The organism is Bradyrhizobium cosmicum (assembly GCF_032290525.1).
GTDB classification, from domain to species: Bacteria; Pseudomonadota; Alphaproteobacteria; order Rhizobiales; family Xanthobacteraceae; genus Bradyrhizobium; species Bradyrhizobium cosmicum_A.
In genome coordinates, this window is the sequence record NZ_JASXTA010000004.1 from 226,910 (window position 1) to 342,252 (window position 115,343).

Here is a 115,343-nt window from a genome sequence, read left to right on the forward strand (position 1 = left end):
GAAACTTCTGCTGCTCGACGAAGTCCTCACCGGCCTCACGCCGACCGAGGCGCAGACCGGCGTCGCGCTGGTGCGCAAGGTGCGCGATACCGGCATCACGGTGCTGATGGTCGAGCATGTCATGGAGATCGTGATGCCGCTGGTCGACCGCGCCATCGTGCTCGACCTCGGCAAGGTGCTGGTCGAGGGCAAGCCCACTGAGGTCGTCCGCGATCCCAAGGTGATCAGCGCATATCTGGGAGATCGTCATGCTGTCGGTGCATGAAGTCACGACCGCCTATCAGGGCCTGGTCGCGATCTCCGCGGTCTCGATCGAGGTCCAGAAGGGCGAAATCGTCTGCGTCGCCGGTGCCAACGGCGCGGGCAAGTCGACGCTGCTCAAATCCATCGCCGGCGCCGAGCGTCCGCGTTCGGGCACGGTGACGTTCGACGGCAAGCGCCTCGACGGCATGGCGCAGCATCACATCACGGCCACCGGCATCGCCTATGTGCCGGAGAACCGCCGTCTGTTCCCGCGCCTGTCGGTGCGCGACAATCTGCGCCTCGGCAGCTATCTGTATCGCGGCGAAGCAAACCGCGAAGAGCCGCTCGATCTCGTCTTCACGCTGTTCCCCCGTTTGTCCGAACGCCTCGAGCAGCGCGCCGAGACGCTAAGCGGCGGCGAGCAGCAGATGCTCGCCATCGGCCGCGCGCTGATGACGCGCCCGCGGCTGCTGATGCTGGACGAGCCCTCGCAGGGCATCATGCCAAAACTGGTCGACGAAATCTTCCAGGCGGTTTTGCGCATTCGCGATGCCGGGATGACCGTGCTGATCGTCGAGCAGCGCATGGCCGAGTGCCTGGAGATCGCCGACCGCGCCTACATCCTGCAAACCGGCCGCGTGCTGATGCAGGGTGCGGCGGCGGAGATCAAGGGTAACCCGGATGTGCGGAAGGCGTATCTGGGGCTGTAAAGGCAAAGTGTTGGGCGCGTTCGCGTAACACACGCGATGTCATCGCCCGACTTGATCGGGCGATCCAGTACTCCGAGAGATCAGCGAGATACGGAGAAGCCGCGGCGTACTGGATTCCCCGCCTCCGCGGGGAATGACAGCGGTGACTGAGGCAGCACCGTCGCGCTCTTCACGAGGTGCTAGTGTTCGTGCCCATGCTCCGGCAGTGCGAGCCCGAACACCTTCACCAGATCCGTCACCTGCTCCGGAGACAGATACCGCGGGTTCAGCCCGCGCAGCAGCAGATACAGCTTCGCCGTCTCCTCCAGCTCCTCGGTCGCGAACACTGTTGCTTCCAGCGTGTCGCCGGCAACCACGGGGCCGTGATTGGCGAGCAGCACGGATGAATATTTCCCCGCCAGCCCCTTGATTGCGTCCGCCACCGCGGGATCGCCCGGGCGATAATAGGGCACGAGCGCGGTGGCGCCGCATTTCATCAGGTAATAGGCCGTCATCGGCGGCAGCGCGGCGCGCGGGTCGATCTCGGGCAGCATCGAGAGCGCGACCGAATGGGTGGAGTGCAGATGCACGATGGCGCGCGCACTGCCGCGCGTGTCATAGAGCGCGGTGTGCAGCGGAACTTCCTTGGTGGGCGCATCGCCCGAGACCAGGCGGCCGCGCTCGTCCAGCCGCGACAGCCGTGCCGGGTCGAGGAAGCCAAGCGAGGCATTGGTCGGCGTCACCAGCCAGCCGCCGCCGTCCAGCCTGACGCTGATATTGCCGGAGGAGCCCGGTGTCAGCCCGCGTTCGAACAGGGATCGTCCGAAGCGGCAGATATCCTCACGCAGCGATGTCTCGTTGCTCATGGCCGTCATGTCTGCTTGTCTCACGCTTTGGCAGCGCGGCCAAGCCGTGTTATTTGGTTGACCAAGCTGCCGCAAAGGCGGCAATCCGGGAAACGTTCGCAAGGTTTAGTTGAAGGGTCAGTTGCATGTCCGCCTCCAATTCTCAAAATCAGCGCATCGCCGTGATCGGGCTCGGCTCGATGGGATACGGCATGGCGACCTCGCTGAAGCGCGCCGGCCATGCCGTCACCGGGTGCGACGTCTCGGCTGATGCAGTGGCGCGGTTCGTGAAGGACGGCGGCGCGGGCGCGACGACGCCGGCGGAGGCGGCCAAGGACGCCGACATCGTGGTCAGCGTCGTCGTCAATGCCGCGCAGACCGAGACCATCCTGTTCGGCAAGGACGGCGTCGCCGAGACCTTGCCGAAGGATAGCGTTTTCCTGTCTTCGGCCACCATGGACCCGGACGTCGCACGCCGCCTCGCCAAACAACTGGAGGCGACCGGCCGGCATTATCTCGATGCGCCGATCTCGGGCGGCGCGCAGCGTGCCGCGCAGGGCGAATTGACCATCCTCGCGTCCGGCAGTGCGGCGGCTTTTGCAAAGGCGCGCCCCGCGCTCGACGCCATGGCGGCAAAGCTCTACGAACTCGGCGATGCTGCGGGGCAGGGCGCCGCGTTCAAGATGATCAACCAGTTGCTGGCCGGCGTGCACATCGCAGCGGCCTCCGAAGCCATCGCGTTCGCGGCCAAGCAGGGCCTCGACATCCGCAAGGTCTATGAGGTGATCACGGCGTCGGCCGGCAATTCCTGGATGTTCGAGAACCGCATGCCGCACGTGCTCGACGGCGATTACACGCCGCGCAGCGCGGTCGAGATTTTCGTCAAGGATCTCGGCATCATCCAGGACATGGCGCGTAGCGCCCGATTCCCGGTGCCGGTCTCGGCTGCCGCCCTCCAGATGTTCCTGATGACGTCAGCCGCCGGCATGGGCCGCGACGACGACGCCTCGGTGGCGCGGATGTATGCGCAGGTCACCGGCGTCAAGCTTCCCGGCGACAAGTAGAAGAGGATTCCAATGCCCCGTTTCGCCGCCAATCTCTCGATGATGTTCACCGAGGTGCCGTTCCTCGACCGCTTCGATGCCGCCGCGCAAGCGGGCTTCACCGCGGTCGAGTTTCTCTTTCCCTATGAGCATCCGGCTGAAGCCGTCGGCGAGCGGCTCAAGCGCAACGGCCTGATCCAGGCGCTGTTCAACCTGCCGCCGGGCGACTCGAACGCCGGCGAGAAAGGCTTTGCGGCGCTCCCCTCGCGGTTTTCCGATCTCAAGGCCAGCCTGGAGACGGCACTGCCTTACGCGAAGGCGACGGGCGTCAAGCGACTGCATTTGATGGCCGGAATCGCCAATCGCGGCGAGCGCGTCGCGATCGAGGCGTTCTACAAATCGGTGGCCTGGGCGGCGGAGTTCTTCGCCCCGCACGGCATCGACATCGTGATCGAGCCGATCAACGCACGCAACGTGCCCGGCTACTTCCTCAACGATTTCGGCTTCGCGCGCGACCTGATCCAGGAGCTGAGGCTTTCGAACCTGAAGCTCCAGTTCGACATCTATCACTGCCAGATCATTCATGGCGACGTCACCATGCGCCTGCGCGAGATGATGCCGCTCATCGGCCATGTCCAGATCGCCAGCATCCCATCGCGCAACGAGCCCGACGGTGAGGAGCTGAACTATCCCTTCCTGTTCGCCGAGCTCGACCGGCTCGGCTATGCCGGCTTCGTCGGCTGCGAATACAATCCGCGCGGCAAGACCACCGATGGCCTTGCTTGGTTCAAGCCCTATGCCGGAGTGAAGCCGTGACCCTCGCACTGGGCTGCATCGCCGACGACTACACCGGCGCCTCCGACCTCGCCAACACGCTGACGCGCGCGGGCCTGCGCACCGTGCAGACCATCGGCGTGCCCGCTGACGACCTGGCGCTGCCCGAGGTCGACGCCGTCGTGGTGTCGCTGAAGAGCCGCTCGATCGAGGCGGGGCTTGCCGTGTCGCGCTCGCGCGCGGCCGAGCAATGGCTGCGCGGCCGCGGCGCGAGCCACGTGCTGTTCAAGATCTGCTCGACCTTCGATTCCACCGATGCCGGTAATATCGGTCCGGTGATGGATGCGCTGCGCGCCGATTGCGGCGAGGCGAGCGTACTGGTGACGCCGGCCTTCCCGGAGACCGGCCGCACCGTCTACCAGGGCAATCTGTTCGTCGGCGCCGTGCCGCTGAACGAGAGTCCTCTCAAGGATCATCCGCTCAATCCGATGCGCGATTCCAGCCTGGTGCGCGTGCTGGCGCGCCAGAGCAAGACGCAAATCGGCCTCGTCGACCTCGCCACCGTGACGCGCGGCGCCGATGACGTGCGGGCCCGGCTTGCCGAACTCGCGGGCAAGGGCGTCGGTGCCGCGATCATCGACGCCGTGTTCGACCGCGACCTCGAAACCATCGGCCTCGTCGCTGCAGAGCACCAGCTGTCGGTCGGCGCCTCCGGCATGGGTCTCGGGCTGGCGCGGGCGCTGGTATCGACAGGCAAGGTCAAATCGACGGCGGCTAGCAGCGAGGCGTGGGCAGCGGTCGGCGGACCCGCGGCCTGCCTTGCCGGAAGCTGCTCGCAGGCAACGCTGCAACAGATCGCCAATGCCGAACGCGTCATGCCGGTGCTTCATCTCGACCCGGACCGTATTATTACGGGCAGGGACGAGGCGCAGCGCGCGCTGGCCTGGGCGAAGCCGCTTCTCGCCGAAGGTCCGGTCCTGATCGCGTCGAGTTCGACGCCGGATCAAGTCGCAGCGCTGCAGGCGCGCCACGGCCGCGACGCCGCCGGTCACGCCATCGAGCAGGCGATGGCCGACCTCGCCGAGGGCCTGGTGCAGGACGGCGTCAAACGATTGATCGTCGCAGGTGGTGAGACGTCAGGCGCCGTGGTCGATCGGTTGAAGATTCCCGGCTTTCTCGTGGGAGTGGAAATCGCCGCGGGCGTTCCGGTGCTGCGTGCGGTCGCGGCTGAAAAGGGCGACATGTTGCTTGCTTTGAAGTCCGGAAATTTCGGCGGCACGGATTTCTTTTCCGATGCGCTTACGCTCATGCGCTGAGCGCAGAGCATTCTTAGCGCCATGTTCATTTGTTTCGGGCTTCCGTACTCGTACGGAGTCGTAGTTAACATCTGCTCAGGTGCTCTGTTGTCTGATGTCGGCGCTGCTCCCTTTGTTTAATTCGTAAAAACTTGACGCGCGCCCGCGCCAGCACAATGAGACCTGTAATGCTCGCCACCATTTCCATCCGCGCCAAGATCATCAGTGTCGTGGCGTTCCTGCTGGTCGCGATGGCCGGCATGGGCCTGCTCGCCGTCATGAAGATGCGGGCGATGAACGCCAATACGGTAGACATCACCACGAGCTGGATGCCAAGCGTGCGCGTGCTCGGGGATCTCCGCGCCGGCGTCATCACCTATCGCAACGTCATCCGCGAACACATGCTGTCGGAAACGCTTGACGAGAAGCTCGCGATGGAGAAGACGCTCGCGACCGTGATCGAGGCCAACACCAAGTTTCGCAAAACTTATGAGGGCATGATCACCTCGCCTGAAGAACGGGCACTTTACGCTGAATGGTCGAAGCTCTGGGAGGAGTACAAGAGGGGCACCCAGGAGGTCATGGCGCTGTCGCGCAAGGAGGCCGGCAAGGTCCCGCACGAGGCGCATGAGCTGAACACCAAGACGGTCAACAAGATCGGGCTTCAGGCCGACGAGGTCCTGCGCAAGGACATCGAGCTCAACACCAAGGGCGGCGACCAGGCTGCTGCGGATGCTGCCGACAGTTATTATTATGCGTTCATGCTCGTCGCGGTCATTCTCGGCGCCGCCGTCGTCATCGGCACCGGCGTTGGCTTCTACCTGGTCCAGGACGTCTCCAGCGGCATAAACTCGATCACCGAGCCGATGCAGGCGCTGGGCAAGGGCGACCTGTCCGCGGACGTCCCCCATCGCGGCGAGAAGACCGAGATCGGCGCCATGGCCGACGTGCTCCAGGTGTTCAAGGAAGCGCTGATCGCCAAGAAGGCAGCCGACGAAGCTGCGGCCGCCGATGCCGAAGCCAAGATCGAGCGCGGCCGCCGCGTCGACAACATCACCCGCGAATTCGAAACGATGATTGGCGAGATCGTCCAGACCGTGTCGTCGGCCTCGACCCAGTTGGAGGCCTCCGCCTCGACGCTAACCACGACCGCCGACCGCTCGCAGCGGCTCGCGACCACCGTTGCCGGCGCTTCGGAGGAAGCCTCGACCAACGTGCAGTCGGTGGCTTCGGCCACCGAGGAGATGGCCTCGTCGGTGGGCGAGATCAGCCGCCAGGTGCAGGAATCGGCCCGGATGGCGGGTGACGCCGTCGGCCAGGCCCGTGCCACCACCGAGCGCGTCAGCGAACTCTCCAAGGCGGCTTCGCGGATCGGCGACGTCGTCGAACTGATCAACACCATTGCCGGCCAGACCAACCTGTTGGCGCTGAACGCGACGATCGAGGCGGCACGTGCCGGCGAAGCCGGTCGCGGCTTCGCGGTGGTCGCTTCCGAGGTGAAGGCGCTCGCCGAGCAGACCGCCAAGGCGACCGGCGAGATCGGCCAGCAGATCTCCGGCATCCAGGCTGCGACCAACGACTCGGTCGGTGCGATCAAGGAGATCTCCACGACCATCGAACGTCTCTCGGAAATCTCCTCGGCGATCGCCGCTGCTGTGGAAGAGCAGGGCGCAGCAACCCAGGAGATCGCCCGCAACGTGCAGCAGGCAGCCCAAGGCACCCAGCAGGTTTCCTCGAACATCACCGACGTGCAGCGCGGCGCGACCGAAACCGGCACCGCGTCCTCGCAGGTGCTTTCGGCGGCTCAGATGCTGTCGAACGACTCCAGCCGGCTGAAGGCTGAGGTCAGCAAGTTCCTGACTAACGTCCGCGCGGGGTAAGCCTCCGCGCGACCTGTCGATCCAGACCACGAGCGGCGCCAAAGACGCCGCTCATTTTGTCCTCAGACGCGGCCATCTGTGAGGGACCCGGCGCATGGCTGCGATGTCGATTTTGCAACGCGGTAGCAGGGAAGTGAATGCAGGCAAGCCGGCGGGGGTTAGCCTTTCCGACAGTGCTCGGGTAAAGGGGAACGAGGATATCCCCGTGGGGGCGGATTCCGTTTCCTAGCTTGACCTGGAATTGCCTGGCGCATGATTGCTCTGGTCCGTATTGCCCTGAGCCGGCCCTATACGTTTGTCGTGCTCGCGCTGCTGCTGCTGATCATCGGACCGCTGGCGGCGCTGCGGACCCCGACCGACATCTTCCCGGACATCCGCATTCCCGTAATCGGCGTGGGCTGGCAGTACACCGGCTTGCCGCCGGACCAGATGTCCGGCCGCATCACCACGCCGTTCCAGCGCGCGCTGACGACGACGGTCAACGACATCGAGCACATCACCGCCAACTCCTATAACGGCTTTGGCATCATCAAGATCTTCTTCCAGCCGAATGTCGACATCCGCACCGCCAACGCGCAGGTCACTGCGATCTCGCAGACGCTGCTCAAGCAGATGCCGCCGGGCGCGACGCCGCCATTGATCCTGAACTACTCTGCGTCCACCGTGCCGATCATCCAGGTGGCGCTGTCGGGCGACGGCCTGACCGAGCAGAACCTCGCCGATATCGGCATCAACCAGCTCCGCACGCCGCTTGTCACCGTGCCCGGCGCGGCGATCCCGTATCCGTTCGGCGGCAAGCAACGCCAGGTCCAGATCGACCTCGATCCGACCGCGCTCCAGGCCCGTGGCCTGTCCGGCCAGGATGTCGCCAATGCGCTCGCAGCCCAGAACCTGATCACGCCGGTCGGCACCCAGAAGATCGGGCAGTTCGAGTACAACATCCAGCTCAACAACTCGCCGCTCAAAATCGACGAGCTCGGCAATCTGCCGATCAAGACCGTCAACGGCGCGATGGTCTATGTGCGCGACGTCGCCACCGTGCGCGACGGCAATCCGCCGCAGACCAACATCGTCCATGTCGACGGCAATCGCTCGGTGCTGATGATGGTCTTGAAGGCGGGCGCGACCTCGACGCTCGATATCATCGCCGGCATCAAGCAGAAGGTGATCGACGTCAAGGACCAGATGCCGGACGCGCTGAAGATCGGCTTCATCGGCGACCAGTCGGTGTTCGTTCGCGGCGCGATCGAGGGCGTTGCGTTCGAAGGTGTGATCGCGGCGCTGCTCACCAGCGTCATGATCCTGCTGTTCCTCGGCAGCTGGCGCTCGACCATCATCATCGCGGTTTCGATCCCTCTGTCGGTACTCGGCGCCATCATCATGCTGTCTGCGATCGGCGAGACGCTGAACATCATGACGCTCGGCGGCCTCGCGCTCGCAGTCGGCATCCTCGTCGACGACGCCACCGTCACGATCGAGAACATCAACTACCATCTGGAGCAGGGCAAGCCGGTCGAGCAGTCGATCCTCGACGGCGCAAACCAGATCGTGACGCCGGCCTTCGTCTCGCTGCTCTGCATCTGCATCGTGTTCGTGCCGATGTTCTTCCTCACCGGCGTCGCGCGCTTCCTGTTCGTGCCGATGGCCGAAGCGGTGATGTTCGCGATGATCTGGTCGTTCCTGCTGTCGCGCACGCTGGTGCCGACCATGGCGAATTACCTGCTGCAGCCGCATGTGCATCACGACGGTGCGCCGCCGAAGTCGCGCAATCCTCTTGTCTGGTTCCAGCGCGGCTTCGAGGCGCGATTCGAGCGCATTCGCGGCGGCTACCACAATCTGCTGGGGCTGGCGCTGGCGCACCGCGCTGTGTTCGTGATCGGCTTCCTCTGCGTGGTCGGCGCGTCCTTCGCATTGGTGCCGTTCCTTGGCCGCAACTTCTTCCCGTCGGTCGACGCCGGCAACATCCTGATGCATGTCCGCACGCAGGTCGGCACCCGCGTCGAGGAGACCGCCAACCAGCTCGCCGACGTGCAGAAGGCGGTGCGCAAGCTGATCCCGGGCGAGATCGAGACCATGACCGACAACATCGGCATGCCGATCTCCGGCATCAACATGACCTACAACAACACCGGCGTGATCGGCCCGCAGGACGGCGACATCCAGATCAAGCTGAAGGAGGGCCACAAGCCGACCGAAGAGCATGTGAAGGTGCTGCGTGAGCAGCTGCCGCGTCTGTTCCCCGGGGTCAGCTTCGCGTTCCTGCCCGCGGACATCGTCAGCCAGATCCTGAACTTCGGCGCGCCGGCACCGATCGACCTGCAAATCCGCGGCCCCAATATCAGCGCCAACTTCGCTTACGCCAACAATCTGCTGGCCAAGGTCCGCAAGATCCCGGGCGTTGCCGATGCACGCATTCAGCAATCGCCGAACAACCCCACCTTCAACATCGACGTCGACCGCACCCGCGCGCAATATGTCGGGCTGACCGAGCGCGACGTCACCAACAGCCTCGTGGTCAATCTCGCCGGCTCCTCGCAGGTGGCGCCGACCTACTATCTCAACCCCGACAACGGCGTGTCGTACTCGATCGTGATGCAGACGCCGCAGTACCAGATCGATTCGCTCAGCGCGCTGCAGACGCTGCCGATCACGGCCGCCGGAAATTCACAATCGCCGATCCTCGGCGGCATCGCCGATATCAAGCGCTCGACCTCGAGCGCGGTGGTCTCGCAATACGACATCCAGTCGATGGTCCAGATCTTTGCCACGACGTCCGGGCGCGACCTCGGCGCGGTGTCCGCCGACATCCGCCAGCTGATCGCGGACACCGCCAAGGAGGTGCCAAAGGGCTCGTCCGTCGTGCTGCTCGGCCAGGTGCAGACCATGAACAGCGCCTTCACCGGCCTTCTGTTCGGCCTGCTCGGTGCCGTCGTGCTGATCTACTTCCTGATCGTCGTGAACTTCCAGTCCTGGTCGGATCCGTTCGTGATCATCACGGCGCTGCCGGCCGCGCTTGCCGGCATCGTCTGGATGCTGTTCGCGACCGAGACGACGCTGTCGGTGCCGGCCCTCACCGGCGCCATCATGTGCATGGGCGTCGCCACTGCCAACAGCGTGCTCGTGATCTCCTTTGCCCGCGAGCGCTACGAGGAGCTCGGTGATCCCCTCGCGGCCGCGCTCGAGGCCGGCTTCGTCCGGTTCCGCCCCGTCCTGATGACCGCGCTCGCCATGATCATCGGCATGGCGCCGATGGCCCTGGGCCTCGGCGAGGGCGGCGAGCAGAATGCGCCGCTTGGCCGCGCCGTCATCGGCGGCCTGATCTTTGCAACGTTCGCCACGCTGATGTTTGTTCCCGTGGTTTTCAGCATGGTACATAAGAAACAAGGCGCCAAAGCCGCCGCCCCATTGGAGACTGCGCATGTCGCCCACTGAACCCCGCTCCCCGGTGTCGCGCCGGAAACTGGGCATCTTCGGCGTGGTGGCGCTGATTGCGGCGGGCCTCGTCGTGGGCACCGGCATCCGGGCCCGCGAGGAGCAGGGCTCTAGCCTGAAGCAATGGACCGACGATCAGGCCGTTCCCAGCGTCGCGGTGACCCAGCCCAACGCCAAGGCTCTCAATGCCACCCTCGACCTGCCGGGCCGGCTGGAGGCCTATTACCGCGCGCCGATCTTTGCTCGCGTTCCCGGCTATCTCAAAAGCTGGAGCGCCGACATCGGTGCGCGGGTGAAGGCCGGTCAGGTGATCGCCGAGATCGAGGCGCCCGATCTCGACCAGCAACTGCTTCAGGCCCGCGCCGACCTCGCCAGCCAGCAGTCCAGCGCCAGGCTGTCGGAAGCCACCCTTAACCGCCGCAAGACGCTGGTCGCCTCCAACTTCGTCTCCGCGCAGGAGATCGACGAGCGTACCGCTGATCTCTCCAACAAGAACGCGGCGGTTCGCTCGGGCCAAGCCAATGTCGAGCGCCTCGAAGCGCTGGCCGGTTACAAGAAGATCACCGCTCCGTTTGACGGTGTGGTCACGGCGCGCGACACCGACGTCGGTGCGCTGATCAATTCAGGCGGCGGCTCGGGCCCGGCGATGTTCGTGGTTTCCGACATCACCAAGCTGCGCGTCTACATCAACGTTCCCCAGAACTACGTGCCCGCGATCAAGATCGGCGCCAAGGCCACCCTGGTAATGCCGGAGTATCCGAACCGGACCTTCCAGGCGACGGTGGAGGCATCATCGCAGGCCGTCGACGTCGCCTCCGGCACCACGCGCATGCAGCTTGGCCTCGACAATTCGAGCGGCGAGCTGATGCCCGGCGGCTATGCCAGCGTGAAGCTGAGCCTTCAGCGCGACTCCGCGCCGCTCAGCATCCCCGCCAGCGCGCTGATCTTCAACAGCAATGGCTTGCGCGTCGCGACCGTTAGCGCGGACGACAAGGTGCAGTTCAAGACCGTGACGATCGCCCGCGACCTCGGCCGCGAGATCGAGCTCGCCTCGGGCATCGCAGCCGATGACCGCGTCATCACCGCGCCACCGGACGGCCTCTCCGATGGCGATGCAGTCCGCGTCGTTGGCGCCAAGGGCAAGCCGACGACGGCGTCGGAGAAGCAGGCGCCGAAGGGGTAAGGCTGTCTCGTGCCCCGGACGCAGCGCAGCACGAAGTGATGCGCTGCTGAGCCGCGGCCCATCTCTCCTCGATGTATCCTGTTGCTTTCTGGGTCCCGGCTCTGCGGAGCGGCATTGCATGCCGCACCGCGTCCGGGACACGCGAACTAGCTACGTCACTCGCCACACCGGCGCGCCGTCGGCGGCCATCGCGATCTCGCCGATTGAACCCACCGGCGTGCGATCCATATTCAGCAGGTGCCCCAGCGTCGCACTATCGCTCGCCGGAACCCGCGCCAGCGTGCGTCGGTCATCCGCCGTGCGCAGCATCACCACACCGTGCTCGGCATCGCCACCACGGCCGTAGAGCACCGTAAAGCTCTCGACCTTGCCCTTGCCGCTCGGCTCGGTGACGAACTCCGGCACCGCGCGCTTGTTGCGGTCGGCGTCGGCCTGCACGCTCGTCTCCTGCGCCACCGCCTCGCGCGGCGGAGTCTTCGCCAGCACCAGCGCGTGGTGCTTGGTGACGAAGCCGCCCTGGCCGTAGAGCAGGCCAAGCTTGGCGCCGCCGCGCAGCCGCCGCACCATCGCGCAGGCCGCATGGGTCATATAGGTGTTGAGCGGCGCGCCGAAGAAGGTGAGACCGCCGGTCACGGTCGGCTGCACGTCGGCGGAAAGGCCCAGCGTCCGCCGCGCCATCTTGGGCACGCACGGGAAACAGCTGTAGAGCTCGATCGCGTCGAACTTTTTGCCGTCGCCACCGGCGAGATCCATCACGGCTTTCAGCACGGCGTTCTGCGGATGGCTTTCATAAAACTGGTCGCGCAGCAGATAGTCGCGCGGCTCTTCCGCTGAGGCGCCGCCGAGCGGGTAGACGAGCTTGTCCTCGGCAATGCCGGCCGCGCGGGCCTTGGCGAGGCTGGTGAGCAGCAGCGCACCGCCCATGTTGACGCTTGGGTTGGCCACCATCAGCTTGTTGTAGGGCCAGGCGATCAGGCGGTTGTCCGCCGTCGGCGTCGTGATCTCGTCCGGCGCATAGCGCCGCTTCAGCCAGGCAGTCGGATTTTCTGCGGCGGCGTCCGAATAGCGCGACCACAGCGTGCCTGACTCTGCCATCGCCTCGCGCGGTGTCTGGCCCCAATGGGCGGAGGAGGCGGCCTCATAGAACGGATAGACGGTGACGGGACGGAACACCCCGAGCTTCACCGCCAGCGGCTTCTGGAACGCCGCGCCGCGCTTGGGCTCCTCGACGTCGTGAGCGAACGGTGTCCATGGCAGCTTGGCGCCGGCGCGTTCGGCCTTGGTCGCGGTCGATTGCGCTTCCGCGCCGCAGATCGCGGCCACCGTGCATTCACCGCGCGCGATGCGCTTTGCCGCCTCGTGGATGTAGCGGATCGGGCTTTCGCCGCCGACCGGGCCATAATAGCAATGCGAAGGCGAGATGCCGAGGCGTTGCGCCAAAAGCCTCTCGGGATCGCGATAGCGCCAGCTCAGGAAGTTGACGACGTCGAGCGACTGCACCTCGCCGAGCAGCTTTGCGCCGGCATCAGCTTCGGCGCGCTGCAGCGCCTGTTCGAGCAGGTCGAGCGGTTCGAGGCCTTCCGTGATTTCTTTGGGGCGATCGACGATCTCGCCGATGCCGACGATGACGGGAATGCGGTCGGGGGAAAGCGGTTTTGTCATTTCTTCCTGGTTCACGTTTCAGATTTTCGGCACGCCGTCGCCCTTCGAGGGCCGCTGAAGAAGCGGCCACCGCAGGGTGACGGCTACAGAGGAAGCGTCATCCTGAGGTGCGCGCCGAGCGACGCTTGCGGCGCTTGGCGAGCCTCGAAGGATGGGCCAAACACACCATCACTCCGCCACCAGCGCGTTCATGTGCTCGATCGCCTCGGCAAACTCTTCCTTGAACTCCTGCACCACGGCACCCGCCGACTTCACGCTGTCGATCAATCCGACGCCCTGGCCGACGAAATAGCTGACGAGATCGCGCGCCCTCGCATTGCCGCTCGCCGCCGCGCGGTCGATCGAGTTGAAGGCGTCGCGGCTGATGATGCTTTGCAGCGGCATCGGCAGCGCGCCCGGGCTCTCCGGCGCGCGGTCCCAGGCATCGGTCCAGACGGAGCGGAGCTGCCGCGCGGGCTTGCCGGTGCGGCCCTTCGAGCGGACCGCGTCGCGCGAGGACGCCGCGATCATCTTCTCGCGAAAGATTTCCGTGGTCTCGGCTTCCACTGTCGCAAGCCACACCGAGCCGGTCCACGCGCCCGCTGCGCCCATCGCCATGCAGGCCGCCATCTGACGGCCCGTCATGATGCCGCCGGCCGCCAGCACCGGAACGTCGCGGACCTTCTTGATCGCCTTGATCACCTCCGGCACCAGCACCATGGTCGAGACCTCGCCGCAATGGCCGCCGGCCTCGGTGCCCTGCACGACGAGGATGTCGACCCCGGCCGCGACCTGGCGCAGTGCGTGCTCCTTGGCGCCGACGAGCGCGGCGACCGGCACGCCGTGCGTCTTGCCCATTTCGATCATCGCCTTCGGCGGCACGCCCAGCGCATTGGCGATCAGCCGGATCGGATGATTGAAAGACACCTCGAGCAGCTGGAGCGCCGTCTTGCCATCGAACGGCTGCGGCTGGTTGTCCGCAACGCTCGTCGTCGTCAGCTCGATGTCGTATTTCTTGAGGAGATCGCGGGTGTAATTGCGGTGCTGCTGCGGCACGCGTGCTTCCAGGCTCTTCCAGGTGACGTCCTTCTCGCCCGAGGTCGAGATGTTTTCGGGGATCAGCACGTCGATGCCGTAAGGCTTGCCGTCGACGTGCGCGTCGATCCATGTCAGCTCGCGTTCGAGAGTCTCCGGCATATGCGCGGTCGCGCCCAGCACGCCAAAGCCGCCGGCGCGGCTGACGGCGGCAACGACGTCGCGGCAATGGCTGAAGGCGAGCAGCGGGAATTCGATGCCCAGCATGTCGCAGATCGGCGATTTCATGGCTCTCCCTCCCGGCGGCAGCCTTCGTGTTGCTGTTGTTGCTCTGGCGTGCGAAGGCCATCGACGCTAGTCCATCGTCTTGCGCAATGCCAATCCGGATTTGGCAGGGCATCTTGCGTGCAGGCGCCGTCGCCGGCTGCAGCTGGTCATGACTTCCCCGGCAGGCCAAGTTGCATGACACGGGCGTGAGATCCGCGCCTCATGCAGATCGGGCGGCCTTGCCATCGGCCATTTGCGGGCTAATTAATGCAGACGCATCTTTTGCCGGAGCCCATTGCATGACCGAAGCCCCCGCCTACGTGCCGCCCAAGGTCTGGACCTGGAACAAGGAGAATGGCGGACAGTTCGCCAGCATCAACCGGCCCATCGCCGGCGCGACTCACGACAAGGAGCTGCCGGTCGGCAAGCATCCCTTCCAGCTCTATTCGCTGGGGACGCCCAACGGGGTGAAGGTCACAGTGATGCTGGAGGAGCTACTGGCGCTCGGCCACAAGGGCGCCGAATACGACGCCTGGCTGATCAGGATCGGCAATGGCGACCAGTTCGGCAGCGGTTTTGTCGACATCAACCCGAACTCGAAAATCCCGGCGCTGCTGGATCGCTCGGGTCCCGAGCCGATCCGCGTGTTCGAATCCGGTTCGATCCTGTTCTACCTCGCCGAAAAGTTCGGCGCCTTCCTGCCGAAGGACATCAAGACCCGCACCGAAGCGATGTCCTGGCTGTTCTGGCAGATGGGCAGCGCGCCCTATCTCGGCGGCGGCTTCGGCCATTTCTACGCGTACGCGCCGACCAAGATCGAATATGCCATCGACCGTTTCGCGATGGAAGTGAAGCGCCAGCTCGACGTGCTCGACCGTCGCCTCGCGGACAACGAGTATCTTGCAGGCAGCGAGTACAGCATCGCCGACATGGCGGTGTGGCCCTGGTACGGCGCACTCGCCAAGGGGCTGGTCTACGGCGCCGGCGAATTCCTCTCGGTGCAGGACTACAAGAACGTGCAGCGCTGGACCGACCAGATTGCAAAGCGGCCGGCCGTGAAGCGCGGCCGCATGGTCAACCGCGTCTCCGGCGATCCCGCCAGCCAGCTCCACGAGCGCCACGACGCCAGCGATTTCGACACGAAGACGCAGGACAAGATCGGCGAACTTGCTGCTGCGTCGTAGCCGCATTTCTGAATATCGTAGGGTGGGCCAAGCGACTTGTCCGCCGTAGCTCGAAGAGCGAAGGCGGAAGCGTGCCCACCACTTCTTGCGATATCGTGATGGTGGGCACGGCGCGCGAAAAGCGCGCCTTTGCCCACCCTACGGGCTTCCCGAGCGGGAAGAGGCGAAACCTTACGCCATGCTCAGCTCGTGGCGCCCCACCACCATCCAGTGCACCTCGTCCGGACCGTCCGCGAAGCGCAGGTGGCGGACGTCCTGATACATCTCGGCGAGCGGGGTCCAGTGCGAGATGCCGGTGGCGCCGTGCATCTGGATCGACTGGTCGATGATCTTGCACGCGCGCTCGGGCACCATGGCCTTGACCATGGAGACCCAAACGCGGGCCTCCTTGTTGCCGAGCACGTCCATCGCTTTCGCCGCCTTCAGCACCATCAGCCGCATCGCCTCGATCTCGCAGCGCGCCTGCGCGATGATCTGCATGTTGCCGCCGAGATGAGCGATCTTCTTGCCGAAGGCTTCGCGGGTCAGGCCACGCTGCACCATCAAATCGAGCGCCTTCTCGGCCTTGCCGATGGTGCGCATGCAGTGATGGATGCGGCCCGGGCCGAGACGGAGCTGCGAGATCTCGAAGCCGCGGCCCTCGCCGAGCAGCATGTTCTCCTTCGGCACGCGCACATTGTTGAAGCGCATATGCATGTGGCCGCGCGGGGCGTGGTCCTGGCCGAACACGTACATCGGGCCCAGCACCTCGACGCCGGGCGTATCGCGCGGCACCAGGATCTGCGAGTGCTGCTTGCTCGGCGCCGCATCCGGATTGGTCTTCACCATGACGATGAGGATCTTGCAACGGGGATCGCCAACGCCGGAGATGTAATACTTCTCGCCGTTGATGACCCATTCGTCGCCGACGAGCTTTGCCGTCGTCGAGATGTTCTTGGCATCGGAGGAGGCGACGTTCGGCTCGGTCATGACATAAGCCGAGCGGATCTCGCCGTTCATCAGCGGCTTCAGCCACTTCTCCTTCTGCTCCTTGGTGCCGACGCGCTCCAACACCTCCATGTTGCCGGTGTCGGGCGCCGAGCAGTTCATCGTCTCGGACGCCAGCGGGCTCTTGCCGAGCTCGGAGGCGATATAGGCGTAGTCGAGGTTCTTCAGGCCCTGGCCGGTCTCGTCATCGGGCAGGAAGAAATTCCAGAGCCCTTCCTGCTTGGCCTTGTTCTTGGCCTTTTCCAGCACCTCGAGCTGCTTCGGTGTGAAGCTCCAGCGATCTTGCTTGCCTTCACCCGCCTTGGCGAACTCGATCGACATCGGCTCGACGGTGTCGCGGATGAATTTCCTGACGTGATCGTAGAGTGGCCGGACCTGGTCCGACATGCGGAGGTCGTTCAGCTCGTCGCCGGGGTTGAGGGTGTAGTTGGTCGTGCGGGGAATGTAGGTATGCTTTGTCATTGTTCCTCCCGGTGAGCTGAGATCGCGTTGCGCCGGAGTTTAGTCGCAGCGCGGCCAAAGCGCGAGCGCGCATTTTTTCGCGCGCGAGCCATGCCACGCGATGGAATATCGCGGGGTGTTTGAAATGTTGTTTGAATGGCGCCGAAGTTTGGCGCGTCCGTGCGTCGATCTCCGCTGTCATCGCCCGATTCAATCGGGCGATCCAGTATTCCAGAGACCGCTGTCATTGAATCGAAAGGCCGCGGCGTACTGGATGCCCCGGTCAAGCCGGGGCATGACAGCGGCGGCTGTGGCTGGCCTAGTTCGCCATCCGGTGCATCGCGCAGATCTTGTTGCCGTCGAGGTCGCGCAAATAGGCGATATAGAGCTTATTCCCTGCGCCCTCGCGGATGCCGGGCGGATTCTCGATGGGTACTCCGCCGGCCGCGACGCCGGCGGCGTGCCACTTGTCGACCTGCTCCGGTGAGTTGGCGGCAAAGCCGATGGTGCCGCCGTTCGCGCACGTCGCGGCTTCGCCGTTGATCGGCTTGGTCACCGAGAACACACCGGTCTTGGTGATGTAGAAAATGCGATGGCCGTCGACCCTGGCCGGGCGCACTTCGAGCGTGCTCAGCAGGTCGTCGTAGAACGCCTTGGCCTTGTCGAGGTCGTTGGTGCCGATCATGACGTGTGAAAACATTTGCCGGTCCCCTTCAGAGTTTGTAGCCCGGATGGAGCGCAGCGAAGTCCGGGTTTTGCTTACTTCTGACAGTCCCCGGATTGCGCTGCGCTCCATCCGGGCTACGAAAATCAAAACGCCGTATAGCCGCCATCGATCACAAACGTATCCGCGGTATGATACGATGACGCCTTGCTCATAAAATACACCGCGATGCCGCCGAAATCGCTGGGCTCGCCGAATCGCCGCACCGGAATGCGCGGCATCACGTTGGCCACGAACTTGTCGTTGGCCATCAGGCCTGAAGTCATGTCGCTCTTGATCCAGCCGGGCAGGATCGCGTTCGCGGTGACGCCGTGGCGAGCCAGCTCGACGCCGAGCGCGCGCACCAGCGCGTTGATCGCCGCCTTGGTTGCCGCGTAATGCTCGTTGCGTGCGGTGCCGAAGATCGAGGCGAGACTCGATGTCGCGACCAGCCGGCCGAAGGAATCGCCCGCATTGGCGCGCTCTGTCATGTGCTTCGCGGCGGCCTGGAACGCGTGGAACACGCCGTCGAGATTGGTCGCGAACATCGTGCGCCATTCCTCCTCGGTACGCTCGATGAAGGAGCGCCGGCCGCCGCCGCCGATGCCGGCATTGGCAAAGCAGCCGTCAACACGGCCAAAGCTGTCGAGCGTCGCCTTCATCGCGGCGTCGACCGAGGCCGGGTCGGTGACGTCGCAGACGCGGCTATCGACCTTGCCGGGAAGGCCCGCCAGGCTCGCGGCAGCGCTTCTGTTCTTGTCAGCATTGCGGCCCCAGATTGAGACGTTGCAGCCCTGGCCGGCGAGCGCCTGCGCAATGCCGAGACCGATACCGCCGTTGCCGCCGGTGATCACGGCGACGCGGCCGGAGAGGTCGAAAAGGTTCATGGCGCGTTTCCTGTTTTTGCTTGGGGCGCATCAGCCGCTGCGCGCAAGATTGCTTGCTATGCTCTGATCACCATGGACAAGACCGTGCCAAAAATCAAATATGCGCCCCGGCAAAAGTAATTCCGGTCTGCGAAACTGACACAGGCCGCAACGCACGAGGAAATCATGCAATTCAAACACGTCACGCTCGATCTCGATGGCTCGGTCGCGATCCTCAAGCTCGACCATCAGGAGGTGATGAACGCGGTGTCCGTCGACATGCTGGGCGGTCTTGCCGAAGCGCTCGACACGATCGAGGAGAGAAGGGACGAGGTGCGCTGCGTCGTCCTGACGGGCGCGGGACGGGCGTTCTGCACCGGTGCGAATCTCCAGGGCCGCAACAACCAGGCAAAGAAGACCAAGGCCGGCCTGACGCTCGAGACTGGTTTTCACCCGTTCCTGCGTCGCATCCGCAACCTGCATTGCCCTATCGTGACCGCGGTCAACGGCCCCGCTGCCGGCGCCGGCATGAGCTTCGCGCTGCTCGGCGACATGATCTTGTGCGCGCGCTCGTCCTATTTCCTGCAAGCCTTCCGCCGCATCGGCCTCGTGCCGGATTGCGGCTCGACCTGGCTCTTGCCGCGCCTCGTCGGCCGGGCGCGCTCGATCGAATTGTCGCTGATGGGCGAGCGGCTTCCGGCCGAAAAGGCGCTGGAATGGGGCCTCGTCAACCGCGTCTACGACGACGGCGTGCTGATGGAAGAGGCGATGAAGCTCGCGCGCGACCTCGCCAGCGGCCCGACGGTCGCGCTGTCGCTGATCCGCAAGCTGTACTGGGACAGCCCGGAAAACTCGTTCGAGGACCAGCTCAATCTCGAATTCCAGTGCCAGCTCCGCGCCGGCGACACGCAGGACTTCCGCGAAGGCGTCGGCGCGTTCCTGGAGAAGCGCCCGGCGCAGTTCAAGGGCAAATGATCGAGACGGAGCTTTCGCGCAGCGTCCAGCGCTGGTGTCCAGGCGCATCCGGCGTCACCGGGGCGGCAAGGCTGTCCGGCGGCGCCAGCCAGGAAACCTGGCGCTTCGACATCGTCCATCCTGATGGACCGATCGGCGCGATCCTGCGCCGCTCGCCGAAAGGCTACGGCGCGGCGCCGACGCGCGCGGCCGGTCTTGCCGCCGAGGCGCAGCTGATGCAGCTCGCTTATGAAGCGGGCCTGCCGTCGCCGCGCGTGATGCATGTGCTGGAGCCCGAGGATGATCTCGGCACTGGCTTCATCATGCGGCGGGTCGAGGGCGAGACCATCGCGCGCAAAATTCTGCGCGACGATGAATACGCGGCGGCGCGGCCGCATCTGGCGCGACAGATCGGCGGTGTGCTTGCCGGGCTGCACAGGCTGCCGCTGGACAAGCTGCCCAAGCTGCGCAGCCGGTCCGCGACCCAGGAGATCTCCGAGTTCGAGCGCGACTATCGCAGCCTGGACTGGCCGAAGCCGGTGTTCGAGCTGGCGCTGCGCTGGCTGCGCGACCACGATCCGGGTCCCGCCGCCGAGACGACACTGGTGCATGGCGATTTCCGCAACGGCAACCTCATCATCGGCGCCGACGGCGTCCGCGCCGTGCTCGACTGGGAACTCGCCCATCTCGGCGATCCCATGGAGGATCTCGGCTGGGTCTGCGTCAATTCCTGGCGGTTCGGGGAGATCGACAAGCCCGTCGGCGGATTTGGCTCGCGCGAGGAGCTGTTCGCGGGCTATGAGGCTGCGGGCCGCAAGGTCGATCCGGTGCGTGTGAAATTCTGGGAAGTGATGGGCACGCTGCGCTGGGGCATCATGTGCGGCGGTATGATGCAGCGGTTTCGCGAGGGGCCCGACCATTCCATGGAGCGCGCCATGATCGGCCGCCGCGCGTCGGAGACCGAGATCGATCTGTTGCGGCTGCTGGCGCCGCGCGGGAGATGACACATGCAGGACGAACCGACACCGGTGGAGCTGACCAAGGCGGTCGCAGATTTCTTGCGCAACGACATCACGCCGCTGATTTCCGGCCACCAGGCCTTCAAGCTGCGGGTCGCCATCAACATCCTCGACCTCGTGACGCGGCAACTGACGCGGGAGGCGGGCGGTGATGCTGCCGAAGTGACGCGGCTGCGCGCGCTGCTTGGCATGGACGGCTCGGTGACGGAGCTCAACCGCGTCCTCTCCGAACGCATCGCCAGGGGAGAAATCGACCTCGCAACGCCGGGTCTTGCCGAGCACCTCTGGCAAACCACAATGGACAAGCTCGCCGTCGATCAGCCGAACTATGCGTCGTACAAGCGGGAGCAGGGGCGAGACGTATAGGCGGCGCGACTCTCTCAGCTGTCATTCCGGGGCGCGACGAAGTCGCGAGCCCGGAATCCATTCATCCGCATGCACTGCCGCCCGATGGATTCTCACGTGCGCAATTGCGCACCATAGCTCGCGCCCAACCGGGCGCGCCCCGGAATGACCGCGCAGGGTGCGCGGTCACTTCCCCACCCATTTCGGTGGCCGCTTCTCCGAGAACGCCTTCGGTCCTTCGACGTAATCCTGCGACGCCACCATCGCCTTCACCGCCGGGTAATCGCGCTGCTCCTCGATCGCCTGCTCCAGCGAGACGGCAAGGCCCTTCTGAATGGTCTGCTTCGAGGCGCGAATCGACATCGGCGAGTTCTTGGTGATCATCTCGGCCCAGCGCAGCGCGCCGGCCAGTGCTTCACCCTGCGGCACGACTTCGTTGACGAAGCCGAGCTCGTGGCCCTCCTTGGCGCTGACATGGCGCGCGGTGAGGATCATGCCCATGGCGCGTTTCAAGCCGATCTGCCGCGGCAGCCGGTGCAGGCCGCCGGCGAGTGCGGCGAGGCCAACGCGCGGCTCGGGCAGGGCGAAGGTCGCATTCTCCGAGGCGATGATCAGGTCGCAGGCCAGCGCGATCTCGAAACCGCCGCCCATGGCGACGCCGTTGACGGCGGCGATGATCGGCTTGTCGCAGTCGAAGCGGGAGGTGAGACCGGCAAAGCCGCCCTTGTCCCAGCCGCGCTTGCCGCCGGCTGCCTGCCACTTCAGATCGTTGCCGGCGCAGAACGCCTTGTCGCCGGCGCCGGTGACGATCGCGACCCATTGCGCAGGGTCCGCGGAGAAATCGTCGAACACCTTCTGAAGTTCGAAATGCGCGTCGGTGTGCAGCGCATTGTAGACCTCGGGCCGCGACAGCGTGACGATCGTGATCGGCCCGTTGCGTTCCACCTTTGAGAAGTTCAGATCCATCGCGCGCTCCTGCATTTTCTTCCGAAGGAATGTTGGCGTCATACTACCGCGCGCCCGCGTTGGAGCACCATCGAATTGCGCGGGCGCGTGTTGCGTCCCTGACACGCCTCGGCTTGCTTGACTTGTTTGTGCTCTTCTCACCTTAATCAGGCGAAGCCGAAACGGCGCCCAGCGCCTTAACGCAAAACGATAAAATCAATCCGGGAGTGAACCGTGGATTTCTCATTACCTGCCGATCTTGTCGCCTATCTCGGAGAGCTCGACCGTTTCATCGAACGCGAGATCAAGCCGCTCGAACAAGCCGATGACAACATCCGCTTCTTCGATCATCGCCGCGAATGGGCGCGCACCGATTTCGAGAATGGCGGCCTGCCGCGGCACGAATGGGAGGCGCTGCTGCGCAAGGCGAAGGATCTTGCGGATGCCGCCGGCCATCTGCGCTTTGCGGTGTCGAAGCAATATGGCGGCAAGGATGGCTCCAACCTCTGGATGGCCGTGATCCGCGAGCATTTTGCCGCCAAGGGCCTCGGCCTGCACAACGATCTCCAGAACGAGCATTCCATCGTCGGCAATTTTCCCGTCGCCACCATGCTCGACCGCTACGGGCGCGACGACCAGAAGGCAATGATCGACGGTTCGATCAAGGGCAAGTACCGCATCACCTTCGGCTTGACGGAGCCCAATCACGGCTCGGATGCCACCCATATGGAAACGCGCGCGGTGCCCGCGACCCGCGACAACATCAAGGGCTGGATCATCAATGGCGAGAAGATGTGGACCACCGGCATGCACGTCGCCACGCATTGTGCGCTGTTCGCGCGCACCAGCGGCAATGACGGCGATGCCCGCGGCATCACTTGCTTCCTGGTGCCGGCGAAGAGCCATGGCGTGAAGGTGGAAGAATACATGTGGACCTTCAACATGCCGACCGACCATCCCCGCGTCAGTTTCACGGACGTGTTCGTTCCGGAGGAGGCCCTGTTCGGCGAGGTCGGCCGCGGCCTGTCGCTGGCGCAGTGTTTTGTCCATCAGAACCGCATTCGCCAGGCCGCGAGCTCGCTCGGCGCCGCCGTCTACTGCATCAACGAGAGCGTCAAATACGCCCGTGAGCGAAAGCCGTTCGGCAAGGCCCTCGCCGAGAACCAGGCGATCCAGTTCCCGCTGGTCGAGCTCGCGACGCAGGCCGAGATGCTGCGCCTTCTGATCCGCAAGACCGCCTGGGAGATGGACCAGCTCACCGAGGAGCAGATCGAGCGCACCCTGTCCGATCGCGTCTCAATGTGCAACTACTGGGCAAACCGCCTCTGCTGCGAGTCCGCCGACCGCGCCATGCAGGTCCACGGCGGCATGGGCTATTCACGCCACAAGCCGTTCGAGCACATTTATCGGCATCACCGCCGCTATCGCATCACGGAAGGCAGCGAGGAAATCCAGATGCGCAAGGTGGCGGGGTTCCTGTTCGGATATATGGGGCCGGGGAAGCATTAGGCGTTGCGCGATATCTCTCCCCAGTCGTCCCCGCGAAGGCGGGGACCCATAAGCCCAGGGAGTAGTTTGAGGCGGGATGGCAACTCCGAGTCGTCGCCAAACTCCTTCCTGTGGGTATGGGTCCCGGATCTGCGCTTCGCTTGTCCGGGACGACAGCCGGGCTAATTCACCCTTCTATCCTTCCCGGCCCAATAAGGCTCCCGCAACTGCCGCCGCAAGATCTTGCCACTCGGATTCCGCGGCAGCGCCGGCAGGAACTCAACGCTCTTCGGCGTCTTGAAGCCGGCGATGCGCTCGCGGGTGAAGTTGATGATCTCGGTGGCGGTCGCCTCTTTGCCCGGCTTCATCACCACGACGGCCTTCACCGCTTCGCCCCACTTCTCGTCGGGGATGCCGATCACGGCGGCTTCGGCGACATCAGGATGATCGCACAGCGCGCTTTCGACCTCAGCAGGGTAGATGTTCTCGCCGCCGGAGATGATCATGTCCTTGATGCGGTCGTGGATGTAGAGGTAGCCGTCTTCGTCCATGTAGCCGGCATCACCCGTGCGCAGCCAGCCGTCGGCGCGCAGCGTCGCGGCCGTCGCCTCCGGCAGGTTCCAGTAGCCGGCCATGTTGGAGCCCGAGCGTGTCGCGATCTCGCCGACCTCGCGCGGCGGCAGCGGCTTGCCGTCCGCATCCAAGATCGCGATCTCGACGCCCGGCAACGCCTTGCCGGCCGAGCGCATCCGCTCCAGCCCTTCGACGTGATCCTCCGGCGGCAGCGCGACGATGGTGCCAGTGGTCTCGGTCATGCCATACATCTGCACGAAGCCGCATTTGAACACCTCGATGCATTCCTTCAGCAATGCTGCCGGAATCGGTGAGGCGCCATACAGCATGTATTTCAATCGTGAAAAGTCGACCGTCTTGGCGCGGGGCTGCCGCACCACGAACTGCATCGCCGCCGGCACCATGAACAATTTTGTGATGCCCGACTGTTCGATGAAATCCAGCACCCTGGTCGGATCGAACTCGCGCGCGATGACGCCGCGGGCGCCGTGATAGAGTCCCATCACGCCCCACCCCGAACCACCGATGTGGAAGATCGGCATTGCCACCAGCGACACATCATCGGTCGACCACCGGTTCCACTCCGGCTTGTCTTCGGCATTGCCTGTTTGCACCAGGTTGAGGAAGTTCGCATGCGACAGCATCGCGCCCTTCGGCTTGCCTGTGGTGCCTGATGTGTAGAGCTGGATCGCGATGTCTTTCGTGCCGATCGGCACCTTCGGGTCGTCACCGCTCTGCGCATCGCGCCATGCGGTGAAATCCTGCCATTCCGGCGCGCCGCCTTCGGTGGTGATGATCGTGCGCACATTCGCAAGCTTGTCCTTGATCTGACGAACGAGCGTGATGAACTCCGGCCCGACGAACAGCGCCGGCGCCTTGCAGTCTTCGACGATGAACGCAACCTCGGGGCCTGCGAGCCGCCAGTTCACCGGGGCCATGACCACGCCGGCCTTCATCGCGCCCATCAGCAGCTCGAAATAGATGTCGCTGTTCTTGCCGAGATAGGCGATGCGCTCGCCGCGTCTCACGCCCGCCGCAATCAACGCGTTGGCAACGCGGTTGGTCTTGACGTCGAATTCGGCAAAGCTGGTGGCGCGCCCCTCGAACTCAAAGGCAATCGCGTTGCCGCGGCTGGCCGCGCGCTCGCGCACCATGTCGGCGAGGTTCGCCAATGGCTGTGTGGTCATGTTTCTCCCGTACCGTCTTGTTCTTATGCCGCGGAGTGTGGCGTCATCCGCGGGCAAAGACAATACGGAGGAGGAGACATCGTAGTTTCGTGTCCCGGACGCGCTGCAGCGCTCTTGCGCTGCTGCGCAGAGCCGGGACCCAGTCTGCTGCGAGAGCTGGGCCCCGGCTCAGCAGCGCACCACGCCGCAAGTGCGGCGCGCTGCGCTGCGTCCGGGGCAGGCAACTACCCCCGCTTCGCCCGATCCTTCTCGTTCTGCGCCATGATGCTTTCGCGCGCGGTCTTCCAGTCGTCGTCGCTCCAGTCGCGGAGCTGGTAGAAGTTGCCGCCCATGGCGAGGGCCTGCGCGCCGTCCATGGCGATGGTCTCGCCACTGATCCAGTCGCAGCCGCCGGAGATCAGGAACACGGCGACGTTCTGCAGCTCCTCCATGGTGCCGACGCGGCCCATCGGGTTCATCGCCTTGGTGCGCGCGCCGGCCTCGTCGCCCGGCTTGATGCGCTTGCTCATGCCCTCGGTCGGGATTTCTCCAGGGGCAATGGTGTTGAGGCGGATGCCGTAGCGGCCCCATTCGGTCGCAAGCGACATCGTCATGGCGTGGATCGCCGATTTGCTCATCGCCGACGGCACCACGTAGGGCGAGCCGTTGCGCACCCATGTCGTGGTGATCGAGACGACGTTGCCCGGTTGCTTCAACGCGATCCAGCGCTTGCCGACCGCTTGCGTCACATAGAACGTGCCGTGCATGACGATGTTGGCGACGGCGTCGAAGCCGCGCGGCGACAGCTCCTCGCTGCGCGAGATGAAATTGCCGGCGGCGTTGTTGATGAGGTCGGTGAGGGGACCATCGCGGAAGATGGTCTCGATCATCTCCTCGACCGCGAGCGCGTTGCGGATGTCGACGCCGTGGCTGGTGACGCGGCCGCCATACAGATCCATCAGCTCGGTCGCGGTCTCGTCGCAGACGATCTTGCGCCGGCCGCAGATGTGGACCTCGGCGCCGAGCTGGAGGAAGCGCGCCGCCATCGACTTGCCGAGCCCGGTGCCGCCGCCGGTGACGAGAATGCGCCGTCCGGCCAGAAGATTTTCCTTGAACATGGCTGTTTCTCCCGTACGGATTGTCAGTTAATTGGTTGATTGACTAAATCCGGACATCGCCCTTCTGTAAAGCGGCAACCGGTCAAGAACAGGCAGGAACCAGGGGAGAATTGTCCATGGAAGAGCGCGTCTCGATCTCGATCTCGGAAGGCGTCGCCGACGTGCGCCTGGTGCGCGCCGACAAGATGAACGCGCTCGATCAGGCCATGTTCGCGGCAATTGTCGCGGCAACCGAGCGGCTTTCGAAAGAAAAAGGCGTGCGCGTCGTCGTCCTGTCGGGCGAGGGCCGCGCCTTCTGCGCCGGTCTCGACATGGGGCGTTTTGCCGCCATGAAGGAGAAGGGCGGTAATGGAATTCCGGGTGGCGAAAATCGCGACCTCACCAAGCGGACGCACGGCCAGGCGAATTTCCCGCAACAGGCGGTGTGGGGCTGGCGCCAGCTTCCGGTGCCGGTGATTGCCGCGATCCATGGCGTCGCCTTTGGCGGCGGCTTTCAGCTCGCGCTCGGCGCCGACATGCGTTTCCTCAGCCCCGATGCGCGAATGTCGGTGATGGAGGTCAAATGGGGTCTTGTGCCCGACATGGCGGGCACGCCGATCCTGGCCTCGCTCGTGCGCGACGACATCCTGCGCGATCTCACCTACACCGGCCGCATCTTCTCCGCGCAGGAGGCGATGACGTACGGCCTCGCCACGCGCATCTGTGACGATCCCCGCGCCGCAGCCCTCGAAGCCGCGCGCGAGATCGCGAACAAGAGCCCGGATGCGATCCGCGCCGCGAAGCGTTTGCTCAACAATCTCTCGGTTGATCCGGGACCTGCGCTGCTCGCCGAATCCGTCGAGCAGCAGAAGCTGATCGGCAGCGCGAACCAGACCGAGGCGGTGCGCGCCAATCTGGAGAAGCGCGCGCCGAAGTTTGCGGATTAGGCTATCCGTCGTTCCGGGGCGATGCATAGCATCGAGCCCGGAACCTCGAGATTCCGGGTTCGGCTCTTCGAGCCGCCCCGGAATGACGGCGATCAACACCAACCAAAAGAAAAAATAACAATGAGCGAAACGTTTGACTTCCTCGGCATCGTCTCCGGCGAGCGTCGCCGCACCCACGCTGAGGTCGCGGCCCGTGCCGACCGCATCGCAACCGGCCTCGCCAAAATTGGCGTCCGCCAAGGCGATTGCGTCTGCATGCTGCTGCGCAACGACATCGCCTTCCTCGAGGCCGCCTATGCCGTGATGCGGCTCGGGGCCTATGGCGTGCCGATCAACTGGCACTTCAAGCCCGAGGAGATCAACTACATCCTCCGCGATACCGGCACGTCGGTGCTGATCGGGCATGCCGACATGCTGCATGCCTTGCGCGATGCCATTCCGAAAGGCGTCACCGTGCTCAGCGTGCCGACGCCGCCGGAGATCCTGTCCAACTACAGGATCGTTCCGGATCATCTCAACACGCCGGATTTTGCGATCGATTTTGAATCCTGGCTCGCGCAATTCGAACCCTATGACGGCCCGGTCGTGCCGCAGCCGATGAACATGATCTACACCTCGGGCACAACAGGCCATCCCAAGGGCGTGCGGCGCAACGCGCCGACGCCGGAGCAGGCGGCCGCCGCCGAGCGCATGCGCGCGATGATCTACGGGCTGAAGCCCGGCGCCCGCACGATCCTGCCGGGGCCGCTCTATCATTCCGCGCCGAACTCGTTCGGCATTCGCGCCGGAAAACTCGGCGGCGCGCTGGTGCTGATGCCGCGGTTCGAGGCGGAAGAATTCCTCGAGCTGATCGAACGCTACAAAATTGATACCATCTTCATGGTGCCGACCATGTTCATCCGCCTGATGAAGCTGCCGGAGGCGGTCCGCAGGAAATACGATGTCTCTTCGCTGCGCCACGTCATTCACGCCGCCGCGCCGTGTCCAGCCGACGTCAAGCGCGCCATGATCGAATGGTGGGGGCCGGTGATCTACGAGTTCTACGGCTCGACCGAATCCAGCGCCGTCACCTTCGCGACCTCCGAGGACGCGCTGAAGAAGCCCGGCACGGTCGGCAAGGTCTCGCCCGGCGCGGAGCTGCGCTTCATCGGTGATGACGGCCGCGTGCTGGGCGTCGGCGAGATCGGCGAGATCTATTCCCGCATGGCCGGAATGGCCGACTTCACCTACCACAATAAGCCGGAGAAGCGCGCCGAGATCGACCGCGATGGCTTCGTCACCTCCGGCGACGTCGGCTATATCGACGCGGACGGCTACGTCTTCATCTGCGACCGCAAGCGCGACATGGTGATCTCGGGCGGCGTCAACATCTATCCGGCCGAGATTGAATCCGTGCTGCACGCCATGCCCGGTGTGCACGATTGCGCGGTGTTCGGCATCCCCGATGCCGAATTCGGCGAGGCGCTGATGGCGGTGGTCGAGCCGCAGCCGGGCATCACGCTCGATGCCGCCGACGTTCGTGCACGGCTGAAGACCTCGCTCGCCGACTACAAGGTGCCAAAACACATCGAGATCCGCACGGGGCTGCCGCGCGAAGACTCGGGCAAGATCTTCAAGCGCCGCCTCCGCGATCCCTATTGGGAGCAGGCGGGACGGAAGATCTGACCGGAGGCAGACGAAAGGCCCCGGTCAGGGAGGCCACGCCGCTTAGCTCCGCCTCTCGAAATGGGTGCAGAGCAATTCTGTTTCCTTGAAGGCCAGTTCTTTCCGAAACAACCGGCATTCGAAGTAACTGCTCTTCTGCTTGCTTCTTTCTGCCAAGAACATGCACTCGCTGCAAACGTCGGTATGATGCGGTCGCACAGCCATATCGAGACCGACAAGAGCTCGCCGGAGCGCATCACGTAGTCGCGTTCTGTCGGCAAGCTCAAGTGTCACAACCTGATCCCGAAGGGCGCTGATCGGATCGCGATCGAGAAATTTCGTGCCCTCGGGCGTCACGCACAGCGCAATCGAGCGCTTGTCTTCCGCCGAAGGCTTGCGGGTCAGCAGTCCTTTTTCTGTAAGCACGGTGGCGATCTGGGACGCGCTGGTCCGAGTCGTGCCGAGATAGGTTGCCAGGGCGCTCGGAGTTTTCGAGAATCTGTTGGCGCGCGCCAGAAAGCGAAGCGCCATCCATTCGCGGTCGGTCAGGCCGGACCGGTGACCCTCGAAAAGCCATGTGCCCGCGGACTGCACCAACAGGTCGATGAGCTCGTTTGCCACTTTTTCCAACCGCCGGGGACTGCTTGTTGCCGGTATAAAAACACCGACAAGCGTCGTGGAGCGGCGCTTGCGCTGCTCTCTATTGCCAAGTTTGCCCGATTGCCGATTTTCGATAGCGCGTCCGTTCCGACAAAGGAACACCGTAGTTCCACGGTAACACTCACTTTTCGAGGGAGATGATGACGGTGCCCACGCTCTCCACCTGCGCATTGCGATGACCTTGAGCGGACCGGCTGGATGCCGATCGAGGGTGGTGCGCCAACATGCGGCGTCGTGGACCATGACCACGACCATTGTGCTATACGAATGGGATCGTTGACCACGGATATCCCATGGCTCCCGTTTCCATCCTGCTCAACCTGCTCTGGATTCTCATCGGCGGCGCGTGGATGGCGCTCGGCTGGCTGGTCGCCGCGATCATCATGGCCATCACCATCATTGGCCTGCCCTGGGCGCGCGCGGCGTTCAACATCGCCGTCTACACGCTGCTGCCGTTCGGCTCGAAGGCGGTCAGCCGCTATGAGGTGACCGGCATGAGCGATATCGGCACCGGCCCGCTCGGGGTGATCGGCAACGTCATTTGGTTTCTGCTCGCCGGCTGGTGGCTGGCGCTCGGCCACCTCCTTACAGCCCTGGCCCTCGCGATCACCATCATCGGCATTCCCTTCGCCTGGGCCCACCTCAAGCTCGCCGGCATCGCGCTCTGGCCGATCGGCAAGGTGATCGTGCCGGCTTGACACCACCCCGAGTGTACGCCGCCACCAAACTCACCTTGCACTGCGGAAGAAAAATATCGCACACTCGACCGGGCCGGGGAGCCATAGGGAGCTCTTGAAGGGGAGCGAGCCGATGTCCCTCCAGACATTACCATCCGACGCCACTGAGCATCGCCCCAACCGTCCCGAGGACGTCCAGGCGCTGGAGGCAGATGTGCGGCTGCGGGACGACATCCGCCTGCTCGGGCGCATCCTCGGCGACACCGTGCGCGACCAGGAGGGCGCCGAATTGTTCGACCTGGTCGAGCGCATCCGCCAGACCTCGATCCGGTTCCACCGCGACGAGGACCGGCTCGCTCGCCGCGAGCTCGAGCAGATCCTCGACAGCATGTCGACCTCGGAGACGGTGCGGATCGTTCGTGCCTTCAGCTATTTCTCCCACCTCGCCAACATCGCCGAGGACCAGAACAACATCCGCCAGATGCGCGCCCGCGGCGCCGCCAGCGGCTCCGGCGTGCTCGCGGAGACGCTGGCCCACGCCAAGGCGGCGGGCATCGGCGCCGATGCCTTGCGCAACTTCTTCAAGACCGCGCTGGTCAGCCCGGTCCTGACCGCGCACCCGACAGAAGTCCGCCGCAAGAGCACCATGGACCGCGAGATGGAGGTCGCCAGCCTGCTCGACCGCCGCGAGCGTGTCGAGCTGACCGCGGACGAGGCCGCCGCCAGTGACGAGCAGCTCCGCCGCGAGGTGCTGACGCTGTGGCAGACCAATCTGCTCCGCCGCACCAAGCTGACCGTGCTCGACGAGGTCGCCAACGGCCTGTCGTTCTACGACTACACCTTCCTGCGCGAGGTGCCGCGCCTGGTCAACACGCTGGAGGACCGGCTGGAGGAAGGTGGCGAGCAATCCGCCAGCGAGCTCGCCTCGTTCCTGCGCATGGGAAGCTGGATCGGCGGCGACCGCGACGGCAATCCCTTCGTCACCGCCGACGTCATGCGCGGCACGCTGCGGCTGCAGTCGAGCCGGGTCATGCAGTTCTATCTGAATGAGCTGCACGTGCTCGGCGCTGAGCTGTCGATCGCTGCGCACCTGGCCGACGTCTCCGAGGAGCTGCGCACGCTGGCGGAACGTTCGCCTGACACCTCGCCGCACCGCAGCGGCGAGCCCTATCGCCTCGCGGTCTCCGGCATCTATGCGCGCCTCACCGCGACCGCCGAAATGCTCCAGGTCGAGATCACGCGCCGGCCGGTCGGCAAGGCCGCGCCTTACGAGAGCGTCAGGGAGCTCCAAGCCGATCTCGACGTGCTGCACCGCTCGCTGATCTCCAACAATGCCCGCGTCATCGCCCGGGGCCGATTACGGCTGCTGCGCCGCGCAGTGGACTGCTTCGGCTTCCATCTGGCGCGGTTGGATATTCGCCAGAACTCGGCGGTGCACGAGCGCACCATTGCCGAGCTGATCGATGCCGCCAATCCCGGCATGTCCTACCTCGCGCTCGGCGAGGACGCCCGCATCTCGCTGCTCACCAACGAGCTGCGCTCAACGCGCGCGCTGGTGTCGCCGTTCGTCAAGTACAGCGACGAGACGATGGGCGAGCTCAACGTCTTCCACGCGGCGGCCGAGGCGCATGCGAAGTTCGGCTCGGACGCGATTCCCCAATGCATCATCTCGATGTGCAAGGGCATGTCCGACATGCTCGAGGTCGCGGTGCTCTTGAAGGAGGTCGGCCTCGTCCATCCCTCCGGGCGCAGCGCGATCAACGTCGTGCCGCTGTTCGAGACTATCGAGGATCTGCAGGCGTCCTCCGGCATCATGGACCGCATGCTGTCGCTGCACGATTACCGCCGCCTGGTCGACAGCCGCGGCAGCGTGCAGGAGGTCATGCTCGGCTATTCCGACAGCAACAAGGATGGCGGCTTCGTCACCTCGGGCTGGGAGCTTTACAAGGCCGAGATCAACCTCGTCGACGTGTTCGAGCGCCACGGCGTGCGGCTGCGCCTGTTCCACGGCCGCGGCGGCTCGGTCGGCCGCGGCGGCGGCCCGAGCTATGATGCCATCATCGCGCAGCCCGGCGGCGCGGTGAACGGCCAGATCCGCATCACCGAGCAGGGCGAGATCATCTCGTCGAAATATTCCAACGCCGAAGTCGGCCGCAACAATCTGGAGATCCTGGCCGCCGCGACGCTCGAGGCGAGCCTGCTGCATCCGCGCCAGAGCGCGCCGCGGCGCGAATATCTGACCGCGATGGACGAGTTGTCGAACCTTGCTTTCAAGGCCTATCGCGGTCTCGTCTACGAGACGGACGGCTTCGTCGATTATTTCTGGGAATCCACCGTCATCAACGAGATCGCGACGCTCAACATCGGCAGCCGCCCGGCCTCGCGCAAAAAGACGCGTGCGATCGAGGATCTGCGCGCCATCCCATGGGTATTCTCCTGGGCGCAATGTCGCCTGATGCTGCCGGGCTGGTACGGCTTTGGCAGCGCGGTCGAGCAATGGATCACTGAGCATCCCGACCAGGGCATGCCGTTCCTCAAAGAACTCTACAGGGAATGGCCGTTCTTCCGCATGCTCTTGTCGAACATGGACATGGTGCTCGCCAAGAGCTCGATCGCGATCGCCTCGCGCTATGCCGAGCTGGTGCCGGACGAAGCCCTGCGCGAAAAGATCTTCGGCCGCATCCGCCGCGAATGGCATTCCTGCATCGAGACGCTGCTCGACATCATGGGCCAGGACCGGCTGCTGCAAGGCAATCCGCTGCTGGAGCGCTCGGTACGCCACCGCTTCCCCTATCTCGACCCGCTCAACCACGTGCAGGTCGAGCTGTTGAAGGAGCACCGCGCGCAGAACCCGGACGAGCAGGTGCTGCGCGGGATTCAGCTGACCATCAATGGCATCTCGGCGGGGCTGAGGAATACCGGGTAATTCCAACCGGTCGTTCCGGGGCGATGCGCAGCATCGAACCCGGAACCTCGAGATTCCGGGTTCGGCTCTGCGAGCCGCCCTGGAATGACGTTGTACCCTTCAACAGAAATGCGCGCCCTGCGTCTCCACATAGACCGCATAGAGCGACTGGCTCGCCGTCATGAACAGGCGGTTGCGCTTCTTGCCGCCGAAGCAGACATTGGCGCAGGTCTCCGGCAGCAGGATCTGCCCGATGCGCGCACCGTCGTTCGGTGCGAACACCTGGACGCCGTCATAGCCGGGACCGACCCAGCCGGCGCCGACCCAGATATTGCCTTCGGTGTCGACGCGTAATCCGTCGGGGAAGCCCGACTTGCCCTCGAGCTTCATGTCGATCAACTTCTTCGGGTTCGACAGCTTCGCTCCGTCGATGTCGTAGGACCACACCACGTTCTCGGCCTGCGGATAATGCGTGATGCCGGTGTCGCAGACATAAAGCTTCTTGTAGTCATGAGAGAACGCGATGCCGTTCGGCTTGAACGGCTCGTCCGCGACCTTCGCAACCTGCCCGCTCTGTGTATCCAGGCGATAGACGGCTTCCTTCTGGTGGGGCTGCAACGAGCCGGTGTTGGCCAGCTTGCCCTCGTAGATGCTGATCGCGCCATACCCGGGATCGGTGAACCAGATCGCCTTGTCGTTGGGATGCACGACCATGTCGTTGGGGCCGTTGAGCGGCTTGCCACCCGCCTGCTCGGCCAGCGTCGTCACCGAGCCGTCGTGCTCGTAGCGGACGAGGCGGGTGCGCTCGGCCGAGATCTGACGTCCCTCGGTGTCGAACGAATTGCCGTTGGATTCGTTCGAAGGCTTGTGAAATTGCTCGGAGATGTGGCCGTCGTCGTCAAGATAGCGCAGCTGCCGGTTGGCGGGGATGTCGCTCCAGACGAGATATTGCCCTTGCGCATTCCAGGCCGGTCCCTCGGCCCACAGGCAGCCGGTGTAGAGCCGCTTGATTGCGGTGTTGCCGACCCTGGCCTTGAAGCGCTTGGGGTCGACGGCGACGATGTCGGGGTCGGGATAGCGCTGCGGCTCGGCATTGGCGCCGAAGTCGCGGGCGTCGGCGTTTGAGGCGAGCAGAGCGGTTGCCGCAACGGTGGCGGCACCCTTGAGCAGCGTGCGGCGGCCGAGACCGCCGCCTGCAGTCGTATCGACGGAGTTGGTCAATATTCTTGTCATGGTTTCCTCCCAAGATTTGTTGGGAGGACACCATCCAACCGCAATCGGGCGTAAAGCGGGGCGATCTCCGGACAAGACAACCGCAGATCGCAGGGCAGGAATGCCGGAAATGCAGCTGGATGCTTAGACCGGATCCCACGGGAAGATGTCTGCCGAGCGATCGAGCTTGTAGAACGAGCCCTTCAGCGCCGGCATGCCGTGTTCTGCGATCGTCTGCGGCGTCCAGCCTTCGCTTCGGTGCACCGAGCGCAGCGGACGGTTCTGGCTGAACAGGAACAACTCGTTCATGCGCGCGCCAAAAATCTGACCGCTGACGTCCTTGGCGGCATCGGAGAGCAAATAGGCGCAGATCGGCGCGATCTTCTCGGGGCCCATCTGCTTGATCTTCTCGACGCGCGCCTTCTCGGCGTCGGTCTCGGTCGGGATGGTGCCGATCATGCGGGTCCAGGCGAACGGCGAGACGCAGTTGGAGCGGACGTTGAAGCGGCCCATGTCGAGCGCGATCGACTTTGACAGGCCGATGATGCCGAGCTTGGCGGCGGCGTAGTTGGCTTGTCCAAAGTTGCCGATCAGGCCCGAAGTCGAGGTGAAGTGCACGAAGGAGCCGCTCTCCTGCTCGCGGAATATCCGCGCCGCGGCGTGGCTGACGTAGAACGAGCCCATCAGATGCACCTTGATGACGGCCTCGAACGCCTCCACGCTCATCTTGTGGAAGATCATGTCGCGCAAAATGCCGGCATTGTTGACGACGCCGTCGAGCCGGCCGAAATGATCGGTCGCGGTCTTGACGATCTTGCTGGCGGGGACAGCTTCCGCCACGGACTCGAAATTGGCCACGGCGGTGCCGCCGCGCTTCTTGATCTCCTCGACCACCTCCTCGGCGGGCGTGGCGCTGGTGCCAGCGCCGTCGGCGGCGACGCCGGGATCGTTGACGACGACCTTGGCGCCCTCGCCGGCACAGAGCAGCGCGATCTCGCGCCCGATGCCGCGGCCTGCGCCGGTGACGATGATGACCTTGTCTTGCAGTGATTTGCTCATGTGGGTTCTCCTGTTTTGCCCGTCATTCCGGGATGGTGCGGAGCACCAGACCCGGAATCTCGAGATTCCGGATTCGCGCTGCGCGCGTTCCGGAATGACGGTGCCTTACCTCTCGTTCGTGAACACGATCGTGCCGCTTGCGGCGAACATGCCGCCGACGCCGTGGCACACCGAAATCTTCGCGTTCGGCACCTGCGCAGGCGCGATGCCGCGCATCTGGCGCACGCTCTCCTGGAGCGCGTACATGCCGTACATGCCGGAATGCATGTAGCTCAATCCACCGCCATTGGTGTTGAGCGGCAGCTTAGCCCCGGGCCGTGTGTTGCCGTCTGCGATGAACCTGCCGGTCTCCTCATGTGGCATGAAGCCGAGATCGCCGAGGCCGAACAGCGGCAGATGTGCAAAGGCGTCGTAGATCATCAAATGATCGACGTCCTTGTGGGCGATGCCGGCCTCCTTGAATGCGAGAGGGCCGGCGGTCTTGAAGGCACGCGAGGAGTTGAAGGTCTCCATCTGGCTGACCATCGGTGTCTCCACGCTCTCGCCGGTGCCCATGATGTAGACCGGCTTTCGCGGAAAATCCCTGGCGCGGTCAGCCGAGGTCAGGATCAGCGCGCCGCCGCCGTCGGTGACGAGGCAGCACTGCAGCAGGCGGAACGGATAGGCGATCATGCGCGAGTTGAGGACGTCGGCGACCGTGATCGGGTCCTTCATCATCGCCCGCGGATTCTTCGCCGCCCATTCCCGCTGTACCACCGCCACCGAGGCAAGCTGCTCATGCGTGATGCCGTAGGTCTTCATGAAGCGCAGCACGGGAATCGGAAACATGCTGGGCGGCCCGTAGACGCCGAACGGCGCCTCGAACTGGCCTTGCAGGCTGTCGGCGGGGATCGAGCGCGGCGCCTTGCCGATCATCGACTTGCCGCTCTCGGCGTGGGTGATCAGCACGGTCTTGCACAGGCCGGCCTCGATCGCGGCGGCAGCATGGCGGACGTGCAGCATGAACGAGCAGCCGCCGACCGAGGTGCCGTCCACCCAGGTCGGCTTGATGCCGAGATAGTGGCAGACCTGCTGCGGCGTTTCGACTGCGGTGGCAAAGCCGTCGATGTCGGACAGCTTCAGCCCGGCATCGGCAATGGCATTGAGCGCCGCATCCGCGTGAAGCTGGAGCTGCGAGGCGTTGGGGATGACACCGAGCTCGGTGGTCTCGGCCGCGCCGACGACGGCAACCTGGTTGCTGCGCATGGTCTATCCCTTCGCCGGACGAAACACGGGGAGGGTGATCTTGTCGTCGAGTGCCTCGAAGGCGACCTCGAGCTGCATGTCGAGCTCGAGCGTTTCGGGGGTCTGCGGGCAGTCGATGATGTTGCTCATCATCCGCGGCCCCTCGGCAAGCTCGACCACGGCGATCGCGTAAGGCGGGGTGAAACCAGGTGCGGCGGGACGGTGGTTGATCACGTAGCTGTAGAGGAAGCCCTTGCCGCTCGCCTTGAAGATGCTGACCTTGCGCGAGGCGCAGGACGGGCAGAACGGGCGCGGCGGGAAGTAGACATGGGCGCAGGCGTCACAGCGCTGCAGGCGCAGCTCGCCCGCTTTCGTGCCGTCCCAGAAATGCTGGGTCTCCGGCGTCGGTTTCGGTCGTGCGCGCTGCGGTTCGGCCATGTCGGCAAGTCCTCCCAAGGTTCAGGCTGCGAGGCCCGCCTGTTGCGATCTTGATGCGACAATTGACTATGGCGCGTCAACGGTCCAGCAACGCGCATGCATGCCATCATGCGCACAATGCTTGTGTCGAACTAAGGCAGCGCTATAGATTGCGCGCGAAATATTCCGTGAGACAGACATGCCCGATTTTCCGACACTGGCGAAGCTTGCCGAAGACCTCGAAAGCGGCCGCACCACCTCCCGCAAGCTGGTCGAGGCGTGCCTCGCCAGGATCGCCGATCCCGCCGGCGAGGGGCAACGAACCTTCCTCCATGTCGACAAGGAGGCCGCGCTCGCCGCTGCGGACGCGATGGATGGTCTGCGCAAGGTCAAGGCCGCGCCGTCGCGCTATGCCGGTATCCCGATCTCGATCAAGGATCTCTTCGACATCAAGGGCCAGGTGACGCGCGCCGGCTCCCGCGCGCTCGACGATTCCCAGCCGGCCGAACAGGACGCGGTAACGGTGGCGCGGCTGCGCAAGGCCGGCTTCGTCGTGATCGGACGCACCAACATGACCGAGTTCGCCTATTCCGGCATCGGCATCAATCCGCACTACGGCACACCCAAGGGCGCCTGGAACCGGGCCGAAGGCCATGTGCCCGGCGGCTCGTCCTCGGGCGCCGCCGTCTCCGTGCTCGACGGCATGGCGCATGGCGCGCTCGGCACCGATACCGGCGGCTCCTGCCGGATTCCAGCGGCCTATAACGGCCTCGTTGGCTACAAGCCGACGCAGCGCCGCGTCCCGCTCGACGGCTCCGTGCCGCTGTCGTTCTCGCTCGACAGCATTGGGCCCTTGGCGCGATCGGTCAGTTGCTGTGCCGTACTCGACGCCGTGCTCGCGAACGAGCCGATCGTTTCGCTGACGCCGCGGCCGGTCCAGGGCATGCGACTGGCGGTGCCGACCGCGATCGCGCTCGACGATCTCGACGCTGAAGTTGCCGAGACGTTCGAGCGCGCGCTGAAGGCGCTGTCCGACCACGGCGCCATCATCGAGCGCATCGAGATGGCGGAATTCCACGACATCGGTCCGATGAACGCCAAGGGCGGCTTTGCGGCGTCCGAAAGCTACGCCTGGCATCGCTACCTGCTCACCGCCAAGGGCGACGTCTACGACCCCCGCGTCTCCGTGCGCATCCTGCGCGGCGAGGCGCAGAGCGCGGCGGACTACATCGATCTTCTCAACGAGCGCCGCTCGCTGATCGCCCGCGTCAACGCGCGGATTGCGCCCTATGATGCACTGGTGCTGCCGACGACGCCGAACACACCGCCGAAAATCGCCGACCTTGCCGACGACAAGGCATTCACGCGCGAGAACATCCGCGCCTTGCGCAATTGCAGCCTGATCAACCTGATCGACGGCTGCGCCATCTCACTGCCCGCACATCGCCAGGGCGACATTCCCGTCGGTCTGATGCTGGCGGGTAGCGGCGGATCCGACCGCCGTATCTTTGAACTTGCTGCCGGCATGGAGGCCGTAATTCGTGTTTGACCTGACTTTCACCGTCGACGCCCAGGACACCACCACGCCGCTGACCTTGGCGATCGACCAGATGGTCATCGCCGGCTGGACGGGCCGCGATCCCGTCGCGCGCGACAAGCACATCGCCGAGCTGCAGGAGATGGGCATCGCCCCGCCGGCCTCGACGCCGATCTACTACCGTGCCTCGGCGCGGCGGCTGACGCAGGAAGACAGCATCGAATGCACCGGCGGCGATTCCTCCGGCGAGGTCGAGTTCGTGCTGATCGCCTGGCAGGGCCGCATCTTCGTCGGCTGCGGCTCCGACCACACCGACCGCAAGGTCGAGGCCTACAACGTCACCGTGTCCAAGCAGATGTGTGACAAGCCGATCGCATCCACGCTGTGGGAGCTCGAGGACGTCATCGGCCACTGGGACAAGATGATCCTGCGCTCCTACGCCACGATCAAGGGCGAGCGCGTGCTCTACCAGGAGGGCACGCTGGACGCGATGCTGCCGGTCGCCGACCTGATCGCGCGCGGTTTCGAGGGTGGGAAGCTGCCCGACGGCTGCGCCATGTTCGGCGGCACGTTTGCGGCCAAAGGCGGCATCCGCCCGGCGGACCGCTTTGATTTCGAGCTGGAAGACCCCGTGCTGAAGCGCACGATCAAGCACGGGTATGATGTGGTGACGCTGCCGGTGAGAGGCTGAGGCGCTTCCGCCGTCACTGCGAGCGCAGCTCTCTCCGCGTCATTGCGAGGAGCCCTTGCGACGAAGCAATCCAGTCCGGTTCCGCGGTGGGATTCTGGATTGCTTCGCAGAGCCTGTCATCGGGCCGCGCTTCGCGCGGACCCGGTGGCTCGCAATGAGGCGGAGATAGTTATCGGAAATCGGGTGGCGGGGTGAACGTCTGAGTGCAAAGGTGATTGCTATGACAATGACCGCGCGAAAATCAGCCCAATCCTCCGCTCCCGACCTCACCACCCGCGTCGATACCCTCGACTGGCCTCAAATCACCGCCGAGCTCGACACCCAGGGCTGCGCCGTCCTGAAGAACCTGCTGACGCCGGACCAATGCCGCGCCCTCGCCGCGCTCTATCCCGACGACACGCACTTCCGCAGCCGCATCGTCATGGGCCGCCACGGCTTTGGCCGTGGCGAGTACAAATATTTCTCCTATCCGTTGCCCGATCTGATCGCGCAGTTGCGCCCGGCGCTTTACGTGCACCTGCAAGCCGTCGCCAATCGGTGGAACGAGGCGATGGGGATCGACATCCGCTATCCCGCCGCGCATGCCGCGTTCCTCAAACGCTGCCATGAGGCAGGTCAGGCGCGGCCGACGCCGCTGCTGCTGCAATATGAGGCGGGCGACTACAATTGCCTGCATCAGGACCTCTATGGCGAGCATGTGTTCCCGCTGCAGGTCGCGATCCTGCTCTCCGAGCCCGGCCGCGATTTCACGGGCGGCGAGTTCGTGCTGACCGAACAGCGCCCGCGCATGCAGTCGCGTGCCGAGGTCGTGCCGCTGTCGCAGGGCGACGCGGTCGCCTTTGCTGTGCATCACCGACCGGTGCAGGGGACACGGGGGACCTATCGGGTTAATCTCCGCCACGGCGTCAGCCGTGTCAGGTCCGGTCAGCGCCACACGCTGGGTGTGATCTTCCATGATGCCAAATGAGCGCTGCGATTGACGGGTGATCTGTTCGACATTGTCGCCGAGGCGCAGCCGTCGCGCGAGGAGATCGCCGATGGCGCGGTGCTGCTGCGCGGCTTCGTCAAGGCAATCGAGAGCGAGCTGATCGAAGCGGTGCGCGCGATCGTGGCGCAATCGCCGTTCCGGCGGATGACCACGCCAGGCGGGCATCTGATGTCGGTGGCGATGACCAATTGCGGCGAGCGCGGCTGGATCACCAATCATACCGGCTATCGCTACGATCCGATCGATCCGCGAACCGGCGCGCCGTGGCCCGCGATGCCGCCGGTGCTCCGCAACCTGGCCCGCCGCGCGGCGGAGCAGGGCGGTTTTGCCGGCTTCGCGCCCGATGCCTGCCTCGTCAACCGCTACGAGCCCGGCACGCGGCTGTCGCTGCACCAGGACAAGGACGAGCTGGATTATTCGGCGCCGATCGTCTCGGTCTCGCTCGGGCTGCCCGCGACCTTCTTGTTCGGTGGTCTGGCGCGCAGCGACAAGCCGCGCCGTTTTCGGCTCGTCCATGGCGACGTCGTGGTCTGGGGCGGTCCGAGCCGACTTGCCTACCACGGCGTCGCGCCGCTCGCCGACGGCGAGCATGCGCTGCTGGGACGGAAGCGGATCAATTTGACGTTCCGCAGGACGCGCTGAAGTTCAAGGCTTCGGCGGGTGAATGAACGCCCACGGGCTGACTTCCGAATCCCGCGTCACCTCCACCGAAATCAGATACGGCTCGCCATGCGCGAGCGCCTTCTCCATCGCGGCCTTGAACTGATCCGGCGCGGTCACGCGCGCAGCCGCAACGCCAAAGGATTCTGCCAGCTCGACGAAATCCGGATTGACCAGATCGGATGCCACCACGCGGCCGTCAAAGCGCTCGCGCTGGTCGCGGCGGACGTTGCCATAGGCGTTGTTGTTGAACACCAGCGTCACCACGCCGATGTTGAACTGCACGGCGGTGGCAAGCTCCTGCACGCCGAACATGAAGCCGCCGTCGCCGGTGATCGCGACGACCGGCTTGTCGGGATTCGCCACCTTGGCGCCGAGCGCGGTCGGAAAGCCCGAGCCGAGGGTGCCCTGATAGCCTGAGGTGATGAAGGTGCGCGGCTCATAGACCGGAAAGCCGTACCAGGAGGCGAAGCCGAACTGCGACAGCTCGTCCGTCACAATCGCGTTCGCCGGCAGCACCTCGCGCAAGATAGTGAGATAGGCCATCTGCGGCTGGATGCGCTGGATCTCGGCTTGCGCCGTCGCGGCGGCCTCGCGGATGTCGCCGCGCCGGCCACTCGTCCTCGCATAGCCGGCCTTCGTCACGGCTGTGACGAACTCGGCGGTGCCGGCCTTGGCGTCGGCGACGATGGCGACATCTGAGGCGAGCCGGCGCATTTCGGCCGGGTCGATATCGATACGAATGGATTTCAGCCCCTTCGGCTGATACGGCCAGCGGAACCCCGATGCCGGCAGCTCCGCGCGCGTGCCGATTGCGATCATCAAATCGGTGTTCGGCCACAGCTTGTACGCCGCGGCCATGGTCAGCCCGAGCTCGTGCCGGTTGGAGACGATGCCGCGGCCACTGCGGAACGCGACCACGGGCGCGTCGATCATCTCGGCGAGTTCGAGGATCTCCTCGCGTGCCTCGATCGCCCCGCTGCCGACGAAGATCATCGGCGCCTTGCTGGTCCTGATCAGCGCGGCGGCCTGCTTGATCATGTCAGGATCGGGCCTCGGCGCGGGCAGTGGCTCCAGCACCTGCGCCGCCGCCGTGTCGGCGCGCTGGGTGAAGATGTCCCAGGGCATCTCGACCGAGGCAGGGCCCCGTCGTCCGGACATCATCTCCTGGAAGGCGCGCGCGACGGTGGTCGGCGCGTTGCCGGGATATTCGATGCGGTCGGCCCATTTCACATAGGTGCGCAAGGTCGCAAGCTGGTCCGGCATCTCGTGCAGATGGCCGCGGCCCTTGCCGAGAAACTGCGTCGGCACCTGGCCGGTGACGCACAGCACCGGCTCGTTGCAGCCGAAGGCGGTGAGCAGCGCCGCGCTGGCATTGAGCACCCCGGGGCCGGGCACCACGCTGAACACGCCGGGCCTGCCGCTGGACCGCGCATAGCCGAACGCCATGTAGCCGCAGGCCTGCTCGTGCCGCGCGCCGATCACCTTGAGCTGGGCCTGGTGGAAGGCGTCGAACAGGCCGTAGACCTGCGCGCCGGGCAGGCCGAACACGGTGTCGACGCCGTGGGCGACAAGGCCGCTTACGATCGCTTCGCCGCCGGTGAGCGTGGTCATTGCACTATTCCACTTCCATTGTTGTCTCAGGCTTCGTCGACGACACCGTTGCGCAAGCGCCCGATGCCCTCGGCCTCGACCTCGATAATATCGCCGGGCTTCAGATAGCGCGGTGGATCGAACCGCGCACCGGCGCCGGTCGGCGTGCCCGTGACGATGATGTCGCCGGGGACCAGTGTTGCGAAGGTCGAGATATAGCTGATGAGAGTGCGGAACGGGAACATCAGTCGGCTGGTGCGGTCGTCCTGCCTGAGTTCGCCGTTGACATGCGTGGTGAGGCGGATGTCGGCGATCTGCGATTCTTGCGTATAAGGCACGAGCCAAGGTCCGAGGCTGCCGCTGGAATCGAAGTTCTTGCCCTGCGTCACGTTGAATTTGGCGTGGCGCAGCCAGTCGCGCACCGAGCCCTCGTTGCAGAGCGTCAGCGCAGCGATGTGGTCGAGCGCGGCGCTCTCTGCAATGTGGCGGCCGGACTTGCCGATCACCAGCACGATCTCGCCCTCATAGTCGAGCTGCGCGGAGGCGCGCGGGCGAACCAGTGGCGTGTCGTGGCCGACGAAGGAGCGCGGCGAGCGCATGAACATGCTCGGATATTTCGGCGCGTCCTCGCCATCCTTGTACTCGGCGTTGCGGTCGGGATAGTTGACGCCGATGCAGATGATCTTTTCCGGCGCGGGCACCGATGGCAGCCAGGTGACGCCACCAAGCGCATGATCCGGCTTGCGGCCGGCGGCTTCCTCGGCAAGGTTTACGAGTTGTCCGGCCGCGATCACTTCGCGCAACGTCGGATAGTTCTTGGCGTGGTGCGGGGAGAGATCGACGATGCCGCCCTCCAGGACGGCGCCGTAGCGAGTCTCACCCTTGACGGAATAGGTGGCGAGGCGAGGGAGCTTCATCGCTTAATCCGCCACCAGCACGTCGGCCACGAATTTCGGCTCGCGCACGGTCTGCCCCGCGAAGGGCGAGCCCTGCTCGAACCATGAGCGCGGGGCAGGTGCGCCCCACAGCGTCTGGCGGCGCGGATCGCGCAGCGACCAGCGCAGCGGCTCGTGGTCGTGATCGCCGGTAAAATAGTCGCTGGTGTAGAGCTCCAGGCGGTGTCCATCGGGATCGCGGACGTAGAGGAAGAATGCGTTCGAGATGCCGTGGCGCCCGGGGCCGCGCTCGATGTTCTTCACGAATCCTTGCGAAGCCATCACGTCGCAGAGATGGATGATGTTCATCGCGGTCGGCGTCCAGTAGGCGAAGTGGTGCAGGCGCGGGCCCTTGCCGTTGGTGATCGCAAAATCGTGGACATTGCCCTTGCGTTGCATCCAGGCTGCGGCGATGCGGCCGTTCGGTCCGTCCTCTTCGGCATATTCGGTGAGACGAAAGCCGAGCCGCGCGTAGAACTCCACGGTGTCCTGCACCTCGGCGGCGAACACGTTGAAATGATCGAGCCGCTGCGGGTGGCAACCCCTGTAGAGATCATAGCGGCGGAGCAGGTGCGGCCGCCGGTCCATCGCGGCGTAGAGCTCGATCTGGAAGCCGAAGGGATCGGTGAACTGCAGCGTGCGGCCCTGGAACGGCTGGTCGACGAAAGCATAGGAAAGGCCGCTCTCGGAAAGAAACGCGGCCGCCTTGTCGAGATCCCCGTCGTTGCCGACCTTGAAGCCGAGCCTGTTACAGGCGGGCGCGGCAGCTTTCCGCAGCACCAGCGAGTGATGCTGGTGCTCCTCGGCGGCGCGCAGGTACACGACCTTGTCGTCGGCGTCCTCGACATGCAGGCCGACGGTGGTCTCATAAAACTCGCGGCTGAGCTTCAGGTCGGTCACATCGAGCACGACGTGGCTGGAGCGGATGATGTTGAAGGGCGGCTCGAAGATGTGTTGCGGTACGGGCATGGTGTTTCCCCTCGGAAGGCCCCCGTCATTCCGGGGCGGTCCGTTCGGACCGAACCCGGAATCTTGAGGTTCCGGGTTCTCCGGGCCGCGCTTGCGCGGTCCCGTTGCCCCGGAACGACGGTGGTTCTAAATCCCCAGTTTCTGAATCTTGTGCGTGCCCCGCGCCAGCGAGACGTGCTTGGTTTCCATGTAGAAGTCGAACGAATAGTCGCCGCCGTCGCGGCCGATGCCGGAGGCCTTCATGCCGCCGAACGGCGTCGGCAGATGGCGGACGTTCTCCGAGTTCAGCCAGATCATGCCGGCCTCCAGCGCGTCGGCGACGCGTAAGCTCCGGCCGACGTCGTTGGTCCAGACATAGCCGGTGAGGCCATAGCGGATGTCGTTGGCGATCTCGATCGCCTCCGCTTCGTCTTTAAAGGGCAGCACGGTGAGGAAGGGGCCGAACACCTCCTCCTGCGCCACGCGCATCTTGCCATGCGCGCCGGTCACCAGCGTCGGCTCGACATAGTGGCCGCCGCCGGGGCCGTCATAGGCCTTGCCGCCCACCGCGATCGTCGCGCCGTCCTGGCGGGCAACGTCGAAATAGGAGCAGACCTTTGCGAGGTGCCGCTCATGGATCAGCGGCCCGATTTCGGTTGCGGGATCGAGGGGATGGCCGACCTTCAGCGCCTTCACGCGTGCGGTCAGCTTCTCCACGAATTTTTCCGCGATGCCTTGCTGAATCAGCAGGCGGCTGGAGGAGGTGCAGCGCTCGCCATTGAGCGAGTAGATCATGAAGACGACGGCATCGAGCGCGCGGTCGAGATCGGCATCGTCGAACACGATCACCGGGTTCTTGCCGCCAAGCTCGAAATGCACGCGCTTCAACGTGGGCGCGCCCTGGATCATGATCGCCGATCCCGTCGCACTCTCGCCGACGAAGCCGATCGCCTCGATCGCGGGATGTTCGGTCAGCGCCTTGCCCGCCTCTTCACCGAAGCCGTGCACGGTGTTGAGCACGCCGTCGGGCACACCGGCTTCCTTGACGAGCCTTGCCAGAACGGCGGCGGTCACCGGCGACCATTCGGCCGGCTTGTGCACGACGGTGCAGCCTGCGGCGAGGGCAGGGGCGATCTTCCAGGTCGAGAGCATGAAGGGCGTATTCCACGGCGTGATCACGCCGACGGGGCCGATCGGCACGCGGGTCGAGACGTTCCAGTGCTCGTCGCTCGGCGTGTTCTGGCCGTCGCGGGCTTCCGCGCATTTGTCGGCGAAGAAGCGGAAATTCTCGGCGGCGCGGATCGCGGCCTTGGCCATAAAGCGATAGGCCTGACCGGTATCGACGCATTCGAGCACGGCGATGTCGTCGGCGTTGTCTTCGATGGCGTCGGCGACCCGGTGCAGCAGCTTCTTCCGCATCGCCGGTCCCATATCGCGCCAGGACTTGAAGGCGAGGGCAGCGGCAGTGGCTGCACGGTCGATATCCTCGGCACTGCCGCGGGCAACGCTCGCCAGCACAGCGCCATCGACCGGCGACTTGGTCTCGAAGGTCTCGCCGGAGATCGAGGCGACGATCTTGCCGTCGATCATGTGGCCGATGCCGTCGGCGCGCAGCTGCTTCAGCAGCGGCGCGACGCGGTCGCGGTTGGCCTGGAACAGATCGGCTTTCGGCGTGGGCTTATCCATGGGCAGCTTCCACTTTCAATGCGTCGTGGATGTTGTTGCGTTTCCAGCTGGTGTCCTTGTCGTTGATCTGCATGTCGAACGACAGGGCGAACTTGCTGGCGGCGAAGACGGGATCGAGATGTTTTGAAAGCGCCTGGAAGATGTGCTCGCCGGCTTTCTGGCGCGTGGGAAGGTCACGGCCCTCGCCGATGCGCAGCACCATGTCGAGAAAGCCGTAATCCTGCCTGTTATCGGCGATCGCGTAGTGCTCACATTTGATCGCGCGGACGCGGATGCCGCCGAGCGGGAAGATGCCGGTCTCGACCGCCGCCTTGCGCACCACCTCGCACAACAGGCCCATGTCGAGACGGCCATCGAGATTGGCCGAATATTCGATGGTGAAATGCGGCATCGCGGTTTCACTCCCTGTCTTCTTGTCCGCCTAGGCGAAGTAGCAGCTCACCGAGCCGTAGGCGCCATAGTCGGCTTGAATTGTGTCGCCCTTGCGGGTCTCGATCGGACGGATGAAGGACCCCGCGAGCACGACCTGTCCGGGCTCCAGCGCAAGCCCGTGCGGCGCGATCTTGTTGGCGAGCCAGGCGACAGCGGTCGCGGGATGATTGAGCACGCCGGCGGCGAGGCCCGTTTCTTCCAACTGGCCGTTCCTGAAACAGAGCGCGCCGATCCAACGCAGGTCCGCGTCGAGCGGACGGATCGGCCGCCCGCCAAGAACGATGCCGGCATTCGCGGCGTTGTCGGCGATGGTGTCGAAGATCTTTCGCGTCGCCTTGGTTTCGGGATCGACGCGCTCGATCCGCGTATCCAGAATCTCCAGCGCCGGCACCACGAAGTCGGTGGCGTTGAGGACGTCGAACAGGGTGCAATCAGGCCCGGAGAGCCGCTTGCTCATGACGAAGGCGAGCTCGGCCTCCACACGTGTCGCGATGAAGCGCCCGGTCGGGACGAGGCCGCCATCGGCAAAGAACATGTCTTCGAGCAGCACGCCGGAATCCGGTTCGTCGATATCAAGCGCGCTCTGCATCGCCTTCGAGGTCAGGCCGATCTTGTGACCTTTGACGATGCGCCCCTCGGCGATCTTGACGTCGACCCAGGCCTTCTGAATCGCGTAGGCATCGGCGATGGTGATGTCAGGGAAATCCTGCGAGAGCTGCCGGATCTGCACGCGGGTCTTCTCCGCCTCGTGCAGACGCCTTGCGCAAGCTCGGATATCGTCGTTGGAAAGCGCCATTTGATATCTTGCAAATCGTGGTGCCAGGGAGATACTTAACATGTTAAGTGAATGCGTCAATCACAATTCGGGCTTGCTGCACTGCAAACGTTTTGGGGTCTGAAGGCATCATGACGAAGAGACCGGCTGATCCCGCGAACGGAGGCGAGCCCGCCGCACGGCAGGTGCCGATGCGCGACTTCTCGCGCTCGCTGCCGATGTCCCTGCTGCGGGCACGCGAGGCGGTGATGCGGCAGTTTCGCCCCTCGCTGCGTGAGCACGGATTGACCGAGCAGCAATGGCGCATCCTTCGTGCGCTGGCGGCCATCGAGGCGGCCGAGGTCACGGAACTCGCGCGCACGGCGTTTCTGCTCGGCCCGAGCCTGTCCCGCATCTTGCGCGATCTCGAGGCGCGCAACCTGATCGAGCGCAAGACCGCCAAGGCGGACCAGCGCCGCAGCATGGTCTCGATCTCGAAAGAGGGCGTGAAGCTGATGGCCTCCGTGGCGCCGACGTCGGAAGCGATCTACGCGGAGATCACGCGACGCTTTGGCGCACGCAAGCTCGCCGAACTGCAGGAGATGCTCGGCGAGCTCGAAAAGAGTCTCGCCGAACTTGGCGTCTCCGCCGAGGCAATAGCCGAGGAGTGAACCCAGATATGCGGGGGCGCGCGGCGAGAGCGATGGACATGGCCGCGTTTTTTCGCTCAAAGTGCCCCTAAGCCGACCCGCCCAAAATCGGCACCGGTAGTCAGGGTCGCCCTGTCGCAGCGCTCGTCATGGTGACGACCGTCGAAACAATGAAGAAGGAAGGCAACGTGGCGAACAAAGTCAAAGAAATCTGGAAGTCGGGCAAGGCCGTGGTCAACGCGTGGCTCGCGATTCCCTCCGGCTTCTCGGCCGAGATGATCGCGCAATGCGGCTTCGACAGCGTCACGGTCGACATGCAGCACGGCGTGCAGGACTATCTGTCGATGGTGCAGTGCTTCCAGGCGATGGACAAGCATCCGATCACGCCGATGGTCCGCGTGCCCTGGAACGAGCCGGGCATCATCGGCAAGGTGCTCGACGGCGGCGCCTATGGCGTGATCTGCCCGATGGTCAACACGCCGCAGGAAGCCAGGAACCTCGTCTCCTATTCCAAGTACCCGCCGAAGGGCGTGCGCTCCAACGGCCCGATCCGCGCCGGCATGTACGGCACCGCGGGCTCCTACCAGAAGACGGCCAACGACGACATCGTTCTGCTGCCGATGATGGAGACGAAGACCGCGGTCGAGAACATGGAAGCGATCTTCGACGTCGAGGGCATCGACGGCGTCTATATCGGCCCGTCCGATCTCGGCTTCTCCTACGGCCTCGAGCCGAAGCTCGATCGCACCGAGCCCGAGATCCTCGCGATCTATGAGAAGATCATCAAGGAATGCGGCAAGCGCGGCCTCAACCCGGGCATCCATTGCAGCGGCGCGGAGGGCGCGGCGCGTGCCATCAACATGGGCTTCAAGCTCGTCACACTGTCGAACGAGGTCGGCCTGATGACCACCTACGCCAAGATGCAGGTGAATGCGACCCGCAAGGATGCTGGCGGCAAGGCCTGATCTCGTGTCCCGGACGCGGTGCGGCACGCAGTGCCGCTCCGCAGAGCCGGGACCCAGTAACTAACATTACGGATGGGCCCCGGATCTGCAGCGCACCGCTTCACGCTGCGCAGCGTCCGGGGCACGATACTTTGAAGACCCAAGGAGACCACCCATGACCATCAGTCCCGTCATCCGCCTGCATCCCGATGATGGCGTGCTGATCGCGCGCGCGAGCCTGCCGCCGGGAACAGTGGTGGCCGACGGCGTGACCACGGTCGAGCGCATTCCTTCCGGCCACAAGGTCGCGATCAAGCCGATCGCGGTCGGCGAAGCTGTGAAGCGCTACGGCCAGATCATCGGCTTTGCGACGGTGCCGATCGCGCCGGGCCAGCACGTGCACACGCAGAATTGCGGCATGGGCGATTTCGCCAAGGACTATGCCTATTGCGCCGACGTCAAGCCGACGCCGAACTTCGACCTGCCGGCGACCTTCGAGGGCATCCGTCGCCCGGACGGCCGCGTCGCGACGCGCAACTATATCGGCATCCTCACCTCGGTGAATTGCAGCGCCCATGTCGCGAGCCTGGTCGCCGACGTCTTCAAGAAGAATCCCTTCACCGGCGACAATCCGCTGGCCGATTTCCCCAACGTCGACGGCGTGGTCGCGCTGACCCACAAGACCGGCTGCGGCATGACGCAGAACGAGCCGTTGGCGCTGCTCCGCCGCACGCTCGGCGGCTACGCGCGGCACGTCAATTTCTCCCACGTCATCGTGCTCGGCCTCGGCTGCGAGGTGAACCAGATCGGCGGCCTGATGGAAGAGCAGAAGCTCGCGGGCCGGCTGCGCGCGATGGACATCCAGGAGGTCGGCGGCACCCGCAAGACGGTGGAGGCAGGCATTGCCTTCGTGCGCGAGGCGCTCGCGGATTCCAACAAGGTCAAGCGCGAGTCCGTGCCGGTAAGCGAACTCACCGTGGCGCTGCAATGCGGCGGCTCGGACGGCTATTCCGGCGTCTCGGCCAATCCGGCGCTTGGCGTGGCCAGCGATCTCGTCGTGCGTCACGGCGGCACCGTCATCCTGTCGGAGACGCCGGAGACGTACGGCGCCGAGCATCTGCTGACGCGCCGCGCCGTCAGCCGCGAAGTCGGCGAGAAGCTGGTCGATCTCATGCGCTGGTGGGATGAGTACACCGAGCGTGAAGGCGCCGAAATGAACGCCAATCCGAGCCCCGGCAACAAGGCCGGCGGCCTCACCACCATTCTGGAGAAATCGCTCGGCGCGATGGCCAAGGCCGGCACCACCAATCTCGTTGATGTCCTGCGTTACGCCGAGCCGGTGACCAAGCGTGGCTTCGTATTCATGGACACGCCCGGCTACGACCCGGTCGCTGCGACCGGTCAGGTCGCCGGCGGCGCCAACCTCGTCTGCTTCACTACCGGCCGCGGCAGCGTGTTCGGCTGCAAGCCGGCGCCCTCGATCAAGCTCGCCACCAACACGCCCATGTACAAGCGCATGGAAGAGGATATGGACGTCAATTGCGGCACCATCCTCGAAGGCGAGGAGAGCGTCGAGCAATGCGGCCAGCGCATCTTCGAGCTCATCCTGAAGACCGCCTCCGGCCAGCGGACCAAGAGTGAAAGTTTCGATTTCGGCGGCGCCGAGTTCGCACCCTGGGTGCTGGGCGCGACGATGTGAGATCTGCTGCCGTCATTCCGGGGCGATGCGAAGCATCGAACTCCGGTGCGCAATTGCGCACCTGAGGTCTGGTCCTTCGGACCATCCCGGAATGACGACATGTAAAACCCACCGCTTCTGCCGTAGGCAGCCTCTGCCCGTTGTTAATGCTTGATCGCGATCACCAGCGGTGTTCTGCTCAAAAAAGCTGCTGGAGCACCGCACCCCGTGTCGATCTACGTCGCATTACACCACGTCACGCATTACAAATACGACCGCCCGATCGATCTCGGCCCGCAGACCATCCGGCTGCGGCCGGCGCCGCATACGCGCACGCCGGTCCTGAGCTATTCGCTCAAGGTCACGCCATCAAACCATTTCGTGAACTGGCAGCAGGATCCGCTGGGCAATTGGGTGGCGCGTTACGTCTTCCCGGAGAAGACCACCGAGTTGAAGATCGAAGTCGACTTCACGGCGCAGATGACCGTGGTCAACCCGTTCGACTTCTTCGTCGAGCCCTATGCCGACAGCTTTCCGTTCGAGTATACCAAGGACCTGAAGACGGAGCTCGCACCTTATCTCGAGACCATCAAGGCCGATCGCCTGTTCGCGAAATTTCTCGACTCGATCCCTCATGAAGCGCCGAACACCGTCAACTTCCTGGTCGATCTCAATCGCGAGCTTCAGAAGCACGTCCGCTACATCATCCGCATGGAGCCCGGCGTGCAGACGCCGGAGGAGACGCTCTCCTCTGGCGCCGGCTCGTGCCGCGACTCCGCCTGGCTCCTGATCCAGACGCTGCGCCATCTCGGGCTCGCCGCCCGCTTCGTCTCCGGCTATTTGATCCAGATCCGTCCCGACATCGATCCGATCGAGGGACCGCCGGAAGTGGAGAACGATTTTACCGATCTGCACGCCTGGGCCGAGGTCTATCTGCCGGGTGCAGGCTGGATCGGATTCGACGCGACCTCCGGCATGCTCGCGGGCGAGGGGCACATCCCGGTCGCCGCCACGCCGCACTACCGCTCCGCGGCGCCGATCTCGGGCGGCGCCGGTTTTGCGGAAGTCGAGTTCGAGTTCGACATGAGCGTCAAGCGCATCCGCGAGGCGCCGCGCATCACAAAGCCGTTCTCGGACGAATCCTGGACGCGGCTCAACGATCTTGGCGAGCAGGTCGACCGGGATCTTGCGGCGCAGGACGTGCGTCTGACCATGGGCGGCGAGCCGACCTTCGTCTCCGTCGATGATCTCGAAGGAGCCGAGTGGAATACGGACGCCGTCGGTCCGACCAAGCGCGGGCTCGCCGACGATCTGATCCGCCGCCTGCGCGCGCGTTTCGGGCCGGGTGGCCTGCTGCATTTCGGTCAGGGCAAATGGTATCCCGGCGAGAGCCTGCCGCGCTGGGCGTTTGGCCTGTACTGGCGCAAGGACGGCGTGCCGATCTGGAAGAATGCCGACCTCATTGCCAGCATCGAAAATCCGCGGCCGGCGCAGGCCAAGGACGCCAAGGCGTTCGTGGAGGGCGCGGCGCTGCGGCTCGGGCTCGATCCCGGCTACATCATGCCGGCCTTTGAGGACACCGCGTACTGGCTTCAGAAGGAGGCCGAGCTTCCCGTCAACGTCGATCCGTCCGATTCCAAATTGTCCGATCCGGAGGCCCGCGCGCGGATGGCGCGGGTGTTCGAGCAGGGGCTCAACAACCCTCGCGGCTTCGTGCTGCCGGTGCAGCGCTGGAATGCGCCGCCGCGCTGGCGCAGCGAGCGCTGGCAGCTGCGGCGCAGTCATCTGTTCCTGATGCCGGGCGATTCGCCGCTCGGCCTGCGCTTGCCGCTCGATTCGCTCGGCTACGTCCCGCCCGACCAATATCCCTACATCGTCGAGCGGGATCCGATGGAGGCCCGCGGCAAGCTGCCGGTATTCAGCCTTCCGGCGCGTCCGGAATCGCCGGAGCGGCTCGAGCCCGAGCAACTCAACACCTCCGTCCCGGTCCGCACCGCGATGTCGGTCGAGGTCCGCGACGGCGTGCTCTGCGCCTTCATGCCGCCGGTCGAGCAAATCGAGGATTATCTCGAGATGATCGCGGCGCTCGAAGCGACCGCCGAGGAGATGCAGCTCCAGGTCCATGTCGAGGGCTACCCGCCGCCATTCGATCCGCGCGTCGACGTCATCAAGGTGACGCCAGACCCCGGCGTGATCGAGGTCAACGTCCAACCGGCAAGGAACTGGCGCGAGGCGGTCGACATCACCGCCGGGCTCTATGAGGACGCCGGCAAGACACGCCTCGGCGCCAACCGTTTTCTCGTCGACGGCCGCCACACCGGCACCGGCGGAGGCAATCATGTCGTGGTCGGCGGCTCCTCACCGCAGGACTCGCCATTCCTGCGGCGGCCCGATCTGCTCAAGAGCCTCGTGCTGTACTGGCAGCGCCATCCGGCGCTATCCTATTTCTTCTCCGGCCTGTTCATCGGGCCGACCAGCCAGGCGCCGCGGATCGACGAGGCCCGCCACGACAGCATCTACGAGCTCGAGGTCGCGCTCTCGCACGTGCCGCCGCCCGGCATCCAGGCGCCGCTATGGCTGGTGGACCGGCTGTTCCGGCATCTGCTCGTCGACATCACCGGCAACACTCACCGTGCCGAGATCTGCATCGACAAGCTCTATTCGCCCGACGGCACCACGGGGCGGCTCGGCCTGGTCGAATTCCGCGCGCTCGAAATGCCGCCGGATCCGCGCATGTCGCTGGCGCAGCAGCTGCTGATCCGCGCGCTGATCGCAAAATTCTGGCGCGAGCCGCAGCAGGGCAAGTTCGTGCGCTGGGGCACGGCGCTGCATGACCGCTACATGCTGCCGCATTTCATCTGGGAAGATTTTCAGGACGTGCTCTCGGAGCTGAAGAGCTCCGGTTATCCGTTCGAGACAGAATGGTATCTGGCGCAGCTCGAATTCCGCTTCCCCGCCTTCGGCCGCGTCCATCATGGCGGCGTGACGCTGGAGCTGCGCCAGGCGCTGGAGCCCTGGCACGTGCTGGGCGAGGAGGGCTCGGCCGGCGGGACCGTGCGCTATGTCGACAGTTCGGTCGAACGGCTCCAGGTCAAGGCGGAGGGTTTCGTCGAAGGCCGCCACATCGTCAGCTGCAACGGCCGCCGCCTGCCGATGACCTCCACGGGGCGCTCGGGCGAGGCCGTGGCCGGCGTCCGCTTCAAGGCCTGGCAGCCCGCCTCCGGCCTGCATCCGACCATCCCCGTTCACGCGCCCTTGACCTTCGACCTGATCGACACCTGGAACGGCCGCTCGCTCGGCGGCTTCGTCTACCACGTCGCCCATCCGGGCGGGCGCAGCTACGACACCAAGCCTGTCAACACGTATGAGGCCGAGGCGCGGCGGCTGGCGCGCTTCCAGGACCACGGCCACACGCCCGGCCCGATGCAGCCGCCGCCCGAGGAACGCACAAATGAGTTTCCGCTGACCCTCGACTTGCGCACTCCGGTCCTGCAATGAGTATGAGGGGTGGGCAGGGAGAGGCGCATGGGCGAGGGCGCGGCCGAACAGGACGACAACGCGGGCAGGCCGCAAGATCAGCGTGAAGCCCGGCGCCGTCTCGCGCGATGGGTCCGCGACTATAGCCGCCTGCCCGGCATTCCCGACGAGTTCCTGGGGCCCGACGGCGCTCCCCGCGCAGTCTGGAACCGCTTCTTCGACGCCTTCGGCGCGCTCGCGCCGGACGAGATCGAGCGGCGGTTCGGCATGGCCGACCGCCATTTGCGCGAGGCCGGCGTCACCTACCGCGCGCCCGGCGACAGCGCCGACCGGCCATGGTCGATCAGCCATCTGCCGCTGCTGATCGACGAGGCCGACTGGAAGCAGCTTTCTGCCGGCATCACCCAGCGCGCCCAGCTGCTCGAACTCGTGCTGCGCGATATTTATGGCGAGGGCCGGCTGGTCGCCGAAGGCGCGCTGCCCGCGGCCGCGATCGCCGGCAGCCCCGAATATCTGCGTCCCGTCTGCGGCGTGCCGCCGCCGGGGGGGCGCTATCTCTCGCTCTATGCCGCCGATGTCGGCCGCGGGCCCGACGGCCGCTGGTGGGTGCTCGGCGACCGCACCCAGGCGCCATCAGGCGCGGGCTACGCGCTGGAGAACCGCCTGGTTCTCTCGCGCGCCTTCTCCGATCTCTACAAGTCGATGAACGTCCCGCGCGTCGCGCCGTTCTTCGAGGCGTTCCGCGACAGCCTGCGCGCGCGCGCCGACCGCGACGAGCCGCGCATTGGCGTGCTCACGCCGGGCAGTTTCAGCGAAACCTATTTCGAGCACGCGACGCTGGCGCGCTATCTCGGTTTCCTGCTGGTCGAGGGCGACGATCTCGCCGTCAGCGACAACCGCGTTCATATCCGCACCGTTGCGGGCCTCAAGCGCCTCGACGTGCTCTTGCGCCGCGTCGATTCCAACTCGCTCGATCCGCTCGAGCTCGATGCGTCCTCGCATCTCGGCGTACCCGGCCTGATCGACGTGCTTCGCAAGGACGGCGTCGTCGTCGCCAACATGCCGGGCTCCGGCGTGCTGGAGGCGAGGGCGATGCTCGGCTTCCTGCCGGCGCTCAGCCGTCGTCTGCTCGGCGAAGAGCTGAAGATGCCGCACATCGCGACCTGGTGGTGCGGCCAGCGCAACGCGCGCGACGAGGTGCTGTCGCGGCTCGACGAGGTCGCGATCGAGGGCGCCTACGGACGCGGCGTTCCCGGCTTCGACAGCAATGGTCCGGTGCTCGCGAGCGAACTCGACGCGAGCGGGCGCCAGCGCTTGACCGAGGCCATTGCCGCGCGCGGCATGGACTATGTCGGCCAGGAAGTGGTGCGGCTCTCGACCATGCCGGTGTGGGAGCAGGGGCAGATCACGCCCCGCCCGTTCGTGCTGCGCGTGTTCGCGGCCGCGACCCCCAACGGCTGGGCCATCATGCCCGGCGGCTTCTGTCGGATTGCCGAGCAGGCCGACGCGCGCGCGGTCTCGATGGGCGACGGCGCCCGCGCCGCCGACGTCTGGGTCGTCTCGGACAAGAAGGTCGCGACGGCGACGCTGCTGCCGGCGACCGACAAGGTGCGCATTCGCCGCATCGCCGGCGTGCTGCCGAGCCGCGCCGCCGACAATCTGTTCTGGCTCGGCCGCTATCTCGAACGCGCCGAGGCGACGCTGCGGCTGGTGCGCGCGCTGGGCTCGCCGAGCGGGCCGAACAAGGGCACCGCGGCCTCGATGCAATCGGCAGACCGGATTCAGCGCCTGCTCGTCGCCTGGGGCGCGATCTCGCAGACCTCGCGCGCAGCACCGGGGCGCATCGTCGCCGAAGCGCTGCAGAGCCCGGAGCGTTTCGGCTCGGCGCTGTCGCTGGTGCGGGCGGCGCAGCGCACGGCGACATCCTTGCGCGAGCGGCTGTCGCCCGATGCCTGGCAGGTCATCACCGAGATGGCCGAGCGCCTCGCCTGGGAGGTCGAGGACGACGACAGCGTCGTGAGCGCGGCCGAGCTGACCCTGCAGGAGCTCGCGAGCTTTGCAGGGCTGGCGCAGGAGAACATGAACCGCGCCGCCGGTTGGCGCTTCCTCGATATCGGCCGCCGCACCGAGCGCGCCATCAGCACCACGCGCTTTGCGCGGCAGTTCGCCTATGACGAGGCCGGCGATGAGGATCTCGACATCCTGCTGACGCTGGTGGATTCCCAGATCACCTACCGCTCGCGCTATCTGCTGGCCCCGATCCTCGCGCCTGTGCGCGATCTCGCGGTGCTCGACAGCTACAATCCGCGCTCGGTCGCATTCCAGGTGGCGACGCTGAACGAGCACATCGCGGCGCTGCCGAGCCTGAAGGAGCACGGCCTGATCGAGCAGCCGCAGCGGCTGGCGGTTGCGGTGCAGGCGATGCTGGCCACCGCCGAGGCCGAGAAGCTCGAGGTCAAGACGCTGTTCGCGCTGGAGCAGGATCTGCTCAGCCTCGCCGAGGCGATCGGGCTGCACTACTTTCCGCATGGTCCCAATGCCAGCCGGCCGGAAAAGCTGACGGGGCTGGCGTGATCTACGACATCCGGCACGTCACGACTTACGAATACGAGAGCCCGGTCAGCTTCGCCCGCTGCACGCTGCGGCTGGAGCCGAAGAGCGGCCATGGCCAGGAGCTGATCTCGCACCATGTCGAGATTCGTCCGCGCCCGGCCGAACGCAATGTCCGGCGCGATTTTTTCGGCACGCTGACCGAGAGCATCGTGATTGAAGCGGCGCATCGCAATTTGCGCATCGACTCCCGCTCGCGCGTCTCGGTGTCGCGCCAGCCGCCGGCGCGCGATGCCGCCAGCCCGTCCTGGGAGAGCGTCCGCGACATCGCGTTCGAAGCGACGAGCCTCGGGCCGTCCTCGCCGGTCGGCTATGTCTTTGCAAGCCCGCTGGTGCCGGTGCTGCGTCCGGTCAGCGCTTACGCAGCCGCGAGCTTTGCGTCCGGCGTGGACATCCTTGCCGGCGCGGTCGATCTGATGCACCGCATCCGCACCGAGTTTCGCTACGACCCCAAGGCCACCGTCATCTCGACGCCGCTCAACGAGGTCTTCGACAAGCGTCACGGCGTGTGCCAGGACTTTGCCCATGTGATGATCGCGGGGCTGCGCGGGCTCGGACTTCCGGCGGCCTATGTCAGCGGTTATTTGCGCACCATTCCGCCGGCCGGCCAGCCGCGCCTGCAAGGCGCCGACGCCACCCACGCCTGGGTTTCGCTGTGGTGCGGGGCCGAGCTTGGCTGGGTCGATTTCGATCCGACCAACGATCTCCTCGTCACCAACGACCATATCGTGCTCGCGGTCGGCCGCGATTTTTCCGACGTCTCGCCGGTCGATGGCATCATCGTCGGCTCGCCGAAACAAAAGCTCGGTGTCGCCGTGGACGTCGTGCTGGCGGAATGAGGCTCTCGCCGCCCCGGGGTGCATAGCGGCGCTACGGCAACCGTGATGCCGCAGAGCACAACCGCAACATATTTCCGTAATTTCGTACCCGGGTTTGGTCACTTGGCCCAAGATGGGCTATGCTGGCGGTTGCGTCGAGGACGAGAATGAGACGTCGGGAGTTGACGTGGGACACCACCGACAAGCGGGGCTGCATCAAACGGGGCTGCATCAAACGGGGCTGCATCAAACGGGGCTGCATCCATGATGACGTTACCGAGACTGGCGGCGGAAACCCTGGAGAAGATGCTGGGCTCGTTCATGCGCCGCAGGTACGACGAGCCGTCCGCCCGGGTGCTGGAGGGCTCGACGCGCACCGCGATGGAATGTATCGGCAACAGCGACGCGCTCTACCACAATATCGAGCACACGATGCTGGTGACTTTGGCCGCTCAGGCCATCCTCACGGGACGTAATCTGCATGCGCATCTTGCGGCGGAGGACTACCTCCATATCCTGATCGCCTGTCTCGCGCACGACATCGGCTATGTCCGCGGCCTGTTTCCCGAGGATGACGAAGACGGCTTTATCATCGACGAAGCCGGCACCAAGGTGGCGCTGCCGCGCGGCGCGTCCGACGCCAGTCTGATGATGTATCACGTTGATCGCTCGAAACTGTTCGTGCGGCGGCGATTGCCGCCGATCCATGGCCTCGACTCCGAGCGGGTCGCGCGCGCCATCGAGGGCACGCGGTTCCCGGCTCGCGAGGGACAGGAATACGACGACGAGGCCTCGATCCTGCGCGCCGCCGACTTCATCGGCCAGCTCGGCGATCCCAACTATCTGCGCAAGGCCAACGCGCTCTATTACGAATTCGAAGAGGTCGGCATCAACCGCCAGCTTGGCTATGATTCCCCGGCCGACATCGTAAACCGCTATCCACAGTTCTACTGGAACAGCGTCGCACCGCACATCCAGACCGAGATCGGCTATCTCAACAAGACCGAGATCGGCCGGCAGTGGATCGCCAACCTCTACAGCAACGTGTTCCGTGCCGAGCGCGAGATCTCGCTGTCGGGACCGCAGAAATAAGTCCTCGATCTCGTAGCCCGGATGGAGCGCAGCGCAATCCGGGATTCGCGGATGCCTGCACTCCCGCATTCCGCTTCGCTCCCTGCGGGCTACGAGGCCGCAAATCCGCGAGCAGATCATGCAACAAAAAACCGTCAGCACGGACGTTCTCGACATCGCCTATCGCGAATACGGCGCTTCCGACGGCTGGCCCTGCATCATGGGGCACGGCTTTCCCTACGACGTGAACGCCTATGCCGAGACTGCGCCGATCCTTGCGCAAGCGGGCGCGCGGGTGCTGGTGCCGTGGCTGCGCGGCTATGGGCCCACGCGTTTTCGCTCCGCGAAGAGGCTGCGGTCGGGTGAGCAGGCGGCGCTTGGCGCCGATCTCCTCGCCTTCATGGACGCGCTCGGCATCGAACGCGCGGTCGTCGGCGGTTATGACTGGGGCGGGCGCGCCGCCTGTGTCGTCTCGGTGCTCTATCCGGAGCGCGTGATCGGCCTCGTCTCCGGCAATTCCTACAACATCCAGAACATCGCCCGTTCCATGGAGCCGGCCTCGCCGCCGGAGGAAGCGGCGCTCTGGTACCAGTATCTCTTCCACAACGAGCGCGGCCGCCGCGCGCTGGAGCGCAACCGGCGCGGTTTCGCCCGCCAGCTCTGGTCGATGTGGTCGCCGACATGGGCGTTCGACGATGCGACGTTCGAGGCGAGCGCGGCGTCGTTCGACAACCCTGACTTCGTCGATGTCGTGATCCACTCCTATTGCCACCGCTACGCGTTGGTCGAAGGCGACCCCGCCTATGCCGCCATCGAGGCGAAGCTCGCAAGCCAGCCACAGGTCCGCGTCCCGACCATCGCGATCGACGGCGACAGCGACGGCGTCAATCCCGGCACCGCCCATCACGCGCACAGGTTCGACGGCAGCTTCGAGCGGCGCGTCTTCGCCGGCGCCGGCCACAATCTGCCGCAGGAGCGGCCGGCCGAATGGGCAGAGGCCGTGCTCGACGTGCGAAAAGCGGCCTCTTAGAGCCAGTTTCATGTCTCGCGGCTGACTTGTCTGCCGTTCTTCCGATTTTTCCTGATCCCGGGAACCTTTTGCGACTGCAGCCGTCCAAGCTGTGGGGCCGCCTCTGTGTTGCGGCTCGTTGCAGGGGAGGATCTGGATGAAGTCACAAGTGCGCAAGCTGGAGCGCGTCGCGGTGGCGCAGGCGCCGGTCGAACGGCCTGACAAGACGGAGGTCGAGCAGGCGATCCGGACCATGATCCGCTGGGCTGGCGATGATCCTGCGCGCGACGGCTTACGCGACACGCCGGACCGGGTCGCACGTGCCTTCGAGGAGTATTTTTCCGGATACGCGCAGGATCCGACCGAAATCCTGCAAAAGACCTTCGAGGAGATCGAAGGCTATGACGAGATGATCGTGCTGCGCGGCGTTCGCTTCGAGAGCCATTGCGAGCACCATATGGCGCCCATCGTCGGCCGCGCCTGGGTCGCCTATATCCCGCAGGGGCGCGTCGTCGGAATCAGCAAGCTTGCGCGCGTGGTCGACGTCTACGCGAAACGTCTCCAAATCCAGGAAAAGATGACGGCGCAGATCGCCAATACCATCAACGAAGTGCTGAAGCCCGAAGGCGTCGGTGTCATCATCAAGGCAACGCATCACTGCATGACCACGCGCGGCGCGCACAAGCCGGGGACCGATCTCGTCACCAGCCGCATGCTCGGCGTGTTCCGCGACAATGCGCTGACACGCCAGGAACTTCTGGGGCTCGCCAATTCGGACGATTGATCCGCGCTAGCCGAGGAGAAGACGCCATGACAGAGGACAGGAAGCCGAGCGGTCCCGACCTGAGCCAAGGTGTGCCACTGACCGCGTTCAAGGACGGCAAGCTGCTCGGCCATGTCGGCGCGGAGGATGTGCTGCTGGTGCAGGCCGGCAGCGAGATCTTCGCGATCGAGCCGGCGTGCAGCCATTATCACGGCCCGCTCGCCGAAGGCCTTGTGGTTGGCGACACCATCCGCTGTCCCTGGCATCACGCCTGCTTCTCCTTGCGGTCCGGTGAAGCCACGCGCCCGCCGGCGCTGAACACGCTGGCGGTGTGGGAGGTCTCGCGCGATCGCGACAATATCGTCGTTCAGCGCAAGCGCGAGGCGCCAAAGCCGTCGGCAGCCCATCGCACCGCGCCGATGCCCGAAAAATTCGTCATCGTCGGCGGCGGCGCGGCCGGCTTTGCGGCAGCCGAGACGCTCCGGCGCGAGGGCTTTGCCGGCGCCATCACCATGCTCAGCAATGACGGCGCGATGCCGGTCGACCGGCCAAACCTCTCCAAGGATTACCTCGCGGGCAACGCCCCGGAGGATTGGCTGCCGCTGCGGGGCGAGGACTATTATCAGGACGCCGGCATCGATCTCAGGCTCAACACGAACGTCGCCGCGATCGATGCGAAATCACGCAGCGTGACATTGGGCAATGGCGACAAGCTGCCGTTCGACCGGCTGCTGCTGGCGACCGGCGCCGAGCCGGTGAAATTGCAAATTCCGGGCGCCGATCAGCCGCACGTCCACACCTTGCGTTCCGTTGCCGACAGCCGCGCCATTATCAAGGCGGCGGGCACCGCCAAGCGCGTGCTGGTGATCGGCGCCAGCTTCATCGGCCTCGAGGTCGCAGCGTCCTTGCGGGCGCGCAAGCTCGAAGTGCATGTGGTTGCGCCGGAGGAGCGGCCGATGCAGCGCCTGCTGGGGGCGGAGATGGGTGACTTCGTTCGCGCGCTCCACGAAGACAATGGCGTGAACTTCCATCTCAAGGATACGGTCGAGAAGCTCGACGGCACGCGCGCCACGTTGAAGAGCGGCAGCGTGATCGATGCCGACCTCGTCGTGGTCGGCATCGGCGTCAAGCCGCGCCTCACGCTCGCCGAGCAGGCGGGGCTTGCGGCGGATCGTGGGGTCAGCGTGAGCGAATATCTCGAGACCAGCGTCGCCGGCATTTTCGCTGCCGGCGACATCGCGCGTTGGCCCGATCCGCATTCGCGGCAAACCATTCGCGTAGAGCACTGGGTCGTGGCGGAGCGGCAAGGCCAAACCGCGGCGCGCAACATGCTCGGCAAGCGCGAACGCTTCGACGCCGTGCCGTTCTTCTGGTCGCAGCATTATGACGTGCCGATCAACTATGTCGGCCACGCCGAGAGCTTCGACGACATCGCGGTCGACGGCAGCATCAACGGCAAGGACTGCCTGCTGAAGTACCGCAAGGGCGGGCGCGTGCTTGCCGTTGCCTCAATTTATCGCGATCTGGACAATCTCAAGGCCGAGCTCGAAATGGAGCGGTCGCTGACCAGCAACTCGACGCAAGACCATCCTGCGGAACTCCGCTGATCTGACGCGCTGACAAAAGCAGCACGCGCGCATGCCTCGCGCGGACGATCATCATCGGGGAGAAACCATGAAAGCCGCTTTGGTCCTGGCTGCAGCCCTGGCTGCCGCCTGTCTGCCCACACCCGTCTCCGCGCAAAAATCCTACGGTCCCGGCGTCAGCGATACCGAGATCAAGATCGGCAACACCATGCCCTATAGCGGCCCGGCCTCGCTGCTCGGGATCACCGGCAGGGTCATTGCCGCCTATTTCGACGAGATCAACGAGAAGGGCGGCGTCAACGGCCGCAAGCTCAACCTGTTGTCGCTCGACGACGCCTTCTCGCCGCCGAAGACCATGGAAGCGGCGCGGCGGCTGGTCGAAGGCGATGGCGTCGCCTTCATCTTCGCGACCATGGGCACCGCGCCGAGCTCGGCGATCGCAAAGTACCTCAACAGCAACAAGGTGCCGCAGCTCTTTCTGATCAGCTCGGCCTCGAAATGGAACGATCCCGCCAACATGCCGTGGTCGATGGCGCTGCCCTGGGCGCCGAACTACACCAGCGAGGCCGCGATCGACGTCGCCTATGCCCGCGCCAAGAACCCGAATGCGCGCTTTGCGGTGCTCTACCAGAACGACGACGCCGGCAAGGAATATCTGCGCGGCGTCAAGGAAGCACTTGGTGCCGATGCAGACAAGGCGATCGCGATGGCGTCGAGCTTCGAGGTCGCCGATCCCACCGTCGATTCCCAGGTGCTGACGCTCGCGAGCACCAAGGCCGACGTCTTCATGATCTATTCGGTGACGCCGCGCGCCTGCGCCCAGGCGATCCGGAAAGCCCACGAGGTCGGCTGGCAGCCGACGCGCTTCCTCGCCAGCGGCTGCGCCAACAAGGCGACCGTGATGGTGCCGGCGGGCCTCGATGCCGGCAAGGGCGTGCTGTCGCTCGGCTCGCTCAAGCCGTTCGTCGAGGCGCCGAAGGACGATCCGGCGATGTCGGCCTATATCGACTTCATGAAGCGCCGACTGCCCAATGCCGACGTCAACAATGTCGCCGGCCTCTACGGCTACACCGTGGCCGAGGCGCTGGTGGTCCTGCTCAAGCAGTGCAAGGACAATCTGACCCGCGAGAACATCATGGCGCAGGCGGCGAACCTGAAGAACGTGCCGCTGTCGCTGCTGATGCCCGGCATCACGCTCAACACCACACCGCAGGATTTCCGCCCGATCAAGGACGGCTACATGCTGCAGTTCGACGGCAACGACTGGGTTGTGGCGAGCGAGCTGCTGCGCGGGACGTGAGGGGATAGCGCGAGCGGCCGCTTTGGAGACGCCGATGTCTCCACATCGTCATGGCCGGGCTTGTCCCGGCCATCCACGTGTTGCCCCTGGCACGAAAGAACGTGGATGCCCGGGACAGGCCCGGGCATGACGACCCCTGATGTTGCGAACAGGAGACCCCCATGGACTTTCAACACTCCGCCCGCTCGCTGGAGCTGCAGGAGCGCGTCCGCCAGTTCATGCGGGCGCATGTCGAGCCGGTCGAGGAGCTCTATTATGAGCAGGTGAAGCCGGAAGCGGCGCGCTACAGGACGCCGGCCGTCTTGCAGGACCTGAAGCGCCTGGCACGCGAGCAGGGGCTCTGGAACCTGTTCCTGTCAGGTGAGCACGGTCCAGGCCTCACCAATCTCGAATACGCGCCCGTGAAGGAGATCATGGGCCGCATCCTCTGGGCGTCCGAGGTGTTCAATTGCTCGGCGCCCGACGTCGGCAACATGGAGGTGCTGGCGAACTACGGCACGCCGGCGCAGCAGGAGCGCTGGCTGAAACCGCTATTGGAGGGACGCATTCGCTCCGGCTTCTCGATGACCGAGCCGCAGGTGGCCTCCAGCGATGCCACCAACATCCAGTGCGAGATCAAACGCGATGGCGACAGCTACGTCATCAACGGCCGCAAATGGTTCACATCGGGCGCGATGAACGAGGATTGCGAGATCCTGATCGTGATGGGCAAGACCGCGCCCGACCATCCCGATCGCCATCGCCAGCAATCCATGATCCTGGTGCCGAAGGCGACGCCAGGGGTGCGCATCGTCCGTGACATGCTCACCTATGGTTATGACGACGCGCCGGTCGGCCACCCCGAGATCGTCTACGAGAACGTGCGTGTGCCGGCCGAGAACATCCTGCTCGGCGAGGGCCGCGGCTTCGAGATCGCGCAAGGCCGGCTCGGCCCCGGCCGCATCCATCATTGCATGCGCCTGATCGGCTGCGCCCAGCGCGCGCTCGAGCTGATGTGCCAACGCGCGGTCTCCCGTGTCGCCTTCGGCAAGCCGCTGGCCGAGCAGGGCTCGGTGCGCGAGGACATCGCGAACTCCTTCTGCGAGATCGCGCCGGCCCGGCTGTTGACGCTGCAGGCGGCTGACAGGATGGACCGCGAGGGCAACAAGGCCGCGCGCGACCTGATCGCGGCCGCCAAGATCGTGGTGCCCAGCATGGCCGCCCGCGTCATCGACCGCGCCATCCAGATCCACGGCGCCGCCGGCGTCTCGCAGGATACTTTTCTGGCCCGCGCCTATGTCTACGCCCGCTTCATCCGCATCGGCGACGGCCCGGATCAGGTGCATCTCGCGGCGGTGGGCAAGGAGCTGATCAAGCGGGGTGGGCTGATGGGGTAGGGCCGTTGCCGCGGTCGGTCACGAGGCGGCGTTCCCTGCGCCCCAATCGGCTGAGTGTGATCGCCAAAGTGACCCCGATCAGCCACAGCAGTCCGCCGCCTGCCAGATCGATGACGTAGTGTCCCCCGATCGGAACAGTCGATATCACCACGAGCGCGTTCCAGACTGTGAGGGTCCAGAACAACCAGCGGATTCCGACTGCAGCGAATATCGTCATAAGCGCGAGGCAGCAATGAAATGATGGAAAGGTCACGACCCCTTGCAGGCTGGCGAACGATATCACGGGTGACGAACCGCTTCTAAAGTAGTCGAACTTCGCGAGATGATACGTGCCCGAGCCGGGTGGCAGCCTCTGCAGAATATCGGTCGAATAATCGAAATAAGCAAAGGCGCCAATCGCAGGCCATACGATCGAGAACGCAGCCGAGACAAAGATTGTCAGACTGCAGACAAAGACCAGTTCCCAAAGCTTGTCTTCGCGGCGCAGAACTGCGAGAAACACGACGAGTCCGAACAACTGTACGAAGGAACTGCCGTAGGCGATCCAAAGCAGATGTGACAGCGTAGGGTGATCTGCGAACCATGCTGTAGTCGACGGGAGATCGATCGCCAGGGAGCGATCGATCTTTGCAAGAGTATCGTCGATCAAGGGCAAGTGGCATCGCAAGCCAACCAGGCCCATAATTCCAGCCATTCCAATTGAGAGGAAAAGATGGCCACTGCGCCGCTTATATTCGAGAGAATAGGTGCAGGACGCCACGTCCCATAGAAAATGTAGATGAAGATGAAAAACGCCATCAGCGCTATGGATACAGCAAGGCTGTGGGCTTCGATGGCGACACCCAGCGTCAAAATCAGAGATACCGCGAGACCGCATGCCGTAATGCCGATCAACCAGCAGCACATCTCAATCCACTGATGGTACGTGCCGCCGTGTCCTTGTGCACTTGAGGCGGTGATCCGCAGACCTGTCGACGGTCCAATGCGATCGGGTGAGGCGGTAGCTCGATCGTAGCTCCACGCACGAAACATTCCAAACTTCCAAATTCCACGACAGACGTGCAACGTCCGCCAGTCACATCCGGAGGTTACATCCGTACTGTGCGGTTGCATCGGATGCTAGATGCAATTTGTTCTCTTGGTGAACAATTTGTTTCCATAGATTCCTGTTTGCTCACGATGCCGATCATTCAGCCTCCGGCAGCGGCTTGTCCGTTAGAAAGAGGAAGCTCGTCGGCCGCTCCTGCGGGGCGCAGCTGCTGGAGGGCCGGCCCCGATGCCGCGCTAAACAGCGCGCAGCCCAGGAAGGCGAGCAGGCCAAGCTGGATGGCAACATCGCATTCGAGCGACAGCATCTGCCGGCCGACCTGCGAAGCGGTCATCCCAGCGTCATTCTCGTGGATACCTACCTGCTGAGCACGTTCCGGTTCGACTGGCTGGCCTGGGCCAACGCGGGTCCCGAGCTCCGGGAGCAATTGAGCCGTTATCGCGAAGCCGAGGACGTCGGCCGTGTCCGCATATTCGTCGACCAATCCGGCACCAGATACTAGAGACCTGATTTTTCCCGCGCTTTATTCGCGCGAGCCGATGTTCATCTCGTTCGAAGAACGTTCTAGCCGCGGGTTCTCCGCGTTTGGCGATGGCGTAGCGCATCGACGATCACCTTGAACGCAGCCGAGTTCTGCCGCGAGGTCGGATAATAGATGTAGTAGCCCTCGAATTTTGGCGACCAGTCGTCGAGCACGACGACGAGCTCACCGGCCCTGATGTGCCGCGTCACCATGTCTTCGGGGACATAGGCGATGCCGAAGCCTTTGACCGCGGCGTCGATCATGGCGCGAGAATCGTTGAAGGTCAGCTGCCCCTCGACGCGGACCCTGAGGTCAGGACCGTTCTTAGCGAACTCCCAGACATAATGACCGCCGGCCGCCTCGCGCCGCTTGATGCAGACGTGCCTGACGAGATCTTGCGGGTGCCTGGGCCTGGGATGCTCCTTCAGATAGGCAGGCGAGGCGACCGCGACGAGCCGCCAATCCGGGCCTATCCGCACCGCGATCATGTCTTTCTCGACGCTCTCCCCGAGGCGGATGCCCGCATCGAAGCCGTCCTTGACGATGTTCCGGAAGGCCGTGTCGAGGCTGAACTCGAGCTTGATGTCGGGATACTTCTTCAGAACGGACGACAGCTTCGGCCAGACGGCTTTTTCGAGAGCGTGGTCCGAGAGCGTCATCCGGATGGTGCCCGACGGCTGGTCGCGCAACGACATCAGGGCCGCGATATCGCGCTCGATCTCCTCAAGGCGGGGTGCGACCGATCGCTGAAGCCGCTCGCCCGCCTCGGTCAGGCCGACGCTTCGGGTGGTGCGCGTCAGCAGCCGCAGGCCCATCTGCGATTCCAGGCGCTTGATCGTATGACTGAGGGTCGACTGCACGACGCCGAGTTTCGCGGCGGCCTTCGTGAAGCTGCGCTCGCGGGCGACGGCCAAGAAGGCCAAAAGATCATTGAAATCCTGGCTTGCCATGGCCGTTACTATTCATGGCGCTCATCGATTAATGCAAGCGAATTAGATCGGCTAATCGAACGCCGCCCGGGGCTCTATGTGCTGCCGTGAACAGCGCCGGCTTGGGCGCGCTTCGCGAATGATGGAAGTTCCGATGGACGTCATGACAGATCAACAAACGACGGGGCCGATGGCGCCATGGAGCGCGGTCTTCGCGCTGTCTCTTTGCGCAGCGAGCGTCGTCGCCGCCGAGTGGATGCCGGTGAGCCTGCTCACCCCTATCGCGGACAGCCTGCAACTGACGGAGGGGCAGGCCGGGCAAGCCATTGCTGTGTCAGGCCTGTTCGCCGTCCTCACCAGTCTTTTCATCTCGGCGGCAACGCGCGGCATCGACCGGCGATCTCTTCTGCTGTGGCTCACCGGCGCCACATTGGTCTCCGGCATCGTTGTGGCCTTCGCGCCCAATTATCCGGTATTCATGGTCGGGCGTGCTCTCGTCGGCGTGGCTGTCGGCGGCTTCTGGTCGATGTCGGCCGCGACGATGATCCGTATCGTGCCGGGCAAGGACGTGCCGCGCGCGCTTGCGATTCTCAATGGCGGCAACGCCGTTGCGACGACGATCGCCGCGCCTTTCGGCAGTTTCCTCGGCCAGTACATCGGCTGGCGTGGCGCATTCTTCTGCGTCGTGCCGATTGCGGCGCTGACTCTGATCTGGCAGTTCGTCACGCTGCCGGAGATGCCGAGCCGGGAGCGCGCAAGCGCGGTGGCGGCATTCAAGGTCCTGCGTCGCCCTGGGGTATCCTACGGCATGCTCGCGGCGGCGCTGTTCTTCCTCGGCCAGTTCGCACTCTTCACCTATTTGCGGCCATTCTTCGAAACGGTAACGCGAATCGATGTCACCACCATCTCTGCATTGTTGCTCGTGATGGGGGTTGCCGGGCTCGTCGGCACATCACTGATAGGATTCGTCATCCGCCGGCGTCTCTATGCTTCTCTCGTCCTGATGCCGTTCACAATGGCCGGCATGGCGGTCGCATTGACGACGTACGGATCCTCACTTGGCGCAACGGCGGCCTTGATGTCCCTTTGGGGCTTCATCGGCACGGCGGCGCCCGTCGGCTGGTGGACCTGGCTCAGCAGGGCCTTGCCCGACGATGCGGAGGCCGGCGGCGGCCTGATGGTCGCGGTGATCCAGCTTGCGATCACGATGGGTGCGGCAGGCGGCGGCGTTCTGTTCGACACCAGCGGCTATCGGGCCACTTTTCTGTTCAGCGCCGGCATTCTCGCCCTCTCGGCATCGGTTATTCTGATCGGAGTTCTTCGCCGCAGGGCAAGAGCCGACTCGCAATGCGCGGGCTGTGTGCCGGCAAGCCCGGCCATGTAGCGCAGCCCCGCCCGGGAACGACGACATCAAGGAGGCATCAGATGCAAATCAGGCAAGCAGGCTCTCAACCTTCCGCCAGGGCACCCGCCGAGTATTTCACCGGCACGGTCCGCATCGATCCCCTGTTTCAGGCCAACGATCCGTCTCGCGTGGCCGGCAACCACGTCACCTTCGAGCCCGGCGCGCGCACGGCGTGGCACACGCATCCGCTCGGCCAGACGCTCATCGTGACGTCCGGCCTCGGCTGCGTGCAGCGCTGGGGCGGTCCGATCGAGCAGATCCGCCCGGGCGATGTGGTGTCATTCGAGCCGGGCGAGAAGCACTGGCACGGCGCCTCCGCGAAGACCGCCATGAGCCATATCGCCATTCAGGAATCGCTCGATGGCAGCCCGGTCGCGTGGATGGAAAAGGTGACGGACGAGCAGTACGGCGACCGTGCCCGAACAGGAGAGGAGCAATGAAGTGAATTCTGGCGCAGAGGAAAGCGGGACTCGTTAAGGAGGGACGCCGACCGCCGCCATGATGACATCATGCCAGTGTTTTGCCCGACGAGTCAAAGCGATTTCGTAAAATCAGCAGTCGGTCGACCGGGGCCGCTAAGCTATTGACATCGCTATCCCCGGCTACTGTGCATGGGGTTGTTTTCGCGCTTTTGTGCGGGGAGCACCCGCTCCGGCAGTGGAAGCGCCGTCACCCCGCCTTGGCGAGGCGGCTCTCCGCCGCGCCCGAGCGCAGGTTCTGGAAGAACTTCTCCACCTCGCGCGACAGCGTATCGGCCGTCGCCGTCAGGCTGCTCGCGGCCGTCAGCACGGAGGCTGCCGCCGTATCGGTCTCGCCGATGGCGTCGCGGAGCGAGCTGATGTTGGCGACCAGGGTCTCGTTGCCTTGTGCGGCGCTTTGCGCGTTGGACGAGATCTCGCGCGTGGCCTGGTCCTGCTGGGCGATGGCGCCGGCGATCGCCGAGGTGACGTCGTTGATCTCGCGCACCGCGCCGCCGATCTCGCGGACGGCGTCGACCGCATTGCGGGTGGAGGCCTGGATCATCGAGACGTTCTCGCCGATCTCGGCGGTGGCCTTCGCGGTCTGACCCGCGAGCGCCTTCACTTCATGGGCGACGACGGCAAAGCCGCGGCCGGCATCGCCGGCGCGGGCGGCTTCGATGGTCGCGTTCAGCGCGAGCAGGTTGGTCTGCTCGGCGATCGCCTGGATCAGGCTCAGCACGCCGTCGATGCGCTGGGTGGCCGCGGCGAGGCTCTCGATCTCGGAAATCGACTTCTCGGTGCGCTGGCCGGTCTGCTCGACCGCGCCGGCACTCTGCCGCACCTGCCGTCCGATCTCCACCACCGAGGCCGACAGCTCCTCGGCCGCGCCTGCCACCGCCGTGACGTTGTGCGAGGCCTGCTCGGTGGCGTTCGCGGCCGTGCCGGCGCGGTTGCTCGCGTCCGCGGTGACGCGGGTGATGGTCCGGGCCGTCTCGCGCATGACCGAGGCGTTATCGCTGAGGCCGCGCATGATCACGCCGATCGCCTCGCGAAATCCTTCGACGGATTGCTCGATATGGCGGGCGCGCTGCTCGCGCGCGGCGGAATCCTGCGAGACCTGCGAGGCGAGATTGCGGTTGCGGCCCATCGCCTCCTGGAAGACCTGAATGGCGCGCGCGAGCGCGCCGATCTCGTCGGCGCGGCCACAATGCGGCACCACGACATCTTCGGTGCCGTCGGCGACCTGCTTGATGGTCGCGGTGATGGACGCGAGCGGGCGTGCGATCGAGCGGGCGATGATCACGATGCCGATCACGACCAGCGCCAGCGCCACGCCGCCGAGGCAAGTCAGGACGAAGGAGAGGGTGCGGTTGGTCTCGGTCTCCTGCGCGATCTGCCTGGCGCGCCCGGCATAGACCTTGGACAGCGCCTCGAGGTCCTTGTTCAGCGCCGAGCGAACTGCGCGGTTGGCGTCGTTGTCGCCCCATTCGCGGCCGGCGGCCGCATTGATCTCGATGCCACGCCGCACCAGTTCCTTGCGGAACTCGACGAACTGTTCGATGCGTTTCTTGAAGGTGGCGAACTGCTCGGCATCGTCGGCCCTGACGATGGTCTCCCAACGCTTCACGACGTCGAGGATCTGGGCGTTGAACTTGAGCAGGCCCTCGCCGTATTTCTTCACCACGGCAGGCTCGGTCGACATGTAGACGCCGCGCGATTCCATCACGACTGCATAGACCAGCGAGTTGACCCGCTCGACGTTCAGCGCGGCGGCGTTCGCGGTCTCGATCGCGCTGGTCAGGTCGGCGCCGCGGCGGCTGTTGAAGTCGGACAGCATCGCAATCGCTGCCGTGAGCAGTGCGAACAGCGCGAAGATCGCGTAGAGCTTGGTCGCCAGCGTGAAGCGGCCGGCCAGCTTGGTCGCATTCCCGGATCGGTCTGATGTCATGGTGGTCAGGAGCCCGGAATGGCCTGGAGCGGCCGGTGAGCGCGGTCGTACAAATTGATGCAAAACTATGCAGAATGAAGATGGACGCGGCGTTAACGTCAGCTTCGCTTCCCTTCGCCCTTGGTCGAACGAAGGGTAGATATTTCAGCGTCTTGATCTGAAGGTATAGTCTTGGGATCGTCTTGGGATCGCCTTGGACTCGGCCGCCGGCCGACGAACCCCGGAGAGGCCCTTGGTCTACCGCCACACCATCGACGCCACCAGCTACACGTTCCCGGACCTGCGCGACCTGCTCGCCAAAGCGACGCCGCCCCGCTCCGGCGACCGGCTGGCCGGGATCGCCGCCGCCAGCGCCGAGCAGATGATCGCGGCGCGCATGGCGCTCGCAGATGTCCCGCTCGGGCAGTTCTTGCAGGAGGCAGTGATCGCCTACGAGGCCGACGAGGTCACCCGTCTCGTCATCGACAGCCATGACGCCAAGGCCTTTGCACCGGTGGCCTCCCTCACCGTCGGTGCCTTCCGCGACTGGCTGCTGTCGGACGCGGCGACGCCTGATGTGTTGCGCAAACTGGCGTCCGGCATCACGCCGGAGATGGCGGCCGCGGTGTCAAAACTGATGCGCAACCAGGACCTGATCCTGGCGGCGCGAAAATGCGAGGTCACCACCGCCTTCCGCAACACCATCGGCCTGAAGGGGCGGATGAGCACGCGGCTGCAACCCAACCACCCCTTCGACGATGCCAGGGGTATCACCGCCTCGATCCTCGACGGCATCCTGTTAGGGGCCGGCGATGCCTGCATTGGCATCAATCCAGCGAGCGACGATCCCGCCGTGATCGGGCAATTGCTGCGGCTGCTCGACGAGATCATCGCGCGGCTGAAGATCCCGACGCAAGGCTGCGTGCTCACCCATGTCACGACGACGCTGTCGCTGATCGGGCAGGGCGTGCCCGTCGACCTCGTTTTCCAGTCGGTCGCGGGCACCGAGGCCGCCAATCGCAGTTTCGGCATCGACCTCGCGCTGCTGAAGGAGGGGCAGGAGGCGGGATTGTCGCAGAAGCGCGGCACCGTCGGGCAGAACGTGATGTATTTCGAGACCGGGCAGGGCTCAGCGCTGTCGGCCAATGCCCATCACGGCGTCGACCAGCAGACCTGCGAGGCGCGCGCCTATGCGGTTGCCCGCGCCTTTGCACCCTTGCTGGTCAACAGCGTGGTCGGCTTCATCGGCCCGGAATATCTCTACGACGGCAAGGAGATCATCCGGGCCGGGCTGGAGGATCATTTCTGCGGCAAGCTGCTCGGCCTGCCGCTCGGCATCGACATCTGCTATACCAACCATGCCGAAGCGGACCAGGACGACATGGACAATCTGCTGACGCTGCTCGCCGCCGCCGGCGTCACCTTCATCATGGGGGTCCCCGGCGCCGACGACGTCATGCTGAACTACCAATCGACGTCTTTTCACGACGCGCTCTATGTCCGCGACGTCTTCGGCCTGCGCCGCGCGCCGGAATTCGACGACTGGCTGGTGCAGGCAGGGATAGCGGGCGCTGATTTCCGTCTTGCCGGCTATGCAGGCCTGCTGCCCGATTTTGCCTCGCGGCTTATTGCCTGACGCGGCGGCAGCATCCGGGCCTATAGGAAACCATTGGTCCCTCTCGGAATTATGCTTATGCCACAATATTGAGAAATTCCGGCGACAGCGTTACGTTACGTGTCTGGCTGGCAATTTCCGCAGCTGTCGAGCGTGGCGGGGGACCATTGATGCGCGCTGAAAGTAACGGTGCGGCCCGGCGAATTCTCTGCGTGTTTCCGCGGTACACTTCGTCGTTCGGGACGTTCGAGCATTCCTATCCGCTGACCGACGGCGTCCGCGCCTTCATGCCGCCGCAGGGGCTTTTACTGCTCGCGGCCTATCTTCCCGAGGACTGGCAGGTCAAGTTCGTCGACGAGAATCTCCGTCGCGCCACCAGGGAAGAGTTTGAATGGGCGGAGGCGGTCTTCGTCAGCGGCATGCACATCCAGCGCCAGCAGATGAACGACATCTGCCGCCGCGCCCATGAATTCGATTTGCCGGTGGCACTCGGCGGTCCCTCCGTCAGTGCCTGCCCGGATTATTATCCGTCGTTGGACTATCTCCATGTCGGCGAGCTCGGCGACGCCACCAACCAGCTGATCGAGATTCTTTCGCGCGACACGTCACGTCCAGAAGCGCAGGTGGTGCTCACCACCAAGGACCGCGTGCCGATGACGGAGTTTCCGATCCCGGCCTACGAACTCGCCGACGTGAAGAAATACTTCCTGGGCAGCATCCAGTATTCCAGCGGCTGTCCCTATCAGTGTGAATTCTGCGACATCCCCGGCCTCTACGGCCGCAACCCGCGCATCAAGTCGCCGGAGCAGATCATCGCCGAACTCGACCGCCTGCGCGAATGCGGCATGACCGACACGGTCTATTTCGTCGATGACAATTTCATCGGCAACCGCAAAGCGGCGATGGATCTCTTGCCGCATCTGATCGAATGGCAGAAGAGGACCGGCTATGTGGTGCGGCTCGCCTGCGAGGCGACGCTCAACATCGCCAAGCGGCCCGAAATTCTGGAGAAGATGCGCGAGGCCTATTTCATCACCATCTTCTGCGGCATCGAGACGCCCGACCCTGAGGCGCTGAAAGCGATGCACAAGGACCACAATATGATGGTCCCGATCCTGGAGGGCGTACGTACCATCAACTCCTACGGGATGGAGGTGGTGTCCGGCATCATCATGGGGCTCGACACCGACAAGCCGAACACCTCGGAGGCGCTGCTCGGCTTCGTCGAGGAATCGCGGATTCCGCTGCTCACCATCAATTTGCTTCAGGCGCTGCCTAAGACGCCGCTATGGGACCGGCTGGAGCGGGAAGGGCGCCTGATCGACGACGACGGCCGCGATTCCAACGTCGACTTCCTGCTGCCCTATGACGAGGTCATTGCATCCTGGAAGCACGCCATGGCCGTCGCCTACGAGCCCGAGAAGGTCTATGCGCGCTTCCAGTATCAGTGCGACCACGTTTACGTGCACCGCCTGAAGATGCCGACGCCGGACGAGATGAAGACCTGGCCCAACATCAGGCGCGGCCTCGTGATGCTGCGAAACATCTTCTGGAAGGTCGGCGTGCTCGGCGACTACAGGCGCGTGTTCTGGAAGTTTGCGCTCGGGCGCATCAAGCGCGGCGATCTCGAAGGGCTGATCGGCTGCACCCTGATCGCACACCATCTCATCACCTTTGCCCGCGCGGCCTCCAGCGGCAAGCAGAACGCATCGAACTACTCGGTGCGGCTGCGCGAGGCCTCCGTTCCCGCCGAATGATGCGACATGTCTGATCCAGTCGTTCCGCGCCGCCCGACCCTCGATCTGCGCGCGTTCACGTCCGCGCGCGTCGCGCTTGGGCGCAGCGGCGCGAGTATGCCGACCGGTGCGCTGCTGGATTTCACGCTGGATCATGCCCGCGCCCGCGATGCCGTGCATGCCGCCTTCGAAGCGCCGCGACTGGCCGCCGATCTCCGCAAGCTTGGCCTCGTCGTCACCGAGGTGCGGAGCCAGGCGGTCGACCGCCGTGACTATCTGCGGCGTCCCGATCTGGGACGGCGGCTTGACGCAGGTTCGGCGGACACCCTGACGCGCCGCGCCGGCGAGCCGTGCCGGCTCGCAATCGTGATCGGCGACGGCCTGTCTGCGGCGGCGGTCCATGCCCATGCGGTGGCGCTGCTGTCTCACCTGCTGCCGCTGCTTGCGGACGGGGATGACGTCGCGATCGGCCACGTCGCCGTCGCCTCAGGCGCGCGTGTCGCGCTCGGGGACGAGATCGGCGCCATTCTCGGTGCGCGCATGGTCGTGACGCTGATCGGCGAACGGCCCGGCCTGTCGGCGCCAGACAGTCTCAGCGCCTATTTGACCTTCGCGCCGAAGCCGGGCCGCACCGATGCCGAGCGCAATTGCGTCTCGAACATCCACAAGGCCGGGTTGAGCTATGACGAAGCCGCCCTCAAGATTGCCTGGCTGATCCGCGAGGGGCTGGCCCGGGAAGCCACCGGCGTGGTGCTGAAGGACGAAAGCGCCGACCGCGCGCCGCGTCGAATTGGCACGCGGCGGCCCGAATGACCGGCATTCCGGCAAAATCGCCGCATCTTGATCGATTTGGCCACCCTCCGCCTGCTTGCGAAAAGACCTGTTGACCTGCTAATTGACCTGCTAAACCCATCGCGGCGATTTCCCGCGCATTTTCAAAGGGCAAGCCTCCCATTCGTATGGTGTTTTCAAGCCGTTCGCGGGGCGCACAAGCTCTCAGACCGAGCCGATTTAGGAACTGGACAAGGCATGCTCGAAAAGCACCGCGAGAATGAGGTTCATGTCGACAAGGTCGAGCAGGGCCCTACGTCCTCGATCGCCTTCGGCCTCGAGCGCATCGGCCTGATCGCCGTCCGGGCGCCGATCGTCTCCTGCATCGTCCTGCTCGCGCTGATCGTCGGTGCCGTGTTCGGCATCCACCGGATCAAGATCGACGATTCGCTGTCTCAGCTGTTCAGGTCCAACACCCCGGAATTCCGCCAGTATGAAGCGGTGACAAAGAAGTTCCCGGCCGAGGAATTCGATGTCCTCGTCGTGGTCGAGGGCAAGACCCTGCTGGCGCGCAACAACCTCGAGAAGCTGCGCGACTTCGTCACCGACATGCAGCTCGTCGAAGGCACGCGCGGGCTGGTCTCGCTGTTCTCCGCGCGCCAGGCGCCGGCGCCGGGCAAGCTGCCGGCAGCGCTGTTCCCGGGCGAGCTCCCGGAGGGCGCGGCCTATGACAAGTTCATCGAGACCGTCAAGAACAACGAGATCATCCGCGGCAAGCTGCTGTCGGAAGACGGCACGCTCGCGCTGGTCGTGCTGTCGCTCGATCCCGAGGTGGTGGCGTCCAACAAGCTGACCAAGACCGTCGCCGACATCCGTGCGCTGATGAAGGAAGACCTCGGCGACACCGGCCTCAACGTGCAGCTCTCCGGCGTGCCGGTGATGCAGCTCGAGATCCGCAACGCGGTCGAGCGCGACGGGCTGACCTACAACATCCTCGGCATTCTCGCCGGCTGCATCATCGCCATCATCTTCTTCAGAAAAATCTCGTTCATGGTGGCGGCGGCGTTCCCGCCGATGATCGCGATCCTGCTGGCGCTCGGCGTGCTCGGCTGGGCCAATTTCAATCTCAACATGTTCCTGAACGTGATGACGCCGCTCATCATGGTCATCAGCTTCTCGGACTCGATGCAGCTCACCTTCGCCGCGCGCGACCGGCTGATCGCAGGCCAGGACAAGTTCACCGCGTTCAAGAATGCGGTGCTGGTGGTGGGCCCGGCCTGCGTGCTGACGCACGGCACCGCCGGCATTTCCTTCATCGCGCTCCAGTTTTCCGACTCCGACCTGATCCGCAAGTTCGGCGAAGCGGGCCTCGCCGCCACCATCATCGCGCTGGTCGCGGTGCTGTCGCTGGTGCCGGTGTTCGGCGTGCTGCTCGTGCGCAACGAGAAGACGTTCGCGGTCAAGTTTCAGAGCGCGGATGCCGGCGTCCAGGCGCTGCGCAATTTCTGCTACTGGATCGCGGTGCGCATGGTGGGCCGTCCCGGCCTGTTCAGCCTGATCGCCGTGCTGTTCGTCGGCGGCCTCGGCGTCATCTACGCCAATCTGGAGCCGCGTTACCGGCTCGCCGACCAGGTGCCGGACAAGCGTCAGGCAGTGGCCGCCAGCGACCGGCTCGATGCCAAGCTGACCGGCGCCAACCCGGTTAACGTGCTGATCCAGTTTCCAAAGGGTGAATCGCTCTACTCGCCGGAGACGCTGCAGACCATCGCGGACGTGCACGCGACCGTGGAGAAGGCAGCCGGCGTCGGCAATGTCTGGTCGCTCGAGACCCTGCGCCGCTGGCTCGCGGAAAAGGCCGGCGGCGCCGACGTCGCGACGCTGAAGGAATATGTGAGCGTCATTCCCGAGCATCTGGTGCGGCGCTTCATCGATGCCGAGCAGGATGCGGTCGTGGTCGCGGGCCGCGTGCCGGACAAGGATTCCAGCCAGCTCCTGCCGATCGTCGACAAGCTCGATTCCGAGCTCGACGCCGTCCGCAAGAAGCATCCCGGCTATGAAGTGGCGGTAACGGGTCTTGCCGCGATTGCCGCGCGCAATTCGGCCGGCATGATCGAGAAGCTGAACCGCGGCCTCACCGTCGAATTCGCGCTGGTCGCGATCTTCATTGGCCTCGCCTTCCGCTCCTGGGTGGTGATGTTCGCCTGCATCCTGCCGGGCATCTTCCCGGTGGTGATGTCGGGTACCGTGCTGTGGGCGATGGACGAGGGACTGCAATTCGCCAGCGTCGTCGCGCTGACCGTCTCGTTCGGCCTGGGCTTGAGCGCCACCATCCACTTCCTCAACCGCCTCCGGCTCGAGAGCAAGCCGGGCGTCGGCTCGGCACTCGCGGTGGAGCGGGCGACCGTGCTGGTCGGCCCCGCGCTGATCCTGACCACGCTGGTGCTGGCCTGCGGCCTCGTCGTCACCGTGTTCTCCGACTTGCCGTCGCTGCGGCTGTTCGGCTGGCTCAGTGCCTTCTCGATGGTCATGGCTCTGGTCGCCGATCTCTTCATTCTGCGGCCGACCGCGATGTGGCTGATCAACCTGCACGCCAGGCTTCAGGGCCCTGACAAGCCGGCGATCTGAGTAGGGGCGGCAAATGCCGCCCTCACTCACGCCTTGATGCGAACGATCCCGTATGGGTTGAACTTGAAGTCGCCCTCGGCGTAGTCCTGCTCCCGTGAGAGTGCGAACTTGCGATCGCGCAGCGTCGCTTCGATTCCGCGCTCGGCCATGGCGTTGGCAATCTCCTCCATGAGCATCACCGCGGACCATTCGTTGCCGCGCGATTTCGCGACATGGATTTCCGGCAAGCCGACGAGGTGATAGCCGACGGTCTCGTAATAGCGGTCGCCGCCGAGCGGGCGTTTGGCGAACGCAAGACGACACGCCTTGGCGACGGCGAGCGTCATGCCAAGGCCCTGACTGGTCTTTGCGCCCTTGCGTGCCTGATCACCGAGACTGCGCCACCGTTCGAGGCCGTGGGCAACGCCCGAGCTTTCGCCCTTCACGGCGGTGGCGCCGGCCTCGATCATCTCCTCGACGATGCGCAAGGCCGCCGCCGAATAGGCCACCGCTTTCTGCTGCTCCATCGGCGGGCTCAGCACGTAGAGCACGGCTTGGTGGTTGAGCACGGCCGCTTCGTCGGCGGCAGACCATGCATTGGGAAAGACACGGTCCCAGCACACGGCGAACGACCGCTCCATGTGCGGATCGGGCTTGGCTTGCGAATAGGTGCGATCGATCTCGAAGTTGAAATCCGCGATCGACTTGGCCACTGCCTTCGGCAGATGCAGCAAGCTTTCGTCCTTGCCGAGGAAGCAGAGCACGTGACGCGGTTTTACCGACGAAGGCTGCATCTCTGTCCCCCGTGGGACTGACGGTTGATCATTGGCCCACGCGCGACTGGCGGCGAAGAGCCCAACGGCTTTGAGCAGATGTCTGCGAAGATGGTCCATGTCAGCAAAAAGCCCCCGGCTCGCGAAAACCGGGGGCGTGCTCCTGATCCGGTTGGAAGGGGCGTCAGCCCTTCGTCAACGTGATGTTGACGCCGCGGATCTCGCCCTTCGAGGAGATCTGCACGGTCTGCTTGGTGCCGTTGGTGCGTAGCGACAAATTGGCGGCAAAGCCGTTGGCCTCGACGAACACCTCGATCTGGCCGCCGCCGGCGGTGCCTTGCAGATTGCCGAAGATGTTGCGGTTGGTCTCGCTCCAGTTGCCGGAGATCCGCTCGCCCTGGCTCGTTACGTCGCTGGTGAGGTCGAACTTGTAGCTGTCGGACGCGCAGTGCAGGGCCTGCTTGAGGCTGAGGCCGGTGCCGGCAACCTTGTAGTCGGCCTTGCAGCGGATCCGCTCGGTGCTGCCATCGGACAGCGACACCGTTCCGGTACCGGTCCACGCGCCGTCGAAACCAGCAAACGGTCCAGACGATTGAGCATGGCTGGCAGAGACTGAGAACAGCAGCGCAGCGCCGATGCCGGCCGCCTTGATTGCCTGTCCAGATCGCCCAAGGAATTGCATTTTGAGTATCCCGTTTTCGAATGACGTTCGCTTAGGAAGAACGTCTCGCCACATCGAAAGTTTAGTGTTCCGAGCCTGTTTCAGGTTCAAAGCATGGTCACCGGAGATGGCCGTTCACGACGGCCTCGCTCCAGGCTCGGGCTCGCGATTCCATCTGTTTCGTCATGTTTCTGGCGGGGCGGATAGTGCGGAGAGATGCAGCTCTGCAACAGGTGCCCAGCAAAACGCAGCGTTCCGGAATTATGACGTAGTATCAACCCCTTACATCTGGCAATGAAGGGCGAGGGAAGACCTGATTTGGTGGGTGCGGCGCCAATTTGGCCGCATTTGCCAGCGCTTGTGCCTTCCGAGGCCGCACCTCTCGCGGCGACTTGCCATCAGAACCAATCCGTTCCCGCCGTCGGCCCAGTGCAGCCCGGGATTGGTGCGATTCTGCCGTCAGAATGAAGGAATACAATGCGTAAGCTTCTCGTCGCTCTCACCCTGCTGTCGGCATCCCTTTCGACGGCGGCGTTCGCCCAGCAAGGGCGCGGCACGGATTCCGAGCAGAAGGCCTGCACGCGCGATGTGCAGAAGTTCTGCCGTCCGGTCATCGATCAGGGTGATTTCACGATTCTGGCCTGCCTCAAGGAGAACCGGGCCAAGATCTCGCAGGCCTGTGACCAGGTCCTGAAGAACCACAACCAGTAAGCTCGGCCACTGGCCCACAAAGGCGGCCCAGGGCCGCCTTTCCAGGCCGGATCCGCAAAGGGCAGCCATCGAGAGACAGGATTGGTTTTGCGGCCGTATTCCCCTATATGGGGGCCGCGGCGGCATCGCCGGCACGAGCCCGCGCGAGCGAATAAGCCCTTCCTGTCCAAACGATTGTAAACCAGCCCTCGATGACCTCTGCGAGCGAATTGCGATCCGGCAAGGGTGACCGCGACGAGAATTTTCCCGTCGCGTCCTGGATCATTCATCCGCGTCATCGCGCGCTGATCCTGGCGTATTACAATTTCGTGCGCACCGCCGACGACATCGCCGACCACGCGACGCTGCCCCCCGACCAGAAGCTCGCTTATCTCGATCTGCTCGAGGCGGAATTGCTCGGCAACGGCGACACCCAGGCCGAAGCCGTCATCCTGCGTCGGGCGCTGGCCGAGCGCGGCATGGCGCCGCGCCACGCGCTCGACGTGCTGATCGCGTTCCGCATGGACGTGACCAAGCTGCGCTACGAGAACTGGGACGAGGTCATCCATTATTGCCGTTACTCGGCGATGCCGGTCGGCCGCTTCATGCTCGACGTCCATGGCGAAAGCACCTCGACCTGGGCAGCATCGGACGCGCTCTGCGCAGGCCTGCAGATCAACAACCACCTCCAGGATTGCGGCAAGGATTTCCGCGAGCTCAACCGCGTCTATCTGCCGCGCGACGCGCTGGCCGCGAGCGGCGCCTCGGTCGAGCAGCTTGGCCTGGCGCAATCGCCGCCGGCCATGCTGGCCTGCCTCCAGGGGCTCGCCGTGCGCAACGAAGCCCTGCTCGACGAGGGCAGGTCGCTAGCTGCGGAGATCCGTGATTTCCGCCTCGGCGTCGACGTCGCGGTGATCCAGGCCTATGCCGACCGCATCGTCCGCCTGCTCAAGGTGCGCGATCCGCTGCGCGAGCGCGTGCATCTGAACAAGTTCGAGCTTCTCACCTTCAGCCTCGCCGGCATGATCGGCGAAGCCGGCCGCCGCGCGATCGGACGCAAGGCCGTTTCCAGACCGGGGACTGCACATGACGCTTGAGGCGACGTCGCCCAGCGCCAATTACGGCTCCACCGCATCGAACAGCTCTTTCTACGCTGCGATGCGCATCCTGCCGCATGACCAGCGCGAAGCGATGTTCCAGATCTACAGCTTCTGCCGCCAGGTCGACGACATCGCCGATTCCGACGGTCCGCGCGACGAACGGCTGGCCGCGCTGCAGGCGTGGCGCAACGACATCGACGCACTCTACCGGGGCAATCCGCCGCCGCGGCTGAAGGACTACGTCACCTCGGTGAAGACCTTCGGGCTCAAGCGCGAGGATTTTCTCGCCATCGTCGACGGCATGGAGATGGACGTGCCGCAGGATATCCGCGCGCCCGACATGGCAACGCTCGATCTCTACTGCGATCGCGTCGCCAGCGCCGTCGGACGTTTGTCGGTGCGGGTGTTCGGCCTGCCCGAGGAAGACGGCATCCTGCTCGCCTACCATCTCGGCCGCGCGCTCCAGCTCACCAATATCCTGCGCGACATCGACGAGGACGCTGGCCTCGGCCGGCTCTATCTGCCGCGTGAGGCGCTGCTGCATGCCGGCATCACCTCCGACGATCCGAACCGCGTGATTGCCGAGCGCGCGCTGCCGAAGGTCTGCCTGCCGCTGACGCAGCGTGCGAAAGCGCATTTCGAGAAGTCGGACGAGATCATGAATCGCAACAAGCGCCGCGCCGTGCGCGCGCCGCGGATCATGTCGAAATACTATCACTCGATTCTGGACCTTCTGATCGCGCGCGGCTTCGCCGCGCCGCGCGAGCCGGTGCGTGTGTCGAAGGTCACACGCATCCTGATCCTGCTTCGTTACGCTTTCATCTGATGCAAAACACAGCTCACATCATCGGCGCGGGAATTTCCGGCCTCTCCGCCGCCGTGCGGCTCGCCAATGCCGGCTTCAAGGTCGCCGTACACGAGGCGACGCACCAGGCCGGCGGCCGCTGCCGTTCCTATTTCGACGGCGCCACCAATCTCACCATCGACAACGGCAATCATCTGCTGCTGTCGGGCAACAGCCATGCGCGCGCCTACGCGCGCTCGATCGGCACCGAGGCCGGCCTCGTCGGCCCTGAAAGCGCGCAGTTTCCCTTCGTCGATATCAAGACGGGGCAACGCTGGCAGATCGATCTCGGCGCCGGCCGGCTGCCGACCTGGGTGCTCGACGAGAGCCGCCGCGTTCCCGACACCGGGCTCACCGACTATCTCAAGCTGGCGCCGCTGATCTGGGCGTCGGAGGAGACGCTGGTCGGCAACTCGATTCCCTGTGAAGGCACCCTCTATCAGCGCCTGGTGCAGCCGCTGCTGCTTGCAGCCCTCAACGTCGATCCGCCCGAGGGCTCGGCCGGGCTCGCCGGCGCGATCGTGCGCGAGACGCTGCTTGCGGGCGGGCAGGCGTGCCGGCCGCTGATCGCGCGCGACGGCTTGAGCGCCGTGCTGATCGAGCCGGCTGTCAAATTTTTGAATGAGCGCGGGCACACTGTTCAGCTCGGCCACGAGCTGCGCTCGTTGACGAGCGCCGACGGCAAGGCCGGCGCGCTGAATTTCGGCGGCGAGGATGTGATCCAGCTCGCCGACGGCGACGTCGTCGTGATGGCGGTGCCGCCGCGTGCCGCCGCGAGCCTGCTGCCCGGCCTCAAAACACCGACCGAATTCCGTGCCATCGTGAATGCGCATTTCCGTATTGAACCGCCGCCGGGCTCGGCGCCGATCCTGGGCGTGATCGGCGGCGTCGTGGAATGGCTATTCGCGTTCCCGAACCGGCTCTCAGTCACCATCAGCAACGGCGACCGCCTGGTCGAGATGCCGCGCGAGGAACTCGCGCAGGCGATCTGGAACGATGTCTGCAAGGCCGGCGGGGTCTCCGGCGAGCTGCCTCCCTGGCAGATCGTGCGCGAGCGCCGTGCCACATTCGCGGCCACACCTGCCCAGAATGCCCTGCGTCCGGGGCCGGTCACCGCGCTGAAAAACCTGTTTCTTGCCGGCGATTGGACTGCTACGGGATTGCCTGCAACCATCGAGGGATCGGTCCGGTCCGGTGATCGCGCCGCCGATCTGGTTTTGGCCGCCAAAGGATCCTGAAAATGCGGCCCTGACGGGCAAATGTCCCGGTCAAATTCAATCGACTATCGGAGCAATCGAGCGACATGGATTCCGTGAACGCGACCAGCCGCGAAGCCCAGGAATCGAAGATCTCGGAATCGAAGATCTTGGAATCGAAGATCCTGGAATCAAGCATTGCGTCGGCGACGCAAGGCGTCCTCGCCTTCCAGCAATCCGACGGCCATTGGGTGTTCGAGCTCGAGGCCGACTGCACGATTCCGGCCGAATATGTCCTGCTGCGCCATTATCTCGCAGAGCCCGTCGATACCGTGCTCGAAGCCAAGATCGCCAACTATCTGCGCCGCGTTCAGGGCGCCCATGGCGGTTGGCCGCTGGTGCATGACGGCGAGTTCGACATGAGCGCCAGCGTGAAGGCCTACTACGCGCTGAAGATGATCGGCGATTCCATCGACGCGCCGCACATGGTGCGCGCCCGCGAGGCGATCCACGCCCGCGGCGGCGCCATCCATAGCAACGTCTTCACGCGGTTCATGCTGGCAATGTTCGGCGTCGTGACCTGGCGCGCGGTGCCGGTGCTGCCGATCGAGATCGTGCTGCTGCCGTTCTGGTCGCCGTTCCACATCAACAAGATCTCCTACTGGGCGCGCACCACCATGGTGCCGCTGATGGTGATCGCCGCGCTCAAGCCCCGCGCGAAGAATCCGTTAGGCGTCGGCATCGACGAGCTGTTCCTGCGGGATCCGCGCTCGATCGGCATGACCGCCAAGGCGCCGCACCAGAGCATGGCCTGGTTCGCGCTGTTCCGCGCGCTCGATGCGATCTTGCGCGTGGTCGAGCCGATGTTTCCCAAGAGCCTGCGCAAGCGTGCCATCGATGCGGCACTTGCCTTCATCGAGGAGCGGCTCAACGGCGAGGACGGCATGGGTGCGATCTATCCGCCGATGGCCAACATCGTCATGATGTACGATGCGCTCGGCAAGGACGAGACTTATCCGCCGCGCGCGGTCACGCGCCGGGGCATCGACAAGCTGCTCGTGATCAAGGACGACGAGGCCTATTGCCAGCCCTGCGTCTCGCCGGTGTGGGACACGACGTTGACCGCCCACGCGCTGCTTGAAGCCGGCGGCGACAAGGCGGTGCCCGCGGCCAAGCAGGGCCTCGACTGGCTGATCCCGAAGCAGGAGCTCGAAGTGAAGGGCGACTGGGCGGTCAAGCGGCCCGACGTGCGTCCGGGCGGCTGGGCCTTCCAGTACAACAATGCGCATTATCCCGATCTCGACGACACCGCCGTGGTGGTGATGTCGATGGACCGGATGCGCCGGGAGCACGGTGCGACCGGCTATGATTCCGCGATCGACCGTGGCCGGGAGTGGATCGAGGGCATGCAGAGCGACGACGGCGGCTGGGCCGCCTTCGACGTCAACAACCTCGAATATTACCTGAACAACATCCCGTTCTCGGACCATGGCGCGTTGCTCGATCCGCCGACCGAGGATGTCACCGCGCGCTGCATCTCGATGCTGGCCCAGCTCGGCGAGACCGCGAAGACCAGCAAGCATGTCGCGGACGGTGTCGCCTACTTGCGGAAGACCCAGCACCCCGAAGGGTCCTGGTACGGCCGCTGGGGCATGAACTTCATCTACGGAACCTGGTCGGTGCTCTGTGCCCTCAACATGGCCGGTGTCCGCCACGACGACCCGATGATCCGGAAAGCGGTGGCCTGGCTGGCCTCGATCCAGAACCAGGACGGCGGCTGGGGCGAGGACGCCGTCAGCTACCGCCTGGACTACCGGGGATGGCAGGCTGCCCCCTCGACCGCTTCACAAACGGCATGGGCCTTGCTTGCCTTGATGGCTGCTGGCGAGGTTGATCATCCGGCCGTCGCCCGCGGGGTGGAGTACCTGATTGCAACACAGAACAAAAAAGGATTGTGGGACGAGCAGCGGTACACCGCCACAGGCTTTCCTCGTGTATTCTACCTTCGATATCATGGTTACCCGAAGTTCTTCCCGCTGTGGGCGTTGGCGCGGTATCGGAACTTGCGGAACACCAACAGCAGGGTGGTAGGGGTCGGAATGTGACTTTGGGGACGGGGGACTATGTTACCGCGGGTCAAACCGTTGACCCGCGGCCGATACTGATCGTGACCGGTCTGGTTCAGGAGGCCCGCATTGCGGCAGGGCCCGGAATGGCGGTCATCTGCTCGTCCAGCAGCCCGACCCAGTTGCGGGCGCTGCTGACAGTGGTGGATCCCGATACGATTCGCGGCGTGATCTCGTTCGGCGTGGCCGGCGGGCTCGACCCGACGCTGCGCTCCGGCGACGTCGTGCTGGCGACTGAGGTCCTTGCGGGCGATACCCGCTGGGCCGCAGGCCTGTCGCTCGGCGACGACCTGATCGACCGTCTGACGTCCGGGCGCCGCCGCGTCGTGCGCGGCAGCCTCGCCGGCGCCGAGGAGGTGGTCACCGGCCGCTCCTGCAAGGCGGCGCTGCATTCGGAGACCGGAGCCTCGGCCGTCGACATGGAAAGCCATATCGCCGCCGCCTACGCCGCAGAGGTGGGACTGCCTTTTGCCGCCGTCCGGGTCATCAGCGACCCCGCCCATCGGGCGCTGCCGGCGCTCGCCCGCGCCGCCATCAAGCCGAACGGCCAGATCGATCTGGCAGCGGTCCTGCGCGGCATCGTGCGCAACCCGGCCGCGCTGCATGGACTGGTCTCGACCGGCCTCGACTTCAACCGTGCGCTGCGCAGCTTGCGCGGCTGCCGCGACTTCCTGATCGGGACCGAACTCGTGGAGAGCGAGGCGCTGGTCTCCAAGGCGGCCTGAGCGACGTCTTCGATCGGACAAAGGAGAAGGCCCGGTCGCGATGGCGACCGGGCCTTCTCCTTTGACGTCCGTAGCCCGGATCTGCTGCGCTTCGTCCGGGCTACAGGTCGGCTGTCGTAACGTTCGCTTGCGGCCAATCGCCGGGGGCGCCCGGTCTGGAGTCCGAGATGATGTCGCAGCAGGTTGCATTGAGCACTTCCGCAAGATCTCTCGAACTCAGTTCAACGCCTGCCCTCGGATCTCCCGAACTGATGTCGACTTCCTCCTCCATCAGAACCGTTTGGTCCATGTAGAACTGCGCATGGCCATAGAACTGGGTCGGCGAAATGGCTCCGACGATGACTCCATACTCCGACGTCAATCTGTCTGGGGCCAGCAACTGAACCCGTGCGCCCCCAGCGAGAGCGCGGACCCGCTTCAGCTTCAGCATGCGATCCCCAGGTATCAGCAGGATATGGAGACCGTTACGGAAATCCGCCGCGACCATGCACTTGACGATCTGCGATAGTCGCAGCTTCCGTTCGCGTGCGACGTCCCGACAGCTGAACGCGGCATTCGGGTGACGGTTTAACCGGTACGGGATGGACCGCTCCGACAGGAACTGAGTTACCGTTGTTTGCACGACCTTCCACCGACACCAAGCAGCTATCCAGGAAATCCGTAGAGTTCGAACTCGCCCCCCGGGGGGCATCGTCGAGCCGCTGCCTCGCGCACTTTGCCCGCCCTCCGAGGCAAGAACGGCTATTGCACGATGCGGACGGGAAGAGAGAGATAGCCGGTCACAAAACTCGACGGCGTTCGGACGGGCTCACCGACCACTTCGACGAACGAACAGCGCTTCAGCAACTCCTCCCAAAGGACCCTTAGCTGAAGTTCAGCCAACCGATTCCCTACGCATCGATGAATGCCGAACCCGAAGGAGAGATGCTGCCGGACGTCAGGCCGGTCGATCCAGAAGCGGTCAGCCTCCGGAATCGCCGACTGATCCCGATTGCCCGAGACGTACCAGAGTGCGACCTTGTCGCCTCGGCGAATCGTCTTGCCCCGGATTTCAATGTCCGAAAGGGCTCGCCGGCGCATGTAGGCCAGCGGCGTCTGATAGCGGATGATCTCCGATACCAGGTTCGGGATCAATGCCCGATCCCGGCGCACTTTTTTGTACTCGCCGGGCCACTGATTGAGAAAGTAGACGCCGCCGGTCATCGAGTTGCGCGTCGTGTCGGTCCCGCCGACAATGAGAAGAATGAGTGTACCCAGCAGCTCGCGTTGGCTCATGTTTCGCGTTGCCGGAGATCGCGCCAGAACCGATATCAGATCGGATCCTGGAACCTCGATCCGTTCTTTCCAGAGTTTTGCAAAGCTTGCGAAGCAATCCTGAAACTCCCGTTCTCGCTCGTCCCAGTCTCGCGCGTTGCGGGCGACGATGTCGCGACCTCGGACCAGTGCGTGAGACGCCGTCTCTTTTCGAATGGAAAATCGAAGAGCGTCGCGAGCATCTGACTCGTCAGCTCGGTCGATACCCGATCGACCCAGTCGAAGGTCTCCCCCACGGGCAGAGATTCGATTACATCGATCGTCCGCGACCTGATGAGCCGCTCCATGCTCGCGAGATTGCCGGGCGCAAAGACCGGACTGACCGTCCTTCGCCGCGGCCCGTGCTCAGGAGGGTCCATGGCGATGAACATGGGTGCACGCGTTTCCTCGACCGGGGGCTCCATCAAGGTTATGCCGCCTTCGGACGAGAACGAACGGCGTCGTCCAGCCATAGATGCTGGTCGCGAGCATGATTGCGGCGCTCAGAACAAAGACTGATGTCATGGAGTGTGTCAGTTAGATCAACCATCCGCCGACAACCGCTGCAACGGGAATCGGAGCGAAGCTGATGGCGCGCGTGATCGCGACGGTCCTGCCCAGAAATTCGGGTGGCACGGTACGCTGCCGCAGGGTGAACATCGTGATGACGATGATGGCCTGGAGCGCCATCGAGACGCCGCGCGAGATGGCCACGCCGTACATGCCGTGCGTCAGGAGGAGCGTCAGGACCACCAGTCCGCTCATGGTCAGCGCGGAGAGCATCAACAGGCCGCTCGATAGCGTCCGCATGAGCATGGGGGCCAGAGCAGCGCCCACGATGCCCCCGACGCCCGTCAACGCCATCGTCACACCGACGTCAAAGGGATTAAGGCCGATGTCGCTCGAAAGGAAGTAGATGAAATTCCCAGCGATGAGGTGCGCCGCGAAGTTGACGAAAAGAAACATGATCGTGCCGTAGCGAATGACCTCATTGCTCATCGCTTCGCGTGCGCCCGCACCGAGATGTGCGACCGCGTCGCGCCAACTGAGCCCGGACCTCGTCTGCAGTGGGCCGCTGATCTGCAGAAGGAGGATCAGCACGAACGAGGCCGCGAACGTGCCGGCGTTGAGAAGGGCCGATCCTGTTGGCCCGAGATAAGCAACAAAGAAGCCGCCGGCAAAGGGACCAATTGCCGTCATGACGTTCTCCGCCGAAAACATCAGGGCGTTGGCCCGCGGAAGCTGGTCCCGCGGGACGATCATCGGAATGACGGCTTGGAAGCAGGGATAGTAGATCGACGTGATGCTGGCGAGGACGAGAAGCGCCGGATAAAGCATCCACGCGGTGTTCGCAGAGATGACGTGGACGATCCCGGCCAAGACCAGCACCACCACGGAAGAAAGTCCATCTCCGACTATGAGGATCTTCTTGCGGCTGTAATGGTCGGCCAGAACTCCGCCCAGCGGCATCGCAATAAAGATCGGCAGGAACACGGCTGCATAGGCGAGTGACATCGCCATGGCCGAGCCCGTCACTTCGTAGAGCACAATCGGCACTGTAATGCGGAAAATCCAGGTCCCGATCGTCGATGTAAGGAATGCTGCAAACAGAACGTAGAATCCACGACCAAGCACCGCTTGCCTCCGCCCTTCGCCTAATCGACACCAATTCATCGGGGGGCACCAGACCGCGGATCTTCCGCAGCCTCAGGACGGCCCGAAGCGGCGTTGCAAGTCTGATGTCGCCGAGGAGGAGAGGCAAAACGAAATCCGGCCGTCACGGCGTCTGACGCCCTTTTTCTTCCGCTAGAGTCCCGCCGGTCTGATACAACTCTTGCGTTTAGTTCTTGTCAAACAACACCGTTTCGATTACCATCGAAATATGATCGACAAGTCGTTTGCCCACTCCCTGCCTGCCACGCTAGCTGTGCCGAGCAAGACGGCGATGCTCTCTGCGCTGATGTCTGGACTGTCGCTGCCTGCTGGCGAACTGGCTTATCGTGCAGCCGTTTCCTACCCTACGGCGAGCTTCCATTTGAAGCAGCTGCTCGACGACGGCTATGTGCGGGTCCGGAAGATGGGGCGCCATCGCTATTACGAGCTGGCGAATGCGCAGGTCGCTGAAGCTCTCGAGAAGTTGAGCCTGCTCACGCCTGCCCTGTGCGAGAGACGAACGCCCAAATCGCAAACGGAGGAATTGCGGCGGGCGCGGATGTGTTACGATCACGTGGCCGGTCGACTTGGGGTTGCGCTTTTTCAGAGTTTTCGTGCGCACGGATATCTCCGGGCACGAGGCGGCAACTCAGAGGAGCTGGACATCTCGGAACGCGGAGCAGCGTTCTTCTCCCGTTTCGGGGTCGACATTGACGCCCTCTATGCCGGGCGTCGAAAGGTTGCTTTTGAATGCACGGACTGGAGTGAACGTACGGCGCATCTGGGCGGTGCGCTGGGCTGCAGTCTCGGTACGGTGCTTGAGCAGCGCGGCTGGATACAGCGACACGTGACCGACCGGGCGCTGATCGTGACTCCCGCAGGTCGCCGGAGCATGCCGAAGGTGTTCGGAATAAACGTTCGGCTGCTGCTCGATCAGCCCGCGCCCGAAACGGCCTAGGCGCGCGAAATTGTCGAGCCCCATCGGATCGCATTCGATCTTGCGAGACGGCGCCGGCGCCGCAGGAGGAGAGGGGCACCAAAAGAAAGGGCCCGATCGCCATCGGCGATCGGGCCCTTTCTTTTGATGCCGCAGCTCCGTCCGGGCTGCACGTTCCGCAGCTACGCCGCCGTCGAGGCCTTCCGTGCCGCCTTCTCCTGGGCGGCGGCGGCTTCGTCCTTGCGGATCTCCGACAGGCGCTTCTGCACTTCCGCCGAGAAGATGTACTGCGCCGGGCGCTGCTTGCTCATGTCGATCTCCGGCGCCATGGGGCCCGTCGTCCTGATGCCGCGCAGCGACACCCACATCGCCTTCAGCGGGTTGTTCAGCGCTGCGGTCGCCGCTGTCGGCTCGTAGCCGCAATGGGCCATGCAGTCGGCGCACTTTTCGTACTTGCCGGTGCCATAGGTCTCCCAGTCGGTGGTCTCCATCAGCTCCTTGAAGGTTTTTGCGTAGCCTTCACCGAGCAAATAGCACGGCTTCTGCCAGCCGAAGATGTTGCGCGCGGGCATGCCCCACGGCGTGCACTCGTATTCCTGGTTGCCGGCGAGGAAGTCCAGGAACAGGCCGGAATGCATGAAATTCCACTTCTTGCCCTTGCCCATCGCAAAGACGTCGCGGAACAGCTTCTTGGTCTTGGTGCGGTTGAGGAAGTGCTCCTGGTCCGGCGCGCGCTCATAGGCGTAGCCGGGCGACATCGAGACGCCGACGCCGAGCTCGACGGTGAGGTCGAGGAATTTCGCGATCTCCTCGGCCGGATGACCGTCGAAGATGGTGGCGTTGACGTTGACGGTGAAGCCGCGCGCCTTGGCCGCCTTGATCGCGGAGACGGCGCGGTCGAACACACCTTTCTGCGAGACCGCCTTGTCGTGATGGTCCTTCAGGCCGTCGAGATGCACCGAGAAGAACAGGTAGGGCGAGGGCTCGAACAGGTCGAGCTTCTTCTCGAGCAGCAGCGCGTTGGTGCACAGCGAGACGAACTTCTTGCGCGCGACGAGGCCGCGCACGATCTCGCCGATCTCCTTGTGGATCAGCGGCTCGCCGCCTGGAATCGCGACCATCGGCGCGCCGCACTCGTCGGCCGCGTCCCAGCACTCCTGTGCAGTCATGCGGCGGTTGAGGATCGCATCCGGATAATCGATCTTGCCGCAGCCGACGCAGGCGAGGTTGCAGCGAAACAGCGGCTCCAGCATCAGCACGAGCGGATAGCGCTTGCGGCCAAGCAGTTTCTGCTTGAGCAAATAGCCGCCGATACGCATTTCCTTGAAGAAGGGGATGGCCATTACAAGTTTCTTTCTGGGCTTTTCAATTCGGGTGGGTCAGCTCGCGGCCAGTTGGGCCGGGAGCCGGAATTCGATGTTTTCCTCGCGGCCCGGCAGCACCTGGACCTTGACCGGTCCGATCCGCCGCATCGCTTCGATCACGTCATCCACGAGTACCTCGGGCGCCGAGGCGCCGGCCGTGACGCCGACGGTCCTTGCATCTTTCAACCACTCCGGATCGAGCTTGCTGCCGTCGGCAATCAAATAACTCGCGACGCCGGCCTCAGTGCCGATTTCGCGGAGCCGGTTCGAGTTCGAGCTGTTGGCAGCGCCCACCACCAAGATCACGTCGACCAGCTTGCTCAAGTCCCTTACCGCAGATTGGCGGTTCTGTGTCGCATAGCAGATATCCCGGATATCCGGGCCTTGAATATCTGTAAAGCGGGCTTGGAGGGCCGCAATAATGTCCTTGGTGTCGTCCACCGACAGGGTGGTCTGGGTGATGTAGGCCACTGGCGTATCTGCCGGCAGCGTCAGGGCCTTAACCTCTTCAACGCTTTGGACAAGCCGCACAGGGGCGGGAACCTGGCCCATCGTGCCCTCGACCTCGGGGTGGCCGGCATGGCCGATCAGGATCAAAGTACGGCCCCTGGCGATGTAGCGCTTCCCCTGATTGTGAACTTTCGTGACCAGCGGGCAGGTGGCATTCAGCACCGGCAGGTCGCGCGCGGCGGCCTCTTCCTCGACGCTGCGAGCGACGCCATGGGCGCTGAACACGGTCACGGCCTTGGGTGGGACCTCGGACAGCTCCTCGACGAAAATTGCCCCTTTGTTCTTCAGGCTTTCCACCACGTATTTGTTGTGCACGATCTCGTGGCGCACGTAGACGGGCGGGCCGTACTTCTCCAGCGCCCGTTCCACGATCTCGATCGCACGCACCACGCCCGCGCAAAAGCCACGCGGCTGCGCCAGATAAACTTCCATAGGTCGCCCGTCACGCAAGTTGCACCAATCCGCTCATGGTCCCCGGCGGCACCTCGATACTGCCCGATCAGTTGCAATAACCGCACCATTGGTTCGGCGCATGCGGTAACTGCCCACCCCAATTGGGCCCGGGCGCATGGAGGCACAGCACTTTGTGTCAAAAAATCGGCAAAAAGGAAAGGTCGGACGAAAGCCGGGTTCCGTGTCCGCGCGATTTTGCAGTATTATAATACCGGAACTGCCATGGGCAGAATGGCGGCATCGTGCTCACCTCTTCGTCACGTTCCCGCCTCAACTCCCCGGCTATACCGGCCGGCCCGCATGATTTCGCAACGGTCTTTCGCCGTTTACCTCGAACCTTGTTGCGACGAGAACCACTCAAAACAGCAATAGGTTTCGCCTGGGAACTCCGATAAACAGCGGGCGTTTCCGGCAAGCTGTTAACACTAGAAAGAAAAGATGTGCTGCAAAGCGTAGTCGTTGTCATCGTCAGGGCCTGCACCCGGTTTGCCATCCCCGTCGTCGTCCTCGGGCTCCTGCTGGCGGTAGGCGCGGGCTATTACGCGTCCCAGCACTTCGCCATCAACACCGACATCAATTCGCTGATTGCCCAAAATCTGGACTGGCGCCAGCGCGACCAGCAGTTCGACCGCGCCTTCGACCGTGACGCCACGATCACGGCGGTCGTCGAGGCGAAGACGCCGGAGATGGCGAGCGCGGCGGCGGATGCGCTCTTTGCCAGGCTGAAGGACGACAAGACCAACTTCCAGTCGATGCAGCAGCTCGGTACCGGCGAGTTCTTCGAAAAGAACGGCCTGCTGTTCCTGCCGACCGAGGAAGTCGGCAAGATGACCAGCCAGTTCGAATCCGCAGCGCCGCTGATCGAGATCATGGCGGGCGACCCCTCGATCCGCGGCCTGACCGGCGCGCTCGAGACGGGACTCGCCGGCGTCAAGCGCGGCCAGGTCAAGCTCGACAACACCGCGCGGCCGTTCAATCTGATCGCGCAGACTGTCGAGACCGTGCTCAACAAGGGCAATGCGAGCTTCTCCTGGCGGGAGCTCGTCAGTGACGAGCCGCTGTCGGATTCGGACAAGCGCGCCTTCATCGAGTTCAAGCCGGTCCTCGACTACAACGCGCTGGAGCCCGGCAAGGGCGCCACCGACGCGATCCGCAAGGCCGCGGCCGATCTCGACTTCCCGACCAAGTTCCAGGCGCGGGTGCGGCTGACCGGCCCGGTGCCGATCGCCAACGAGGAATACGCTACCGTCCAGGAAGGCGCCGTCGTCAACGGCATCGGCACCGTGCTCGTCGTGCTGCTCATCCTTTGGCTGGCGCTGCACTCGGCGAAGATCATCTTCGCGGTGTTTATCAATCTCTTCGTCGGCCTCGCGATCACCACCGCCGCCGGCCTGATGATGGTCGGCTCGCTCAATCTGCTGTCGATCGCGTTCGCGGTGCTGTTCGTCGGGCTCGGCGTCGACTTCGGCATCCAGTACAGCGTCCGCTATCGCTCCGAACGCTACAAGCACGACGATCTCTCCGGCGCGCTGGTGCTGGCCGCCAAGCGCTCGGCGATCCCGTTGTCGCTCGCGGCAATGGCGACCGCGGCCGGCTTCCTCTGCTTTATCCCCACCGACTACAAGGGTATTGCCGAACTCGGCCAGATCGCCGGCGTCGGCATGCTGGTGGCGTTCCTTTCCTCGATCACAATTCTGCCGGCGTTGCTCAAGCTGCTGAACCCGCCCGGCGAGAAGGAGCCGGTCGGCTATGCCTTCCTGGCGCCGCTCGATCACTTCCTGGAGAAGCACCGTGTGCTGGTCGTGGGCGGCACGCTGCTGCTTGCGGTCGCGGGCCTGCCGCTGCTCTACTTCATGAAGTTCGACTTCAACCCGATGAATTTGCGCAACCCAAGGGCCGAGTCGATCGCGACCTTCCTCGATCTGCGCAAGGATCCCAACACCGGCGCCAATGCCATCAACGTCATGACGACGTCGGAGGAGCAGGCGAGGGCAGTCGAGGCGAAGCTCGAGAAAGTGCCCGAGGTGTTGCGCGTGATGTCTCTCGACAGCTTCGTGCCGCAGGACCAGCCGCCGAAGCTGAAATTGCTGGCCCAGGGCGCAAAAGTGCTGAACCCCGCACTTAATCCCGACCAGATCGACGAGGCGCCGACGGACAAGGAGAACGTCGATTCGCTGAAATCCTCGGTCGACAATCTGCGCCGGACTGCTGGTGATGCGAAAGGCCCGGGCTCGATCGCTTCGCGCCGGCTGGCGGATGCGCTCGAGAAGCTCGCCAATGGCGACGAGGCTACGCGGAACAAGGCGCAGGACGTGTTCGTCACGCCGCTGAAGATCGTATTGGACCAGCTCAGGAACGCGATGCAGGCCGAGACGGTGACCTTGAAGTCGCTGCCGCCGGATCTCGTCAGCAGCTGGAAGAGCAAGGACGGCATCATTCGCGTCGAGGCGCTGCCGAAGGGCGATCCCAACGACAACGACACGCTGCGCAAATTTGCGGCGGCAGTGCTCGTTGCGGAGCCGACCGCGATCGGCGGCCCGGTCTCGATCCTGAAATCCGGCGATACCGTGGTGAAGGCGTTCATCCACGCCGGGATCTACGCACTGCTGGTGATCGGTCTTCTGCTCTGGATCACGCTGCGGCGATTCGTCGACGTGCTGATGACGCTGGTGCCGCTGCTGGTTGCAGGCGCCGTGACGCTCGAGATCTGCGTGTTGATCGGCCTGCCGCTCAACTTCGCCAACATCGTCGCGTTCCCGCTGCTGCTCGGCGTCGGCGTCGCCTTCAAGATTTACTACGTCGTGGCATGGCGCTCGGGCAGGACAAACCTGCTCCAGACCAGCCTGACGCGCGCGATCTTTTTCAGCGCATTGACGACGGCGACCGCGTTCGGCAGCCTGTGGCTGTCGAGCCATCCCGGCACGTCCAGCATGGGCAAGCTGCTCGCACTCTCGCTGGTGACGACGCTTGCCGCAGTGCTGCTGTTCCAGCCGGCGCTAATGGGCAAACCCCGCAATCTCAGGGAGTAGGCAGATGTCGCCGACGGGGTCGGCGGCATTCTTCTGACCGGGCTTGGCTACGCCGGCGGCCTTCGGAGCGGGCGCAGGCGCGGTGGCGCCTGTCGTGCCTTGAGGTGCGGTGCCTTGAGGTGCGGTGCCTTGGGATGCCGTGCCTTGGGGTTTCGGCGCCGGGCCTGCGGACTTCGGCGCGCCCTTGGCGGTGGCATTGGCGGTGCTCAAGGGGATCGGCGGGCCAACGCGGGTCCAGGTCTCGCCGCCGCACAGGAAGCCCATCACGCAGCCCTTGATCTCGAGCTGGTCGGTGCCGACAGGGGTGATGGTTGCGCTGTAGAGCTGGCCGTCCTTGGCATTGTAAACCTGACCTTCCCACTGATCGGCGCCGGGCTTTTTCTTCATGTCGATCAGGGTCGCCATGCCCAGTGTCGGTCTGTTCTTTTTTGACGCATCCGGGTTGTTCTCGTCGCGGCCGCCCGGCTGTTTTTCCCAGGAAACCGCGCCCCACATGCTGCCATTGCATTGGGCGACGCGGATGTTGGCGACGCCGTCGGCGACCCGCCAGTCGCCGGTGGGATCGGCGGCGAGTGCGGGAGTGAGGCAGGTGTAACCACCAGCCAGTATTATTCCGGTGTAAAGGGCCAAACGCATGATGGTTCCTTGGCAGTGCAACATGGTCTAAAGCTGTGCTTGCGAAGATGGTCCGAAAAAGGGCAAAAGGCCGCACAGACCGTTTTCAGGAACGGTCCGTTTTGAGTTGACGAGACGGCCCTCAACCGAAGTATGTAGCGGATGCACAGCCCAAATCCAGACATGTCTCAGCTATTCGCGGACCGTCAGGCCCAGCGCAGCGCCCTGCATAACCGGCATCTGAACGAGCAGTTCGTTCGGGTTCTCAAGACCATCGGCTACGACGTCGGCTTCCAGAAAGGGCAGGGGCAGTACCTCTACGATCGCGAGGGCGCGCGCTATCTCGACCTGCTGTCCGGCTTTGGCGTGTTTGCGATCGGGCGCAATCATCCGGTCATGCGCGATGCGCTCAAGAGCGTGCTCGACGCCGACCTGCCCAACCTCGTTCAATTCGACGTCTCGGTCCTCGCCGGCGTGCTCGCCGAGCGGCTCTTGAAGTACGTTCCCTACCTCGACAAGGCGTTCTTCGCCAATTCCGGCGCCGAATGCGTCGAAGCCGCGATCAAATTCGCGCGCGGCGCCACCGGCCGCCCGGGCATCGTCTATTGCGCCCATGGCTATCACGGCCTGACCTATGGCGCGCTGTCGCTGACGGGCGATTCGAACTTCCGCACCGGTTTCGAGCCGCTGCTGCCGGGCTGCACGCCGGTGCCGTTCAACGATCTGGTCGCGCTGGAAAAGGCGCTGGCCTCGCGCGAGGTCGCAGCCTTCGTCGTCGAGCCGATCCAGGGCAAGGGCGTCAACATGCCCACCGACGAGTTCTTGCCCGGCGCGGCCGCGCTCTGCAAGAAATACGGCACGCTGTTCGTCGCCGACGAGATCCAGACCGGCATGGGCCGCACCGGCCGCTTCCTCGCGGTCGAGCACTGGAACGTCGAGCCCGACATGGTGCTGCTGTCGAAGTCGCTGTCCGGCGGCCATGTGCCGGTCGGCGCCGTGCTGACGCGCAAGAGCATCTTCGACAAGATTTTTAATCAGATGGACCGCGCCGTGGTGCACGGCTCGACCTTTTCCAAGAACGACCTGGCGATGGCCGCGGGCATCGCCACGCTCGACGTCATGGAGTCCGAGAAGCTGATCGAGTCCGCGGCCAAGCGCGGCGCCGAGCTGCGCCTTGCGCTGACTCGCATGGTGCCCGGCTACGAGCTGCTGAAGGAAGTGCGCGGCAAGGGCCTGATGATCGGCGTCGAGTTCGGTCCGCCGAAGTCGCTGCGCCTGCGCGCCTCCTGGAACGTGCTCGAGGCGGCCAACAAGGGCCTGTTCTGCCAGCTCATCACTGTGCCGCTGTTCAAGGATCACAAGATCCTGACCCAGGTCGCCGGCCACGGCAGCCACACCATCAAGCTGCTGCCCCCGCTCACCATCACCGAGGAAGACTGCGGCTGGATCGAGCGCGCCTTCGACGACGTCATCGCCGGCAGCCACAAGGTCCCCGGCGCGATCTGGTCGCTCGGCAAGACGCTGGTGGACAACGCGGTGCGACGGTCGGCATAAGGTCGATCGCTCAGGCCGCCTTGGGACCCTCCGCTACTTCGCATCCTCCAAAATCATCGCGGCGCCCTTCTCCGCAATCATCGCCGTCGGCGTGTTGGTGTTGCCCGAGGTGATGGTCGGCATGATCGAGGCATCGACGATGCGAAGGCCGCCGAGGCCGTAGAAGCGCAGGCGCTCGTCGACCACCGCCATCGGATCATTCGCCGCGCCCATCTTCGCGGTGCCGACGGGATGGAAGATGGTGGTGCCGATGTCGCCGGCGGCCTTGGCGAGCGAGGCATCGTCGTCGCCGACGGAGGGACCGGGCAGGTACTCGCTCGGGCGATACTTTGCCAGCGCCTTCTGCTGCATCAGGCGGCGGGTTGTGCGGATGGCATCGGCGCCGACCTGGCGGTCGTCGTCGGTCGACAGATAGTTCGGCGCAATGATCGGCTTCTCGTCCGGCGCCGCCCCGCGCAGCCGCACCGTGCCCCGCGAGGTCGGCTGGAGATTGCAGGCGCTGACGGTGATGGCGGGGAAGCGGTGCAGCGGATCGCCGAACTTGTCGAGCGATAGCGGCTGCACGTGGAACTGGAGGTTGGCGCGGGCGCGTGTCGCATCGGAGCGCGTGAAGATGCCGAGCTGCGACGGCGCCATGGTCAGGGGACCGCGGCGGCGGAAGGCGTAGTCGAGCCCCATCAGGCCGCGGCGGAGCAGATTGTAGTAGGTCTCGTTCAGCGTGCGGACCCCCTCGACCTTGTAGATCGCGCGCTGCTGGAGATGGTCCTGCAGATTGCGGCCGACGCCGGGCCTGTCCATGACGATGTCGATGCCGAGCGGCGACAGCCAGTCGGCGGGCCCGATGCCGGAGCGATGCAGCACCTGCACCGAGCCGATTGCGCCCGCCGAGAGGATCACCTCGCGTTTCGCGCGCGCCTCGATGATCTCGCCGTTCTGGATGAAGCGCACGCCGATGGCGCGGCCCTGCTCGATGATGAGGCGGTCGACCAGCACGTGCTTTTCGAGCCGCAGATTGGGGCGGTTCAGCGCGGGCTTGAGGAAGCCGCGCGCCGACGACCAGCGCCGGCCGCGCTTCTGGTTGACGTGGAAATAGCTCGTGCCTTCATTGTCGCCGGTGTTGAAATCCGGGATGCGCTTGATGCCCATCTCCTCGGCGGCGTCGCCGACGGCATCGAGAACGTCCCAGGACAGCCGCGGCGCCTCGATGCGCCAGCCACCGCCGGCGCCGTGATGCTCGCTGGCGCCGAGGAAGTGGTCCTCGAGCCGCTTGAAGAGCGGCAGCACGTCGTCATACCCCCAGCCGGTCATGCCGAGCTGGCGCCAATGATCGTAGTCGGCGGCCTGTCCGCGCATCGAGATCATGGCGTTGATCGCCGAGCAGCCGCCGATGACCTTGCCGCGGGGATAGGCGAGCGCGCGGCCGTTCAGGCCGGGCTCTGCCTCGGTCTTGAACATCCAGTCGGAGCGCGGATTGCCGATCGCGAAGAGATAACCGACGGGGATGTGGAACCAGATCCAGTTGTCGTCGCCGCCGGCTTCGAGGACGAGGACGCGGTTGTTGCGATCTGCCGACAGCCGGTTGGCGAGGATACAGCCGGCCGTACCGGCGCCAACGACAATGTAGTCAAACTCACCTTCGAGCCGCCTTGGCATTCTGCTTCCACCCGGATGGTCACTTCACGTTCCGTCCTAATAGGCAGACGCGGCGCATCGGGACAAGCCCGGCCATGAAGCTAGGACAGGCCTCCCCCCGATCCACTGCGGTTAGGTGGACCGACGCTTGCATGGTAGACAGTCCTGTATTCTCAACAAAGCTCGAGACTCTCCATGCCTATCGTGAACCGCGTCGCCGACCTCCAACCCGATATTCAGGCCTGGCGCCGGGACATCCATGAGCATCCAGAGTTGCTGTACGACGTCCACCGCACTGCAGCATTCGTCGCGGAGCGCCTGCGCGAGTTCGGCTGCGACGAGGTCGTGACCGGCCTCGGCCAGACCGGCGTGGTCGGCGTCATCAAGGGCAACAAGCCGGCAGGCGAGGGGCTCAAAGTGATCGGCATGCGCGCCGACATGGACGCGCTGCCTGTCGACGAGCAGACCAACCTGCCTTACGCCTCCAAGACCCCGGGCAAGATGCACGCCTGCGGCCATGACGGCCACACCGCGATGCTGCTGGGGGCGGCGCGCTACCTCGCCGAGACCCGCAACTTCGCGGGCGACGCCGTGGTGATCTTCCAGCCGGCCGAGGAGGGTGGTGCCGGCGGCGCGGCCATGGTCAAGGACGGCCTGATGGAGCGCTTCGGCATCGAGCAGGTCTACGGCATGCACAACGGCCCGGGCATTCCGATCGGCTCGTTCGCGATCCGGCCGGGCCCGATCATGGCGGCGACCGACGAGGTCGACATCATGATCGAGGGCCTCGGCGGCCATGCCGCGCGTCCGCACAAATGCGTCGATTCCGTACTGGTCGGCGCGCAGGTGATCACGGCGCTGCAGTCGATCGTCGCGCGCAGCGTCGATCCGCTGGACTCGGCCGTGATCTCGATTTGCGAGTTCCATGCCGGCAACGCCCGCAACGTCATTCCGCAGACCGCGACGCTGAGGGGCACCATCCGTACGCTGTCGCCGGAGGTGCGCAAGCTCGTCGAGAAGCGCGTGCACGAGGTGGTTGCGGGCGTGGCGCAGATCACGGGCGCCAAGATCGACCTGCACTACAAGCGCAATTATCCGGTGGTGGTCAATCACGCCGCGGAGACCGAGGTAGCCAAGCGCATCGCCAGGCAGGTCGCGGGCGAGGCCAACGTGCACGAGATGCCGCCGCTGATGGGCGGCGAGGACTTTGCCTACATGCTGGAAGCGCGCCCCGGCGCCTTCATCTTCTGCGGCAACGGCGACAGCGCCGGCCTGCACCATCCGGCCTACAATTTCAACGACGAGGCGATCGTCTACGGCACGTCCTACTGGGTCAAGCTGGTCGAGGAATCGCTCGCGGCGTCGTAGCGCCGAGCCGAAGGCACAAACGGAAAGGGCCCGTGCACCGCACGGGCCCTTTGTTTTTTCGGAATCTGATCGGCTTCAGAAGATCCGCGAGAAGATCACGTAGAGCGTGGCCGACAGCGCGATCGCGCAGGGCAGCGTCAGCACCCAGGCCATCAGCAAATTGCGGATGGTCGACCATTGCAGGCCCGAGCCGTTCGCGGCCATGGTGCCGGCGACGCCGGACGAAAGCACATGGGTGGTCGAAACCGGCAGGCCGAACACGTCGGCCGCGCCGATCGTGGCGGCGGCCACGAGCTCGGCCGAGGCGCCTTGCGCGTAGGTGAGATGGCTCTTGCCGATCTTCTCGCCCACGGTGATGACGATGCGCTTCCAGCCGACCATGGTGCCGAGCCCGAGCGCGATGGCAACCGCGATCTTCACCCAGGTCGGGATGAACTTCGTGGCAGCGTCGAGCGAGCCTTTGTAGGCGTTCAGGGTCGCGATCTCCTCCTTGTTGAGATCGTTCTCCTTGTCCTTCATCAGGAAGCGGATTGCTTCCGACGTCAGGTACATGTCGTTGCGGGTGTTGCCGACGGCTTCTGCCGGCACCTTGTTCAACGTGCCGTATTTGGCGACCTGATCGCCGACGTCCTTCACCAACACCGCGAGCGAGGGATAGGTGCCTTCGCTGATATGGCGCAGCGTGATGTATTGCGTCACCGTCGGTCGGGGATCGCCGATGATGCTGTGGCCGGCGCCCTTCGCCGAGATCACCTTGGAAGCGGCCTCCGAGGTCTTCTGGAATTGGGCGACCTGGGATTCAGGCAGCGCGCGGTTGAGGGCGTAGGCGGTCGGCACGGTGCCGATCAGGATCAGCATGATCAGGCCCATGCCCTTCTGACCGTCGTTGGAGCCGTGGGCGAAGCTGACGCCGGTGCAGGTCAGGATCAGCAGGCCGCGGATCCAGAGCGGCGGCGCCTTGTTGCCTTCGGGCGCGGCATAGAGTGCCGGGTTGCGCACGATGAATTTCAGCAGCAGCAACAGCGTGGCGGCGCAGATGAAGCCGAACAGCGGCGACAGCAGCAGCGCGTAGCCGATCTCGGTCGCCTTGGTCCAGTCCACGCCCGAGGTGCCGTCGCGGCCGCGCATAACGGCGTTGGCGATACCGACGCCGATGATCGAACCGATCAGCGTGTGCGAGGAGGAGGCGGGCAGTCCGAAGAACCATGTGCCGAGATTCCACATGATCGCGGCGATCAGAAGCGCGAACACCATCGCGAAGCCGGCACTGGAGCCAACCTGGAGGATCAGCTCGACCGGCAGCAGCGAGACGATGCCGAAGGCAACGGCGCCGGAGGAGAGCAGCACGCCGAGGAAGTTGAAGAAGCCCGACCACATCACAGCGAATTCGGCCGGCAGCGAATGGGTGTAGATCACCGTCGCCACTGCATTGGCGGTGTCGTGGAAGCCGTTGACGAATTCGAAGCCGAGCGCGATCAGGAGCGCGACGAACAGGAGGATGTAGGGCAGGTAGGTCGTCACCCGCATGCCGGTGGCGTTGATGTCGACATAGATGCTGTAGGCGACGAACAGCAGGCCCGCGGCGAGGATGCCGAAGAACAGGATCATCGTCAGCGGATTGAAGCCCTTGTCGAGATTTGGCCGCGAGGCCGGCTGGACGGGATCGGCTACCGCGCGGTCGAATGCAACATCGGTCATGTCTGAACGCCCCTTAACTTTCTGTAAGGGCTATTGTCCGCGATCGATTTGAAGGCTGGATGACAACCGAGGCGTGAAAACCGTTTTCTTGCCAGTCTTTACGCGGCCCGCGCGGCTTTCTTCTGCAAACCGGCGGCAATCTTCAAATCTTCGACAAAGCGTCGATATTCCAACGCCTTGGCTTCCGGATCCGGTAGCCGCAACAGATAGGACGGGTGCACCGTCACCAAAGCCTTGCGACCGTCGGGAAGATCGATCAGCCGGCCGCGGTTCTTGCCAATCGGGGTTATTTTCCCGAACACGCTCTGCGCAGCGGTGGCGCCCATCGCCACGATGAGATCGGGCTGGATTACTGAGACTTCCCGCTCATACCATTGCCGGCACGCCCGGATCTCCGGTGTCACCGGCTTCTGGTGCAGGCGGATTTTTCCGCGCGGCACGAATTTGAAATGTTTGACCGCGTTGGTGACATAGACCTTCTTGCGGTCGACGCCCGCCTCCTCCAACGCGCGGTCGAGCATCTTGCCGGCCGGACCGACGAAGGGGTGGCCCGCGAGGTCTTCCTTGTCGCCGGGCTGCTCGCCGACCAGCATGATGTTGGCGGACTTCGGGCCTTCGCCGAACACGGTCTGGGTCGCGTCCTTGTAGAGGTGGCAGGCGCGGCAGTGCGCGGCTTCCTCGCGAAGCGCTTCGAGATCGTCGGATGTAGCTTTGCGTCCCATGGTAGTCTCCGGACGTGGGGAGATCCGCCCGCCGGTCCAGCGTTCGGCATCAACGAGCAGAGGTTCAAGTATTGATGCTTCGTGGAGGTTCCTCCTGCGCTTCACCAGCGCGTCAGGCGTTGGCAACCGGTCCGGCTGGAAGTGGCGGCGCCAGGTTTCCTCCAGGTGGCCCGGTGCAGGCCTCTCCCTCCGGCTGATCCCGGGCGTGAAGGAGACCGCGTGGCCGTCCCAATGAGCGCAGACATCGGGCGAGAGGATCGACCAGGGTATGTCGGCAAAGCGGCGGACGAAAAACGGCGCGGCGAATGCGATGATGTGATGCTCCGGCTCGAACCAGGCGGCGTAATGCGCCTTCTGATCGCGTCCGATCTCGCGGAAACGGACGAGGTCGCGCATCCGCTGCACATCGCGTTGCACCGCGCCTGCCATCGCCGCGGCCTGCGTCACGTCGGGATCGGTGATCGCTTCCAGAAGATCGTGATCGGCCTTCAACCGCCACAGCAAGCGATTGAGCAGCGCAAAGCGCCCGTCGTCACGATGCAGGATCGTGATCCGGGCAAGCTCGATGAAATTGGCCGGCACGGTGAACGTGCTCTCAGTTTCGATCGGCGGAAGGCCTGGCGCTTCGGACAGGCCGGGCGGCAGCTGGTCTTTCGTTTGGCCTTGCACCTGCCACGTCACGTCCGCCGGCGCGATATGATGCAGCGCAAGCGCGCGTGCGGCTTGACGCCAGCCGTCGAAATCGGTCTCGCTGTCGAGGATTATAAGGTACATGACACCTGAATCCTGTTGATTTTTCTTATGAATCCGTAGGGGCGCCAATTCGATTGACTCTTCTGGCGCCGTTAGCTTTATATTAGAACATATCATGAACAAATGAGCCAGCCGCGGGTTCTTATTTTTGAGCCACGGCACCCACCTCAAAGGAGCGGCGAGCATGAGCGGCGCACGCATCAGCGCGCTTGCGATCCTGCGCGGCCAGATCGAGCGCATCGAAACGGCGGAGGTCGTGCATCAGCACGATCGCGTCGCGCTCGGCCATGGCGAGGCCGACAATGCCCTGAAGGGCGGACTCGCGCGTGCAGCGATCCATGAGGTGTTTTGCGAGGGGCGTCAGGGCGCGGCCGCGACGGGTTTCGTTACCGGACTTGCGGGCCGCGTGACGGCACGCAAACCGCTGCTGTGGGTGCGGCAGGATTTTTCGGAAATTGAAACCGGCGCGCTGTCGATGAGCGGGCTCGCCGAACTCGGCCTCGATCCGCGCCGCGTGGTGACGGTGCGTGCCGCCGACGTCGAGAGCGCGCTGCGCACCTCGGCCGATGCGCTGGCTTGCGATGCGCTCGGCGCCGTCGTGCTCGAGCTCTGGGGCGAGACCCGGCAGTTCGATCTGGTGGCGAGCCGCAAGCTGACGCTGGCCGCGCAGTCGTCGGGCGTCACTGGCTTGCTGCTGCGGATGGCCGCGCAGCCTTTGCCCTCGACCGCAGAGACACGATGGATGCTGCGCGCGGCGCATTCTCCGCCGGGCGCGGCTTCAATGCCTGCGGCGCCTTGGGACGTCTGGGGCGCGCCGCGCTTCGATGCCGAGCTCTTGCGCAATCGTCATGGCCCGTGTGGCCGGTGGATCCTGGAATGGAAGTGTGATGAGTGCCAGTTCTCTGAACCGTCGGCGTATCCTCAGCCTGTGGCTGCCGCGCCTGCCCATCGACCGGATTCAGCGTTTCTTGCAGGTGAGCAGCGGCGCGCAGGGTAAAGCGTTTTCAAGCGAAGTGGACGCCGGTTCGCGTGAAGAAAACGCGTCAAGACAAAAAGACGCGCCCACCATTGTCGTCATCAAGGACAACAATGCGCTGGTGATCCACGCGCTGGACGAGGCCGCCGAGCGCCTCGGCTTGCACATCGGCCAGCCGCTCGCGAATGCGCGGGCGATGTGCCCGGACTTGCGTGTGTTCGACGCCGATGTCGCGACCGATGCGAAGACGCTCAGCGACATCGCGGACTGGTGTGACCGCTTCACGCCGCTGGTGGCGCTCGATCCGCCGCACGGGCTGTTTCTGGACATCACCGGCTGCGCGCATCTGTTCGGCGGCGAGGCCGCGCTGCTAAAGACGCTGGTCCGTGCGCTCGCCCGCCAGGGCTTTGCCGTCAGCGCGGCGATCGCCGGCACCTCGGTCTGCGCGCGCACGCTGACGCGGCAGGCCTCAGGCACCATCGTTGCCGATGGCGGGGAGGCGGCGGCGATCAGCCGACTACCGGTGTCCGCGCTCGGTGCGAGCGAGGCCATCACCACCGGCCTGCGTCGCGCCGGTTTGAAGACCATCGGCGATGTCGCATCGCGCAGCTCCCACGAGATCACGGCGCGGTTCGGCGCCCGGTTCTCCACGTTGTTCGCGCATGCGCTGGGGCAGGGCGACGCGCCGATCAATCCGCGCAAACCGCTGCCCGATTACATCGTGGAGAAACGCTTTGCCGAGCCGATCGCGACCGACACCATGATCGCGATGACGCTGTCGCGGCTTGCGGATACATTGATTGCGTCGATGGAGAAGCAGGGCAAGGGCGCGCGACGGCTGGAAGCCGCCTTCTTCCGCACCGACGGCGTGGTGCGCGCGATCGTGGTCGAGACCGGACGTCCCGTGACGCGAAGCGCCGTCGTCGATCGCCTGTTTCGCGAGCGGCTCGATGCGCTCGCCGATCCCCTCGATCCCGGCTTCGGCTTCGACATGGTGCGGCTGTCGGCGAGCCGCACCGAGATCGTGGTGCAGGAGCAGCGCGATCTCGATGCGCATGTCCACGACAATGACGAGCTCACCGCGCTGATCGACCGCATCGCCGCGCGCATCGGCGGAAAGCGCGTCGTCGTGCACCTGCCGCAGGATACGCATATCCCCGAATGCGCGGTGCTGGCGGCGCCGGCGCAGCATCATCTCGCCGCCGCCATGCAGGCCGAATGGCCTGCGCGCGCGCAGAGCGAGCCGCCGCTGCGGCCCTTGCGCCTGTTCGACAGGCCGGAGCCGATCAAGGTGCCGTTCGCAACCGTGCCAGATGGTCCGCCGCATCAATTCACCTGGCGCCGTGCGCTGCATGCCGTGGTGCGGGTGGAAGGGCCCGAGCGCATCGCGATGGAATGGTGGCGGCAGGACGGCAAGCAACTGACGCGGGATTATTTCCGCATCGAGGATGCCGAGGGCCTGCGCTTCTGGATCTTTCGCGACGGCCTTTATGAAGGGGAATGCTTCGACGACGACGGCAAGCCCGTTCCTCCCGGCTGGTATGTGCACGGTCTCTTCGCATGATCACGCCCGCTTATGCCGAGATCGGCATCACCACCAACTTCTCCTTCCTGCGCGGCGGCTCGGATCCGCGCGCCTATGTGCATCAGGCGAGCATTCTCGGCATTCCCGTGATCGGCATTGCCGATCACAACACACTCGCCGGCGTGGTACGCGCCTACAAGGAGCTCGACAATGCCGAGGTGATGCACAAGCCGAAGCTGCTGATCGGCGCGCGGATCGTCTTCATCGACGGCACGCCCGACATTTTTGTCTATCCGCGCGACCGCGCCGCCTATGGCCGGCTGTGCCAGCTCCTCACCCGGGGCAAGCGCGGCGACGACATCACGCGGATCGAGAAGGGCGAATGCCGTCTCACTTTTGCTGACCTTCTGGAGTTTTCGGAAGGCCAACTCCTGGTCCTGACCATGCCGCATCGCTTCGATGCGGCGCAAGCGCTGGATGTTCTTGCAAGGCTCAGAGCAACCCATGCCGAAGGCGTGTGGCTGGCGGCGAGCCTGGTCTATCGCGGCGACGACCGGCGTCGCCTGGCGCGGCTCGATGATCTCGCTGCAAAAGCAAAAGTGCCGCTGCTTGCGACCAACGAGGTGCTGTATCATCATCCCGGCCGCCGTCCGCTTCAGGACGTGCTCACCTGCATCCGCGAAAAGACCACGATCGAGGCGGCCGGGCGGAAGCTCGAGGCCAATGCCGAACGCTTTCTGAAGACGCCACGCGAAATGGCGCGGCTGTTCCGTGACTTCCCCGACGCGATCGCGGAGACCATGCGTTTTGCCGACCGCATCGGTTTCTCGCTCGACCAGCTCAAATACCAGTATCCGGACGAGCCGGTGCCACCGGGCAAGACCGCGCAAGGGCATCTGGAGGATCTGACCTGGGCGGGCGTCGACAAGTACTTCGGCGGCAAGATCGATGACAAGCTGCGCGCGACCCTGAAGAAGGAGCTCGCACTGATCGCCGAGCTGAAATACGCGCATTACTTCCTCACCGTGCACGACATCGTGCACTATACGCGCAGCCAGAACATCCTGTGCCAGGGCCGCGGATCTGCGGCGAACTCGGCGGTGTGCTACGTGCTTGGCATCACCTCGGTCGATCCGACCAAGGTCGATCTGCTGTTCGAGCGGTTCATCTCCAAGGAGCGGCTGGAGCCGCCCGACATCGACGTCGATTTCGAGCATTCGCGGCGCGAGGAGGTGATGCAATATGTCTACCGTCGCTACGGCCGCCATCGCGCCGCGATCATCGCCACCGTCATCCATTATCGTCCGCGCAGCGCCATCCGCGACGTCGGCAAGGCGCTCGGCCTGACCGAGGACGTCACCGCCGCGCTCGCCGACACCGTGTGGGGAAGCTGGGGCAAGGGCCTCAACGACATGCAGGTCAGGCAGGCCGGGCTCGATCCGCAAAATCCCATGATCAACCTCGCGGTCGAGCTCGCGACCGAGCTGATCGAATTCCCGCGCCATCTCTCCCAGCATGTCGGCGGCTATGTGCTGACCCAGGACCGGCTCGACACCTATGTGCCGATCGGCAACGCCGCGATGGAGGACCGCACCTTCATCGAATGGGACAAGGACGACGTCGACGCGCTCAACATGATGAAGGTCGACGTGCTCGCGCTGGGCATGCTGACCTGCATCAGGAAATGTTTTGATCTGATCGCAGATCACAAAGGCAAGCGCTGGGTTCTGGCGAGTGTCCCGCAGGACGACCCCAAGGTCTACGACATGCTGTGCCTCGGGGAATCGCTCGGCGTGTTCCAGGTCGAAAGCCGCGCCCAGATGAACATGCTGCCGCGCCTGAAGCCGCGGACCTTCTACGATCTCGTCATCGAGGTTGCGATCGTGCGTCCCGGGCCCATCCAGGGCGACATGGTGCATCCTTACTTGCGGCGGCGAAACGGCTTGGAAAAAGTAAGCTATCCATCGCCGTCACCGGATCATGGCGACAAGGACGAGCTTTACAAGGTGCTGCACAAAACGCTCGGGGTGCCCCTGTTCCAGGAACAGGCGATGCGGATCGCGATCGAGGCGGCAAAATTCACCTCTGAGGAAGCCAACGGTCTGCGCCGCTCGATGGCGACCTTCCGAAATGTCGGCACCATCGGCCAATACGAGGAAAAGCTGATCGGCAACATGGTGGCGCGCGGCTACGATCCCGAATTCGCCAGGAGCTGTTTCGACCAGATCAAGGGCTTTGGCTCCTATGGCTTTCCGGAAAGCCACGCCGCGAGCTTCGCGCAACTCGTCTACATCTCCTCCTGGCTGAAGCATTATCACCCCGATGCGTTCTGCTGCGGCCTGCTGAACTCGCAGCCGATGGGCTTTTATGCTCCGGCACAGATCGTCAGTGACGCCCGCAAGAACGGCGTCGAGGTGCGCGACATCGATGTGTCCTACAGCTTTGCGCAGAACACGCTGGAGGAGGGGAGCGGCAAGTACTGCGCGGTACGTCTGGGTTTCCGCCAGATCGACGGTTTTCATTGGCTCGATGAGGATGAGGAGAGGCTGAAACGTTCTCAGCTGTCATTCCGGGGCGCGCCCCTTGGCGCGAACCCGGAATCCATCGGGCAGCATACGCTTGGCGGAATGGATTCTCAGATGCGCAATTGCGCATCAGAGCTCGCGCCAAGAGGCGCGCCCCGGAATGACAACATAGAGAAAGCCCAGGACTGGACCGACCGCATCGTCGCCGCCCGCAACCGGCGGCCCTTCACCTCGCTGGAAGACTTTGCTCGCGACACCGGCCTGCCTAAGCGCGCGCTGATCCTGCTGGCGGATGCCGACGCCTTCCGTTCGCTCAAGCTCGATCGCCGCGAGGCGCTGTGGCAGGTGCGACGGCTGCCCGACGACGTGCCGCTGCCGTTGTTCGAGGCCGCGACCGCGCGCGAGCAGCCGGACGAACACGCCAAACCACTGCCGGTGATGCCGCGTGCCGAGCAGGTCGTGGCCGACTACCAGACCATCCGGCTATCGCTGAAGGGACATCCGATGGAATTTTTGCGCGAGATGTTTTCGCGCGAGCGTGTCGTCGCCTGCAAGGATATCAGTCACGAGAACGAGCGGCGGCGCGTCCGCTGTGCCGGCGTGGTGCTGGTCCGGCAGCGGCCGGGCAGCGCCAGCGGCGTCGTGTTCATGACGCTGGAGGACGAAACCGGCATCGCCAATGTCGTGGTCTGGCCCAAGATCATGGAGCAGTACCGGAAAGAAGTGATGGGCGCGCGCCTCATCCTGGTCGAGGGTTATATCCAGAGCAGCCCCGAGAAGGTGACGCATCTGATCGCCCAGCGGATGATCGACCGCTCGCACGATCTGGTCGGCCTCGCCAACGACGCGCTTGGCCGTAAGCATCCGGTGCCGGCAGGCGCCGACCTGATCGAGCCTCTCAACGACGACCCCCGCGCCCACGCGGATATGCCGGCGCAAAAAATTCGCCATCCCCGCAACGTCCGCATCCTGCCGCCGTCGCGGGATTTCCATTGAGGGGGTGGCGCGGGCTGCCGCAATGACGAGTTTGTTGCGACGGTATCGCGCCTCAGTCTCAGTCGTCATACCCCGCGAAAGCGGGGTATCCAGTACGCCGCGGCTTCTCGGATCCAGCCGCGCTGCCTCTGGAATACTGGATCGCCCGGTCAAGTCGGGCGATGACAGTGTGCCCTCTAAAAATTCACCCGGTTCGAGATCGCACCATCCACGACGAGGTTGGAACCCGTGGTGAACCCCGACACTGGGCTCGCCAGAAACACCGCCGCGCTCGCGATCTCCTGCGGCGTCGCCATGCGTCCGGTCGGATTGCGCTTCATCGCGTCGTTGTAACGCTCGGGCATGTTCTGCTCGATCATGTTCCAGACGCCGCCCTTGAAATAGACCGTGCCGGGCGACACCACGTTGACGCGGATTTTCTTCTTGGCGTATTGCCGAGCCAGCCCCTTGGCCATGTGGATCAGCGCCGCCTTGATCGGGCCGTAGGAGCTGGCGAGATCGGCCTGTGCCGCCGAAATCGAGGAGATGATGACGAAGGCGGCGTCACCGCTTGCCTCTCCGCTGGCTTCGAGGAAGGGCCGTGCGGCGTCGAACGCATGCACGGCGCCGAGCAGGTCAAGCCGAAAATTCTGTTCCCACGACGCGGCATCGTGGCCTTGCGCCATCGCGCCCGCGTTGGAGAACAGCATATCGACGCGGCCGAGCTCTTTTGCAGCAGTCTCGATCCAGGATTTCAGCGCCGCGCCGTCGGTGACGTCGACCGGACCGCCGGTGGCGCGGATACCGCTGGCTTTCAGTTCGGCGACGGTGGCGGCAACCTGATCCGCGTTGCGCGCGCATACCGCGACATTGCTGCCTTCATCAGCCAGCGTCGCCGCAATCGCCCGCCCGATGCCGCGCGTGCCGCCGAGGACGATGGCGTTCTTTCCCTTGAGACCGAGATCCATTGTTGACTTTCCTTCTTGTTGGTCGTGCGAAGCCTCGTCGCGTGAAGATATCGAAGTCGTTGTCGGTGTCATACCCCGCGAAAGCGGGGTATCCAGTACGCCGTGACGTCCCGGCTCTATATCAGTGTCTCTGGGATACTGGATCATCCGCCTTCGCGGACGATGACACCGAGTAAATGGTCAGGAGCGCGCCCGTTCACTCTGGCGCAGCCCCCACCGGCGGGCCGCCGGGCGGACGATGCAGGAAGGTCAGTGACGCATAGGCGCCGGCCCAGGAGCCGATTGCCGCGAAGGCAACGTAGAACGCATTCTCGGTGTAGCTGATCACGGCGTAAGAGGAGAGCAGGTACCAGACCGCGCTCCAGTTCGCCGCCGGCACGCGTTTGCGCGCGATCACGGCCGAGGTGAACATGACATAGACCGCGTCGGTGGCCGCCGTTGCGATGAACACGGCGCCGGCGGTGAGGGGATCGATGGCGGCCATTGCGTTCCTTTGTGCGCTGATGGAAGCTCGGGAAAATAAGGGAGAGATGCAGTCATGCAAAGCCCTGCCGGCATTCTCAGCGATATCTGGAGCTCCATCGGCGGAGATTCTGCCGCGCTCGGCCGTGTGCGGCTGACCGGCGAGGAGCCGCAGATCCCATCGTCATTTCGCGTCGCTGTCGCCGGCCAGACCACGATCGCTGCCGCCGGCCTCGCCGCTGCCGAGATATGGAGACTGCGCAGTGGGGAGGCGCAGGATGTCTCCGTCGACATGCGCCACGCCGTCGCCGAATGCCGTTCGGAGCGCTATTGGCGCCTCGACGACAACCCGCCGCCTCCGGCCTGGGACGCCATCGCGGGCGTTTACAAAACCGGCGACGAGCGCTTCGTCCGCTGCCACACCAATTTCCCGCATCATCGCGACGCCGTCTGCAAGGTGCTCGGCTGCGAACCCGAGCGCGAGAAGGTGCAGGCTGCGCTGATGCAGTGGAAGGGCGAGGATTTTGAAACGGCGGCCTATGCGGCGGGTGGCGTCGTTGCGCTGATGCGGAGTTACGACGAATGGTCGGCGCTGCCGCAGGCGCGTGCGCTCGCTGAACTGCCGCTGATCTCGATCGAGAAGATCGGCGAGGCCGCACCAAAGCCGTGGCCAAAGGGCGATCGCCCGCTTGCGGGCCTTCGCGTGCTGGATCTGTCCCGTGTCATCGCAGGCCCCGTTGCCGGCCGCACGCTCGCCGCGCACGGTGCCGATGTGCTGCTCATCTCAGGCCCGGAGCTCCCCGCCATTCCCTGGCTCTCCATCGACACGGGCCGCGGCAAGCTCACCACCTTCATTGAACTGAAGCGCGAGGCGGGCAGGGCGCAGATGCGCGCGCTGTTGAGGGACGCCGATATCTTTTCGCAAGGCTATCGCCCGCATTCGCTCGCCGCTCTCGGCTTCGCGCCGGAGCACACAGCGCAGATCAGTCCAGGTATCGTCTACGTTACGCTATCCGCCTATGGCCACGCCGGCCCCTGGGCCGAGCGGCGTGGTTTCGACTCGCTGGTGCAGACGACGACCGGCTTCAACCACGCCGAAGGACAGGCCGCCGGCATTGACGGCCCCAAGGAATTGCCGGCACAGATACTCGACCACGCCACCGGCTACCTGATGGCATTCGGCGCGATGATGGCCAAGGCGCGCCAGGCCCGCGAAGGCGGCAGCTGGCACGTTCGCGTGTCGCTGGCCCAGACCGGGCGCTGGCTGTGGAATCTCGGCCGGCTCGATGGTGGCCTGAACATCCCGGATCTTACGGGGGAGGCCGTACATGCAGCATTCATCGAGAGCATGCCATCTGGATTCGGCACGTTGAAGGCGGTGCGCCATTCGGCGCTGCTGTCGACGACGCCGGCAGAATGGAGCCGTCCTGCGATGCCGCTCGGCAGTCATCCGGCACAGTGGCCGGTGCAAAGCTGACGTGAAGCTGACACGTCGCAATATTTTAACTCAGTTCGAAAGGTGCGAGGCGTTTTTTAGGTTGTTTGAAATCCCAATTCGGCACTATTAGCGCGATCGATAAGGCAGTCGTCTGCCGAGATCGTCGCAGACACGACCGGGCCCCATGGTAGTTGAAAATACCAAGAGATTGCAGGCGGTTACAAAACGACGGGTGATCGCATCCGTAGTTTTACTAGCTCTTGCCGGTGCCGGGGCCTACGGCTTCCTCCATGCGGGGCCGAAGGAAAAGAAGCACTCGGAGATTTCCAGCCAGTCGCGCAGGAATGCGCAGAACTTCACGCCGACACCGTCCGAATGGGCGACGCTGACGATCGAACCGGTCAAGGCCAAGACCTTCCGGGCCGAATATATCACCGAGGGCAAAGTCGCAGTCGACGAGGATCGTTCGACGCCGGTGTTCTCGCCCTATGCAGGCCGGGTCACCAAGCTTCTCGCCAAGCCGGGCGAGATGCTGAAGCAAGGTCAACCATTGTTCACCATCGAGGCCGCCGATACCGTGCAGGCCCAGAACGATTTCATCGCGGCGATGACTGCGCAGAACAAGGCGAAGTCGGCGATTGATCTTGCCGACATCCAGTTCAAACGCGCCAAGGATCTCTACGAGGGCCATGCCATTCCGCTGAAGGATTATCAGCAGGCAGAAGCGACCCAGGTCCAGGCGCAGAACGACCTGCGCTCCTCGGGGACGGCGATGGAGGCCGCGCGCAACAAGCTGCGTATCCTCGGCTTCACCGACGAGACCATCAAGGCGTTCCAGGACAAGGGCGCGATCAATCCGGAGGTCACGATCTACTCGCCGATCTCCGGCACCGTCGTGCAGCGCAAGATCGGCCCCGGCCAGTATGTCAGCGCCGGCGCCAGCGATCCTGTGTTCGTGGTCGGCGATCTCTCCACCGTTTGGCTTACCGCCTTCGTGCGCGAGAGCGATGCGGCCGCGATGTGCATCGGGCAGGATATCACCGTCAATGTGATGGCGCTCCCGGGGCGTCCGCTGACGGCCAAGATCAACTACGTGGCCACGGCGATCGACCCCGCCACGCGGCGCCTGCTGGTCCGGGCCACCATCGACAACAAGGACGGCGCGCTGAAGCCGGAGATGTTCGCCAACGTCACGATCTATTCGGCCGGCGACCGTGCAGCGCCCGCGGTGCCGAAGCAGGCGCTGATCTATGAAGGCGACCAGGTCCGCATCTGGGTTGCTCGCGAGGACAAGTCGGTCGAGCTGCGCCAGATCAAGATCGGCCTCATCAACGGCAATCTCGTCGAGGTCACCAGCAACCTGAAGCCCGGCGAACAGATCATCACCAGGGGCAGCTTGTTCATCGACCGCGCGGCGTCCGGCAGCTGATCGACGACCCAAGAAAATTGAAGACCTGAATGGATCGTCTCGTCGCTCTCGCCGTCAACCGGCGCTTCCTGATGGTCGGCATGTTCGTCGCCGTGTTGACCGGCGGCCTGATCGCCTTCAACCAGCTCAACATCGAAGCCTATCCCGACCCGACCCCGCCGATGGTCGACATCGTGACGCAAAGTCCGGGCCTGTCGGCGGAAGAGATCGAGCGCTACATCACGATCCCGATCGAGACCCAGGTCGCGGGCCTGAAGAACCTCACGACCGTCCGCACCATTTCGCTCTACGGCCTCTCCGACGTCAAACTCCAGTTCTCCTTCGCCTACACCTATGACGAGGCGCAGCAGCAGGTGCTGAACCGCTTGGCGCAGCTCGCACCTTTGCCGGGCAACGTGCAGCCACAGATCTCTCCGCTCAGCCCGATCGGCGAAATCTTCCGCTACCGCCTCGTCGGTCCGCCGAACTACAGCGTGCTCGATCTCAAGACCATCCAGGATTGGGTGCTCCAGCGCCGCTTCCGCGCCGTGCCGGGCGTGATCGACGTCACCGGGTGGGGCGGCAAGAGCAAGACCTACGAGATCCAGGTCGACTTCAACAAGCTGGTCGCGAACGGCCTGACGCTGCCGCAACTGCTCCAGGCGGTCGGCAATGCCAACGTCAATGTCGGCGGCAACACCGTCAATATCGGCCAGCAATCGGCGGTGGTGCGCGGCGTCGGCCTGATCCGTTCGATCGACGATCTCGCCAATACCATGGTCTCGCAGACAGGCGGCAATCCGGTGCTGGTCAAGGACGTCGCCACCGTCACAGTCGGCCAGAAGCCCCGTCTCGGTATCGCCGGCCTCGACGAGGCCGACGACATCGTGCAGGGCATCGTCCTGATGCGCCGCGGCGAGCAGAGCTCGCCGACCATCAAGCGCGTCCACCAGCTCGTTCAAACCATCAACGAGTCCAGCATCCTGCCGCCCGGCGTGCGCATCGAGCGAATCTACGACCGCGGCGATCTGATCGAGCTCACTACCCATACCGTGCTGCACAACATGGTGGTAGGCATTGTGCTGATCGTGCTGTTGCAGTGGATCTTCCTCGGTGATTTGCGGAGCGCGCTGATCGTCGGCGCCACGATTCCGTTCGCGCTGTTCTTCGCCGTGATCATCCTGGTGCTGCGCGGGGAATCGGCGAACCTGCTGTCGGTCGGCGCCATCGATTTCGGCCTGATCGTCGATGCCACGGTCATCATGGTGGAGGCGATCTTCCGCCGCCTGACGCAGACGACGCCGATGTCGGAAACAGAGCAGATGTCGAACGAGACGCTGTTCGGCATGAAGAGCCATGCCATCCTCAGCGCCGCGGCCGACGTTTCGCGCTCGATCTTCTTTGCCGCGGCGATCATCATCGCGGCGTTCCTGCCGCTGTTCACGCTCTCCGGCGTCGAAGGCAACATCTTCGGGCCGATGGCGCGCACTTATGCCTATGCGCTTGCCGGCGGCCTGCTTGCGACGTTCACCGTGACCCCTGCGCTGTCCGCGATCATCCTGCCGGCGCATGTTCATGAGACCGAGACCAGGATCATGCAGATCCTGCACCGGATCTACATGCCTGTGCTGAACTGGGCGGTCGCCAACCGTGGCATCATGCTCGGCGCCTCAGTCGGCCTCGTGCTGATGACGGTCGCGCTCACGCGGCTGCTCGGCCTCGAATTCCTGCCCAAGCTGGAAGAAGGCAATCTCTGGATTCGCGCCACGCTGCCGCCGACCATCTCGCTCCAGGAGGGCAACTCCTATGTCAACGAGATGCGCAAGGTGATCCGTGCCCGGCCGGAAGTGGAATCGGTGGTGTCGCAGCACGGCCGCCCCGACGATGGCACCGATGCGGCCGGCTTCTTCAACGCCGAGTTCTTCGCGCCCTTGAAGCCGGCCAGCCAATGGCCCGGCACGCGCGACAAGGAGGAGCTGACCGCACAACTGCTCAAGCAGCTCGA

The 115,343-nt window shown here is 64.6% G+C and carries 94 protein-coding genes (2 of these 94 running past the window's edge); 55 read left to right on the plus strand and 39 right to left on the minus strand.

Translation table 11 applies throughout. From position 1 onward, the window contains the following. Window positions 1–265: the 3' portion of an ABC transporter ATP-binding protein gene (locus tag QSV46_RS09580; RefSeq protein ID WP_314949678.1), read on the plus strand. 467 nt of this gene lie to the left of the window's left edge; only the last 265 of its 732 coding nucleotides appear in the window; the start codon falls outside the window, past its left edge; the stop codon is at window positions 263–265. Then, window positions 249–953 (plus strand): ABC transporter ATP-binding protein, encoded by a 705-nt coding sequence (locus QSV46_RS09585; protein ID WP_314949679.1) that lies wholly within the window; start codon window positions 249–251, stop codon window positions 951–953. Before QSV46_RS09580 ends, QSV46_RS09585 begins: the two co-directional genes overlap by 17 nt. A 179-nt stretch (window positions 954–1,132) precedes the next feature. On the opposite strand, the gene QSV46_RS09590 is transcribed toward QSV46_RS09585, so the two are convergent. Further along, window positions 1,133–1,807 (minus strand): aldolase, encoded by a 675-nt coding sequence (locus QSV46_RS09590; RefSeq protein ID WP_314949681.1) that lies wholly within the window; start codon window positions 1,805–1,807, stop codon window positions 1,133–1,135. A gap of 116 nt (window positions 1,808–1,923) precedes the next feature. Between QSV46_RS09590 and ltnD the strand changes: the two genes are divergently transcribed. The 6 genes from ltnD (at window position 1,924) to QSV46_RS09620 (ending at window position 11,384) form a co-directional block, all read left to right on the plus strand. Further along, a complete protein-coding gene (ltnD, locus tag QSV46_RS09595; protein WP_314949683.1) occupies window positions 1,924–2,841 on the plus strand; it encodes an L-threonate dehydrogenase in 918 nt (305 codons plus the stop codon). Window positions 2,842–2,853: 12 nt separating this feature from the next. Further along, window positions 2,854–3,636 carry a 2-oxo-tetronate isomerase gene (gene otnI, locus QSV46_RS09600; protein WP_314949684.1) on the plus strand — a complete coding sequence of 261 codons (783 nt, stop codon included), beginning with the start codon at window positions 2,854–2,856 and terminating at the stop codon, window positions 3,634–3,636. Next, entirely contained in the window at window positions 3,633–4,910 is a 1,278-nt protein-coding gene (gene otnK, locus QSV46_RS09605; RefSeq protein ID WP_314949686.1) for a 3-oxo-tetronate kinase, read from the plus strand. Before otnI ends, otnK begins: the two co-directional genes overlap by 4 nt. A 167-nt stretch (window positions 4,911–5,077) precedes the next feature. Further along, window positions 5,078–6,769 (plus strand): methyl-accepting chemotaxis protein, encoded by a 1,692-nt coding sequence (locus QSV46_RS09610; RefSeq protein ID WP_314949687.1) that lies wholly within the window; start codon window positions 5,078–5,080, stop codon window positions 6,767–6,769. A gap of 252 nt (window positions 6,770–7,021) precedes the next feature. After that, window positions 7,022–10,201, plus strand: coding sequence for an efflux RND transporter permease subunit (locus QSV46_RS09615; protein WP_314949689.1), 3,180 nt, complete (start codon window positions 7,022–7,024; stop codon window positions 10,199–10,201). Further along, window positions 10,188–11,384 carry an efflux RND transporter periplasmic adaptor subunit gene (locus tag QSV46_RS09620; protein ID WP_314949690.1) on the plus strand — a complete coding sequence of 399 codons (1,197 nt, stop codon included), beginning with the start codon at window positions 10,188–10,190 and terminating at the stop codon, window positions 11,382–11,384. Before QSV46_RS09615 ends, QSV46_RS09620 begins: the two co-directional genes overlap by 14 nt. Before the next feature lie 150 nt (window positions 11,385–11,534). Here the strand turns inward: QSV46_RS09620 and QSV46_RS09625 are convergent, their stop codons facing one another. Both QSV46_RS09625 and QSV46_RS09630 read right to left on the minus strand, forming a co-directional pair. Further along, on the minus strand, window positions 11,535–13,046 hold the full coding sequence (locus tag QSV46_RS09625; RefSeq protein ID WP_314949692.1) for an acetyl-CoA acetyltransferase: 1,512 nt from the start codon (window positions 13,044–13,046) through the stop codon (window positions 11,535–11,537). Window positions 13,047–13,214: 168 nt separating this feature from the next. Further along, window positions 13,215–14,348, minus strand: coding sequence for a nitronate monooxygenase (locus QSV46_RS09630; protein ID WP_314949694.1), 1,134 nt, complete (start codon window positions 14,346–14,348; stop codon window positions 13,215–13,217). A gap of 278 nt (window positions 14,349–14,626) precedes the next feature. On the opposite strand from QSV46_RS09630, the gene yghU reads away from it, so the two are divergent. Beyond that, window positions 14,627–15,511, plus strand: coding sequence for a glutathione-dependent disulfide-bond oxidoreductase (gene yghU / locus QSV46_RS09635; protein ID WP_314949696.1), 885 nt, complete (start codon window positions 14,627–14,629; stop codon window positions 15,509–15,511). Window positions 15,512–15,682: 171 nt separating this feature from the next. Here the strand turns inward: yghU and QSV46_RS09640 are convergent, their stop codons facing one another. The 3 genes from QSV46_RS09640 to QSV46_RS09650 form a co-directional block, all read right to left on the minus strand. Further along, window positions 15,683–16,960 carry an acyl-CoA dehydrogenase family protein gene (locus tag QSV46_RS09640; RefSeq protein ID WP_314949697.1) on the minus strand — a complete coding sequence of 426 codons (1,278 nt, stop codon included), beginning with the start codon at window positions 16,958–16,960 and terminating at the stop codon, window positions 15,683–15,685. A gap of 298 nt (window positions 16,961–17,258) precedes the next feature. Beyond that, entirely contained in the window at window positions 17,259–17,639 is a 381-nt protein-coding gene (locus QSV46_RS09645) for a VOC family protein (protein ID WP_314949698.1), read from the minus strand. Between the two features lie 110 nt (window positions 17,640–17,749). After that, window positions 17,750–18,529, minus strand: a complete 780-nt coding sequence (locus tag QSV46_RS09650) for an SDR family oxidoreductase (RefSeq protein ID WP_314949700.1) — start codon at window positions 18,527–18,529, stop codon at window positions 17,750–17,752. Window positions 18,530–18,694: 165 nt separating this feature from the next. Here QSV46_RS09650 and QSV46_RS09655 point away from each other — a divergent pair, with 165 nt between their 5' ends. The 3 genes from QSV46_RS09655 to QSV46_RS09665 are packed head-to-tail and all read left to right on the plus strand — an operon-like array spanning window position 18,695 to window position 20,847. Next, window positions 18,695–19,483: an enoyl-CoA hydratase/isomerase gene (locus QSV46_RS09655; protein WP_314949702.1), complete on the plus strand. Its 789-nt coding sequence runs from the start codon at window positions 18,695–18,697 to the stop codon at window positions 19,481–19,483. Continuing rightward, complete coding sequence (locus tag QSV46_RS09660) at window positions 19,480–20,466, plus strand: phosphotransferase family protein (protein WP_314949704.1); 987 nt, start codon at window positions 19,480–19,482, stop codon at window positions 20,464–20,466. Before QSV46_RS09655 ends, QSV46_RS09660 begins: the two co-directional genes overlap by 4 nt. 3 nt (window positions 20,467–20,469) lie before the next feature. Further along, on the plus strand, window positions 20,470–20,847 hold the full coding sequence (locus tag QSV46_RS09665) for a DUF6285 domain-containing protein (protein ID WP_314949706.1): 378 nt from the start codon (window positions 20,470–20,472) through the stop codon (window positions 20,845–20,847). 165 nt (window positions 20,848–21,012) lie between these two features. Here QSV46_RS09665 and QSV46_RS09670 read toward each other — a convergent pair whose 3' ends face one another. Further along, complete coding sequence (locus QSV46_RS09670) at window positions 21,013–21,792, minus strand: enoyl-CoA hydratase-related protein (RefSeq protein WP_314949708.1); 780 nt, start codon at window positions 21,790–21,792, stop codon at window positions 21,013–21,015. 213 nt (window positions 21,793–22,005) lie between these two features. Between QSV46_RS09670 and QSV46_RS09675 the strand changes: the two genes are divergently transcribed. After that, window positions 22,006–23,280: an acyl-CoA dehydrogenase family protein gene (locus QSV46_RS09675; RefSeq protein ID WP_314949710.1), complete on the plus strand. Its 1,275-nt coding sequence runs from the start codon at window positions 22,006–22,008 to the stop codon at window positions 23,278–23,280. 161 nt (window positions 23,281–23,441) lie between these two features. Here the strand turns inward: QSV46_RS09675 and QSV46_RS09680 are convergent, their stop codons facing one another. Both QSV46_RS09680 and QSV46_RS09685 read right to left on the minus strand, forming a co-directional pair. Then, window positions 23,442–25,019 (minus strand): fatty acid--CoA ligase, encoded by a 1,578-nt coding sequence (locus tag QSV46_RS09680; protein WP_314949711.1) that lies wholly within the window; start codon window positions 25,017–25,019, stop codon window positions 23,442–23,444. 224 nt (window positions 25,020–25,243) lie between these two features. After that, window positions 25,244–26,116 (minus strand): SDR family oxidoreductase, encoded by an 873-nt coding sequence (locus QSV46_RS09685; RefSeq protein WP_314949713.1) that lies wholly within the window; start codon window positions 26,114–26,116, stop codon window positions 25,244–25,246. 116 nt (window positions 26,117–26,232) lie between these two features. Here QSV46_RS09685 and QSV46_RS09690 point away from each other — a divergent pair, with 116 nt between their 5' ends. Together QSV46_RS09690 and QSV46_RS09695 are read left to right on the plus strand one after the other, a co-directional pair. Further along, complete coding sequence (locus QSV46_RS09690) at window positions 26,233–27,042, plus strand: crotonase/enoyl-CoA hydratase family protein (protein ID WP_314949715.1); 810 nt, start codon at window positions 26,233–26,235, stop codon at window positions 27,040–27,042. 120 nt (window positions 27,043–27,162) lie between these two features. After that, window positions 27,163–28,707, plus strand: coding sequence for an acyl-CoA synthetase (locus QSV46_RS09695; protein WP_314949716.1), 1,545 nt, complete (start codon window positions 27,163–27,165; stop codon window positions 28,705–28,707). A 42-nt stretch (window positions 28,708–28,749) separates the two neighbouring features. Here QSV46_RS09695 and QSV46_RS09700 read toward each other — a convergent pair whose 3' ends face one another. Further along, window positions 28,750–29,307 carry a MarR family winged helix-turn-helix transcriptional regulator gene (locus QSV46_RS09700; RefSeq protein ID WP_314949718.1) on the minus strand — a complete coding sequence of 186 codons (558 nt, stop codon included), beginning with the start codon at window positions 29,305–29,307 and terminating at the stop codon, window positions 28,750–28,752. Window positions 29,308–29,639: 332 nt separating this feature from the next. Between QSV46_RS09700 and QSV46_RS09705 the strand changes: the two genes are divergently transcribed. Both QSV46_RS09705 and ppc read left to right on the plus strand, forming a co-directional pair. Then, window positions 29,640–30,044, plus strand: a complete 405-nt coding sequence (locus QSV46_RS09705; protein ID WP_314949719.1) for a YccF domain-containing protein — start codon at window positions 29,640–29,642, stop codon at window positions 30,042–30,044. 112 nt (window positions 30,045–30,156) lie between these two features. Then, the gene (gene ppc / locus QSV46_RS09710) at window positions 30,157–32,949 is read left to right on the plus strand and encodes a phosphoenolpyruvate carboxylase (RefSeq protein WP_314949720.1); all 2,793 of its coding nucleotides are present in this window, start codon (window positions 30,157–30,159) and stop codon (window positions 32,947–32,949) included. Window positions 32,950–33,048: 99 nt separating this feature from the next. Here the strand turns inward: ppc and QSV46_RS09715 are convergent, their stop codons facing one another. The 4 genes from QSV46_RS09715 to QSV46_RS09730 all read right to left on the minus strand — a co-directional run bounded on the left by QSV46_RS09715 (window position 33,049) and on the right by QSV46_RS09730 (window position 36,861). Further along, window positions 33,049–34,161 carry an SMP-30/gluconolactonase/LRE family protein gene (locus tag QSV46_RS09715; RefSeq protein WP_314949721.1) on the minus strand — a complete coding sequence of 371 codons (1,113 nt, stop codon included), beginning with the start codon at window positions 34,159–34,161 and terminating at the stop codon, window positions 33,049–33,051. A 123-nt stretch (window positions 34,162–34,284) separates the two neighbouring features. Continuing rightward, window positions 34,285–35,199 (minus strand): SDR family oxidoreductase, encoded by a 915-nt coding sequence (locus QSV46_RS09720; RefSeq protein WP_314949722.1) that lies wholly within the window; start codon window positions 35,197–35,199, stop codon window positions 34,285–34,287. A gap of 105 nt (window positions 35,200–35,304) precedes the next feature. Beyond that, window positions 35,305–36,444, minus strand: coding sequence for a thiolase C-terminal domain-containing protein (locus tag QSV46_RS09725; RefSeq protein ID WP_314949724.1), 1,140 nt, complete (start codon window positions 36,442–36,444; stop codon window positions 35,305–35,307). Between the two features lie 3 nt (window positions 36,445–36,447). Further along, window positions 36,448–36,861, minus strand: coding sequence for a Zn-ribbon domain-containing OB-fold protein (locus QSV46_RS09730; RefSeq protein WP_314949726.1), 414 nt, complete (start codon window positions 36,859–36,861; stop codon window positions 36,448–36,450). Between the two features lie 178 nt (window positions 36,862–37,039). On the opposite strand from QSV46_RS09730, the gene QSV46_RS09735 reads away from it, so the two are divergent. The 4 genes from QSV46_RS09735 to alkB all read left to right on the plus strand — a co-directional run bounded on the left by QSV46_RS09735 (window position 37,040) and on the right by alkB (window position 40,698). Further along, complete coding sequence (locus QSV46_RS09735; protein WP_314949727.1) at window positions 37,040–38,389, plus strand: amidase; 1,350 nt, start codon at window positions 37,040–37,042, stop codon at window positions 38,387–38,389. Next, on the plus strand, window positions 38,382–39,068 hold the full coding sequence (locus tag QSV46_RS09740) for a DUF2848 domain-containing protein (protein WP_314949728.1): 687 nt from the start codon (window positions 38,382–38,384) through the stop codon (window positions 39,066–39,068). The genes QSV46_RS09735 and QSV46_RS09740 overlap by 8 nt, the downstream gene beginning before the upstream one ends. Window positions 39,069–39,288: 220 nt before the next feature. Beyond that, window positions 39,289–40,035, plus strand: a complete 747-nt coding sequence (locus tag QSV46_RS09745; RefSeq protein ID WP_314949730.1) for a 2OG-Fe(II) oxygenase — start codon at window positions 39,289–39,291, stop codon at window positions 40,033–40,035. A 9-nt stretch (window positions 40,036–40,044) separates the two neighbouring features. Next, window positions 40,045–40,698: a DNA oxidative demethylase AlkB gene (gene alkB, locus QSV46_RS09750; protein ID WP_314949731.1), complete on the plus strand. Its 654-nt coding sequence runs from the start codon at window positions 40,045–40,047 to the stop codon at window positions 40,696–40,698. Window positions 40,699–40,701: 3 nt separating this feature from the next. Here the strand turns inward: alkB and QSV46_RS09755 are convergent, their stop codons facing one another. From QSV46_RS09755 to hpaH, 6 genes are all read right to left on the minus strand, one after another. Further along, entirely contained in the window at window positions 40,702–42,330 is a 1,629-nt protein-coding gene (locus tag QSV46_RS09755; protein ID WP_314949732.1) for a thiamine pyrophosphate-dependent enzyme, read from the minus strand. A gap of 26 nt (window positions 42,331–42,356) precedes the next feature. Next, a complete protein-coding gene (locus QSV46_RS09760) occupies window positions 42,357–43,226 on the minus strand; it encodes a fumarylacetoacetate hydrolase family protein (protein ID WP_314949734.1) in 870 nt (289 codons plus the stop codon). Between the two features lie 3 nt (window positions 43,227–43,229). Then, the gene (gene hpaD / locus QSV46_RS09765; RefSeq protein ID WP_314949735.1) at window positions 43,230–44,213 is read right to left on the minus strand and encodes a 3,4-dihydroxyphenylacetate 2,3-dioxygenase; all 984 of its coding nucleotides are present in this window, start codon (window positions 44,211–44,213) and stop codon (window positions 43,230–43,232) included. Between the two features lie 126 nt (window positions 44,214–44,339). Further along, a complete protein-coding gene (gene hpaE, locus QSV46_RS09770; protein ID WP_314949736.1) occupies window positions 44,340–45,878 on the minus strand; it encodes a 5-carboxymethyl-2-hydroxymuconate semialdehyde dehydrogenase in 1,539 nt (512 codons plus the stop codon). Beyond that, a complete protein-coding gene (locus QSV46_RS09775; protein ID WP_314949737.1) occupies window positions 45,871–46,269 on the minus strand; it encodes a 5-carboxymethyl-2-hydroxymuconate Delta-isomerase in 399 nt (132 codons plus the stop codon). The genes hpaE and QSV46_RS09775 overlap by 8 nt, the downstream gene beginning before the upstream one ends. 30 nt (window positions 46,270–46,299) lie before the next feature. Further along, on the minus strand, window positions 46,300–47,106 hold the full coding sequence (gene hpaH / locus QSV46_RS09780) for a 2-oxo-hept-4-ene-1,7-dioate hydratase (protein WP_314949739.1): 807 nt from the start codon (window positions 47,104–47,106) through the stop codon (window positions 46,300–46,302). A gap of 110 nt (window positions 47,107–47,216) precedes the next feature. Between hpaH and hpaR the strand changes: the two genes are divergently transcribed. From hpaR to QSV46_RS09840, 12 genes are all read left to right on the plus strand, one after another. Further along, window positions 47,217–47,735 (plus strand): homoprotocatechuate degradation operon regulator HpaR, encoded by a 519-nt coding sequence (gene hpaR / locus QSV46_RS09785; RefSeq protein WP_314949741.1) that lies wholly within the window; start codon window positions 47,217–47,219, stop codon window positions 47,733–47,735. Window positions 47,736–47,902: 167 nt separating this feature from the next. Beyond that, complete coding sequence (locus QSV46_RS09790; protein WP_314949743.1) at window positions 47,903–48,679, plus strand: HpcH/HpaI aldolase family protein; 777 nt, start codon at window positions 47,903–47,905, stop codon at window positions 48,677–48,679. Between the two features lie 154 nt (window positions 48,680–48,833). Then, entirely contained in the window at window positions 48,834–50,357 is a 1,524-nt protein-coding gene (locus QSV46_RS09795; RefSeq protein ID WP_314949745.1) for an altronate dehydratase family protein, read from the plus strand. Window positions 50,358–50,564: 207 nt separating this feature from the next. Next, window positions 50,565–53,834, plus strand: a complete 3,270-nt coding sequence (locus QSV46_RS09800; protein ID WP_314949746.1) for a transglutaminase family protein — start codon at window positions 50,565–50,567, stop codon at window positions 53,832–53,834. Window positions 53,835–53,861: 27 nt separating this feature from the next. Further along, complete coding sequence (locus QSV46_RS09805; RefSeq protein WP_314949749.1) at window positions 53,862–56,387, plus strand: circularly permuted type 2 ATP-grasp protein; 2,526 nt, start codon at window positions 53,862–53,864, stop codon at window positions 56,385–56,387. Continuing rightward, window positions 56,384–57,262, plus strand: coding sequence for a transglutaminase family protein (locus QSV46_RS09810; RefSeq protein WP_314949750.1), 879 nt, complete (start codon window positions 56,384–56,386; stop codon window positions 57,260–57,262). Before QSV46_RS09805 ends, QSV46_RS09810 begins: the two co-directional genes overlap by 4 nt. A gap of 243 nt (window positions 57,263–57,505) precedes the next feature. After that, a complete protein-coding gene (locus tag QSV46_RS09815; RefSeq protein WP_314949751.1) occupies window positions 57,506–58,333 on the plus strand; it encodes an HD domain-containing protein in 828 nt (275 codons plus the stop codon). 118 nt (window positions 58,334–58,451) lie between these two features. Then, entirely contained in the window at window positions 58,452–59,342 is an 891-nt protein-coding gene (locus QSV46_RS09820) for an alpha/beta hydrolase (RefSeq protein ID WP_314949754.1), read from the plus strand. Between the two features lie 136 nt (window positions 59,343–59,478). Further along, the gene (folE, locus tag QSV46_RS09825; protein ID WP_314949755.1) at window positions 59,479–60,105 is read left to right on the plus strand and encodes a GTP cyclohydrolase I FolE; all 627 of its coding nucleotides are present in this window, start codon (window positions 59,479–59,481) and stop codon (window positions 60,103–60,105) included. A 26-nt stretch (window positions 60,106–60,131) separates the two neighbouring features. Continuing rightward, on the plus strand, window positions 60,132–61,691 hold the full coding sequence (locus QSV46_RS09830; RefSeq protein WP_314949756.1) for an FAD-dependent oxidoreductase: 1,560 nt from the start codon (window positions 60,132–60,134) through the stop codon (window positions 61,689–61,691). Window positions 61,692–61,758: 67 nt separating this feature from the next. Beyond that, window positions 61,759–62,970, plus strand: coding sequence for an ABC transporter substrate-binding protein (locus tag QSV46_RS09835; RefSeq protein ID WP_314949757.1), 1,212 nt, complete (start codon window positions 61,759–61,761; stop codon window positions 62,968–62,970). Window positions 62,971–63,131: 161 nt separating this feature from the next. Then, window positions 63,132–64,346: an acyl-CoA dehydrogenase family protein gene (locus tag QSV46_RS09840; protein WP_314949759.1), complete on the plus strand. Its 1,215-nt coding sequence runs from the start codon at window positions 63,132–63,134 to the stop codon at window positions 64,344–64,346. Here QSV46_RS09840 and QSV46_RS09845 read toward each other — a convergent pair. The 4 genes from QSV46_RS09845 to QSV46_RS09860 all read right to left on the minus strand — a co-directional run bounded on the left by QSV46_RS09845 (window position 64,321) and on the right by QSV46_RS09860 (window position 66,867). After that, window positions 64,321–64,995 (minus strand): phosphatase PAP2 family protein, encoded by a 675-nt coding sequence (locus tag QSV46_RS09845; RefSeq protein WP_314949762.1) that lies wholly within the window; start codon window positions 64,993–64,995, stop codon window positions 64,321–64,323. The genes QSV46_RS09840 and QSV46_RS09845 overlap by 26 nt on opposite strands. Further along, a complete protein-coding gene (locus tag QSV46_RS09850; RefSeq protein ID WP_314949764.1) occupies window positions 64,992–65,378 on the minus strand; it encodes a hypothetical protein in 387 nt (128 codons plus the stop codon). The genes QSV46_RS09845 and QSV46_RS09850 overlap by 4 nt, the downstream gene beginning before the upstream one ends. Before the next feature lie 158 nt (window positions 65,379–65,536). Continuing rightward, entirely contained in the window at window positions 65,537–65,878 is a 342-nt protein-coding gene (locus tag QSV46_RS09855) for a hypothetical protein (protein ID WP_314949765.1), read from the minus strand. A gap of 80 nt (window positions 65,879–65,958) precedes the next feature. Continuing rightward, the gene (locus QSV46_RS09860) at window positions 65,959–66,867 is read right to left on the minus strand and encodes a LysR family transcriptional regulator (RefSeq protein WP_314949767.1); all 909 of its coding nucleotides are present in this window, start codon (window positions 66,865–66,867) and stop codon (window positions 65,959–65,961) included. Between the two features lie 133 nt (window positions 66,868–67,000). Between QSV46_RS09860 and QSV46_RS09865 the strand changes: the two genes are divergently transcribed. Then, window positions 67,001–68,230, plus strand: coding sequence for an MFS transporter (locus QSV46_RS09865; protein ID WP_409997160.1), 1,230 nt, complete (start codon window positions 67,001–67,003; stop codon window positions 68,228–68,230). Window positions 68,231–68,271: 41 nt separating this feature from the next. Next, window positions 68,272–68,691 (plus strand): cupin domain-containing protein, encoded by a 420-nt coding sequence (locus QSV46_RS09870; RefSeq protein WP_314949769.1) that lies wholly within the window; start codon window positions 68,272–68,274, stop codon window positions 68,689–68,691. Window positions 68,692–68,920: 229 nt separating this feature from the next. Here QSV46_RS09870 and QSV46_RS09875 read toward each other — a convergent pair whose 3' ends face one another. After that, window positions 68,921–70,660: a methyl-accepting chemotaxis protein gene (locus QSV46_RS09875; protein ID WP_314949770.1), complete on the minus strand. Its 1,740-nt coding sequence runs from the start codon at window positions 70,658–70,660 to the stop codon at window positions 68,921–68,923. Between the two features lie 232 nt (window positions 70,661–70,892). Between QSV46_RS09875 and QSV46_RS09880 the strand changes: the two genes are divergently transcribed. The 4 genes from QSV46_RS09880 to QSV46_RS09895 all read left to right on the plus strand — a co-directional run bounded on the left by QSV46_RS09880 (window position 70,893) and on the right by QSV46_RS09895 (window position 77,386). Next, window positions 70,893–72,275: an ethanolamine ammonia-lyase subunit EutB gene (locus QSV46_RS09880; protein ID WP_314949772.1), complete on the plus strand. Its 1,383-nt coding sequence runs from the start codon at window positions 70,893–70,895 to the stop codon at window positions 72,273–72,275. A gap of 149 nt (window positions 72,276–72,424) precedes the next feature. Beyond that, the gene (locus tag QSV46_RS09885; protein ID WP_314949774.1) at window positions 72,425–74,011 is read left to right on the plus strand and encodes a B12-binding domain-containing radical SAM protein; all 1,587 of its coding nucleotides are present in this window, start codon (window positions 72,425–72,427) and stop codon (window positions 74,009–74,011) included. A 6-nt stretch (window positions 74,012–74,017) separates the two neighbouring features. Further along, window positions 74,018–74,803, plus strand: a complete 786-nt coding sequence (gene eutC / locus QSV46_RS09890; protein ID WP_314949775.1) for an ethanolamine ammonia-lyase subunit EutC — start codon at window positions 74,018–74,020, stop codon at window positions 74,801–74,803. Window positions 74,804–75,019: 216 nt separating this feature from the next. Next, window positions 75,020–77,386, plus strand: coding sequence for an efflux RND transporter permease subunit (locus QSV46_RS09895; protein ID WP_314949777.1), 2,367 nt, complete (start codon window positions 75,020–75,022; stop codon window positions 77,384–77,386). A 26-nt stretch (window positions 77,387–77,412) separates the two neighbouring features. Here QSV46_RS09895 and QSV46_RS09900 read toward each other — a convergent pair whose 3' ends face one another. Beyond that, on the minus strand, window positions 77,413–78,258 hold the full coding sequence (locus QSV46_RS09900; RefSeq protein WP_314949778.1) for a hypothetical protein: 846 nt from the start codon (window positions 78,256–78,258) through the stop codon (window positions 77,413–77,415). 64 nt (window positions 78,259–78,322) lie between these two features. After that, window positions 78,323–78,820 (minus strand): hypothetical protein, encoded by a 498-nt coding sequence (locus QSV46_RS09905; protein WP_314949780.1) that lies wholly within the window; start codon window positions 78,818–78,820, stop codon window positions 78,323–78,325. 456 nt (window positions 78,821–79,276) lie between these two features. Here QSV46_RS09905 and QSV46_RS09910 point away from each other — a divergent pair, with 456 nt between their 5' ends. From QSV46_RS09910 to QSV46_RS09935, 6 genes are all read left to right on the plus strand, one after another. Then, on the plus strand, window positions 79,277–79,510 hold the full coding sequence (locus QSV46_RS09910) for a hypothetical protein (RefSeq protein WP_247496571.1): 234 nt from the start codon (window positions 79,277–79,279) through the stop codon (window positions 79,508–79,510). Window positions 79,511–79,701: 191 nt separating this feature from the next. Beyond that, the gene (gene hpnC / locus QSV46_RS09915) at window positions 79,702–80,586 is read left to right on the plus strand and encodes a squalene synthase HpnC (RefSeq protein ID WP_314949783.1); all 885 of its coding nucleotides are present in this window, start codon (window positions 79,702–79,704) and stop codon (window positions 80,584–80,586) included. Next, window positions 80,576–81,415, plus strand: a complete 840-nt coding sequence (gene hpnD, locus QSV46_RS09920; protein WP_314949785.1) for a presqualene diphosphate synthase HpnD — start codon at window positions 80,576–80,578, stop codon at window positions 81,413–81,415. Before hpnC ends, hpnD begins: the two co-directional genes overlap by 11 nt. Beyond that, a complete protein-coding gene (gene hpnE, locus QSV46_RS09925) occupies window positions 81,415–82,671 on the plus strand; it encodes a hydroxysqualene dehydroxylase HpnE (protein WP_314949787.1) in 1,257 nt (418 codons plus the stop codon). The genes hpnD and hpnE overlap by 1 nt, the downstream gene beginning before the upstream one ends. A gap of 65 nt (window positions 82,672–82,736) precedes the next feature. Further along, window positions 82,737–84,734, plus strand: a complete 1,998-nt coding sequence (gene shc / locus QSV46_RS09930; protein ID WP_314949789.1) for a squalene--hopene cyclase — start codon at window positions 82,737–82,739, stop codon at window positions 84,732–84,734. Next, window positions 84,731–85,480: a phosphorylase gene (locus QSV46_RS09935; protein ID WP_314949791.1), complete on the plus strand. Its 750-nt coding sequence runs from the start codon at window positions 84,731–84,733 to the stop codon at window positions 85,478–85,480. The genes shc and QSV46_RS09935 overlap by 4 nt, the downstream gene beginning before the upstream one ends. 100 nt (window positions 85,481–85,580) lie before the next feature. Here QSV46_RS09935 and QSV46_RS09940 read toward each other — a convergent pair whose 3' ends face one another. From QSV46_RS09940 to QSV46_RS09955, 4 genes are all read right to left on the minus strand, one after another. Further along, window positions 85,581–86,171 (minus strand): YbaK/EbsC family protein, encoded by a 591-nt coding sequence (locus QSV46_RS09940; protein WP_314949793.1) that lies wholly within the window; start codon window positions 86,169–86,171, stop codon window positions 85,581–85,583. A gap of 50 nt (window positions 86,172–86,221) precedes the next feature. After that, a complete protein-coding gene (locus QSV46_RS09945) occupies window positions 86,222–86,755 on the minus strand; it encodes a cytochrome P450 (protein ID WP_314949794.1) in 534 nt (177 codons plus the stop codon). 35 nt (window positions 86,756–86,790) lie between these two features. Beyond that, the gene (locus QSV46_RS09950) at window positions 86,791–87,165 is read right to left on the minus strand and encodes a hypothetical protein (protein ID WP_314949796.1); all 375 of its coding nucleotides are present in this window, start codon (window positions 87,163–87,165) and stop codon (window positions 86,791–86,793) included. Between the two features lie 145 nt (window positions 87,166–87,310). Next, on the minus strand, window positions 87,311–88,408 hold the full coding sequence (locus QSV46_RS09955; RefSeq protein WP_314949798.1) for an MFS transporter: 1,098 nt from the start codon (window positions 88,406–88,408) through the stop codon (window positions 87,311–87,313). A gap of 199 nt (window positions 88,409–88,607) precedes the next feature. Here QSV46_RS09955 and QSV46_RS09960 point away from each other — a divergent pair, with 199 nt between their 5' ends. Further along, window positions 88,608–89,384, plus strand: coding sequence for a helix-turn-helix domain-containing protein (locus tag QSV46_RS09960; RefSeq protein WP_314949800.1), 777 nt, complete (start codon window positions 88,608–88,610; stop codon window positions 89,382–89,384). A 161-nt stretch (window positions 89,385–89,545) separates the two neighbouring features. Here QSV46_RS09960 and hpnH read toward each other — a convergent pair whose 3' ends face one another. Continuing rightward, window positions 89,546–90,706, minus strand: coding sequence for an adenosyl-hopene transferase HpnH (gene hpnH / locus QSV46_RS09965; RefSeq protein WP_314949802.1), 1,161 nt, complete (start codon window positions 90,704–90,706; stop codon window positions 89,546–89,548). A gap of 36 nt (window positions 90,707–90,742) precedes the next feature. After that, on the minus strand, window positions 90,743–91,669 hold the full coding sequence (gene ispH / locus QSV46_RS09970) for a 4-hydroxy-3-methylbut-2-enyl diphosphate reductase (RefSeq protein ID WP_314949804.1): 927 nt from the start codon (window positions 91,667–91,669) through the stop codon (window positions 90,743–90,745). Window positions 91,670–92,130: 461 nt separating this feature from the next. Between ispH and QSV46_RS09975 the strand changes: the two genes are divergently transcribed. After that, window positions 92,131–94,719: an MMPL family transporter gene (locus QSV46_RS09975; protein WP_314949806.1), complete on the plus strand. Its 2,589-nt coding sequence runs from the start codon at window positions 92,131–92,133 to the stop codon at window positions 94,717–94,719. Here the strand turns inward: QSV46_RS09975 and QSV46_RS09980 are convergent. After that, complete coding sequence (locus tag QSV46_RS09980; RefSeq protein WP_314949808.1) at window positions 94,687–95,355, minus strand: DUF2147 domain-containing protein; 669 nt, start codon at window positions 95,353–95,355, stop codon at window positions 94,687–94,689. The genes QSV46_RS09975 and QSV46_RS09980 overlap by 33 nt on opposite strands. A 141-nt stretch (window positions 95,356–95,496) precedes the next feature. Between QSV46_RS09980 and hpnO the strand changes: the two genes are divergently transcribed. After that, on the plus strand, window positions 95,497–96,888 hold the full coding sequence (gene hpnO, locus QSV46_RS09985; RefSeq protein ID WP_314949809.1) for an aminobacteriohopanetriol synthase HpnO: 1,392 nt from the start codon (window positions 95,497–95,499) through the stop codon (window positions 96,886–96,888). A 33-nt stretch (window positions 96,889–96,921) separates the two neighbouring features. Here the strand turns inward: hpnO and QSV46_RS09990 are convergent, their stop codons facing one another. Beyond that, window positions 96,922–98,541: a GMC family oxidoreductase gene (locus tag QSV46_RS09990; RefSeq protein ID WP_314949810.1), complete on the minus strand. Its 1,620-nt coding sequence runs from the start codon at window positions 98,539–98,541 to the stop codon at window positions 96,922–96,924. Between the two features lie 174 nt (window positions 98,542–98,715). On the opposite strand from QSV46_RS09990, the gene QSV46_RS09995 reads away from it, so the two are divergent. Next, on the plus strand, window positions 98,716–99,888 hold the full coding sequence (locus QSV46_RS09995) for a M20 aminoacylase family protein (RefSeq protein WP_314949811.1): 1,173 nt from the start codon (window positions 98,716–98,718) through the stop codon (window positions 99,886–99,888). Between the two features lie 75 nt (window positions 99,889–99,963). On the opposite strand, the gene QSV46_RS10000 is transcribed toward QSV46_RS09995, so the two are convergent. Further along, entirely contained in the window at window positions 99,964–101,586 is a 1,623-nt protein-coding gene (locus QSV46_RS10000; RefSeq protein ID WP_314949813.1) for an inorganic phosphate transporter, read from the minus strand. A 98-nt stretch (window positions 101,587–101,684) separates the two neighbouring features. Next, window positions 101,685–103,082 carry a UdgX family uracil-DNA binding protein gene (locus tag QSV46_RS10005; protein WP_314949815.1) on the minus strand — a complete coding sequence of 466 codons (1,398 nt, stop codon included), beginning with the start codon at window positions 103,080–103,082 and terminating at the stop codon, window positions 101,685–101,687. 163 nt (window positions 103,083–103,245) lie between these two features. Here QSV46_RS10005 and QSV46_RS10010 point away from each other — a divergent pair, with 163 nt between their 5' ends. Genes QSV46_RS10010 through QSV46_RS10020 form a run of 3 tightly spaced genes read left to right on the plus strand, consistent with a single transcriptional unit; the run spans window position 103,246 to window position 109,083 of the window. After that, window positions 103,246–104,058: a DNA repair protein gene (locus QSV46_RS10010; RefSeq protein WP_314949816.1), complete on the plus strand. Its 813-nt coding sequence runs from the start codon at window positions 103,246–103,248 to the stop codon at window positions 104,056–104,058. Next, entirely contained in the window at window positions 103,949–105,601 is a 1,653-nt protein-coding gene (locus tag QSV46_RS10015; protein ID WP_314949818.1) for a DNA polymerase Y family protein, read from the plus strand. The genes QSV46_RS10010 and QSV46_RS10015 overlap by 110 nt, the downstream gene beginning before the upstream one ends. Further along, window positions 105,598–109,083 (plus strand): error-prone DNA polymerase, encoded by a 3,486-nt coding sequence (locus tag QSV46_RS10020; protein ID WP_314949819.1) that lies wholly within the window; start codon window positions 105,598–105,600, stop codon window positions 109,081–109,083. The genes QSV46_RS10015 and QSV46_RS10020 overlap by 4 nt, the downstream gene beginning before the upstream one ends. Window positions 109,084–109,259: 176 nt before the next feature. Here QSV46_RS10020 and QSV46_RS10025 read toward each other — a convergent pair whose 3' ends face one another. Next, on the minus strand, window positions 109,260–110,030 hold the full coding sequence (locus QSV46_RS10025; RefSeq protein ID WP_314949821.1) for an SDR family NAD(P)-dependent oxidoreductase: 771 nt from the start codon (window positions 110,028–110,030) through the stop codon (window positions 109,260–109,262). Window positions 110,031–110,226: 196 nt separating this feature from the next. Continuing rightward, entirely contained in the window at window positions 110,227–110,514 is a 288-nt protein-coding gene (locus QSV46_RS10030) for a hypothetical protein (protein ID WP_008136644.1), read from the minus strand. A gap of 54 nt (window positions 110,515–110,568) precedes the next feature. Between QSV46_RS10030 and QSV46_RS10035 the strand changes: the two genes are divergently transcribed. The 3 genes from QSV46_RS10035 to QSV46_RS10045 form a co-directional block, all read left to right on the plus strand. Then, complete coding sequence (locus QSV46_RS10035; protein ID WP_314949827.1) at window positions 110,569–111,969, plus strand: CoA transferase; 1,401 nt, start codon at window positions 110,569–110,571, stop codon at window positions 111,967–111,969. 145 nt (window positions 111,970–112,114) lie between these two features. Further along, the gene (locus tag QSV46_RS10040; protein ID WP_314949829.1) at window positions 112,115–113,359 is read left to right on the plus strand and encodes an efflux RND transporter periplasmic adaptor subunit; all 1,245 of its coding nucleotides are present in this window, start codon (window positions 112,115–112,117) and stop codon (window positions 113,357–113,359) included. Window positions 113,360–113,388: 29 nt separating this feature from the next. After that, a protein-coding gene (locus QSV46_RS10045; protein ID WP_314949830.1) for a CusA/CzcA family heavy metal efflux RND transporter crosses the window boundary here: on the plus strand, window positions 113,389–115,343 show its 5' portion. It continues 1,162 nt past the right edge of the window; only the first 1,955 of its 3,117 coding nucleotides appear in the window; the start codon lies at window positions 113,389–113,391; the stop codon falls past the right edge of the window.

Coding starts and splice junctions, on each gene's coding strand:
- QSV46_RS09585 (WP_314949679.1), top strand. CDS start 249: ATGCTGTCGGTGCATGAAGTCACGACCGCCTATCAGGGCCTGGTCGCG.
- QSV46_RS09590 (WP_314949681.1), bottom strand. CDS start 1,807: ATGACGGCCATGAGCAACGAGACATCGCTGCGTGAGGATATCTGCCGC.
- ltnD (WP_314949683.1), top strand. CDS start 1,924: ATGTCCGCCTCCAATTCTCAAAATCAGCGCATCGCCGTGATCGGGCTC.
- otnI (WP_314949684.1), top strand. CDS start 2,854: ATGCCCCGTTTCGCCGCCAATCTCTCGATGATGTTCACCGAGGTGCCG.
- QSV46_RS09610 (WP_314949687.1), top strand. CDS start 5,078: ATGCTCGCCACCATTTCCATCCGCGCCAAGATCATCAGTGTCGTGGCG.
- QSV46_RS09615 (WP_314949689.1), top strand. CDS start 7,022: ATGATTGCTCTGGTCCGTATTGCCCTGAGCCGGCCCTATACGTTTGTC.
- QSV46_RS09620 (WP_314949690.1), top strand. CDS start 10,188: ATGTCGCCCACTGAACCCCGCTCCCCGGTGTCGCGCCGGAAACTGGGC.
- QSV46_RS09625 (WP_314949692.1), bottom strand. CDS start 13,046: ATGACAAAACCGCTTTCCCCCGACCGCATTCCCGTCATCGTCGGCATC.
- QSV46_RS09630 (WP_314949694.1), bottom strand. CDS start 14,348: ATGAAATCGCCGATCTGCGACATGCTGGGCATCGAATTCCCGCTGCTC.
- yghU (WP_314949696.1), top strand. CDS start 14,627: ATGACCGAAGCCCCCGCCTACGTGCCGCCCAAGGTCTGGACCTGGAAC.
- QSV46_RS09640 (WP_314949697.1), bottom strand. CDS start 16,960: ATGACAAAGCATACCTACATTCCCCGCACGACCAACTACACCCTCAAC.
- QSV46_RS09645 (WP_314949698.1), bottom strand. CDS start 17,639: ATGTTTTCACACGTCATGATCGGCACCAACGACCTCGACAAGGCCAAG.
- QSV46_RS09650 (WP_314949700.1), bottom strand. CDS start 18,529: ATGAACCTTTTCGACCTCTCCGGCCGCGTCGCCGTGATCACCGGCGGC.
- QSV46_RS09655 (WP_314949702.1), top strand. CDS start 18,695: ATGCAATTCAAACACGTCACGCTCGATCTCGATGGCTCGGTCGCGATC.
- QSV46_RS09660 (WP_314949704.1), top strand. CDS start 19,480: ATGATCGAGACGGAGCTTTCGCGCAGCGTCCAGCGCTGGTGTCCAGGC.
- QSV46_RS09665 (WP_314949706.1), top strand. CDS start 20,470: ATGCAGGACGAACCGACACCGGTGGAGCTGACCAAGGCGGTCGCAGAT.
- QSV46_RS09670 (WP_314949708.1), bottom strand. CDS start 21,792: ATGGATCTGAACTTCTCAAAGGTGGAACGCAACGGGCCGATCACGATC.
- QSV46_RS09680 (WP_314949711.1), bottom strand. CDS start 25,019: ATGACCACACAGCCATTGGCGAACCTCGCCGACATGGTGCGCGAGCGC.
- QSV46_RS09685 (WP_314949713.1), bottom strand. CDS start 26,116: ATGTTCAAGGAAAATCTTCTGGCCGGACGGCGCATTCTCGTCACCGGC.
- QSV46_RS09690 (WP_314949715.1), top strand. CDS start 26,233: ATGGAAGAGCGCGTCTCGATCTCGATCTCGGAAGGCGTCGCCGACGTG.
- QSV46_RS09695 (WP_314949716.1), top strand. CDS start 27,163: ATGAGCGAAACGTTTGACTTCCTCGGCATCGTCTCCGGCGAGCGTCGC.
- QSV46_RS09705 (WP_314949719.1), top strand. CDS start 29,640: ATGGCTCCCGTTTCCATCCTGCTCAACCTGCTCTGGATTCTCATCGGC.
- ppc (WP_314949720.1), top strand. CDS start 30,157: ATGTCCCTCCAGACATTACCATCCGACGCCACTGAGCATCGCCCCAAC.
- QSV46_RS09715 (WP_314949721.1), bottom strand. CDS start 34,161: ATGACAAGAATATTGACCAACTCCGTCGATACGACTGCAGGCGGCGGT.
- QSV46_RS09720 (WP_314949722.1), bottom strand. CDS start 35,199: ATGAGCAAATCACTGCAAGACAAGGTCATCATCGTCACCGGCGCAGGC.
- QSV46_RS09725 (WP_314949724.1), bottom strand. CDS start 36,444: ATGCGCAGCAACCAGGTTGCCGTCGTCGGCGCGGCCGAGACCACCGAG.
- QSV46_RS09730 (WP_314949726.1), bottom strand. CDS start 36,861: ATGGCCGAACCGCAGCGCGCACGACCGAAACCGACGCCGGAGACCCAG.
- QSV46_RS09735 (WP_314949727.1), top strand. CDS start 37,040: ATGCCCGATTTTCCGACACTGGCGAAGCTTGCCGAAGACCTCGAAAGC.
- QSV46_RS09745 (WP_314949730.1), top strand. CDS start 39,289: ATGACAATGACCGCGCGAAAATCAGCCCAATCCTCCGCTCCCGACCTC.
- QSV46_RS09755 (WP_314949732.1), bottom strand. CDS start 42,330: ATGACCACGCTCACCGGCGGCGAAGCGATCGTAAGCGGCCTTGTCGCC.
- QSV46_RS09760 (WP_314949734.1), bottom strand. CDS start 43,226: ATGAAGCTCCCTCGCCTCGCCACCTATTCCGTCAAGGGTGAGACTCGC.
- hpaD (WP_314949735.1), bottom strand. CDS start 44,213: ATGCCCGTACCGCAACACATCTTCGAGCCGCCCTTCAACATCATCCGC.
- hpaE (WP_314949736.1), bottom strand. CDS start 45,878: ATGGATAAGCCCACGCCGAAAGCCGATCTGTTCCAGGCCAACCGCGAC.
- QSV46_RS09775 (WP_314949737.1), bottom strand. CDS start 46,269: ATGCCGCATTTCACCATCGAATATTCGGCCAATCTCGATGGCCGTCTC.
- hpaH (WP_314949739.1), bottom strand. CDS start 47,106: ATGGCGCTTTCCAACGACGATATCCGAGCTTGCGCAAGGCGTCTGCAC.
- hpaR (WP_314949741.1), top strand. CDS start 47,217: ATGACGAAGAGACCGGCTGATCCCGCGAACGGAGGCGAGCCCGCCGCA.
- QSV46_RS09795 (WP_314949745.1), top strand. CDS start 48,834: ATGACCATCAGTCCCGTCATCCGCCTGCATCCCGATGATGGCGTGCTG.
- QSV46_RS09805 (WP_314949749.1), top strand. CDS start 53,862: ATGGGCGAGGGCGCGGCCGAACAGGACGACAACGCGGGCAGGCCGCAA.
- QSV46_RS09815 (WP_314949751.1), top strand. CDS start 57,506: ATGATGACGTTACCGAGACTGGCGGCGGAAACCCTGGAGAAGATGCTG.
- QSV46_RS09820 (WP_314949754.1), top strand. CDS start 58,452: ATGCAACAAAAAACCGTCAGCACGGACGTTCTCGACATCGCCTATCGC.
- folE (WP_314949755.1), top strand. CDS start 59,479: ATGAAGTCACAAGTGCGCAAGCTGGAGCGCGTCGCGGTGGCGCAGGCG.
- QSV46_RS09830 (WP_314949756.1), top strand. CDS start 60,132: ATGACAGAGGACAGGAAGCCGAGCGGTCCCGACCTGAGCCAAGGTGTG.
- QSV46_RS09835 (WP_314949757.1), top strand. CDS start 61,759: ATGAAAGCCGCTTTGGTCCTGGCTGCAGCCCTGGCTGCCGCCTGTCTG.
- QSV46_RS09840 (WP_314949759.1), top strand. CDS start 63,132: ATGGACTTTCAACACTCCGCCCGCTCGCTGGAGCTGCAGGAGCGCGTC.
- QSV46_RS09850 (WP_314949764.1), bottom strand. CDS start 65,378: ATGTTTCGTGCGTGGAGCTACGATCGAGCTACCGCCTCACCCGATCGC.
- QSV46_RS09860 (WP_314949767.1), bottom strand. CDS start 66,867: ATGGCAAGCCAGGATTTCAATGATCTTTTGGCCTTCTTGGCCGTCGCC.
- QSV46_RS09865 (WP_409997160.1), top strand. CDS start 67,001: ATGGACGTCATGACAGATCAACAAACGACGGGGCCGATGGCGCCATGG.
- QSV46_RS09870 (WP_314949769.1), top strand. CDS start 68,272: ATGCAAATCAGGCAAGCAGGCTCTCAACCTTCCGCCAGGGCACCCGCC.
- QSV46_RS09875 (WP_314949770.1), bottom strand. CDS start 70,660: ATGACATCAGACCGATCCGGGAATGCGACCAAGCTGGCCGGCCGCTTC.
- QSV46_RS09885 (WP_314949774.1), top strand. CDS start 72,425: ATGCGCGCTGAAAGTAACGGTGCGGCCCGGCGAATTCTCTGCGTGTTT.
- eutC (WP_314949775.1), top strand. CDS start 74,018: ATGTCTGATCCAGTCGTTCCGCGCCGCCCGACCCTCGATCTGCGCGCG.
- QSV46_RS09895 (WP_314949777.1), top strand. CDS start 75,020: ATGCTCGAAAAGCACCGCGAGAATGAGGTTCATGTCGACAAGGTCGAG.
- QSV46_RS09900 (WP_314949778.1), bottom strand. CDS start 78,258: ATGGACCATCTTCGCAGACATCTGCTCAAAGCCGTTGGGCTCTTCGCC.
- QSV46_RS09905 (WP_314949780.1), bottom strand. CDS start 78,820: ATGCAATTCCTTGGGCGATCTGGACAGGCAATCAAGGCGGCCGGCATC.
- QSV46_RS09910 (WP_247496571.1), top strand. CDS start 79,277: ATGCGTAAGCTTCTCGTCGCTCTCACCCTGCTGTCGGCATCCCTTTCG.
- hpnC (WP_314949783.1), top strand. CDS start 79,702: ATGACCTCTGCGAGCGAATTGCGATCCGGCAAGGGTGACCGCGACGAG.
- hpnD (WP_314949785.1), top strand. CDS start 80,576: ATGACGCTTGAGGCGACGTCGCCCAGCGCCAATTACGGCTCCACCGCA.
- hpnE (WP_314949787.1), top strand. CDS start 81,415: ATGCAAAACACAGCTCACATCATCGGCGCGGGAATTTCCGGCCTCTCC.
- shc (WP_314949789.1), top strand. CDS start 82,737: ATGGATTCCGTGAACGCGACCAGCCGCGAAGCCCAGGAATCGAAGATC.
- QSV46_RS09940 (WP_314949793.1), bottom strand. CDS start 86,171: ATGCCCCCCGGGGGGCGAGTTCGAACTCTACGGATTTCCTGGATAGCT.
- QSV46_RS09945 (WP_314949794.1), bottom strand. CDS start 86,755: ATGAGCCAACGCGAGCTGCTGGGTACACTCATTCTTCTCATTGTCGGC.
- QSV46_RS09950 (WP_314949796.1), bottom strand. CDS start 87,165: ATGTTCATCGCCATGGACCCTCCTGAGCACGGGCCGCGGCGAAGGACG.
- hpnH (WP_314949802.1), bottom strand. CDS start 90,706: ATGGCCATCCCCTTCTTCAAGGAAATGCGTATCGGCGGCTATTTGCTC.
- ispH (WP_314949804.1), bottom strand. CDS start 91,669: ATGGAAGTTTATCTGGCGCAGCCGCGTGGCTTTTGCGCGGGCGTGGTG.
- QSV46_RS09980 (WP_314949808.1), bottom strand. CDS start 95,355: ATGCGTTTGGCCCTTTACACCGGAATAATACTGGCTGGTGGTTACACC.
- hpnO (WP_314949809.1), top strand. CDS start 95,497: ATGCACAGCCCAAATCCAGACATGTCTCAGCTATTCGCGGACCGTCAG.
- QSV46_RS09990 (WP_314949810.1), bottom strand. CDS start 98,541: ATGCCAAGGCGGCTCGAAGGTGAGTTTGACTACATTGTCGTTGGCGCC.
- QSV46_RS09995 (WP_314949811.1), top strand. CDS start 98,716: ATGCCTATCGTGAACCGCGTCGCCGACCTCCAACCCGATATTCAGGCC.
- QSV46_RS10000 (WP_314949813.1), bottom strand. CDS start 101,586: ATGACCGATGTTGCATTCGACCGCGCGGTAGCCGATCCCGTCCAGCCG.
- QSV46_RS10005 (WP_314949815.1), bottom strand. CDS start 103,082: ATGTACCTTATAATCCTCGACAGCGAGACCGATTTCGACGGCTGGCGT.
- QSV46_RS10010 (WP_314949816.1), top strand. CDS start 103,246: ATGAGCGGCGCACGCATCAGCGCGCTTGCGATCCTGCGCGGCCAGATC.
- QSV46_RS10015 (WP_314949818.1), top strand. CDS start 103,949: ATGAGTGCCAGTTCTCTGAACCGTCGGCGTATCCTCAGCCTGTGGCTG.
- QSV46_RS10020 (WP_314949819.1), top strand. CDS start 105,598: ATGATCACGCCCGCTTATGCCGAGATCGGCATCACCACCAACTTCTCC.
- QSV46_RS10025 (WP_314949821.1), bottom strand. CDS start 110,030: ATGGATCTCGGTCTCAAGGGAAAGAACGCCATCGTCCTCGGCGGCACG.
- QSV46_RS10030 (WP_008136644.1), bottom strand. CDS start 110,514: ATGGCCGCCATCGATCCCCTCACCGCCGGCGCCGTGTTCATCGCAACG.
- QSV46_RS10035 (WP_314949827.1), top strand. CDS start 110,569: ATGCAAAGCCCTGCCGGCATTCTCAGCGATATCTGGAGCTCCATCGGC.
- QSV46_RS10040 (WP_314949829.1), top strand. CDS start 112,115: ATGGTAGTTGAAAATACCAAGAGATTGCAGGCGGTTACAAAACGACGG.